Here is a 114401-nt window from a genome sequence, read left to right as displayed (position 1 = left end):
CGCCCGCGGCACCGATCCCAAGGGTCTGCTGAATCCGGGAAGGTGGCTGGAATGACAACGACCACAAGACGATTCGCCGATCTTACCACCGCCGAGGTGCCGCGGGCGCTGTCCCGCGACTCGGTGCTGGTGCTGCCCACCGGTGCGCTGGAACCGCACGGCCCGCATCTGCCGCTGCGCACCGATCTGCTGATCGCGGAACGCACCGCCGCCGCGGCGGTCGACCGGGCGGCCGCCGCCGGGCAGGACGTCTGGTTGCTGCCCGCCCTCGGCTACACGAAATCCGATGAGCACGCGCACTTTCCGGGTGCCCTGTGGCTGCGCGCCGACACCCTGATGCGCACGGTGGTCGACATCGGCCGCAGCATCGCCGCCACCCCGGCCCGGCGGCTGCTGTTCGTCAACTGCCACGGCGGCAACTCGGCCCTGCTGGAGGTCGCGCTGCGGGAACTGCGGCGCCGCTTCGACCTTCAGACCTTCCTGTACGGTGGCCCCGCCCGCCCCGGCCCCACCGAGGAGGGCTTCGGCATCCACGCGGGCTGGGCGGAGACCTCGGTGATGCTGCACCTGGCCCCGGAGCTGGTCGACATGGCCGAGGCGCGATCCGCGGTGCCGCACGCCATCGCGGGCCACAAACATGTCGGCTTCGGCAAATCGGTCCGATTCGGCTGGCTCGCGGACGATTTCGCCGAATCCGGCGTGATCGGCGACCCCACCGGCGCCACCGCCGAGATCGGCGCGGAACTGTTCGCGACGAACGTCGACACCCTGGTCGCGGCGCTGCCGGAGATCGCCGAATTCGATCCCGGCCGCGTCCACGAATGATCACGAGCAGCATGGCGTTCGGGCGGGACTGCGCCCCGGCGGAATTCACGACCATCGATCCGATCCGGCTGGCGGGACTGTGGATTCCGGAGCCCGGTTCGGCGCCGCCGCCGCTGATGGCGCTGGCCACCGTCGGCGCGGACGGATATCCCCGGGTGCGGCACGTCCTGCTCAGCGAATTCGCCGACGGCGCGGTGTATTTCCACACCGACGCCGATTCGGCGAAGGTCGGCGAACTGCGGGACCGCCCGTACGCGGCGGTGGCGGTGGCCTGGCCCGAGGTCGGCCGGCAACTGCTGGTGCGCGGCGCCGTCACCCGGGCCACCGCGGCCGAGGAGCGAGCGGTGTACGCCCGCCGCGGCCGTTATCTGCAACTGCTGGCCTGGCTGAACACCCCCGAACAGGCGACCCTGCCGGTCGAGGCCCGGCACGCCGCCTGGGCGGAATTCGACGCGGCGCACGCCGATCTCGAACCGCCGGGCACCTGGGCCGGATTCGCCGTCCGGCCCGAAGAATTCGTTTTCTGGCGCGGCGACCCCGACGGGCCGTCCCAGCGGACCCGCTACCGCCGCACCGGAACAGCTTGGAACGTGGAGGTTCTGCCCGGATGACTCTGATCGTGCACAATGCCGTCCTGCTACCGGTGGCGGGGGAGGAGCCGTGGCTGTACGGCTGGTTCACCGTCGGCGACGGCGGCCGGATCACCGCCCTCGGCGCGGGGGAGCCGCCCGCGCAGCCGGGGGAGCGTCTGGACGCCGAAGGTGCCTTCGTCGCACCGGGTTTCGTCTCCGCGCACAGCCACATCTTCACCGCGGGGATGCGGGGCGTGGCCCCGAACGACACGTTGTACCCGTGGGTGACCCGCAACACCGAGATGTTGCTGGCCGCGGGCGCCGAGGATCTCTACTGGCTGACCCTCGCCGGGGCGCTGGACTTCCTCGGCGCCGGGGTCACCTCCGCCTACAACTTCACCCAGAGCCGGGTGCTGGCGAAATTCGACTACGCCACCTCGAGTCTGAAGGCGGCGGCGGTCCGCCCGGTCGAATTCCTCACCCGGCAGATCGATGCCGCCGCCGACGCCGGACTGCGCTGCGTGAATGCCGTCCGGCTGGACGACGAGCAACTGCCCGAGTCGGAAGCGTTGCAGGCCTTCGGATTCGCGATGGAGCACGTCGCCGCGGCGGTCCCGCCGGAGCTGAATCTCGGCGGTTCGGTCTTCGGCAGCGTGCAGTGGTCGACCGCGCCGGTCACCGCCGAGCGCGAACGCGCGATGATGCGAGATCACCGGGTCACCAACCAGGCGCATTTCGTGGAGACCGCCGAGCAGATCGACATCCAGCGCGCCAAATTCGACTGGTACGACAAGGCCGGCGCGCTCGGCCCCGACTTCGCCTTCGGCCACTTCGTCCACCCCACCGACCACATGATCGACCGCGCCGCCGAAACCGGGTGCGCGATGGTGTGGCAGCCGATGTCCAACGGCCGCCTCGGCTCCGGAATCGCGGACGTGCCAAGGTTTCTCGGCGCCGGTATGCGCGTCGGCATCGGCCTGGACGACCAGTCCTGCACGGACGTCGCCGACCCCTTCGAGAACATGCGCACCGGCCTGTATCTGCAGCGCGCCAAGCATTCCGACGCCACGATCCTCACCCCCGCCGACATGCTGCGCCTGCACACCCTCGGCGGCGCCGCCGCCATCGGGGTGGCCGACCGCGTCGGATCCCTCGAGGTCGGCAAATACGCCGATTTCGTGATCGTCGACCCCCGCAGCCCCGACCTCGGCCCGATCTGGGATCCGGTCGCCACCTACGTGCTGGCCTGCTCGCTGCGCAACCTGCGCGGGGTGTACGTCGGCGGCCGCCGCGTCTGGGGCGACGGCGCCTCCACCCATCCGCTGGCCCCGGAAGCGTTCCGCCAGTTGCACGATCGGATGGTCCGGGTCGCGGGGGAGAACGGAATCCATTGCGCGATACCGCGTTCCGCGGCCTGATTCAACGGCGCACCGGCGCCCGCGCGGCCAGCCAGGCCGTGACATGATCCAGCACCGCCGGGTCGATGGTGGTGTCGATGCTCCCGTATTCGCTCACCGCCCCCGTCCCGGCGGGCTGCATCAGATGATTGAGCCCGTCGAAGACGCGGACCTCGGCATCCGGATCGGCGCCGAGATACCGCCGCATCGGCGGCTCGCTCTGCGCCGGCGGCACCTGCAGATCCTTGCTGCCGAAGAAGGCGAGCACCGGTATCCGCAACGCCGACAACGCCGGGCCCGGATCGTAATTCAGGAACGACCGGAAATTCGTGGAGGTGTAGTAGTCGAGCGCGTCGGCCGGCTGCTCCCGGCCCGGTGTCAGCGTGGCGGTGTGATCGCGGAACAGATCCCGGGCGGCATCCAGGTCTCCCGCCCGCACCAATGTGGTCAGCGTGCCGACGAATTCGAGCTGATGATGGATCGCCTCGCGCCCCATCCCCGCCGCCGCCGCGATCAGCTCGTTCTGCTCCAGCAGCACCTCCGCCCCGGCGACCGCCGGCCCCGCCATCAGAATCACGAACGCCACACCACTGTTCGCCCGCGCCGCGACCAGCGGCGCGAGATACCCGCCCTCGCTGTGCCCGAGCAACCCGATGTGCGCGGCGTCGATATCCGCCCGCCCGCGCAGATACCCGACCCCCGCCGCCGTGTCGTCGGCGAGATCCCGGTAATCGGCGTCGTTCAGCGCGCCGCCGGTGCCCCCGACTCCCCGTTTGTCCGTGCGCAATACGGCATATCCGGCCCGGGTGAGCGTATCCGCCAGCAGCAGAAAGGGTTTGTGCCCGAAGATCTGCTCGTCCCGATCGTTGGGCCCGCTGCCCGCGATCAACACCACCGCCGGATGCGGTCCCGGCGAATCCGGCACCGTGACGGTCCCCGCGACGGTGATGTCACCGCTGCGATAGGTGACATCCTCCGACCGGTACGGCCACGGCGCCCGCGGTTCCTGCGGCCGCGGCGGCACCGGAACCTTCCCGCGCCGCAACGCCAGCGGCAACTCCCGCCCGGCCTGCGTGATCGTGCCCGTGATCGTGTCACCGCCCCGGTCGTAGCGTCCCCGGAACGACACGTCACCGGGCAACCCCGGCGCCCGGAAGGCCACGCCGTCCGGATCCGCCCGCACCTGCTCCAGCGGCGTCGCGTACACCCCCTGGACCGGGATGTCGAGCGTGCCACTCCCGTCGGCGAACGAAACACCCACCGGCAGTGGCAGATTCGGCAGATCCAGGCTGCCGTTCCAGTCGCCGGTGAGTCCCGGATCCGGGGCCGGCACGGAGGACCCGTTGCCCTGATGGGCGCAAGCCCCCGTCAGCACGGCGACTAGCACAACCAGCGTCAGCGATCGCAGCGAGGCCATACGCCCCAGGGTAGTCAGCAGTGGTCCGGCGGCGGGCGGGAAACTCGCCGCGGCTCGACGTCAAGCGGTGGGCACGTGCCGGCTCGCGATCTGGAAGACGTTGCCGGACGGGTCGCGGACCATCGCCCGGCGGTCACCGTACGGCGTGTCCAGCGGTGCCTCCATCGGGTCGGCACCCGCGGCCAGCGCCCGCTGATACGTGGCGGCGACGTCGTCGACATAGACGTACAGGAAGGCCGGAAACCGTTCGCGTTCACCGGATTCCGATACCATGACCAACGAGTCGCCGATGCGCACTTCGGCCGGTCGATCCGGCTCGATGTCGCCGGTGGCCCCGAACACCGTTCGCAGGAACGCGACCGCGGCGCGCCCGTCGTCGACCACCATGCGTGGTGTCACCGAATGAAAACCTGGCGGAGGTGCAGCAGCCGCGACCATGTCGAGAGTGTCGCATGCGATCGGGCGACGCGGGCTGGGTCGGGGGATTACTTTTCGGTGGGACCGCACGTCGCCGGCCACCGGATCGGCCGGGTAACGAAGTGCCCCAGCAGATGCACCTCGATCTGTTCGTCCCCGATCTCGATGTCGCGGAGCGCGCGGCGATCTTTCGCGGCGCGGTCAAGGCCGCATTGCCGGCCCGCCCCCGACCGCCGGCGGGTACTGCTCGATCCCTCGGGCCATCCCTTCTGCCTCACCGTCCCGCCCGGCACCGATCGGTGATCTCCGCGGCGGCCGTCGAGTAAGCCCGCGCTCGCCGCGCAGCACGAGCGGCTCGGGTGGACAATGGGAAACACTGTTTCCCTCTGGAGGTGTCCGTGCGGTACGCGATCATCGGCTGCGGCAATGTCGGCATGGAACTGGCCCGGCGCTGGACGACCACGGGGCACAACGTGGTCGGGACGACCACCACGCCCGAACGGATCCCGGAACTGCGCGCGGTGTGCACGGAGGTGGTCGTCGCGCGGGGTTCGAACCGGGCGGCGGTGGCCCGCGCCGTCGACGGTGCCGACGCCGTGGTCCTGGCGGTGAGCCCGCGGCTGACCCGCGCCTTCGACGCGGCGTCCCGGGTCGCGGAATACGCCGACACGCTGGTGGCGAGTGCCCGCGTGGCAGCGGAACTGCACGAGCGGGTGGTCTTCGTCGGCTCCGGATCGGTGTACGGCGCGGCGTCCGGCGCCGAGGTCGACGAGTCCACCCCGACGACCGACGACCCGGACGCGTCCCCCCGCAACTTCCTCGCCGCTGAACAGGTGGTGCTCGGCGCCCCACGCGGCGCGGTGCTGCGTATCCCGGATGTCTACGGCCATCCCCGTGACATGGACTACCCCACCCGGATCCGGTTCGCCCACGAAAGACTCGGCGGCAGCGTTCCTTTCGCGGCGAAGGCCCTGCTGTACCGGATCGACTATCGTGACGCCGCGGCGGCCCTGGACCATGTGGTCACCTGCGAACTGACCGGCATCTACAACGCCTACCCGGACACGGTCGTCCCACCGACCAACGAGCAGGCGTTCGCCGAGATCTGCACCGCGGCAGGACTTCCCGCATTGACCTATCGCGGCGAGATCGGATCGCCCGAGGTGCCGGTCAGCTCGGCCCGGTTGCGGGCCACCGGGTTCCGGTTCGCCCACGGGTGAGCGGGCGCTGGGTACCGAGCTGTATTCGCTCGGACTCTGCTCGCTTCGGATCGGTGCTGGTCATGGGAGGTCGGCACCCGACGCCGGCGGAGTCGGTGCGCAGCAGAACGATTGCGAGGATCATCGACCGAATCCCTGCCGGCCGATCCGGGATTTCGCGCCGAATCCCATGGGGCGCAGGTGATCAGGCGGCGCGCAGCCAGGTGTCGAGCGCCGCGAAATCGCCGTCGCCGAGTCCGCGGTGGGACTCGACCCGGTGCAGGAACGCGCGATCGGGATGATGGGAGCCGACCCAGTCCCGGTCGGCATCGGTGATCTCGTCGTCGATCCACGCGAACGGGCGGCCGGCCGCCTGGTGCACCAATGTCCTTGTCTTCCAGCACAACCCGAACCAACGGTCCTCGTGTTCGTGTTCGGCGGAGGGGACGGGCCAGCGCACGACCGGTAGCGGTGAAAGCCCGATCCGCGGCGCGATCTCGATGTTGGCCTCGTCCTCCCAGGTGGTGGCCCACACCAGCTCACCGGGCAGCGCTGCCAGCCGTCGCCCCAGCTCGGGGGTCAGCCGCGACAGCCGGGAGTCCGCGACGACCTCCCGCGATCGACCCTGGGGGTCGGTCCCGAAGGGAAGAAGCGGGCCGTCGACGTCGAGGAAGATCAACGGGCGTCGGGTTCGGCCGGTCATGTCGCGATCGTCGGCGATCACGGGATCACGCTGCCGGTTTCGACGCCGTCGGGCAGCACATCACCCGGTTCGGGGTGACCCGGCCGCTCGGATCCGTACTCACGGCTGCGACGCTAACAGGGCATACCGTTGTGCGGGAATCGGTATCGCCACCGGGACCGGAGCGGTTCCCGCGGGGCAGCCCGGCGCGGGGCAGGCGGCCACCTTTCGCTACTACCCGATGAACTTCCACGGCTCCCGGTGACGCGCGACCGGCTCGTCAGCGGTACGGGTCGGTGATTTCGCGGAGTCGCGCCATGATGTCGTGCAATTGGCGCATCCGCGGGCGGCCCAGATGGGCGGCCCACTCCTGTTCGACGGCGGTCGAGGCGTTGTTGGCGAAGGTCGCCATCGCCAGGCCGCGTTCGGTGAGCCGCACCAGGCGGGCTCGCGCGTCGGCCGGGTCCGGTACCCGCTCGACGTAATTCGCGCGTTCGAGCTGGTCGACGAGGAATCCGGCGGTCTGCTTGGTGATCTGTGCCTGCTCGGCGAGTTCGGTGAGCCGGGTACCTTCCGGGCCGATCCGGGCGGCGACCCGGCCCTGGGCGACGGTGATGTCGCCGTAGCCGGCCTCGGCGAGGGCGGCGAAGGTGCGCTGCTCCATCGACCGGTAGGCGATGAACATCGACAGTCCCACGTTCATCTCGTCGTCGGCCATCCGGTTCCCTTCCCGCTCTTGACAGTGGTCAGGATAGCTGACCAAAATTAGTCAGAGACACTGACCAATATGACAGGGGGTTCGGATGGATCGGGAAAGCAGTTGGGCGGCGATCGAGCGGCAGCGGCTCGCGATCGCCGGTCTGCTCACGGAGCTGACACCGGAGGAATGGGCGGCGCCGTCACTGTGCGCGGGCTGGCGGGTCCGGGATGTCGCCGCGCACATCGCGCTCACGCCGCAGCCGATGCCGCTGCGCACCCTGTTGGCGGCCGGTCTGCGCGCTCGGGGTGATTACAACCGGATGATCGATCGGCTCACGGTCGCGCACGCGAAACATCCTGTCGCCGAGCTGGTTTCCCAGATTCGTGATCAGGCCGCGTCGCGCCGGTTGCCGGGTCCGACCAACTATCGCAACATCCTGTTCGACATCATCGTGCACGGCCAGGACATCGCGATTCCGTTGGGGCGCACACTCACCACCGAACCGGCCGCGGTGGCGGCCGCCGCGACGACGGCCGCCGGCATCGGCCGGCCCATCTGGGACGCTCACCGCCTCGACGGCCTACGCCTGCGCGCCACCGACATCGACTGGGAATTCGGCGCGGGCCGGGAGATCCGCGGACCCGTCCTGGCGCTGCTGTTGCTCGTCACCGGCCGGACGGCGCTGCGGCACGAACTCACCGGCGACGGAACCGATTTCGCGATCGACCGGCTCACCCGCTCCCGGCGTGCGCCCGCACCGCACGAAAGGGCGGCGAACTCGTGACCAATCCCGGATGGCAGAACCAGCAGAACGCCAACCGTCAGGCCATGGACGCACTGCACCGGGCCCGCCGAACGGCGGACGACTCGGCGCGGCTCGCGCGTGGCGGCTCGCCCGGAGGGTGCGCGATCACCCTCATCGCACTCGTCATCGTCATCGTGATCGCCGTGATCGCGGCGCCGATCGCACTCGACATCATCCGGCACACCGGACATTGACCACCAGGAGAATTCGATGAAACTCGTTGTCGTCGCCGCAGCAGCCGCGGCATTGCTCGTATCCGGTTGCGGGGCAGATGTTTCCGGCCCAGGGCTACCCGCCCCGGTACCCCCGGCCGCCGCCACCGGATCCGCGGTGCGCCCGGTCGGTGTCTCGCTCGACGGAGCCACCGGCCGCCTCGTCCGACAGAACGCGAAGACCTACCTTGTGACCATCGACGTGCACGGCAGCGGCGACGTGGTGAACATGACCTGGAAGATCGCCTCGGAGAATCACCTCGGAGGCGCGAAGGTGAATCCGAAAACCCCGTTCCACGTCGCTCGGCCGGTGACCGCCGACTCGCCGTTCGAAGTGAGCGTTTTCGGTTACACCGACCCCGGCGCCGACCTGCACTGCACGGTGCGGGTCGACGGCAGGGTCGTGCTCGACCAGGCGAGCACCGTACGGGGCCTGTACTGCGACACTTTCGTCCAGGTGGAGTGAATCCGGCACTCCGGCAGCCGTTTTCGCTGCGTGCGCGGGTGCCGGTCCGGGCCGTGTCCGAGCACCCGGGCCGCCGGGGAACGCGTGCTCGCGGTATCGGACCTGTCGGGCGGGCTTCGGCTACTGTCCTCGGATGTCGTCGATCCGTCCTGTGCCCCGCCGGTGGTTCTGGTCCCACGATATCCAGCCGCACCAGATCGCGGGGCTCACCATGTCCGGCATGCGGCTGGAGCGGCTGGCGAACTATCGGCGCGGGACGAGCGATGCGCGCCGGTTCGCCGCGCTCTACCACGACGACGGCGGCGAGGACGTGCCACCGCGTACCTGGCTCGTCGACGCCGATGCGGACGGTGCGGGGGAACACGCCGCCCGGGCCGCGACGGTGAGCGTCGACGTCGCTCCGGACAGCGGCACGGTCGGCTTCACGCTCGTCCTCGACGCCGAGCCGCATCCCGGGCGGACCCTGCACACCGATCTCGACGCCGCCGCCTTGACCGCACTGGTCGGCGACGGCGCCGCCGTGGTGGATCTCGCGACCTATCGGCGCGACGGAAACCGTTGCTTCGCAGCGATCGTCGAGCCGCGCCCGGAGCGCGGCACCATCGTCTTCCCCGCGCTGGGCCGTGACGAGATTCGCCCGGCGATGAAGGCGCGCAAGGCCTTCCCGATCCGGGTGCGGGCCTACCATTCCCCTGCGGGCTGGCAGTCGGCGATCGTCGCCGAACCCGCCGACGGCACCTCCTGGTGGATCCGGGTCGATGTGGACGCCGACGATGTCTCCCACGAATTCGAACGGCACCGGGCATATCCGCTGGATCTCGACGCCGCCGGACACGGTCTCGGAGTGCGCTTCGCCGTCGTGGCGGCACGCTGACCTCCCGGCGCGGCCGGTGAGCGCTCGTGGCGGCGGGCCACAAGGACGTTCGGCGTTTCCGTTCGAGGAGAGCAGCGGATCCGTTCGGCCGCGGAATCTTTCGGCACGGACGATCCGGGCGGTCCGCCGGGGCGCAACGGCGCTGTCCGGCAACAACTCCGGGTGAACCATTCGGGGGTGCCGACCCGTTACACTCGCGCGGTGGTATCGGCTCGGATCGTGCCACGAGTTGGGAGTGAAGCAATGGCAGGAGAATCGGCGCCCGAGCGCGGGCTCGAGTTCGCCGATTCCGGTGCGCGGTCCGCCCCGTGGGGGACAGCGCCATCGGGAGGTCCCGTTCTGGCCGACCGTTATCGGCTCGACGCCCTACTGGGCAGCGGCGGGATGGGGGACGTGTGGCGCGCCACCGATCTGCTGCTGCACCAGACCGTCGCGGTGAAACAGGTGCGTATCCCGCCCGAGGCGGACGCCGAGACGGCCCGGACGATGTGCGAGCGGACCCTGCGCGAGGCGCGCGCCGCGGCCCGGCTGCGGGCCCATCCGTCGATCGTCACCGTCCACGATGTCGTCGTCGAGGACGGACGGCCGTGGATCATCATGGAATTCGTGGACGGCCGGTCGCTGGATCGGATCGTCGCCGAGCAGGGGCCGCTGCCGGTGCGGGCGGTCGCGAACATCGGCCTCGCGCTGCTCGACGGACTCGGCGCGGCGCATGCCGGCGCGGTGCTGCATCGCGACGTCAAACCGGCGAACGTGATGGTGTGCCGGGACGGTCGCGTCGTGCTCACCGATTTCGGAATCGCCACTGTCGCAGGCGATGTCGCACTGACCCGTACCGACATGATCAACGGTTCGCCGGGCTGGGTGGCGCCGGAGCGGCTCGACGGTGAGAAGGGTCAGGCCGCCTCCGATCTGTGGTCGCTGGGCGCGACCCTGTACTACGCCGTCGAGGGACATCCGCCGTACCAGCGCGAGGAACTGCTGGCCGTGCTCGTCGCGACCATCAGCGCGGATCCGGATCCGATGCGGCTGGCCGGACCGCTCACCCCGATCCTGACCGGTCTGCTGCACCGCGATCCGCGGCAGCGGATGACCGATGTCCAGGCGCGGGGGATGCTGCGGTCGCTCACCACCGGCGAGTCCGTGCCGCCGGTCCGGCCGAATCCGCCGCCGGAGCCCGCAGGCACTCGCGGCCGCTGGGGTGTGGCGGTGGCCGTTGTCGCTGCCGTGGCGCTGGTCGTCGGCGGTGTCGTCGCGTTCGTCTACTCGCGACACGACACCGGTACCACCGCCGCGCCGCGGCCGACGGGAGCGACGGGAGCGTCGGGGGCGAGCCCGGCGCCGATCCGGAGTTCCGCCGCCGCCGGCGGTTCGGGCGCGCTGATCATGGCCGACCCCGAGGCATGCTCGCTGTTCACCGACGAGGCGGCCGGCGCGATCCTCGGCACCGCGGTGACCAGTCAGTTCCAGACGCACAGCGCGTGTTCGTGGTCCACCCCCAACAGCGGGACCTTCGCCTCGGTGACGCTGATCCGGCTGACCAGCATCACGCAGGCGCAGGACACGTTCGCGATGGAGAAGCAGGACATGCGCGACGAGCCACGCCGGTCGCCGGGTACCACCGTCCGCGCCGACACCACCGCCGGAGACGAGTCCTTCGCGTACAGCAAGCCGGACTCCGGTAATCCGGTGCATCCCGCGATGGTGCTGTTCCGGCTGCGGAACATGCTGGTGACCGTCTACGTCAGCGCTTCCGCACCCGAATATGCCCTCGCGGACCGATTCGCGGCGGCGGTCGCGGGCACGCTCGGCAAGTTGAGCTGAACGGATCGGCCCGGCCCGGCCCGGCCACGTGACCGTCGACGGCACGGAGCCACGTCGGCACGGTGCGCGGAATCAACGCCTCGGGTGTCGGTGTTGCTTCGTAGAGTGAGCACACCGAACCACCCGGCACCGACAGATGGGGTCTCATGACCGACCGACCGACGATCATGGCCGTACACGCCCATCCCGACGACGAGGTCATCGGCACCGGCGGGATTTTCGCCCGGTACGCCGCGGAGGGTATCCGCACGGTGCTGGTGACCTGCACCAACGGCGAGCAGGGTGATGCGCCCGGCGGGATCAAACCCGGGGAGCCGGGGCACGACGAGAGCGCGGTACGGGCGTTACGGCTCGGTGAGTTGCGGGAGTCCGCGGCGATCCTGGGCATCGAACACGTCGAGTTGCTCGGTTATCGCGATTCCGGAATGGACGGGTGGGACGCCAACCAGGACCCGGGCGCCTTCCGCAACGTTCCGGTCGAACAGGCGGCCGCGCGGCTCGCGGACCTGATGCGGCACTACCGTCCTCAGGTGGTCGTCACCTACGACGAGAACGGCAACTACGGCCATCCCGACCACATCCAGGCGAATCGCATCGCGCTCGCGGCGGCCGCGGCGACGGACATCCCGGACAAGCTCTACTACACCGCGATCCCTCGCGAGAGCTCCCGCGAGATGTTCGAGGGGCTCAAGGCTCGCGGCCTCGTCGACTTCGAACCGCCCGAGGATTTCGGGACGCCGATGGACCGGATCACCACGTTCGTCGACGTCGCCGCGCATGTGCAGCGAAAGGTCAAGGCGCTGGAGGCGCACGGCAGCCAGAGCGACAGCGTGCCGTTCCTGCGCATGCCCTTCGAATTCCAGCAGATGATCTTCGCGACCGAGAGCTTCGTCCGCCACTTCAACCGCGTGGACGCGGCCCCCGCTCAGGAGACCGATCTGTTCGCCGGGTTGCGCTGAAGGTCCCGATCCGTGCTGCTGCTCGTGCCCGCCGATGTGCTGCGCCCGCGTCGTGCGGATGATCATTTCGCCGCCGAGGCGGAGGCGGCGCGTGCCCTCGGAATGGACGTCGCACTGATCGATCACAATGCGTCGACGGGCTCCGGCGGCGCCGAGGAGGCGGTCCGCGCGGTGAGAACCGGCGGTGCTGCGTGGTATCGCGGGTGGATGCTGCGCAGCGCGGAATACGCGGCCCTCGCCGCTGCGCTGCGCCGGCGCGATGTCACCCTGCGGACGACTCCCGAGCAGTACCGGCGGGCGCACGAGCTACCCGGTTGGTACGCGGCGCTCACCGACCTGACACCGCGGACCGTGTGGACCGTGGGCGACGATCGCGCGGACTTCGATTGCGCGCGTGGCGAACTCGGTTCCGGACCGGCGGTGCTGCGCGACTACACCAAGTCGATGAAACACTACTGGGCGGAGGCGGCCTTCATTCCGGAGTCGGACGACGCGGACTCCGCTTGGCATGTGGCACAACGGTTTCGGGAACTGCGCGGCGAGGACATGGCCGGCGGTTTCGTGCTGCGGCGCTTCGAGCATTTCGTCTCGGCCGAGGTACGCACCTGGTGGGTGGACGGCGAGTGCGTGGCGATCGGCCCGCACCCGGATACCCCGCAGGATCCACCCCCGGCCGATGTCGATTTCGCGACCCTCGGGCGGCCGATCGCGGGCCTCGGGTTCCCTTTCGTGACAGTCGATTTCGCGCTGCGGGCGGACGGCATGTGGCGCGTGATCGAACTCGGCGACGGGCAGGTCAGCGACCGGCCGCGAACGATGCCACCCGAAACACTGATCGCCGCGCTCGGGGCCGGTTCGTCCGGCTGATCGCTCTCGTGTAGCTCGTGTACCCGAATCGGCAACCGGCCTCTCCGTCGCACCCCTTCGGGACTGCATCCCGACCGCACGGAGGTCGGCGGTTGCCCGGATTTCGCCGTGCGGGGCGTGGAGGTCCCGGGAGGCGGCCGGGGCGGTGGTGGCACAGTGGACCTGCGGTGGACCCGAGCGAAGAGGAACAGAGCATGAGTGGACGGATCCCGAGCCGGTGGGAGGAGCGCGTCGCCGCCGACCCCGCGCATTCGACCTGGTACGTCGAGCGGTTCCGGGCGTTGACGGCGCAGGGGACCGACATCGTCGGGGAGGCGCGGCTGGTGGACGCGATGCTCGAGCGTGGTTCCCGCGTGCTGGACGCGGGGTGCGGGCCGGGGCGTATCGGTGGGTATCTGCATCGGGCCGGGCATGTCGTGGTCGGTGTCGATGTCGATCCGGTGCTGATCGAGGCGGCGGAGCAGGACCATCCGGGGCCGACCTGGCTGGTCGGTGATCTCGCCGAGCTGGACCTGCCGGGCCGGGGGATCGCCGCCGGGTTCGATGCGATCGTGTGCGCGGGCAACGTGATGACCTTTCTGGCGCCGTCCACGCGGGGGGCCGTCCTGGCCGGATTCGCTCGCCATCTCGCCCCGGACGGGCGGGCGGTGGTGGGGTTCGGGGCCGACCGGGGTTACGAATTCCCGCAGTTCTTCGCGGACGCCGAGAAGGCCGGACTTTCCGTGGACGTGCGGCTGTCCACGTGGGATCTGCGGCCGTTCACGGACGGGTCGGAATTTCTGGTGGCGGTGTTCTCGCGCGCGGCGTGAGGTGCGCGGTTCCTCGCGATCGGACCGGCCGGTCTCGCGGTGTGACGGTGGTGACCGGTTTCCGGGACGCCTCGTTGTAGAGTTCAGCCCGACGTGATGCCGTCCCGGGTGTTCCCGCCCGCGGCGGCTCGAGGCGGCAGTGAGGAGTTCGCCATGTCCTACGCAGTGGACTTCGCGACGGTGTCGACCGTCGGGCTGGAATCGTCGCCGGTGGCCCCGGCGCTGGCAGGTCTGCGGGCCAACGAGGCCCGGTACTTCAAGAACAAGTACGACCATGTCTTCACCGTGGAGCCCGCGGCCGACGCCGCGTCGACCGTCGAGTGGGTGAGCCGGATCCTGAAGGACGAGCGTGGCATCGTCATCGCCTCCCCTCCGCTCGAGGCGACCGCTTTCGAGGTGGACGGGATCCGCATGGCGTACGTCTTCTACGAGAGTGGCCTGTCGATCAACGTGATGTACTCGGTCGACGACTCCGGGAAGCGGGCCGTCGGCTTCAAGCTCTCCGACGGGATGGACATCCCGGACGAACTGTCCGCGTTCAAGTTCGCGCGGCAGAAGTCGAAGCTCGCTGGAACCATTCGCGGCTCGTACTTCGTCATCAAGAACAAGTACTGAAGCCCGGCCGTCGTCCCCCTGCTCGGAGGCATGCGCCCGGCAGGTGCGGTAGCGGAAAACGGGTGCGGGCGAGCGCATGTCGGGGCGGGCGGCTAGGGTGCGGGGTGCGTTTTCCGGCAACGGCGCCGGAAAGCGTCTCCCCTCATCGATCAAGGAGTGAATTCTGCTCGTGCGTTACCCGATTCGCGCCCTCGCCCTCATCGCCGGTCCGATCGCCGCCGCGTTGCTGACCGCCGGCACCGCCGCGGCCGAGCCCGCGCCGCAGCCCCGGAACGACATCTTCAGCCAGTTGCACGGCATTACCGCAGGTTTCGTGGACTTCGATCCGGCCTGCGCCTTCGGCTCCGTCTCCGGTTCCGCCTGCGGCCAGTACGACTAGCTCGGGCTCGCCGTCCGGGGCCGATGCGCCCCGGACGGCCTCGCGAAAAGGCCCAGAAGGTCCGGTCCGGCGATGAACTGAATTTCGAATATTCGGCCGGGGATTCAACTAATTGATTTCCGTTCTGGTCTTTTGTCGGCGGCGTGATATGTGCGTATTGTCTGCCGCATGCCGTCGAACAAACACGAGGTGCCCTTGGAGCTGTTTCGCGACAGAGCCGAATTGGGTCCCAAGATCGCACGCGAGTTGGGCGTGCCGGTCCCCGAAGGACTGTGCTGGCGATTGGGCCCGGAGACCGTGACGATGCTGAATCCGGCCGAGCTGCACCTGGACGTATCGCTGATCGGTAGTGACAGCGATCGTCCGGTATTCGCGATAATCAACGAAGTACAGGAACTGGAGCGGATGATGACGATTTCACTCGGCGATTACCCATGGAAAAGCGAATTCGCTCTCCAGCACCAGGCGCTCGGGCGCGCCGAAGGGGAGGCATTGGGCCTTGCCAAAGGTGAGGCACGCGGGTTTGCCAAAGGTGAGGCGAAAGCAATTCTCGATGTGCTGTCTGCTCGCGGGATCTCTGTTGACCCCGATTCCCGCCGCCGCATCCGCGAATGCACGGATCTCGATCAGTTGACGCACTGGGTGAAGCGCGCCATCGAAGTATCGTCGGCTGCCGAACTTTTCGATGTTGTGGTGTCGTCCGCTCATGAACTGTTCGATTGATATTCGTGGACAACGGGATTCGGCTGAAATGCCGTGATGGGTTGGTCCGGGCCGGGCGCCGCAGGACCTGCGGCGCCCGACCGGGGATTCAGGTGAGGTAGCGGTAGGCGGGGGAGCCCGGTTCCAGGCGCTCGCACTGGATGGGGGAGTCGTGGAGGCGCTTCAGTAGCGACTCCAGGCCGTCCGGTGCGCCGAGTTCGATACCCACCAGCGCCGCGCCCGTTTCCCGGTTGTTGCGCTTGACGTATTCGAACAGGGTGATGTCGTCGTCGGGGCCGAGCACCTCGTCCAGGAAGCGCCGCAGTGCGCCCGGCTCCTGGGGGAAATCCACCAGAAAGTAGTGCTTGAGGCCCTGATGGACCAGGGAACGTTCGATGATCTCGCCGTAGCGGGACACATCGTTGTTGCCGCCGGAGACCAGGCAGACCACCGTCGAACCCGGATCCACCATGAGTTCGGCCAGCGCCGTGACCGCGAGCGCGCCCGCCGGTTCGGCGATGATGCCCTCGCTCTGGTACATCTCCAGCATGGTGGTGCAGATCGCGCCCTCGTCCACCTGCATCATCCGGAAAGAACCTGCGCCGGAATCGGATTCGGTGGAGGTGAGCAGCGGCAGCGAGGCGTGCGAGACGACCCGGCCACCGAATCCCGCCACCGTGCGGTACGGGAGGTCGCCGACCCGGCGGACCGCCGCGCCGTCGACGAACGGGTCGATCTGGGGCAGCGTCACCGGGCCGCCGGCGACCAGCGCCGCGGTCATCGAGGAGGCTCCCGACGGTTCCACCCCCACGATCGCCGTGCGGGGGGAGCGTTCGCGCAGATAGGTGCCGATGCCGGACAGGCAGCCGCCGCCCCCGACCGGGACGATCACCAGATCCGGCGCCTCGGGCAACTGGTCCAGGATCTCGACCGCGACCGTGCCCTGACCGGCCGCGGTGCGGGGGTCGTCGAAGGGGTGGACCGCGGTGGCACCGGTGCGCGCGACATCGGCCGCGGCGGCCGCGGCGGCGGCGTCGTAGGTGTCGCCGATGGCGATCAGTTCCACGAATCGGCCGCCGTGCGCACGGATGCGGTCGCGCTTCTGCTTCGGGGTGGTGGTCGGTACGTAGATGCGGCCCTGGATACCCATGGCCCGGCAGGCGAAGGCGACGCCCTGGGCGTGGTTGCCCGCGCTGGCGGTCACCACACCGGCCGAGCGCTCGTTGTCGGTCAGTTGCACGATCAGGTTGTAGGCGCCGCGCAGCTTGTAGGACCGCACGGGAGTGAGGTCCTCGCGCTTGACGAAGACGTTCGCGCCCGATCGTGCCGACAGCCGCTCCACTCGTTGTAGCGGCGTCGGCTCGATAATGTCGGAGATTCGCTTCGCGGTCGCATCGATCTCGTCCGCCGTCAATTCGGGCAGCGGACCGGATACTTTCTCTGCGAGCTCGAGCGATTTCGACATCCCGTCATGCTAACGGCAGGCGAACTCGGGCCGGCGGCCGACCACGGTATCGGCGCCGGTCGTACCCATTGCCCGGATCCGCACACCGGGCGTGCGCCGGCGGTGTGCGGAGTCCTCGGACGCGTCAGCGGGGGGTGAGGACGAACAGCGGAATCTGCCGGTCGGTCTTCTTCTGGTACTCCGCGTAGTCGGGCCACGCCTCGACCGCGCGTTCCCACCACAGCGCCTTCTCCTCGCCGGAGACCTCGTGCGCCGTGTAGTCCTTGCGGACGGCGCCGTCCTGCAGCTCCACGTGCGGATCGGCCTTGATGTTGTGGTACCAGACCGGGTGCTTCGGCGCGCCGCCGAGCGAGGCGACCACCGCGTACTCGCCGTCGTGCTCGACCCGCATCAACGGGGTCTTGCGCAGCTTGCCGGACTTGGCGCCCACCGTGGTCAGCACGATGATCGGCTTACCCTTCATGGTGTTGCCCTCGGCGCCGGCGGAGGCCTCGAACTTCTCCACCTGTTCACGTGACCAATCGGTCGGGCTCGGTTCGTACTCTCCTTCGAGTGGCATGGCCTAGAGGATACCGACCGGCCTCGTCGCGATTCCTGGTGGCAGGGACCGCGCGCGATGTCTCAACGGGTCCGGGAACCGCTCAGCAACCGCTGCAACAGGATGAAGACCAGCAGCAGCGCGCCGATCACGATCCGCGTCCACCACGAGCTCAGCGTGCCCTGGAAGCTGATGATGGTCTGGATCACGCCCAGCGTCAGCACGCCGAGCACGGTGCCCAGCACGAAGCCGGATCCGCCGGTCAGCAGCGTGCCGCCGATCACCACCGACGCGATCGCGTCCAGTTCCATGCCCACCGCGTGCAGGCTCCAGCCCGATAGCGTGTAGAGGGTGAACAGGATGCCGCCCAGCGCCGAGCAGAATCCGCTGATCGCGTACACGGTCACCTTGGTGCGGGCCACCGGCAGGCCCATCATCAGCGCCGACTGCTCGTTGCCGCCGAGCGCGTAGACCGTGCGGCCCAGCCGGGTGTAGTGCAGCACCACGAACGCCACGGCCACCACCGCCAGTGCGACGAGCATCCCGATCGACAGGAACACCTCTGAGCCGAGGTGAATGCGCTGCTGCGCCAAGCGGGTATACGTACCGTCGGTGATGGTGGTCGAATCGGTGCTGATCACGTATGCCAGGCCGCGGGCGAGGAACATGCCCGCCAGCGTCACGATGAACGGCTGGATCTCGAAATACTGGATCACCGCGCCCATTCCGGCGCCGAACAGCGTGCCGCCGGCCAGCATCGAGGGCATCACCACCGCCGCGGGCCAGCCGTGCTGGGTGACCAGCCACGCCGACACCACCGTGGTGAGCGCGAGCACCGCTCCCACCGACAGATCGATGCCGCCGGTGAGGATCACGAAGGTCATGCCGACGGCGAGTACCAGCAGAAAAGCGTTGTCGATGAACAGGTTCACGAACACCTGCGGGTAGCCGAAGGCGGGGTAGCGGGCCACACCGACCGCGTACATGATCGCGAACAGCACGGCGGTGGCGAGGACCGGAACGTACCGGTTGCCGCGTACCGCGCGGGCCCAGCGCCAAGCGGCACCGGTCTTCGACTGTCGTGCAACGACTCCGGTCTCCGGTGGCGCCATCGAGTGCAGGGTGATGTCTGTCGGCCGAGGGAGTTCCTCGATCGCGGTGTCCGCCTGTACCGGTTGCGGGACAATGCTGTTCGAGTCGCCATGCGGGACAGGGTGATCGGGCTCCGGTCCCGGTTGCGGGGGAGCGCTGCCCGAGTAGGCGCGGGCTGGGGTGTGGCCGGCGTCCGGTCCCGGTGCGGCGTCGCCTGATTCGGCGGGGGTCGCGTGGTCCGATTCCGGTTGTGGGGCAACGTTGTACGTCTCGGTCGCGTCCGGATTCGGTGGTGCTGCGGCGTTCTCCGTGGACGCGGAAGCGGTGCGGGGTGAGGGGGTGCTCGCGGCGTTCATGCCGGAACCTCCGCGGGGGTCGGGGCGCGACGGCGCCGGGGCGGCCGGATGCGGGCGCGGAAGGCGGGGGACTGGATCAGGCAGACGGCGATCACCACGACCGCCTTCCACAGCAGGCTGGTCTGCGGGGGGACGCCGATGGTGTAGATGGTGGTGGTCAGGGTCTGGATCACCAGGGCGCCGAGAATGGTGCCGCCGAGGTGGAATCGGCCGCCGGTGAGCGAGGTGCCGCCGAGGACGACGGCGAGGATGGCGTCCAGTTCGATCCACAGGCCGGCGTTGTTGCTGTCGGCCGCGGTGACGTTGGAGCTGGTCATCAGGCCCGCGACGGCCGCGCAGCAGGCGCACACCACGTAGACGGCCACGATCAGGCCGGTGGCTCGCACACCGACCAGGCGGGACGCCTCGGCGTTACCGCCCACCGACTCCAGCAGCATGCCGAGGGCCGTGCGGCGCAACAGGATCGCCAGCAGCACCAGCACGCCGGCGGTGATCAGGACCGGCACCGGGATCGTCGCGAGGTAGCCGCCGCCGATCACCTTGTACGGCGGGCTGTGCACGGTCACGATCTGGCCCTGCGTGACCAGCTGTGCGATGCCGCGGCCGGCCACCATCAAAATGAGGGTGGCGATGATCGGCTGAACACCGAAGCGGGCCACCAGCATTCCGTTCCACAGGCCGAGCCCCACGGCGACCGCGAGCACCAGCACGACGGCCACCAGGACCGCGCCGACCGAGGACTGGTCGGCGCCGTGCGCGATGTGCACACAGGCCAGCGCGCCCGCGATCGCCACCACCGCGCCCACCGACAGATCGATGCCTCGGGTCGCGATCACCAGGGTCATGCCCAGCGAGATCAGCACCAGTGGTGCGCCGTAGCGCAGGATGTCGATCGGGCTGCCGTACAGGTGGCCGTCCTGGATGCGCACCGACAGGAATCCGGGAGTGCGGGCGGCGTCGATCGCCAGCAGCGCCACCAGGGCGGCGGCCGGCCAGAGCAGCCGGTGCCGCAGGATGTTCGTCAGGATCTTCATGAGACCGTCCCGCTCGCAATGGTTTCCATCAGCCGGTCCAGGGTGAGGGTGGCGTCGTTGGGCAGCTCGGCGACCAGGCGGCGGTCACGCAGCACCTCGACCTTGTGCGAAAGTCGCAGCACCTCTTCCAGTTCCGCGGAGATGAACAGCACCGCCATCCCGTCCGCGGACAGCGACATGACCAGGCGCTGGATCTCGGCCTTGGCGCCGATATCGATGCCGCGGGTGGGCTCGTCCAGGATCAGCAGCCGCGGCCTGGTCACCAGCCAGCGGGCGAGCAGCACCTTCTGCTGATTGCCGCCGGACAGGAACTTCACCGCGATGTCCGGATCCGGCGGTGTGATCCGTAGCGCCGCAATGTATTCCAGGACCAGTTCGGTGCGCTGCCGGGCCGGGATCGGCCGGGACCAGCCGCGGGCGGCCTGCGCGGCGAGCAGGATGTTCTCCCGCACCGACAGATCCAGCACCAGGCCCTGGGTCTTGCGGTCCTCCGGGCAGAACGCGATGCGCTGCGCGATGGCCGCGCGCGGCGACCGCAGCGGCATCGGCGTGCCCGCCATGGTGATGCTGCCGGAGGCCGGCCGGTCGGCGCCGAACAACAGCCGCGCCACCTCGGTACGGCCGGAGCCGAGCAGTCCGGCCAGCCCGACCACCTCACCCTCGTGCACGGTGAGATCGAAGGGAGCGACGGAATTGCCGCGGCCGCCGAGGTTCTCGGCCCGCAGCAGCGGGGTGTCGCGGGTTTCGGCGGCCGGTTCGGGATGTTCGCGCTCGATCTCGTCGAGGGCGCGCAGCGCGGTGCCGAGCATCGCGGCGACCAGATCCTTGTGGGTCAGCTCCGCGACCGGATACTCGCCGACGCGAGTTCCGTTGCGCAGCACCGTGGCCCGGTCGCAGATCGCGAAGATCTGGTCGAGGAAGTGGGTGACGAACAGGATCGCCACCCCGTCCGCGGCCAGCCGCCGCATCAGCGTGAACAGCTGCGCCACCTCGCCGGAATCCAGTGAGGAGGTGGGCTCGTCGAGCACCAGCACCCGGGCGTCGAGGTCGACGGCGCGGACGATGGCGATGAGTTGCTGGATCGCCGGCGAATACGAGCCGAGCGGGGCGGTCACGTCGATGTCGAGGTGTAGCCGGGCCACGAGTCCGGCCGCCGCCCGGCGCATCGCGCGGAACCGGATGAGCCGGCCCCGGCGCGGTTCGCGGCCGATGTAGATGTTCTCCGCCACCGAGAGATTGGGGCAGAGGTTCACCTCCTGGTAGACGGTGCTCACCCCGGCCCGCTGCGCCTGCTGCGGGCCGGAGAACCGCACCGGCGCACCGTCGAGCACGATGGCGCCGGTGTCGGCGGTGTGGAGGCCGGTGAGCACCTTGATCAGCGTCGACTTGCCGGCGCCGTTCTCCCCGACGAGGGCGTGTATCTCGCCGGGGAACAGGCGCAGATCGACGCCGGACAACGCGGCCACGCCCGCGAAACGCTTGCCGATGCCGGTCATTCGCACCAGGGGGGCCGGATCGGCCGCCGATGTGGTCGCGTCGTCCATGCGGGATCAGTACTTCCGGTCGGGGAGGGCGGCCTTCGCCTGCTCCGGGGTGAAAGTGGTCTCCTCGGTGACGATCCGCTTCTCGATCGGCTGACCCGCCTTCACCTTCCCGACCAGATCCATCAGTTGCGGTCCGAGCAGCGGATTGCACTCGACGACGTAGTTCTCCTTGCCGTCGACCTCGGCCTGCAGCGCGTCGTGCACACCGTCGATGGACAGGATCTTGATGTCCTTGCCCGGCTTCAGACCGGCCTCCTCGATGGCCTGGATGGCGCCGAGCGCCATGTCGTCGTTGTGCGCGAACAGCACGTCGATCCTCTGCTTCGAGGCGAGGTAGGCCTGCATGACCTCCTTGCCCTTGGCGCGGGTGAAATCACCGTCCTGCGAGGCGACGATCTTGAACTTGGGGTCGGTGCCGATGATGTCGGCGAAGCCCTTCTTGCGATCGATGGCCGGCGCGGAACCGGTGGTGCCCTCCAGGACCGCGATGTTAACGGTCTCATTCGAGCCCTTGTACTGATCGGCAACCCACTGCCCGGCCTTGTGGCCCTCGGTGACGAAGTCGGATCCGAGGAAGGTCTCGTACAGCGAGGTGTCCTTCGAGTCGACCGCGCGATCGGTCAGCAGCACCGGGATCTTGGCGTCCTTGGCCTCCTTCAGCACGGTGTCCCAACCCGATTCGACGACCGGCGAGAACGCGATCACGTCCACGTGCTGCTGGATGAACGTGCGGATCGCCTTGATCTGGTTCTCCTGCTTCTGTTGTGCGTCAGCGAATTTCAGGTTGATACCGGCGGTCTTGGCGGACTCCTGGATGGACCGGGTGTTCGCGGTGCGCCAGCCGCTCTCGGCGCCGACCTGGGAGAAGCCCAGGGTCGGCCGGTCGTTGCCGCTCCCGGACGAGCCGCACCCGGCGAGGGCGGCGGTGGCGAGGGTGAGGACACTGGCTGCGGTGACAAGCCTCTTCATCACGGTGGGTTCCCTTGCAGTGAATCGGGATGGGAGTTTTGTCTGATAGTGTTAGCGCTCACATTCTTCTCGTCAAGGGTATGAGAGAAACCGGCCACCGTCGGTAATATGCGGGCATCGGTTGACGCTCATGGCAATTCGCCGCGACCGGGCGCGCCGTGGCGCCCGGCGAAGTGAGCGCTAACCTGAATCGTCGGGATCGGGGTCGGGACAACGGAACTCCACGACTCGTGGAAAGGCGGAGTTGTGAGAGACAGGGACAGGCATGCCCCGGTGAAAGTGGCGAAGGTGGCGGGGGTGCGGCCCGCGGTGATGACCGATGTGGCCAAGCTGGCCGGGGTGTCGCATCAGACGGTGTCGCGGGTGCTCAACGGGAGCCCGCAGGTGCGGCAGGAGACCCGCGACCGGGTGCTGCGCGCGGTGGAGGAGCTCGGCTACCGGCCGAACGCGATGGCGCGGGGGCTGGTCAGCCGCCGCTCGAAGGTGCTGGGTGTGGTCACCTTCGACACCATCCTGTACGGGCCGGCGTCGATGATGCTCGGCATCGAGCGGGCGGCGCGGGCGGCGGGGCACGGGGTCAGCATCGTCACGCTGGAACGGGTCGACCGGCACGGGGTGCTGGACGCGGTGAACACGCTCGCCGACCAGGGCGTCGACGGGGTGATCATCCTGGCGCCGCAACTGGCGGCGGCGGCCGCGCTGCACAATCTGCCCGCGCGGCTGGTGGCGGTCGCGGTGCAGGCCGGGCACGACGCGGGCCTGCCCGCGGCCTCGATGGATCAGCACGAGGGCAGCCGGCTGGCCGTGGAGCATCTGCTCGCCCTCGGGCACGAGACGGTGTGGCACGTGTCGGGTCCCAACGGGTGGCTGGAGGCGCGGGATCGCGTCGACGGGTATCGGCGCACGCTGGAGGCCGCCGGGGCCAGGATTCCGCCGATGATCAGCGGGGACTGGAGTGCGCGGTCCGGGTACGAGGCGGGGCTCGTGCTGGCCGGGCAACCGGGGGTGACGGCGGTGTTCGCGGGCAACGACCAGATGGCGCTGGGGCTGCTGCGGGCCTTCACCGAGCGCGGCATCCGGGTGCCGGACGACGTGTCGGTGGTCGGCTTCGACGACATCCCCGAGGCGGCCTATCTGTCGCCGCCGCTGACCACGGTGCGGCAGGATTTCGACGAGGTCGGCCGCCGCAGCATGCAACTGCTGCTGCAACTGCTGGAGTACGACGGGGAGATCCCGGACCCGCCCGCGGTGCTGCCGACGCTGGTGGTGCGGGACAGCTCGGGTGCGCCGAAATAGGTTGTGGCGCAGCGCATATGTCCGGCGCACGGTGCCGTCGAACGCCGCGCGGCGCACAGGCTTCGGCGACCAGGTGTCGTCCCGCCGGGTGCGACGCTCGGCGGTCGTGACGGCCTGCGTGCGAAACAGGTTGTGCTGAGCCGGGCCCGGCACGGGCCGCCCCACCGCGGCGCGGCGGCGGGAGCGGGACCGGCGGGCGGGCACCAGGAGTGCTACGGCCGCGAGCGCGGGGCGGCCGTAGCGCTCAGGATGCCGCGCGCTTCTTGTTGTAGACGTCGAAGGCGACCGCCGCCAGCAGAACCAGGCCCTTGATCACCTGTTGCCAGTCGCTGCCGACGCCGAGCATGGACATGCCGTTGTTCATCACGCCCATCACCAGGGCGCCGACGATCGCGCCGACCACCGTGCCGATGCCGCCGCCGGCGGACGCGCCGCCGACGAAAGCCGCTGCGATGGCGTCCAATTCGAAGTTCTGCCCGGCCTTCGGGGTGGCGTCGCCGAGCCGGGCGGCGAAGATGATGCCCGCCAGCGCCGCGAGCACGCCCATGTTCACGAACACCCAGAAGGTGTTGCCACGGGTGTTGACGCCGGACAGTTGCGCGGCCTTCTCGTTGCCGCCCACCGCGTAGATGCGGCGGCCGATCACCGTGCGGTTCATCACGAACGAGTACGCCAGGATCAGCACCACCAGGATCAGGCCGATGATCGGAATTCCGTTGTAGGAGGCCAGAACATAGGCGAACGCGCCGATCACCACGCCGAGCGCGACCATCTTCGCGACGAACAGCGAACGCGGCCCGGCGGGCAGGCCGTAGGAGCGCCGCCGGCCGCGCACGCGCACCTGCTGCCACACCAGGGCCGCGATCGACGCGATACCCAGCAGGACGGTGATGCCGTGCAGATCGCCGACCACCAGGTGCACCACGACGCCGTGCCGGAAGCCGTCGAAGACCACCGCGTGGATCGGCAGCCAGTTCGGCACGTAGCCCGCCGCGATGTTGACGAAGCCCTGCGGGAACGGGCCGATCGACTGGCCCTGCAACACCAGCTGCGCCAGCCCGCGGAACAGCAGCATGCCGCCGAGGGTCACGATGAAGGCCGGGATCTTCACGTAGGCGATCCAATACCCCTGCCACACACCGATCACCGCGCCGAGCAGCAGCCCGGCGACCACCACCACCGGCCACGGCCAGTGCCAGTGCACGATCGCGATGCCGGTGAGCGCGCCGACCAGCGCGCACACCGAGCCCACCGAAAGGTCGATGTGCCCGTTGATGATCACCAGCATCATCCCGACGGCCAGCACCAGGATGTAGCCGTTCTGCAGGATGACGTTGGTGACGTTCAGCGGGGTCAGCAGGCTGACGCCGTCGGAGAGCCGCACCGTGGTGAGGATCTGGAACAGCACCACGATCGCGATCAGCGCCACCGTCATGCCGTACTGGCGGACGTTGCCGCGCAACGTATTCCGCAGCGCCGCCAGTGCGCCGGTCTGCTTCCCGGCGGTGGCCGCGACGATCTCGTCGGCGTTCTCGCCCTCGGTGATCAGATCCTGCAGGGTCACGACGGCACCGCCTCGGTCGTACCGGTTCCGGTCATCAGTCTCATCACTGCCTCCTGGGTCGCTTCGGCTCGCGGCAGCTCACCGGTGATGCGGCCGGCGCTCATCGCGTAGATGCGGTCGCACAGGCCCAGCAGTTCCGGGAGTTCCGACGAAATGACCAGCACGCCTTTGCCTTCCGCGGCCAGCTGCGCGATGATCAGGTAGATCTCGTATTTGGCGCCGACGTCGATGCCGCGGGTGGGCTCGTCGAGGATCAGCAGTTCCGGTTCGGTGAATATCCACTTGCCCAGCACCACCTTCTGCTGATTGCCGCCGGAGAGGTTGCCGACCTTCTGGAACACCGTGGGGGTCTTCACCGTCAGCCGGGTACGCAACTTCTCGGCCGCGGCCACCTCGCGGTGGGCGTCGATCACCGAATGCGTCGACACCGCCGCGAGATTCGCGAGCGTCATGTTGCGGCGGATGTCCTCCTCCAGGATCAGCCCGTACTGCTTGCGATCCTCGGAGACGTAGGCGATCCCGGCCGCGATCGCGTCGCGCACCGTCGAGAGTTTCAGCGGCACACCGTCCTTGCGGACCGTGCCGCGGATGTTGCGGCCGTAGGAGCGACCGAACACGCTCATCGCCAGTTCGGTGCGGCCGGCGCCCATCAGCCCGGCGATGCCGACGATCTCGCCGCGCCGCACCCGCAGCGCCGCGTCGCGGACCACCTGCCGGTCGGCGATCGTCGGGTGGTCCACCGTCCAGTGCTCGAGTTCGAACAGCACCTCGCCGATGTCCGGTTCCGGCCGGGGCGGGAAGCGGTGGTCGAGGTCGCGGCCGACCATGCCGTTGATGATCCGGTCCTCGGTCACCTCGGTGGCGGCCAGCGTCTCGATGGTGCGGCCGTCGCGCAGGATGGTGACGGTATCGGCCACCGCCAGTACCTCGTTCAGCTTGTGCGAGATGAGGATCGAGGTGATCCCCTGCGCACGAAGCTCTTTCAGCAGCGCTAGCAGCGCCGCGCTGTCGGTCTCGTTGAGAGCCGCGGTGGGCTCGTCGAGGATCAGCAGGCGCACCTGTTTGGCCAGCGCCTTGGCGATCTCGACCAGTTGCTGTTTGCCGACACCCAGGGTGGAGACGAGGGTTTCGGGATCCTCGATCAGCCCGACCCGGGCCATCAGCAGCATCGCCTGCCGGTTGGTCTCCTGCCAGTCCACCGTGCCGGCGCGGCCGCGCTCGTTGCCCAGGAAGATGTTCTCCGCGATGGACAGCTGCGGGACCAGCGCCAGTTCCTGATGGATGATCACGATGCCGGCGGCCTCGCTGTGCCGGATGTCGCGGAACGCCATCTCGGCGCCGTCCATCAGGATCGCGCCGGAGTAGGCGCCGTGCGGGTACACCCCGGACAGCACCTTCATCAAAGTCGACTTCCCGGCGCCGTTCTCGCCGACGAGCGCGTGGATCTCGCCGCGAGCGACCTCGAAATCGACCTCGTCCAGGGCCTTGACCCCCGGGAATTCCATGGTGATCGAGCGCATTTCGAGAATGTGCTGCGTCACGGTCGCCTGCCTCTCTGCGGACCCCGGGAGCCGCCCCTCATCACGGCCGGCTCCCGGTCACCTGAACGTCTCCCGCGGCAACGGGATTCGGGTTCAGGCGAAGTCCTTCTCGCTGTAGTAGCCGCTGTCGATCAGGACCTGCTTGTAGTTCGCCTTGTCCACCGCCACCGGCTGCAGCAGATAGGACGGCACCTTCTTCTTGCCGTTGTCGTAGGAGTTGGTGTCGTTGATCTCGGGGGTGCCGCCGGTGAGGATGGCGCCGGTCATCTGCACCGCGGACTTGGCCAGCTGCCGGGTGTCCTTGAACACCGTCATGGTCTGCTCGCCCGCGATGATCGACTTCACCGACGCCTTCTCCGCGTCCTGGCCGGTGACGATCGGAAGCTTCTTGTCGCCCTTGCCGTATCCCACGGCCTTGAGCGCGGAGAGGATGCCGATGGACAGGCCGTCGTAGGGCGACAGCACCGCGTCGACGGTGGCGTTGGAGTAGTTGGCCGACAGCAGGTTCTCCATCCGGGCCTGCGCGGTGGCGCCGTCCCAGCGCAGCGTGGTCACCTGGGCCACGTTGGTCTGGCCGGAGCGCACCACCAGCTTGCCCGAGTCGATGAGCGGCTTCAGCACCGACATCGCGCCGTCGAAGAAGAAGTAGGAGTTGTTGTCGTCCGGCGAGCCCGCGAACAGCTCGATGTTGAACGGGCCCTTGCCCGGTGCCGCGCCGAGGTGGTCGACGATGTAATTCGCTTGCAGCACACCGACCTTGAAGTTGTCGAAGGTGGCGTAGTAGTCCACGTTCGCGGTGTCGCGGATCAGCCGGTCGTAGGCGACGACGGCGATCTTGGCGTCCTTGGCCTTCTGCAGCACGCCGGTCAGCGACTTGTTGTCGATGGCCGCGATCACCAGGGCCCGCACGCCCCGGGTGATCATGTTCTCCAGCTGCGACACCTGGGTCTCGATGACGTCCTCGGCGTACTGCAGGTCGGTGTCGTAGCCGGCCGCCTTGAACTGGGCGACCATGTTGTTGCCGTCGGCGACCCAGCGTTCGGACGATTTGGTGGGCATCGCGATGCCGACCTTGCCGCCCGCCTGTTTCGTTGTGCCGGAACCGGAATCGACGGAGCACGCCGCCGCGGCGAGCAGCGCCGCCGCGCTGCCCGTGACGGCGAAGAATCGGCGGCGATCGAGTTGAACCATCGGTGACTCCCTTGTCTGTCTATACCTGGACGAATTCGATTCCGGACGACCGGCAGAACACCCGCCAGTCCTCGGCGTGCCGGCCCACGTTGAGCACCTGGTGGTGCGGGCCGCCCGCGGCGAGCCAGCCGTCCATGCAGGCGCGCACGCCGCTGTCGGGCCGGAACTGGCCGTAGGGCATCTCCAGTTGCGGCAGCGGGGCGGCGTCGAGTACCTCGCCCTCGGCCACCACCAGCCGGAACCGCTCCCCGCCCAGCGACACCAGACAGGCCAGGGTGGCGGGGCCGGGCCGATACCGGAACAGGAACGTCGGCGGCGCCTCCAGCCGGCCGATGCCCAGTTCGCGGTGGATCAGCCGCACCGGCTCGTCGTCGCGGGCGACGCGCCAGTTCCCCTCTCCCATATGGCTCATCAGGATCGAATCGGACGGGAAGTCCATGGCGTACATCTCGGTGAAGTGGCCCTCACCGATCAGCTGATGCCCGGCGTACACCATCGCCGCCGCCAGCGCGTCGCCCTCGGCGCCGTAGCCGTAGCCCTTGGCCATCAGGCTGGACGCCGCAGCCAGCGGCAGGCGCCGGAACCGGCCGTCCTCGCCGATGGCGTCGAAATGCGTGGAGTAGGCCCGATATCCGCGCTCGACGAGGATCTTCTCGATCGCCAGCTGCATCCGGGCGTGGTCCTCGCGTTCGGCGGCGGTGAGATCCGGGTCCACCTCGAATCGCGCGTTCTCCCAAGCGATCAGCGCGTCCACCTCGGCGCCGGGGACCTCCAGCGAACCGCGGTACAGATCGCCGGGCGCGACGAAGGAGATCTCCGGGCCGAGCGCGCGCAGCAGTGCGTTCTCGTCGACCCGGATGTCACCCATGTCGTTCATCGCGTAGCCGAAGATGCCGACCTTCAACGACTTCCACGCGGTGATCGCCCGCGCGGACCGGGCCCAGCGGTCCACCCGCTCGGCGAACTCCGGCGCTCGCCAGTCATCGGTGATCACCTCGAACGACCGGTCCGCGCGCACCATCGCGTTGGCGGTGTCCTGGGCGCCGTGGATGCCCTGGTTGTAGGTCATGTCGGCCATGTCCCAGGCCGCGGTCACCTGCGGTTCGGGCTGAATGTTGGCCAGCAGCACCGGAAGCCGATTCTCGTTGAACAGCCGCGCGACCCGCATCGCCGGGCCGTAGGTGAGCAGCACGACCATCACGCCGTCGAGGTCGGCGTTGACGAATTCGCGCATCACCTCCTCGGCATCGGTGCGATCCTTCACCGGGCGGCCGACGGTCCAGTCGGCGACATCGGCGAGCCGGTCCGCGATCTCCCGCGCGTAGCCGGACTGGCGCTCGGTGATACCGGGAATCATGTGGTCGTACAGCGCCTGCATGATGCCGAGCAGGCCGATGCGCGGTTTGCGCAGGGGCACACCGGATTCGGTGGCCACGGGGGCAGCGGATGTCATCGATCGACTCCTTCGGCGGCCGCGCTCAGCGCTGGCCGTAGACGTTCTGGTAACGGTCGTAGAGGCGGTCCACATCGGCCTGCGGCAACGGCGCCGGCTCGCCCAGCTGCCGGGCGATGTGCACCGTGCGCGCGACGTCCTCGCACATGACGGCCGCCTTGACCGCCGCGCGGGCGCTGCCGCCGAGCGCGAACACGCCGTGGCTGCGCAGCAGGATCGCCGGGGAGCGATGTCCCGCAAGGGTTTCCACCACCACCCGGCCGATGTCGTCGTTGCCGATGAGGGCGAACGGGCCGACCGGGATCTCCCCGCCGAACTCGTCGGCCATCGCGGTGAGGGCGCAGGGGATCGGCTCGCCGCGCGCCGCCCAGGCGCTGGCGTAGGTGGAATGGGTGTGCACGACGCCGCCCACGTGCGGCATCGCCCGATAGATGTAGGCGTGCGCGGCGGTGTCGCTGGACGGGGACAGGTCGCCCTCGACCGGATTCCCGTGCAGGTCGCACACCACCATCGACTCGGGGGTCAGGTCGTCGTAGGACAGGCCGCTGGGCTTGATGACCAGCAGATCCGCCCCGGGTACCCGGGCCGAGACGTTGCCGGCGGTCCACACCACCAGACCCCAGCGGATCAACTCCCGGTGCAGGCCCACCAGTTGGGCCCGCAGCGTGGCGATCGAGTCGGCGACACTCATGCTGTGTTCATCGGGCACGAGTGGAGGGCCTTCGTGGTGATGCTGCGCTGCCGCCTCCGGCCCCGGTCCACTCATGCTGTGTTGATGGGGCATGTGTGGAGGGCCTTCGTGGTGATGCTCCGCTGCCGTCTCCGGCCCCGGTCCACTCATGCTGTGCCCTCCTTGCGGGCCTCGTTGCGGATGCGGCGCAGGCGGTGCAGCACGTCGTTGCCGCCGCGGCCGAAATGGTCGTGCAGGAGCCGATATTCGGCGTAGAGCGCGTCGTAGGCGGCGGCCCGGTCGGGATCGGGCAGATAGGCGGCGCGCCGCACCCGGCCCATCGCCTCCGACGCGGTCCGCACGTCGGGATATGCCCCGGCGGCGACCGCGGCGTGGATCGCCGAGCCCAGGGCCGGGCCCTGTTCGGAGTCCAGCACCGACAGCGGCAGCCGGGTGACGTCGGCGTAGATCTGCATCAGCAACGCGTTCTTCAGCAGGCCGCCCGCGACGATCAGCTCCCGCACCGGCACACCCGCCGACTCGAACGCGTCGATGATGACGCGGGTGCCGAACGCCGTGGCCTCCAGCAGCGCTCGATACACGTCCTCGGGGGCGGTGGCCAGGGTCAGGCCGGCGATCAGGCCCGACAGGTCGTGGTCGACCAGCACCGAGCGGTTGCCGCTGTGCCAGTCCAGTGCGATCAGCCCGTGCTCGCCGACCCGCTGCCGGGCGGCCAGTTCGGTCAGGTATTCGTGCGGATCCAGGCCCAGCGCCGCGGCCCGCTCCGTGTACGAGGCGGGCAGCGAGGAGTCCACGAACCACGCGAAGATGTCGCCGACCCCGCTCTGTCCCGCCTCGTAACCCCAACTGCCCGAGACGATTCCGCCGTCGACCACGCCGCACATGCCCGGCACCTCGGCCAGCCGGTCGCCGTTCATGACGTGGCAGGTGGAAGTGCCCATCACCGCGAGCATCCGGCCGTCGGCCACGGCCTGCGCGGCGGGCGCGGTGACGTGCGCGTCGACGTTGCCGACGGCGACCGCGATCCCGGGCCGCAGACCGGTCCAGCGCGCCGCCTCCGCGGTCAGGCCGCCGGCGCGGGCGCCCAGCGGCGACAGCGGATGGTCCAGTTTGGCGACGAAGTCCGCGAATCCGGGATTCAGCGCGGCCAGGTACTCCCGATCGGGCCGGACGCCGTCCTGATGAATGCCCTTGTAGCCGGCGGTGCACACGTTGCGGGACTCCGCCCCGGTCAGCCGCCAGACAATCCAATCCGCAGCCTCGATGAAACGTGCTGTAGCGGAATAGATCTCGGGATCCTCCTCGAGCAGTTGCAGCCCCTTGGCGAACTCCCACTCGGCGGACACGCGGCCGCCGTACCGGCCGATCCACGGCTCGTCCCGCTCGTGCGCCAGCGCGTTGATCCGGTCCGCCTGGGCCTGGGCCGCGTGGTGTTTCCACAACTTCGGGTAGGCGTGCGGCCGGTCGGCGTACTCCGGCTCGCGGCACAGCGGCGTCCCGTCGGCGAGCGCGGGCAGTACCGTGCAGGCGGTGAAATCGGTGGCGATGCCGACGACGTCACCCGGATCGACGCCCGCGTCCGCGACCGCCGCCGGCACCGCCGCGCGCAGCACGTCGAGGTAGTCCTCGGGATCCTGTAAGGCCCAGTCCGGCGGCAGCGCGGCCCCGGAGGCCGGCAGGGTGCGGTCGATGACGCCGTGGCGATACGCGGTGACGGCGGTGCCCAGTTCCGCGCCGTCCCGCACGCGGACCACGAGCGCACGGCCGGACAACGTGCCGAAGTCGACACCGACCACGTACTTGTCGGTCATGTATGGCTCCCTGCTATGTTAACGCGCACATTGTTACCTGGGACACTGGTCGAGTGTCAAGGTATGCCCGGATTTCCCGCCGTCGATCTGCGGTTTCGGCTGCGGCGCAGCCGAATCGAGACGTAAAATGGACAGTGGCCGACTGTGTCCCGAAATGGGCCGTGACCGGGCATTGTGAGCGTTCACAACCGTGAATCTTCGGTGACGCGCCCGCGTGTCCGCGGATCCGTGACAGCCATCTGCTATTAGAGTCCAGCGTATGAGGTTCGGGGCGAGACGGATGTCGATGATGGCGCTGACTGCTGCCGCCGTCGCCGTCGGCGTAGGTTCCGCACCACCGGCCACCGCGGAGATCGTGCCGATGGCCCCGCACGAGAGGTCCTTCGAATCACCGTTCGGCGGCTTCACCGTCGGCACCCGGGACGAGACGATCAACCGGCTCCCGCCGATGAACATGGTCGGCACCACCCGCGAGGCGCTGGTCAGCCTCGTCTCCTACGCCAGCATCGAGGGCCCCGCCGGCGGCGTGCTGCGCACCGGCTACCACGTCGGCTGCGCGGTGGCCGTCACCCTCGCCACCCTCGGCAGCCAGTCCGAGGAACTGGGCGGTTTCTCCTACACCCCGGGCGCCACCAACCCCTACAACTTCAACGGGTACATCGCCCCCGAACCGCTGGCGACGGTCAACATCGCGCCCGGTGAGGTGAAGGAGGTCCAGCTGGCGGAGAAGGAACTGATCCCCGGCAAGACCGTCTCCACGATCATCCGCGACTTCCACATCATCGTGAACGCCTGCGAGGGCCCGGTCACCATCCGCCAATACGCCTACGTCTACGCCAAATCCGCGGAGGTCGACGACAGCGGCGCCATCTTCGGCGACCCGGCCTGGCTGTAGGCCGCCGGCCGCACGCGCTGCCGGGGATAGTAGGGGGTGTGCGCGAGCCCTGGCGCCGGGCAGAATGCCTATGGTGAGCGGTGAACGCCGGCCCCGTCCCCGGTTCGCCTCCGCCCGAACGGATGAGGACGCACATGGCCGACACCTTCGCGGTCGACCCGGCGGAACTCGCCGCGCAGGCTCCCATCTATCGCGGTGCCGGGGCGGAGCTGTCGGCGGCGCTGTCCCGGCTCTCGTCGGTGCTCGCCACCGAGGGGCGGTGCTGGGGTTCCGATGATCCCGGCCGGCAGTTCGCCCGAACCTACGAGCCGGACGTGGACGCGACGATCCGGAATGTCGAGAACCTCGCCCTGATCCTGCGGCAGACCGGCAACGATCTCGCCGGCGCCGCCGACTCGTTCGACCGGCACGACGACATCGGTGGCCGGTTGGTGTCGAACCGGGGTGGTCACCTCGCCGGGACCACCACGCCGAGTGGCACCGCGCCGGTTTTCCCCGCCGCGCCGATTTTCCCTGCCGCGCAGAGTTCTCCCACCGCGTCCGGCCCGGCCGCCGCGCGGGTGACCGCAACGCCGGACGCGTCGTCCCAGGCCGCACCGCCGGGTTATCCCGGTGCGGCGCAACCAGCACGGCCGGGGGTGAACGGCGGTCCGCGGGGCGCGCAGTACCCGGCGACCGGGATCACGGCACCGCAACCCGGTGGCGCCGGATTCCGCGCACCCGCCGGACCGCCGCTCGGGGCGTCCACGACCGGATCACCGGAACCGGTTGAGCCGTATGCCGACTCGGCACTCGCGCGCGACGTACCAGCGAATTCGATTGGCCAGGAACAAAATTCGTCAAGCGTCGACGCCGTTTCAGCCGGAACCGTTCCGGGCGTGGGTAATTCACCGACCACGGGAACATCGGCGGACGGTGGCCTCGATCCGGCGGTCGCGGCGGCGATCGGTGCGGCGGCGGCCGCGGGCTCGCCCGTTCCCGGTGCGCCGGATCCGGAGCACGGCCCGATGCCGCGTAGCCCCTGGACGCGACCCCGTCCCGGCCGCCGCAAGGACAAGGACGAGCAACGTACGAAGCAGCCGAAACCGGGCGCACCCGAGAAGCCCGCGGAGGCGGTGGATCCGGACCCGGCCACCGAGCCCGTCGTGCGGGTGGTGGCCGCCCGGCCGGACGGCCGGCGCGGGGGCGGCACCCCGTGGTCCAGCCCGAAACGAACCGGCCCCGATCCCGCAGAACGCACCACCGGTGAAGGATGACGATGCCCGCGTTCGATCTACCGGATCCGGCCGAACTACCCGCCGCCACCGCGGAGATGAAGCGACTCGTCGGTACCCTGCTCGACGGTCTCGACCAGCAGCGCGCGGACCTGCCCGGCGTCGTGGAACGGTTGTCCCGCGCCCGCTCGTCGGCGTGGTCGTCCGACCGGCTCGCCGAGGTGGTGGTGGACGCGTACGGAATCGTGGTCGAGGTCAGGCTGGCATCGAACGCGTACCAGGTCGCCACACCGGCACGCCTCGCGGGTTCCATCACCGAGGCGGCCCGGTCCGCGGCGGCCGAGGCGCAGCATCGGCGTGCCGAGATCACCGCGCCGATCACCGGCACCGCCGAATCCCTGCCGGACCTTCCGGACCTGTTCCCCGGTGCGCCGAGCCTGCGGGAGATCCGGGACATCGTCACCGCGGCCGCCGATCCCGTCGCGCCACCGCCGCGCGATGATATCGACGACGAATAAGTGCGCAATGCAGGCGGATGTCGCGCGGCGCCGGGCCGAATTCATGTGCCCGGTCTGCAGTAAAGTTGTGCCGACATACACGTGACCAGGGTCGGGAAATCATGGACTTGGAGCAGTATCTGAACGAGCCGGTCACACTGTTCGGGGTCGCGGACAATGTCGACGCGGGGGCCGTATTATGGTGCGGGCCCAGAGATCTCGTCTATATCGCCGGCCTGTCCGAATGGCCCACGGGCGATGTGAACAGTGGGTTCGAGGTTTCGGGTGTTCTGATCGCCGAGGGCGACGATGCCGATCTGCGCAATGAAAGTGGTGAGGCGATGCACGGAGTGGGTCGCCGCTACCTCGTTCGAGACGCTACATGGGAGCGTATCGATGACTGACGAGTGACGGTCAGCGCGGCCGGAACGAGGTGCGGGTGCGGTACTTTCGATGACGCTCACGATTCCGCCCGAAATCCCGTCCTGGGTGGTCACTGCGGTGGCCGGCCCGTGGCCGGAGGGCGACGAGGACGCCATGCGGCGGGTGGGTCACGCCTGGAACGAGCTCGGGGACGTCATCGACCGGGTGGACGAATTGACCGGGGCCGCACGGGAAAAGGCGCTCGCCGCCGTTTCGGGCGAAACCGGCGCGGCGCTGGCGGCGCACGGGATCGACCTGTCCGGCAATCTGGGGAAGGCCGCGCACGACTGCCGTAGTCTCGGCGAACAATTACTGAACAATGCGCTGCTCACCGAGTATACGAAGTACGTCATCATCGGATCGCTGGTGGCCCTGGTGGCGCAGTTGGCTGTCGATGCGTTCGCGCCCGGTATCGGTGAGGTGGAAGGCGCCACGCAGACCGCCGCCACGCGGATCACCATCCGCGCCGCGGTACGGGATCTGATCGAGAAACTCGGTACCGACGGAGCTCGCGCCGCCGCGGCCCGGCTCGGGAAACAGATCCTCTTCCGGGGTGTCACCCTCGGCGCGATTCAGGGCGGGTTGATCCCGCTCGGGGCCGATACCGCGCAGATGATCCAGGGCCACCGCCGCTGGGGTGATTTCGATTGGCGGGAAATCGGATTGGGTGTGCTCGCCGGCGGTGCGGCCGGGCTGGCGGGTGATCTCGTCGGTGGCCGGGCGATATCGGGAATGGAGCGGCTGCTCTCGCGGCGGAACGTGGGCTCGCCGTTTCTCGGTCGCGCGGTCGTCCGCTTCGCCGGCGCGGGCGCCGGCGGTGGCGCGGGCGCGATGGCCGGAATACTGGCCGTCGTGCCGTTCACCGGCTCGCCGGATTTCAGTTGGAAGCATGTGCTGCCCGGAATCGTCGGAGGCGTGATCGGCACGATGCCGCACGCCATGCGCGTCCACGGTCCGGGTAATCCACCTCCGCCGCCGGGTGGCGAGACAGTGACCGGTTCGCGGCGATCTCCCGATGGGGATTCGGCCCGGAGCGAACCCGGCGGCCCGGACGATCCGCCACCGCACTCCGGTCCTCCGCCGGGTGAGCAGTCGGGTGGACCGGTGGATACGCCTGTCGTGCGGGATGGCCGGCCGGTCGGTCCGGAACGTGCGCCGGGGGACCGGGATGTCGAAACCGCTGTGCGAGAAGATGTTCCGGATCCGGGTCAGAACCGGACTCCGGTGGTCGGTGGAGAAGCTGTTGTGCACGAGGGCGGCCCCGTTGTGCGGGAGGGCAGTCCTGTTGTGCGGGAGACAAGTCCGATGGCGGGGGACAGTCGTTCCGCTGTGCCCGATGGGCGGCCGGCCGCACGGGACGGACAGCCCAGCGTGCGGCCACGCGAGCCTCATGCGCGGGACGCCGAGCCCGTAGCTCGGGAGAGCACGCCGGTGATCCGAGGAGGTGAGCCGGTTGTGCGGGAGGGTGAGCCGGTTGTGCGGGAGGGTGAGCCGGTTGTGCGGGAGGGTGAGCCGGTTGTGCGGGAGGGTGAGCCGGTTGTGCGGGAGGGTGAGCCGGTTGTGCGGGAGGACGAGCCGGTTACGCGGGAGGACGAGCCGGTTACGCGGGAGGACGAGCCGGTTACGCGGGAGAGCGAACCCGTTGTGCGGGAGAGCGAACCCGTTGTGCGAGAAGGTGAACCGGTGGTTCGTGAGCCCGAACCTGTTGTGCGGGAGAGCGAGCCGCTGGTACGTGAGGCCGAACCGATTGTGCGGGAGGATGCGCCGGTTCTTCGAGAAGGTGGGGAGATTCCCGTCGTCGATGTGGACCGGGCACCGGTGGTCGACGGGCCTCCGGGTCGCACTGGTGAGGTGACGCCACGGGGCAGGGCGGCCGAGGACGGGGTTTTCGTCGGGCGGACCGGTGCCGGGGACATACCGGAGCATCTGGCCGGCACGGTCCGGCCGTCGGCCGAGCACCCCGGCGAGGTCCCCCCGCGGGTCGATCGAGCCGACGGCGAGGAGGCGCCGGCGGACCGACTCCCGGAGCAGGAGACGGAGGCCGAGCAGACCCGGGACCTGGGGGAACTGCGCGGTGTTCGGGAGGGCGAATTGCAGGTCGAGGGCGATTGGCGCGGGCGCGAGATGATGCCGCCGCTCGAGGAAACCCGAGCCGTCTATCTCAAGGACGATTTCATCGCGTTGTGGGAGAACAAGGTCGGCCGGCAGTTGAACGGCGTCGAACTGAATACGCTCGAACGCGGATGCGTCGGCGTGACCATGCTGAACCTGGGCCGGGATCGCGGCAGTCCGCCGATGAATCTGGCATTCAGCGATCCGGCCACCCACTTCGAAATCTACAAATCGGAGAAGGTCCTCGCGCCACTGGAGCAGGCGAACTCGGCGTTCAACAGCTACAAGCGATGGCTCGACGAGGCGCGAACCGAACTGGAGAACGCCCGGAAAGTGCCCGGGCGGGATTGGGATTCACCGGAGGTTCGGCAGGCGCGGGACAAGGTGGACTACTACGAGAAGGAGGTTGCGAAATACCGCAAGGAGGCGCGGAGTCTGGCCCGGAAATTGTCGGAGGACGACCAGCAGACCTGGGCCGGTGAGCGGGAACAGGCGAAACTGGAGCACGGTACGAGAACCAAGGATCTGGTGCTGGATTACAAACAGAGATTCGAGGAGATCCTGGCCCGGCGGCCCGCGGACACCGCAGAGTTCCTCGCCATGGTCGGCGCGGACCCGGTACTCGGCCGTTTGTCGGGAGTCGATCAGTTCCTGCCCGGCGGTAGTCCGTCGGAATGGGATGTGGTCATGTACAGCAAACATTTCTATTCCGGACAGGATTACGTCCGGGGCCCGAACGGAGAGTTCTACCGGAATCCCGACGGTACCTGGCGAACCGTGCACACCGACCCGAATCCGGCTGCGTTCGCACCGAATCCGGACACTGGGCAGGTCGATATGTCGCGGGATCTCTTCACCCCCAAGGGCTGGGGTATCTGCAACTTCGACTACGGGTGGTACCTACCGGAGAGCGACAGCTGGCTCAGCGGCAACCATAGGGAATACGAGGATCCGGCGAAGCGGGAGTCCGACCCGATGCGGGTGTATCACCAGGTGGACAGCCGCTTTCACAGCTACGGCAAGAGCTACGACAGCGCGGTGATCGCGCTGGCCTTCCGGCGGGCCATGTGATCCGCCCTCACCCCCGTCAGGACTGTCCAGCTTCGTCCAGCTTCGTCGACAACGGGTGGTGGCGGGGAGATGTAATACTGGCGTTCGACCAGCGAGAATCGAATCGCGTCGGCCCGCGCCGCCGATCAATCTGCCGCTACCACGCCGTCGAGGATGGGTGATGGAATACGACCGACCGGACACCGGCGAACTCCGGGCGGCCACCGCGGACGCCGCGGAGCAGCCCGTCGATGATCCCGACGACGAGCGCTGAGGTCGGACGGCGAGCGGAAGCGGCAGGTGTTCGTGATCCGCTCACTCGGGGACGCTGTGAATGTGATGAGGGAACGTCTCGCCACGGTCATCGTCAGAACCGGCGAACACCGCGGTGGACTCCAGCCGGTCACCAGCGAACTCAGGGTCCGGGTGCGTGCCACGGAATTGGCCGACATATTCGGACGTTCCGCCGAATTCGAGGCCGCATGGCCCGTCGGCGAGGCGGAGACGATCCGGTCGGCGTCGGATTCGACCTATATCCGGGGCCGCGAACTCGACGGCGCCATGGATGTCACCCGTATTCGCGAATTGATCGACACTTCGGACGGCACCAGCGATCCGGGCCTGGGCGAGATCTGCCGTCTGCAGGGCTACGATCGCCTGCCCGTGCGAACCGACGCCCAGGGCGTGGATTCGGTGGTCGCGGCCGGGGGCCGCGAGTTCTTCCGTGGCGTGACCGACCCGCGTTTCGCCGATGAATTCAAGACCGGCTCCTATTTCCCTGGGCGCGCGTCCGTCAATGCCACCGGCAACGGGACATATGTGACCACCGTGCGCGAGGTCGCGCAGAACTACGCCGACGGCAATCCCGCCGGCGTCATCCGGATGGCTTTGCGGCCCGATGCGCGAATCACTCATTTACGCACTCTGGACGACGAACACCATGACTGGATAGTGCGGATGAACGGCGAGCGCGATCGACTCGATGCGATGGAGCAGACTCCCGAGGTCACCGCTCGCCTGCGGGAGTTGGAGGATGCGTGGTGGGTCAATAGTGACTTGGGCCGCTTCGCGGCTTCGCGCGGCTACGACGCCTATGAAACTCTCGGCGGCTACGCGCGTTACGACGACCGGTACTGGGTGGTGCTGAACCGTAGCGCTCTGATTGTCGAGCGGTGAGCGCAGCCGGCAGGAGGCGCTGATCCGAGGTCCGGCCACGCCGTCCGGGTTTGTCCAGGTTTGTCCAGACTCGGCGGCGCCGTGGGGCGAGTCCGGATCTAATTTTGGTATTCGACCAGCGCTGGCCGGTGCCGGCGAATGCCCGGCGTCGCGACGAACGGTGATCACGAGTCTGGAGACGACCGAAATGCGTTGGGGAACCATAGGTAGCATCGCCGGAACCTTGATCGGCGGCGCGGTGGGCGGGATGATCGACCCGTTCGGTGGCGAGGTGGCCGGCGCGATGATGGGTCAGGTGTTGTTCAGCGGCGGCGGTGCCGCCGTGGGGCAGATGATCGGTGGAATGATCGGCGATCACGAGGATGCCGGCACCGCAATTGCGCACTCGATGATCAGTTTCGCCTCGGCGGGTGTGCCCGCCGGGGGAACCGGAGCGCTGGCCGCGAAGCTCGGCGCTGATGGTCTGTTCAACGGTCTGTTGTCGGGCGCCGCCGGCTCCCTGTCGGTCCCGTTCATCAACCACGGGCTCGACGAGTGGCGATCGCTGATGGACCGTACGATCGCGGACCGGAACGCGGGAGTGTGGATCGGCGGTTCGGTCGATGATCTGAACGAGAAGATCGCCGGCGCCACCGCACAGGGCTTCCTGTTCCAGCCGAATCTGATGCCCGCGAACATGCGCACCTGGTACGCGAGTCTGGCCGACCTGCTGGCCGCGCACTGGCGCAACCTCGGCCATCCGGACTCGAGCGGCCGGCCGCCGCAGACGGTGGTGCCCTCGTCGGTGTCGACGCCGCCGCCGCTCACCGGCAGCGCCGCGAAACAGTACGACATCACCGCCGATGATCTGCGCACCAACATCCAGACCTTCATGAAGCTGGACAATGCACTGGTGGGCCAGGTCGACACCACGAAGGCCAACATCACGACGGCCAGGAAAAATCTCGTCACCCTGACCGACAACATCAATGATTCGATTCGAAGCGGGGACGGCAACGCCGCCGGTTACGAATCCATGATCAACTTCGCCCTGAACCGGATCGTGTCGACCATGAACGACGCCATCTACGCGCAGTCGCTGACGGCGGGCACCATCACCAAGCTCGCTCCGACTCCGAGGTAACGCCGCCTCACCCCGTCAGGCAGCCCGGCCCCAGCAGCGCCTTCAGATCGCCCATCAGCGCGGAGCTGGGGGAGACGCGGAGGCTGTCGGAGACCTTCAGCAGGGTGGTTCGCTCGCGGGAGCCGACGTGGCGGATGTGGACGTCGGCGGTGCCGGGGTGGCTGGAGAGGACGCGTTTGAGGGCGCCGAGTTTGTCGGGGGTGCACAAGCGGGTGGGGATGGTGACCGAGAGGGGTTTCTCCACGCCGATGGCCGACAGGTCGGGGACCACCAGGTCGTTGGCGATCAACGAGATCCGGTCGTCGCGGGCGGAGACGCGGGCCTTCACCAGGACGACCGCGTCCTCGGTGACGTCCATACCGAAAGCCGAATAGGACTGGGGGAAGAACAGGACCTCGATACCACCTGAGAGATCCTCCAATTGGGCCGAGGCCCAAGGCATTCCGTTCTTGTTGATGCGCCGGGTGACCGAGGCGAAGATGCCGCCGACGGTGACCTGGGTGCCGTCCTTGATGTCGCCGCCGAGGATGGCCGGGATCTGGGTGTCGGACTGCGCGCTGAGGACGTGCGCGACGCCGTCGAGCGGATGCCCGGAGACGTAGAGGCCCAGCATCTCTCGCTCCAGGGCGAGTTTGTGCTTGGTCTCCCATTCCTCGTCGGGGACCTTCACATTGAAGACACTGGAGACCGAGTCGTCACCGTCGTCCAGGCCGCCGAACAGGTCGAACTGGCCGATCGCCTCGGCCTTCTTGGTGGCCATCACGGCGTCGATGGCGTCGGAGTGCACCAGCAGCAGGCCCTTGCGCGGATGCCCCAGCGAGTCGAAAGCGCCTGCCTTGATGAGGGATTCGGCGACCTTCTTGGTGCAGGCCACGGCGTCGATCTTGTTGAGGTAGTCGGAGAAGTCGGTGAACTTCGACTTCTCCTTGCGGGCGGAGATGATCGAGGCCACCACGTTGGCGCCGACGTTGCGGACCGCGCCCATGCCGAACCGGATGTCGTTGCCGACGGAGGCGAAGTTGTGCTCGGACTCGTTGACGTCCGGCGGCAGCACCTGGATGCCCAGGTGGCGGCAGTCGGCCAGATAGACCGCCGCCTTGTCCTTGTCGTCGCCGACCGACGTCAGCAGGCCCGCCATGTACTCGGCCGGATAGTTGGCCTTCAGGTACGCCGTCCAGAACGACACCAGGCCGTAGCCGGCCGCGTGCGACTTGTTGAACGCGTAACCGGCGAACGGGAGGATGGTGTCCCACAACGCCTTGATGGCGGGCTTGCTGAAACCGTTCTCCAGCATGCCCTTCTCGAAGCCCTCGAATTCGGCCTCGAGCACCTCGGCCTTCTTCTTGCCCATCGCGCGGCGCAGGATGTCGGCTCGGCCGAGCGAATAACCGGCGACCTTCTGCGCGATCTGCATGATCTGCTCCTGATACACGATCAGGCCGTAGGTGTCGCGCAGGATCTCCTTCAGCGGCTCTTCGAGCTCGGGGTGGATCGGCTTGACCTCTTGCCGGCCGTTCTTGCGGTCGGCGTAGTCGTTGTGGGCGTTCATGCCCATCGGGCCCGGACGGTACAGCGCGAGCACCGCGACGATGTCCTCGAAGCCGGTGGGCTGCATGCGGCGCAGCAGATCTCGCATCGCGCCGCCGTCGAGCTGGAACACGCCCAGGGTGTCGCCGCGGGCCAGCAGTTCGTAGGTGGGCGGATCCTCCAGCGGCAGCGTGTCCAGGTCCAGGTCGACGCCGCGGTTGGCCTTGATGTTCTCCAGGGCGTCACCGATGACGGTGAGGTTGCGCAGGCCCAGGAAGTCCATCTTCAGCAGGCCGATGGCCTCGCAGGAGGGGTAGTCCCAGCCGGTGATGATCGCGCCGTCCTGCGGGCGTTTCCAGACCGGGATCGCGTCCATCAGCGGTTCGGAGGACATGATGACCGCGCAGGCGTGCACGCCGGCGTTGCGGATCAGGCCCTCGAGGCCGCGGGCGGTCTCGTAGATCTTGGCGACGTCCGGGTTGGTGTTGATGAGCTCCCGGACCTCGGCGGCCTCCTTGTACCGCTCGTGCTCGGGATCCATGATGCCGGACAGCGGGATGTCCTTGGCCATGATCGGCGGCGGCAGCGCCTTCGAGATCTGGTCGGCGATCGCGAAACCCGGCTGACCGAACTGCACACGGGCCGAATCCTTCAGCGCCGCTTTGGTTTTAATCGTACCGAAGGTGATCACCTGGGCGACCCGGTCGCTGCCCCACTTCTCGGTGGCGTAGCGGACCATCTCACCACGGCGGCGATCGTCGAAGTCGATATCGATATCGGGCATCGACACGCGTTCGGGGTTGAGGAACCGCTCGAACAGCAGGCCGTGCGGGATCGGGTCGATGTTGGTGATGCCCATCGAATAGGCGACCAGTGAACCGGCCGCCGAACCGCGGCCCGGGCCGACACTGATGCCGACCTCGCGGGCGTGGCTGATCAGGTCGCCGACGACGAGGAAGTAGGCCGGGAAGCCCATCTCGATGATGACGCTGAGCTCGTAGTCGGCGCGGTCCAGGTACTCCTGCGGCGGGCCGCCGGGGAAGCGGCGGTCGAGCCCGCGCAGCACCTCGCGGCGCAGCCAGGAGGCCTGTGTCTCGCCCTCGGGCACCGGGAAGATCGGCATCCGGTCGCGGTGGGTCCAGACGTCGTCGTAGGGCTGGACCCGCTCGCCGATGCGGACGGTGTTGTCGCAGGCGCCGGGGACCTCGTCGTCCCAGATCGCGCGCATCTCCGCGGCGGACTTCAGGAAGTAGCCGGAACCGTCGAACTTGAACCGGGCCGGGTCCGAGAGCGTCTTGCCGGTCTGCACGCACAGCAGCGCTTCGTGGTTGGCCGAATCCGACTCGAACACGTAGTGGCAGTCGTTGGTGGCCAGGGGCGGGATGTCGAGCTTGCGGCCGACCTCGATGAGGCCCTCCCGGACCCGACGCTCGATGGACAGGCCGTGGTCCATGATCTCGAGGAAGAAGTTCTCCTTGCCGAAGATCTCCTGCCACTTGGCCGCCGCCTCCAGCGCCTCGCGCTCGTGACCGAGCCGCAGCCGGGTCTGCACCTCGCCGGAGGGGCAACCGGTGGTGGCGATGATGCCCTCGGCGTGCGCGGCAATGATGTCCGCGTCCATCCGGGCCCACTTGCCCAGCTGGCCTTCGATGGAGGCCAGCGACGACAGCTTGAACAGGTTGCGCAGACCGGTCGCGTTCTCGGCGACCATCGTCATGTGGGTGTAGGCACCGGAACCGGAGACGTCGTCGCTCTTCTGGCCCGGGTCGCCCCACAGCACGCGCTTGGTGTCGAACCGGGACGCGGGCGCGATGTAGGCCTCGATGCCCACGATCGGCTTGACGCCGTACTTCTTGGCGGTGTTGTAGAACTCCGAAGCGCCGTACATGTTTCCGTGGTCGGACATGCCGACCGCGGTCATCTCCAGCCGCTGCGCCTCCTTGAACAGGGGCGTGATCTTCGCCGCGCCGTCGAGCATCGAGTACTCGGTGTGGTTGTGCAGGTGAACGAAAGATTTCGGCGAGGCTGACACGACAGGAGAGTATGCCTCACCCCCGACAGGTTTCGTCGGCGCCGGGCGATCGTCGCAGGAATCCGGCGCGTCGCGTGGCGAAGGTCACGGCGCGCGGCAGTGTAGTTTGCCTGTGAATCGCTGCGCGGGTCGCGGACATCGGCGCCGGGCGGGCCGGACAGCGCCGCGCGGCCGGGGACGGAAGGAGGCCGGTGGGGTGACGGTCGTGGGCCGGGGCGCACCGGGGCGGCGGCGGTGAGCGCGTGGCGGATGGCCTCCGCGGTCGATGTGGTGCAGCAGATCGGTGACACCGCAGGGGTTTTCGCGTTCGCGGTCTCGGGCGCGCTGCTGGCGGTGCGCAAGGATTTCGACGTGTTCGGCATCGCGGTGCTGGCCGCGGCCACCGCGCTCGGTGGCGGGATCGTGCGCGATCTGATCATCGGCCGGATCCCGCCCGACGCGTTCACCGACCTCGACTACCTGTACGTCTCGCTACTGGCGGCGGCGCTGGTGGCGCTGTGGCGGCCGCCGCGCGAGACCGGGCGATGGTATCGGCGCACCCGCCGGTTGCGGCTGACCCGGTGGCTCGACATCGCCGACGCGATCGGCCTCGGCCTGTTCTGCGTATTCGGTACCCGGACCGCGTACGAGCACGGGCTCGGCGCGCCCTCGGCGGCGCTGCTGGGCCTGGTCACCGCGGTCGGTGGCGGCGTGATCCGTGATCTGCTGGCGCAGCGCACCCCGATGATCCTGCGCCACGACACCGACCTGTACGCGCTGCCCGCGCTGTTCGGTTCGGTGGTGACGGCGATCCTGTTGCACGAGAACTGGTATCGCGGCTGGACGGCGTTGCCGGCCGCGGCCGTCGCCATCGTTTTCCGGTTGCTGGCACTGCGCTACCACTGGCGGGCGCCTCGCGCCCGGGGTTCGCTGCCGCGCTGATCGTTTCGGATGCGGGCCGTTCGCCGACGGATCGATACGGGCACTGCGATCATTCGAGTAGTTCGCTACGCAGGATTCGATCGGCCCGCGGCGAGAGGATCGGGGCATGAAACGTTTGGTGGTGTGTTGTGACGGAACCTGGGGAACCGAGAGCAACCCCACGGTGTCCAATATCGTGAAGATCGCCGAGGCGGTGCGTCTGGGCACCTCGCTCGACACCGGGGAACACGTGGGACAACGGGTCTTCTACACCGACGGTCCCGGTTCCCGCGGCTATCGGCTCGACAAATGGCTCGGCGGCGCATTCGGTCTGGGGCTGGATGCCGCGCTGGCGACGATGTATTGGCAGGTCGCCCTCAATTATGAGCAGGGCGACGAGATCTTCATCTTCGGGTTCAGCCGCGGGGCGTTCACCGCGCGCAGCCTGGCGGGGATGATCAATCGGCTCGGCCTGCTGTCCACCGACGCGATGATCGAACAGGCGTATCCGGAAGCGCTGACCATCTACCGGGAGCGCAAAGCGCATCCGGACGACCCGGATCCGCCGGAGTGGGCCGCCTTCCGGGAGAAGTACTGCGCGCATCCGGTGCCGATCAAATTCCTCGGGGTTTTCGACACCGTGGGTGCGATGGGGGTGCCGGGAATCACCTCGCGCCGGTACCGATTCCACGATCTGCGGCTGTCGCCCATCGTGCACTGCGCGCGGCAGGCCCTGGCCATCGATGAGCGCCGGCGGGTGTACGAGCCGTGCCTGTGGGAGATCACCGACGAGGACGGGGTGCGGCGGCAGCGCCACGATCGGGTGAAACAGGTGTGGTTCACCGGTTCGCACGGCGACATCGGTGGCGGCAACCGCGATTGCCGGCTGTCGGATACCGCGCTGCGCTGGATGATTCGCGAGGCGCGGGTGCAGGGTCTGGAATTCGATCCCGACCGCCTCGCCCGGCTGTGCGGCCCGGTGAGCGCGGATCCGGCGGCCGGGTCCGGGGCGGCGTCCGGCGGTGGAGGGGACCGCACGGAAGCCGCACCGGGCCCGCCGTTGCCGAACCGGACGCTCACCGTCGGCTACCGGATCCTGAACGCGCTGGGCTGGCTGGTGAATTCGGGCAATCCGCGGTTCTACGCCGACATGTGGCGGCGGCTGGACGCGACCGGGGACCGGAAGATCTACCTGTCCTCCAGTGTCACGGTCTCGCCGGACTACGACCCGCCGAATGTGCGCCGATGGGAACAGGACTCGCAGACGCCACGCCCCGTCGAGCCGGTGCCGGGCCCGGAGGAGTTCTGCGGGCCCGTGCCGGATCCTCCCGGCCTGCCGGCCCCGTCGCGCGCCTGAGTTGTCCGTTCTGCGTGGTCGGCCTGCCGATTGCCGTGCGGCTCAGCGGTTCCGGCCCGGCCGGCCGGCGGGCGGATCGGGTCCGGCTCAGCGGACCAGCAGGGCGACCGGCAGCCGGGCGAACAGTTTCTCCAAGCGGGCCGCGCTCTGGAACGTGTGGCCGGTGAGCCGGTCGGTCCAGGTGGCGCCGTTGGGCAGGTCCATGGTCGTGTCGCCCCAGCCGGTGTCGGCCAGGCCGACGCTGTGCCGGGTGGCGGCGATGATCACCTGCGGCGGGTCGCCGACGGGCCCGCGGCCGTAGGCGATCAGGTGCGAGGCGTTGTCGCCACGGGCGAACATCGGTGTGTACCCGCCGCCCACGAAGCAGTCCGGGCGTTCGCGGCGCAACCACAGCGCGTACGCCACGATCCACATCTTCGCCGACCCGGACGCGTCCACTTCCGGTGTGCCGGTGAGTGATTGGAGCATCGCCAGGCGCTGCCCGAAGTCCACCGGACGGCGGTTGTCAGGATCGACGAGCGAGTCCTCCCACAGCTCGGTGCCCTGGTACACGTCGGGGATGCCGGGCCCGCACAGTTGCAGCAGCTTCTGGCTCAGGCCGTCCGACCAGGCGAACGGGGCCAATTGCAGGACCAGCGTGCCGAGTTCGGCGCCGACCGGTCCGTCGATCACCGTGTCGATCCAGCGGTGCAGGGCCGACTCGAATTCCGGATCCGGCTCCTCCCAGGAGGATCGAGTCCCCGCCTCGCGAACCGCCTTCTCCGCGAACCGGTGCAGTCGTTCGCGCAGCCCGGGTACGTCCGCGGCCGCGCGACCGTCGGCCGGCCAGACCCCGAACATGTTCTGCAACAGGAACAGTGCGCTCGCCGGATCCGGCGGTGGGCACCGCTCGAGCCAGCCCTCGACCTCCTGCGCCCAGATCTCGGCCACCTGCGACAGCACCCCGATGCGGGCGCGGACGTCCTCGCCGCGTTTGGTGTCGTGGGTGGACAGGGCCGTCATGGTGGCCGGCCAGCGTTGCGCCCGTGCGGCATTGGCGAGGTGGTAGTCCAGCAGCGAACGGCCGAACCGTTCCGGGTTGCCGCCGATCTCCTGCAACGACACCAGCCGGGCGGCCTGGTAGAACATGGTGTCCTCCACGGCCTTCGCCGCGACCGCGCCGCACACCTGGTGGAATCGCCGGGCCGCCTCGCCGCCGGCGGCCAGCGCCGTCACCAGGATCGACAGCGGCACGGTGAGTTCGCTGTTGCGCTTGGCCACCTCGGCGACCACCGCGCCGATCATCCCGGCCAGCGGGGTGTAGTCGGTGCGCGCCACCGGGATGAACGACAGCACCTCGATGGTGGCGTTGGTCAACGCCAGATCGCTGATCGGGGCGGTGTCGGACTGGGCACCGTCGCGCTTGACCGCCGCCACCAGCCGCCGCACCTCGGGTATCAGCAGCTTCTCGGCGACCGCGCGTTTGATCCGATGTTCGGTGTCGCAGAACCAGTCCCGGTCGCTGCCGTGCCCGAGGAACAGCTTGGACAGGTCGGTCAGCGGCGCCTCGCCGGCCGGGTCCAGCATGACGCCGCCGAGTTCGTCGAGGGCGTCGTAACCGGTGGTGCCGTCGATGGGCAGGGTGGCGTCCAGCGGTTCCCGGTTGGACAGCGCCTTCTCCACCAGCAGCAGCCGGTGCGGGCCGATCAGCCGGCGCAGCCGGGTGAGATATTCGGCGGGACCGGACAATCCGTCCGGATGGTCCACCCGCACGCCGTCGACCAGGTCGTGTTCGCACCAGGCGGCCAGTTCGCGATGGGTGATGTCGAAGACCGCCGGATCCTCCTGCCGCAGCGCGGCCAGGCCCGACACCGCGAAGTACCGCCGGTATGTGCACACCCCGGCCTTCCAGCTGACCAGGCGGTAGTGCTGCCGGTCGTGGATGCGCAGCGCGTTCTCACCGTCGGTGCCGGGCGTGATCGGGAAACGCAGATCGTGCAGGGCCAGCATCGGTTCCGTCCCGCTGCGGTCCACGGTCAGGGCGGCCGGATCGTTGTCGTTCTGCAGCACCGGCAGCGCCAGCCGGCCGCCGGCGCCGTTGCCGGCGCTCCAGTCGATGTCGAAGAAGTGCGCGAAGGCGGACTGTTTGCCGTTGCGCAGCACATCCCACCACCATGGGTTGTGCCGGGCGTCGCCGACGCCGACGTGGTTGGGCACCAGATCGACGATCAGGCCCATGCCGCGGCTGCGCACCTCGTCCGAGAGCGCCTTCAGGCCGGGTGGGCCGCCGAGCGCGGCCGACACCGTGGTGGGATCGGTGACGTCGTAGCCGTGCGTGGAGCCCGGCATCGCCGTCATGATCGGCGACAGGTACAGGTGCGAGACACCCAGTTGCTGCAGGTATTCCGCGACCGAACGGGCATCGGCCAGCGTCAGCGCGTCCGGCCGCAACTGCAGCCGGTAGGTGCTGCGGACGGTGGTCCGGCGCGGCGGCGCGGCGGGGCGTGGGGCGATGTCCTGTCGGGTCGGCGTATCTGTCATCTCGGTGTCGATCATGCGGTACGGCGGAGAACGAGCAGGCAGCGAGCGGGCACCTCGACCGTGACCGCGGCCGCGTAGTCCGCCGGGGCGTGCCCGGTGGCGGCCGAACAGTCCAGTGCGACCGACCATTGCAGGCCGAACGCGGTCCCGGGCAGGGTGAAGCCCATGGGCTCGTCATGGGCATTGAAGCACAACAGGAACGAGTCGTCGCCGACGTGTTCCCCGCGTGGCCCCGGTTCGGCGATCGCGTCGCCGTTGAGGAATACCGCCAGGGAGCGGCCGAAACCGGAATCCCAGTCGGCGTCGGTCATCTCCGTGCCGGCCGGCGTCAGCCAGGCGATGTCGCCGGGCTGCCGGTGCCCGGCGGCGGGACGGCCGTCGAAGAACCGGCGGCGGCGGAAGACCGGATGTTCGGCGCGCAGCGCGAGCGCCGCGCTGGTGAACTCGACCAGATCCGAATTCTTCTGCGCCAGTGTCCAGTCCATCCAGGACAGTGGGGAGTCCTGGCAGTAGGTGTTGTTGTTGCCGTGCTGGGTGCGGCCCATCTCGTCGCCGTGCAGCAGCATCGGGGTGCCCTGTGACAGTGCCAGCGTCGCGATCATGTTGCGGCTCTGCCGGTCTCGCAGCGCCAGCACCGCCGGATCGTCGGTGGGGCCCTCCACGCCGCAGTTCCAGGACCGGTTATGGCTCTCACCGTCCCGGTTGTCCTCGCCGTTGTCCTCGTTGTGTTTCTCGTTGTAGGACACCAGGTCCCGCAGCGTGAAGCCGTCGTGCGCGGTGACGAAGTTGATGCTGGCCCAGGGGCGGCGGCCGGTCGCCTCGTAGAGATCCGAGGAGCCGGTGAGGCGATAGGCGAACTCGCCCAGGGTGGCCGGTTCGCCGCGCCAGTAGTCGCGCACTGTGTCGCGGTACTTGCCGTTCCACTCCGTCCACAGCACCGGGAAGTTGCCGACCTGATAGCCGCCCTCGCCCACGTCCCAGGGCTCGGCGATGAGCTTCACCTGGCTCACCACCGGATCCTGCTGGACCAGGTCGAAGAAGGCGGAAAGCCGGTCCACGTCGTGCAATTCGCGGGCCAGGGTCGAGGCCAGATCGAAACGGAAACCGTCGACGTGCATCTGGGTGATCCAGTACCGCAGCGAGTCCATGATCAGCTGCAGGGTGTGCGGGTGCCGGACGTTGAGACTGTTGCCCGTGCCGGTGTAGTCGACGTATCGGGCCGGATCCGCTTCCGCCAGACGGTAGTACGCGGCGTTGTCGATGCCGCGCAGCGACAGCGTCGGGCCGCCGTCGCCGCCCTCACCGGTGTGGTTGTAGACGACGTCGAGGATCACCTCGATACCCGCGGCGTGCAGCGCGCGGACCATCGCCTTGAATTCGGTGACCGCGGCGCCCGCGCGCTGGTCGGCGGCGTACTCGTGGTGCGGGGCAAGGTATCCGACGCTGTTGTAACCCCAGTACTGCCGCAGGCCCTGATCCACCAGCATCCGGTCGTGCACGAAGGTGTGCACCGGCATCAGCTCGATCGCGGTGACGCCCAGCGACTTCAGATGATCGACGATCGCCGGATGGGCGATACCGGCGTAGGTGCCGCGCAGTTCCGGGGGCACCGCCGGATGGGTCATCGTCATGCCCTTCACGTGGGCCTCGTAGATGACCGTCTCGGGGTAGGGATGTTTCGGCGGGTGGTCGTGGCCCCAGTCGAAGAACGGGTTGATCACCACGCCGGTCATGGTGTGCGCCAGCGAATCCTCGCCGTGGGTGTAGAGCGCGGAGTGGTTGTCGATGCGGCCGGTGAACGCCTTGCCGTACGGGTCGAGCAGGAGTTTGGCCGGGTCGCACCGTAATCCGTGATCCGGATCGTACGGCCCGTACACCCGGAATCCGTAGCGCTGGCCGGGGGCGATGGTGGGCACGTAGGCGTGCCACACGTAGCCGTCCACCTCGTCGAGGGATATCCGGGATTCGGCGCCGAGGGGGTCGATCAGGCACAGCTCCACCCGCTCGGCCACTTCGGAGAACACCGAGAAGTTGGTGCCGGCTCCGTCGTAGGTCGCGCCCAGCGGGTAGGCGGCGCCGGGCCATACGCCCAGCGGCGTCACGGCACCGGGGGGTTCGGGCAGGACCATACTTCGACCCTAACCGCCCGCCCGGGGACCGCGAGACGGGTGGGGCGGGAGTGCGGGTGATCGCCGGATTCGCCGTATCACCGGTACCGGAGCGAAATCGCAGGTCGTGGCTGTTTCGGTGCGGAAACGCGACATCGATCACAACGCTACCGAGCGGTTACCGGCCGGAAATTCGCCCGCTCGAGCTCGAGCCGCCAGGTCTGCCCCACCAGATCCTTGCCGAAACTGTGGTGCGGTTCCGAGTCGGTCAATTCGAACCCGGCGCGCTGATAGATGCGGCGTGCGGCGCCGAGCACGTCGTTGGTCCAGAGCACGACCTCGCGGTAGCCGGTGTCGGCGGCGAACCGCAGGCAGGCGTCGACCAGCGCCGAGCCGACGCCGAGGCCGCGCGCCGACGGCTCGACCAGCAGCAGCCGCAGCCGGGCGGTGGTGTCGTTCTCGCGCACGCAGTAGACCGCGCCCACCGGCGCGCCGTCGTATTCGGCGATCCAGGCGCGCTCGTGGCGCGGATCGCGGGTGGCCAGGTATTCGGCGACGATCCGGGCGACGAGGGTCTCGTAGCTGTCGTCCCAGCCGTATTCGGCGGCGTACAGGGCGGCGTTGCGCGCGATCACCCAGCCGTGGTCGCCGGGGCGCGGTGCCCGCAGGATCGGTTCGGCGCCGCCGCGGCGGTCGAGGATGGATTCGATGGTCCGCATGGCCTCGACCAGGCGGGCCCGGTCGGCGGGGGAGTGGCCGGCCAGCAGCGTGGCCACGTCGTGGCTGGAGCGTTCGTTGAGGTCGGCGAAGGCGGCCGCGCCGGCCTCGGTGAGCCGGACCGCCTGGCGGCGGCCGTCGCGTTCGGAACGCTGCCGGGCGACCAGGCCCAGATCCTCGAAGCGGGCCAGGATGCGGCTCAGGTAGCCGGGATCCAGGCCGAGGTCGTGACGCAGGGTTGTCACCTCGCTGAGGGGCGTGGTGGCGCGCACAGTCGCGGATTCGGTGCGGTCGGTGGTCGTGACCTTCCTGCGGCTCGTGGTCGCGGGTCCGGGGCGATCTGTGGTCGTGGTGTCGGCGGTGCCGGTGGTCGAGTCGCCGGTATCGGTGGTCGAGTCGCCGGGAAGGCCGGTAGCTGCGGCCCCGCCGGCGCTCGTGGCCCCGGTGACGGTGTCGGCATTCGCGGGCGCCGCGTTCGCCAATTCGAACAGGACCCGGGCCTCGGTGAGCGAGTAGTCGGTCTCGACCAGATGTTCGTGCAGCACGCCGATGAGCCGGGTGTAGCGGCGGTTGAACTCGCGGACGGTCGCGACGTCGTCGGCGGCGATATCGGCGCCGGCGTGGTCGATGCTCACGGTGCTCATGCGGGACCCCGGATGCTCGTGTGCGGCGCGCGATGGCGACGCGGTGGTGGAAATTCTTTGACTCCGTCAAAGATTAGCAGTCGTGGCACGGCCGCGCGGCGTCTGTGGCGCGGTCGGGTGGCGGCTCGCCCATCCTCCTGGCGTGCTCGGTCGCCTGGTAACTTGAACGCCGTTCAAGCCGCCCGCGCGAAGGACTGCCCGTGCCTCTGACCTCCGACGACATCACCGCCCTCGACGCCGCCCACGTCTGGCATCCCTACGGCGGATTCCCCGCGAGCACCGAACCGCTGATCGTGACGTCCGCGTCCGGCACCCGGCTCACCCTCGCCGACGGCCGCGAACTCGTCGACGGAATGAGTTCGTGGTGGGCCGCCGTGCACGGCTACCGGCATCCGGTGCTGGACGCGGCGCTGGTGGCCCAGTCGCAGCGGATGAGTCACGTCATGTTCGGCGGCCTCACCCATGAGCCCGCGGTGCGGCTGTCGCAACTGCTGGTGGAACTGACTCCCGACGGGCTGGACAAGGTCTTCCTCTGCGACTCCGGATCGGTGTCGGTGGAGGTGGCCGTCAAGATGTGCCTCCAGTACTGGCGGGCGCGGGGCCTGCCCGAGAAACGGCGGCTGCTCACCTGGCGCGGCGGCTACCACGGCGACACCTTCACCCCGATGAGCGTCTGCGATCCCGAGGGTGGCATGCACGCGCTGTGGACCGACGTGCTCGCCGACCAGATTTTCGCCCCTGTCCCACCCGCCGACTACCTGCCCGGTTACGTCGAGGAGTTGGATCGGCTGCTCGCCGCGCACGCCGGTGAGACCGCGGCGGTGATCGTCGAACCGGTGGTCCAGGGGGCCGGGGGGATGCGCTTCCACCACCCGCGCTACCTCGCCGATCTGCGCCGGCTGTGCGACGAGCACGGTGTGCTGCTGATCTTCGACGAGATAGCGACCGGATTCGGCCGCACGGGAACCTTTTTCGCCGCCGAACAGGGCAGGGTGCGACCGGATGTGATGTGTGTCGGGAAGGCGCTCACCGGCGGGTATCTCACGCTGGCCGCCGCGCTGTGCACCACGGAGATCGCGGAGGTGATCAGCGCCGCGCACGGCGGGCTGATGCACGGGCCGACGTTCATGGGCAACCCGCTGGCCTGCGCGGTCGCCGTCGCCTCCGTCGAACTGCTGCTGAGCCGCGACTGGGCCGCCGAGGTGGCGGGTATCGAGGCCGGGCTGCGCGCGGGACTTGCTGCGGCACAAGATGTTCCGGGTGTAGTTGACGTGCGGGTACGTGGCGCGATCGGCGTGGTCGAACTCGATCACCCCGTGGACATGCGCAAGGCCACTTACGCCGCGGTCGACGCCGGCGTCTGGCTGCGCCCCTTCCGCAACCTCGTCTACACAATGCCCCCGTTCATCTCCGGTGCCGAGGACGTGGCGCGAATCGCGGCCGGCGTGATCGCGGCGGCCTCAGCTTGAAAGCTCAGCTTGAAAGCTCGGTCCGCCGCCGACCATGGCGGCTGGGCCGCTACCGGTCCGGGAATTCGGGAAGCATGAGTTCCACCAGCTTCCACACGCTCGTCGACGGATTCGTGCGATGCTCAGTGCCCTCGTCCACGCTCCGGGACTTCGCGCGCCGCACCGCGTCCGCCACCCTGCCGATGTAGTCCGAGTAACGAAGTGTCGACTTGTCGTACGCTGGAAGGTGCTTTTTCAGCCGCCGCTCGGCGTCCCTGAAATCTACGAGGGTGGCATCGCAATTCTCGAAGTGGAGCAGCAGCCAGTATTCGAAACACGGATTCGACACCGCCAGGTCGACTTCCGACATGCGTGCCATCCGGATCGCTTCGGAGTAGTCGAACTGGTCGACGTCGAGAACACACCAGATCCGGTCGTAGTCGCCACGCTGTCTGCCGGCGAACGCGACGACGCGCTTGGGATCCTCGGCCCGTACCGTCACCGTGGACTTGATTGCCGGATTGCGCAACTCTCTGCGGAGACCGTGGAAGTACGCAGGCTCGGTGACCTCACCACCGCAAACGACCAGAATCAAAGTCGCCGGTTCGCGGAACGGCGCCCGCCGCCGCCGTGTGTTCTCACGCCGGGTCGGCATGCCGCAAAGCCTCTGCGAGTCGGAGAAAGTCGACGTGTGGGATTGCGCCGAAACTACCGCCGAGATAGCGGCGTTCGAGGTTGTGCTCGTTGCGCGGCTTGTAATCGGTCAGTGGATACAGCGAACTCGCCCCATTCGCGTCCTTCTCGACGAACCACACCTGATCACGGCGAAGCAATCCATCCGGCCGGACGACCGTACCGAGGAGAGAGGAGTCATGTGTGGTCAGAATCAGTTGCGCGCCGTGGGAATTGGTCTCCGTCGATTGGAACAGTTCGATCAGCGACGCGGTGAGCAGCGGATGCAGGCTGGTGTCGATCTCATCGATGACCAGAACCTTCCCGCGATCGAGCGCGTCCAGCACTCCGGGCAACATGTCGAGCCACGCGACCGTGCCCGCCGATTCCTGCTCGAGTGGCAACGCGAACCCTTCGCTTCCATAGTGTACGAATACCAGGGGAGGTAGTGCCCGGGCGGTGTCCCCGTACGGGTCGCGCGTAAGCGGAACTGCCGTTGTCGTCGAATCATCGACTCGCGCATGCATTTCCGGGTTCGGTGGTGCCGATGTCTTCGGCCGGGTTGCGCCGGGTCGTGGTGGACGTAGGGTGGAAACGAGCAGTTCGTCGGGAGCGACAGGCGCCTCGATGGCGGCGATTCCGAAATCGGCTTGTCGAGCCAATTCGATGAGACGAGCTCGCTCGGCCGCCGAACCGTTGAGAAGCACTCCGCGCAGGCGCCGGGCAATTGCAGCGCTCGACGCACCTCGCCCATCGGGCCAGATCAATGTTTCGCGGAACCACTGGTGGACCGGCCGGAAAATATCCGGCCTGGCCTGGGCGACGGCACTCAAGAACAGCGCATTCGGTCGGGTGAGTTCCTGCATGACCTTGAGCTGGGCCCGATGCTCGGCCATGGCCGAACCGGAACTGTAGTGGTCATCGGACCGCTGGAACAGCACCCTCTTACGTTTCTCTGGATAGCTGAAAAGCCATTCTTCGAGCACGCGCTCGTTGTCGACCGTGAATCCGTACGTCCACGGAATCCCGTCGGCCACGAACTCGACGACATAGGTCGACTCGACGGTGAGTAGGTGGCTGGTCCGGAAGCTGTACGGATCGCGGGGGACGCCCGAGAAGGGTTCCCACTGCGAGAACGACTGAGTGACCGCGCGCTGCATGAATCGCAGCCCGCCCAGCAGGTTGGACTTCCCCGACGCGTTGGCTCCGTACACCGCGACAACCGGAACAGCAGGCCGATCGTCGGCGGCGGGTATCAACAACAGCTCGTTCTCGTCCGCGAACGAGCGGTGGTTGCCGACCCTGAAGCTACGAAGCATCTGCCACCTCCTGATATCGAGCCACAGTGTATTTTCAACAGCATACCTGCAGAATCAGCCGTCAAATGCAGCAAATGTAGCGCCCGAAGCGTGTCTGATCGATGTAACGGGCGCGGTGGGCGGTGTCGCCACGGTGGTGTCCATCGGCAAGTATGGATTCGGATCGGGACAGTTTCGTGGAAGTTGTTGTGGCGCAGGTGGTTCAGTGGTATGCGCGTTCGACGGCTTTGCTGGGGAAGTAGCCGATCGCGAGGCTCGCGAGTGCGCCGATCACGAAGACGAACAGTGCTGCATTGCGGATCTCCTTCATGACGCCGGCGTTGACGGTGTGGGCGGCGAGGGTGCGCGTCACTCATGAGCGGAATCCGGCCGGGGATGGGTGCGGGTTGCTCCTGAACGGTGTTCAAGTATGCTCGCTACCTGTGACTGATCCGTTGAACTGGCTGGACGAGCGCGCCGAGGAGCGGGTGCGGGCCGGGTTGCGCCGGGAGTTGCGGGCGCGGGCTCCGCAGACCGGGCTGATCGACCTCGCCTCCAACGACTACCTCGGACTGTCGAAGCATCCGGATGTGATCGCCGGGGCGATCGAGGCCGTGCGGACCTGGGGGACCGGGTCGACCGGTTCGCGGTTGGTGACCGGCACCACGACCGCGCACGAGCAGTTCGAGGCCGAGTTGGCGGAATTCGTCGGCGCGGAGGCCGGGTTGGTGTTCGCGTCCGGGTACGCGGCCAACCTCGGGGCGGTGACGGCGCTGGCCGGGCGGGGCACGCTGGTTGTCTCGGATGCGGCGAGCCATGCTTCGCTGGTGGACGCGTGCCGGTTGTCGCGGGCCCGTGTGGAGATCGTGCCGCATCGGGATGTGGCGGCGGTGGAGCGGCTGCTCGGCGCGCGCACCGAGCAGCGCGCGCTGGTGCTCACCGATTCGGTGTTCAGCGCCGACGGGGATCTGGCGCCGCTGGCCGAACTGCATCGGGTGACCCGCGCGCACGGGGCCGTGCTGCTCGTCGACGAGGCGCACGGGCTCGGCGTGCGCGGGGACAGCGGCCGCGGTCTCGTCCACGAGGCGGGACTGGCCGGCGAGCCGGATATCGTGGTCACCGCGACCTTGTCGAAAGCCCTTGCCGCTCAAGGCGGTGCGGTGCTGGCGACCGGGCGGGTGCGGGCGCATCTGATCGACACCGCTCGTACCTTCATCTTCGACACCGGGCTGGCGCCGGCGGCGGTCGGGGCCGCCGGGGCGGCGTTGCGGCTGCTGCGCGAGGATCCGGCGCTGGGCGGCCGGGTGCTCGCCCGCGCCACCGAGATCGCGCGCATCGCCGGTGTGCCGCAACCGGATTCGGCGGTAGTGTCGGTGGTGCTCGGTGAGCCGCAGGTCGCCTACGAGGCCGCCGTGGCGTGCCGGGAGCGCGGACTGAGCGTCGGCTGCTTCCGGCCCCCGACGGTTCCGGAAGGCACCTCGCGGCTGCGCATCACCGCCCGCGCCGACCTCACCGACGCCGAGATGGACGTCATCGCAACGGTTCTCACCGATGTGCTCGCCGACGCCCGCCAGGAGGTGGCGGCATGAGCGGCCGGCAGCGGGCGGCGGCGCTGCGTCACGAGGTCCGCACGGGACGAGGAGTCGCGGCATGAGCACCTTGATCGTCACCGGTACCTCGACCGATGTCGGCAAGACCATCGTGACCGCCGCGCTGGCCGCGACGGCGCTGGCGGCCGGACGCACGGTCGCGGTGTGCAAACCCGCTCAAACCGGCGTCGCCCCCGGCGAACCCGGTGATCTGGCCGAGGTCCGGCGACTGTCCGGCGTGACCCGGACCGTCGAACCGGCCCGCTACCCGGATCCGCTCGCCCCCGACACCGCCGCGCGCCGCGCCGGGCAGCCGTTGCTGACCCTCGGGGAGACGGTGGCCGCGATCGACGGGCTCGCCGACGCCGACCTCACCCTCGTGGAGGGCGCGGGCGGCCTGCTGGTCCGGCTCGGCGAGTTCACCCTCCCCGATCTGGCCGCGAAACTCGACGCACCGGTCCTGGTCGTCGCCGCCGCCGGACTGGGCACCCTCAACCACAGTGAGCTCACCGTCCGCGCGCTCACCGCGGCGGGGCTGCGCTGCGCGGGCCTGGTGATCGGATCCTGGCCCGCCACACCGGATCTCGCCGCCGAGTGCAACCGCACCGACCTGCCCGCCGTCACCGGCGCCGATCTGGTCGGCGCGGTCCCGGAGGGCGCGGGCCGCTGGGACCCGGCCCGGTTCGCCGCCACCGCCCCGACCTGGTTCCGAACCAGCTGGGCTGCCGAGTATCTGGGCTGAGTTCACGGCCCGCTCGCGGAATTCGGCTCGCTGCACCGGATCTCGCCGCTGGTTGCAACCCGCACGGACCTGCTCGCCGTGACCGGCGTCGATCTGGTCGGTGCGGTCCCGGAGGGCGCGGGCCGCTGGGATCCGGTCCGGTTGGCCGCCACCGCCCCGACCTGGTTCCGAACCGGCGGTTGTCTGCCGGAGCACTCGGGCCGTTCCGGAATCCCCGCGCCGCCGTCCGGTGTCGGTGTCCGGGAACGCTTGCTGCGGTGCCCGCGCCTTCGTCCCGTGTGGCGGAGGGCGGCAACAGCATTCGCGTGGCGAATCTCTCATCGAGGGGGCGATCGGGTTGGCCGTGTGCGTTGTGCGGGGACCGGACCGCTCGTGATCGGGCGGCGGACCGGCGTGTGCGGGTTTTCGCCGGTGCCGGGCGGTAATGCCGTTCCGGGGTGGTGCGGCGGTTCGGTGTGGAGTGGCCGAGGTGTGGGGACCGGTTCGGTGCGGGAGCGCAGGGTACCGGAACAGGCCGTGGTGACCGGGCGGATCCTGGGGCGGGGTGGGGGGAGGTCCTACCCTGGATGGAGTGCTTTCCGACCAGTGGCCACCCACCAGCGTCGCGGATTACGACGATGCGCGGCGGCGGGCCCGGCTGGCCGAGACCCGGCTCGGGTACGGGTGGGTCCGGTGGGGGCGTACGCGCCGGGTGTTGCTGCGAGCGTTGCTGATACCGCTGCTGCTGGGATTCGTCTGTGCTCAGTACAGCGCCGGGGATGTGGCGCCGGAGCGGGCCAGGCTGGCCCGCACCGAGCCGGCGGTGCTGCCGGTGGCGCCGCCCGCGAATCCGCAGGTGCGCAATACCGCGGTGTTCGATCTCGTGGGGCTGGGGGCGCTCGAGTCCGGCGGGACCGCGCGGGCGCTGCCCACGCTGGCCCAGCTCGGGTCGGTGTGGTCGGTGCGGTACGACAACACCGGTATCGACACCAAGGTGATCGGGGATCTGATCGTGAAGGTCACCGATGCGGCGCACGTGGACAACGTGGTGCTGGTGGGGCACAGCATGGGCGGGGTGATCGCGCTGGAGATCGGGCGGCATCTGTACACCGGGAGTACGAAGCGGCTCAGCGCCGTCGTGCTGGACTGTACACCGGTGAACCTGAACGCCGTCCGGTCCGAGAGCCGTAGTCAGGGTGAGGAACTGCTGCGCTGGACCGGGTGGATCCCGGGGGCGCGGGAGAGCCGTACCCTGCGGTTGCTGGCCGAGATGTATTCGCGGCGGGACGATTACGTCGATACGACCACCCAGCCGCCCGGGATCCGGTCACCGCAGTTCGCGCGGACGCTGGCGGATGTGTTGTGGCAGAAGCTGTTCAACACCGATGTCGCCAGCAACGGACTCATCGAGTCGCAGTTCGAGGCGATCGTGGCCGGCGGCGCGGTGGGCGATCTCGGTGCGCTGTCCAAGCGGGTCGACGACAAGCCCAGGCCCGCGATCGTTTTCATCCGGCCGCACAATCCCGACCGCGATCCGATCGTGGACGACGAGTACACCCATCGGGTGCTCGTCGATACCGTCGGCGGGGTCGGCGGCACGCTGCTGGTGGTGCTCACCCGGAGTACGGGGCACGCCAACCCGATTCAGCAGCCGGGGGAGTACAACGCGGTGATCGAGCAGCAGATCGTGCCGTTCGTGCGGCTGGTGCAGAGCGAGGAACTCGCGCTGCCGCAGATCCGGTGACCGGCCCGTTCAGCGCACCCGGGCGCCGAGCAGATGGCGCACGCCGCCGAGGAACAGTTGCAGGCCGAAGTCGAAACGTTCGGTGGCGGTGGTGTTCTCGTACAGCGGCGAGGATTCCTCCGGCAGGGCGCCGGCGGAGTCCATCTGCATGCGGGACTGTTCGTCGACCACCTCGCCCAGCACGTAGTACAGCAGCGTGTAGGCGGCGAGGTCGGCCTCCTCGCGGGTCATGCCGGCGCGGATCAGGTTGCCCGCCATGCGTTCCCGGCCCTTGCTGGTGGTGAGGCGGGAGGCGTAGGTGGACGAGACCAGTTCGGCGCCGTCGCGGTAGGCGAGCAGGCATTCGCGCAGCCGATGCGCGAGCAGGCCCAGCTGCGTGGTCCAGTCGCCGGATTCCAGCGGCTGTTCCATCGGTTCCAGGATGCGGTCGGCGACCGCGCCGAGCAGGGCCTGCTTGTTCGCGAAATGCCAGTACAGCGCGCCGGGCTGGACGTTCAGCGAGGTCGCCAGCCGGCGCATGGTGAGGTCGGCCAGGCCGTACTGATCGAGGATGGCGACGGCCCCGTCGATCACGTCCGCGCGATGCAGTTGCACATTCGCCACTGCGACTCCTTGTCCCGGTTGACTCCACTTGCGTCCCTACCTTAACCTGAACGCCGTTCAACAATCCTGAACGCCGTTCAAGTTGCCGGCGCCCGGCCGGACGAAGGGATTCCCGCGCATGACCCACGCACCCGTCAGGACCGCCGTCGACATCCTCGCCACCGCCCGCGAGCAGGTGCTCGAGCAGGGCGCCGGGCTCACCCGCGAGCAGACCCTCGAGGTGCTGCGGCTCGGGGACGACCGGCTGGAGGAACTGCTCGCGCTCGCGCACGAGGTGCGGATGAAGTGGTGCGGTCCCGAGGTCGAGGTCGAGGGCATCATCTCGCTGAAGACCGGCGGCTGCCCCGAGGACTGCCACTTCTGCTCGCAGTCCGGCCTGTTCCAGTCGCCGGTGCGCGCCGCGTGGCTGGACATCCCGAGCCTGGTCGAGGCGGCGAAGCAGACCGCGAAGACCGGCGCCACCGAATTCTGCATCGTCGCGGCCGTGCGCGGGCCCGACGAGCGGCTGATGGCCCAGGTCGCCGCGGGCGTCGAGGCGATCCGCAACGAGGTCGACATCCAGGTCGCCTGCTCGCTGGGCATGCTGAACCAGGATCAGGTCGACCGGCTCGCCGCGATGGGCGTGCACCGCTACAACCACAACCTCGAGACCGCGAAGTCGCACTTCCCCAACGTGGTCACCACGCACACCTGGGAGGAGCGCTGGGACACCCTGCGCATGGTGCGCGACGCCGGGATGGAGGTGTGCTGCGGCGGCATCCTCGGCATGGGCGAGACGCTGGAGCAGCGGGCCGAATTCGCCACGCAGCTGGCCGAATTGGAGCCCGACGAGGTTCCGCTGAACTTCCTCAACCCCCGGCCGGGCACCCCGTTCGGCGACCTCGAGGTGCTGCCCGCGTCGGAGGCGCTGAAGGCGGTGGCCGCCTTCCGGCTGGCCCTGCCCCGCACCATCCTGCGCTTCGCCGGCGGCCGCGAGATCACCCTCGGCGACCTCGGCGCCGAGCAGGGCATCCTCGGCGGCATCAACGCCGTCATCGTCGGCAACTACCTGACGACGCTGGGCCGGCCCGCCGAATCCGACATCGATCTGCTGGCGAATCTGAAGATGCCGATCAAGGCGCTCAACGAAACCCTGTGACGCCGACGCTGCCCGGAGGCTCCCGGCCGCTCGGGTATTGTCGCAACCAGCCGGCACAGCTGCGCGAATCAGTGAGGTGGTCGTAGACATGGATGCGGATACGCTGCACGATGCCGACGTGCCGGCGACGCGCTACAACCCGTACACGGGTGCGCCGGTGACCCCCGGAGCGTCCGATCCGTTACCCGCCGCCGCGGCCCTCGGCCTGGAACCGCCGCGCTACTGCGTGCAGTGCGCGCGGCGCATGGTCGTCCAGGTGAGCCCGGACGGCTGGTGGGCGAGCTGTTCCCGGCACGGGCGGATCGATTCGAAGAGCTCGGAACGCTGATGACCGTCCGGAGCGCCGCCGCACGAGCGAGCGGGCGGGACGAGTTGCGCGTCGCCGTCCGGGTGGTCGTGGCCGTCCTGCTCGTGGGCGCCGTGGCCGGGGTCGCCTGGGGTCTGCTCGCGCCGCCGGAGAAGGTGCTGGTCGTCGACCCGAAGCACGGGATCCCGCTGACCGGCGAGAGCGCGCACCGCTTCGACGCCATGGCGATCTTCGTGTCCTTCGCGGCGGCCGCGGGACTGCTCTCCGCGGTCGGCGCGTGGCGGCTGGCCCGCCGCAGTCGCGGCCCACTGCTCGAGGCGGCCGTGCTGATCGGCTCGCTGGCCGGTACCGCGATCATGGTGTGGGCCGGTGAACACGTCGCGCGGCTGCTGCATCCGCGGCCCGCCGACCCCGCGCTGCGCAGCCTGGTCGACATGGCGCCCACCGTCGAGGGGGCCAGCGGGCAGCTGTTCGGCATGACCGTGCCGATCCTGCACGCCGGACCGGCGCTGGTGGTGCAGCCGCTGATCGCCTCCCTGGCCGTCCTGATCCTGGCCGCCCTCAGCACGTCGGAGGATCTGCACACCGGGCGCGGCGCGGCCGTGCCCGGCGAGCCGCCGTATCTCTCGGACATCAGCTACGGCCCGTACCGGACGGCGAGCACGCAGCCCGGCCGGCCGGTCGACAGCACCGACCCACGCCCGTAACGTCGACATCGGATCCTTCCGTGCCGGTCGGCGCCGGCTCACCCGTTCGTGGTCGAGGAGGAGGTGATCGACGTGGTCGACGATGTCGAGAAGCGATGGCACGACCCCGGCATGTTCCGCCGGGTGGTGACCTACGCGAGCACGGTGGTGGTGATCGCGGCGCTGGTGCTGATCGCCGTCCAGATCTGGGCCGGCCGGCGGGAGGCCTGCGCGAGCGCGGCGACCTACTGCGACACCGCTTCGCGCGCGGCGATTCTCGGTGGTCCGGGCCTGGTGCTGCTGATCGGCACGCTCGGGGCGTTCGTGACCACCTATCGGGTATGGCGGGAGCGCCGGACCTGGCCGATCTGGCAGGGGGCGGGCTGGTTCCTGCTCGTGCTGACCCTGGCGTATCTGGCGATCGGAAGCAGTGTCTTCGCGTCCTGACCGCGAAGTGTGTGATCGCGGCGAGCGGGTACGTCTCGCACTGTGGTACTGGGACTTTCGGGGGCGATCCGCGGCTGCCTGTTCGACATGGACGGTGTGCTGACCCGGACCGCCGATGTGCATACAGCGGCATGGCAACAGATGTTCGACGAATTCCTGCGGGACTGGTCGGCCCGGCACGACACGGACTTCCGCGCCTTCGATCCGGTGGCGGACTACAACGACTACGTGGACGGGAAACCGCGGCTCGACGGCGCCCGCGCCTTCCTCACCGCGCGCGGCATCGATCTGCCCGACGGGGACACGGACGATCCGCCGGGGACGTGGACCGTCCACGGCCTGAGCAATCGCAAGAACGACCTGGTCCTCGCGAAACTGGACAAGGACGGCGTGGCCGTCTACGACGGATCGGTGCGCTACCTGCGCGCGGTCCGCGACGCCGGACTGAAATGCGCGGTGGTCTCCTCCAGCGAGCACACCCGGCAGGTGCTCGACGCCGCCGGCATCACCGAACTGTTCGACGCCCGCGTCGACGGCACGACCGCCGCGCACGATCACCTGCCCGGTAAACCGGCGCCCGACATGTTCCTGGCCGGGGCCGCCGCGGTGCACCTCCCGGCCGCCGCCTGCGCGGTGTTCGAGGACGCCACCGCCGGCGTCGAGGCCGGGCACACGGGCGGATTCGGGCTGGTGGTCGGGGTCGACCGGGTCGGCCACGCCGATGCGCTGCGCGCGCACGGCGCCGACGTCGTGGTGTCCGATCTCGCCGAACTGCTGGACCGCCGATGATCACGCATCCGTCGTTCGATGTGCGCCCCTGGGCGGTGCACGAGAGCACGCTGAATCCGGACGCGCTGGCCCGCACCGAATCCCTGTTCGCGCTGTCCAACGGGCACATCGGGGTGCGCGGCAACCTGGACGAGGGTGAGCCGCACGGCATTCCGGGCACCTACCTGAATTCGGTGCACGAGTTGCGGCCGCTGCCGTACGCCGAGGCCGGCTACGGCTATCCCGAATCCGGCGAGACGATCGTCAACGTCACCAACGGCAAACTGATCCGCCTGCTCGTCGACGACGAACCGCTGGACATCCGGTACGGCGTCCTGCGCACCCACGAACGGACCCTCGACCTGCGGGCCGGCACGCTGACCCGGCAACTGGAATGGTGTTCGCCGGCCGGCAACGCGGTGCGGGTGCGCTCGCAGCGGCTCGTGTCGTTCACCCAGCGCGCGATCATGGCGATCCGCTACGAGGTGGAACCGCTGGACACGACGCTGCGGCTGGTCATCCAGTCGGAATTGGTCGCCAACGAGCCGCTGCCCGGTGGCGGTGGCGACCCGCGGACCGCCGCCGTCCTGGAATCGCCGCTGCTGCTCGAGGAGAACGCGAGCGCCCCCGACGGCGCGGTGCTGGTGCACGTCACCAAGGGCAGCCACCTTCGGGTGGGCGCGGGGATGCGGCACGAGGTGACCGGGCCCGGCGACGTGCATGTGGAGACCGACGGCGGCGGCGATGTCGCCCGCGTCACCGTGACCGCCCGGGTCGCGCCGGGCGAGCGCCTCACCCTGGTGAAATACGTCGGCTACGGCTGGTCGGCCCGGCGATCCCGGCCCGCGGTGCACGACCAGGTGGTCGGGGCGCTCAGCGCGGCCGCCACCACCGGCTGGGACGGGCTGCTGGCAGAACAGCGCGAATACCTGGACGAGTTCTGGTCGGGCGCCGACGTCGAGGTGGAGGGCGACGCCGAGGTACAGCAGGCGGTGCGGTTCGCGCTGTTCCACGTGCTGCAGGCCGGTGCGCGCGGCGAATGCCGGCCGATCCCGGCCAAGGGCCTGACCGGGCCCGGGTACGACGGGCACACCTTCTGGGACAGTGAGATGTTCGTGCTGCCGGTACTCACCTACACCTCCCCGGCCGCGGCCGCCGACGTGCTGCGCTGGCGGCACCGCACGCTGCCGCTCGCGCAGCGGCGCGCGGCCCAGCTCGGCCGCCAGGGCGCGGCGTTCCCGTGGCGCACCATCGCCGGCCGGGAATGCTCCGCGTACTGGCCCGCCGGCACCGCGGCCTTCCACATCAACGCCGACATCGCCCACGCGGTGGTGCGGTATCTGGAGGCCACCGGCGATCGAGAGTTCGAGCGGGAGACCGGATTTCCGCTGCTCGTCGCGACGGCGCGGCTGTGGCGCGATCTCGGCCACCACGACGTCCGGGGCCGGTTCCGCATCGACGGGGTGACCGGGCCGGACGAGTACAGCGCGGTGGCCGACAACAACGTGTACACGAATCTCCTTGCGCGACAGAACCTGAACGCGGCGGCGGAGCTGGCGGTGCGGCATCCGGACCGCGCCCGGGACCTGGACGTGAGCGTCGAGGAGGTGGCGCAGTGGCGGGATGCCGCCGCGGCCATGTACATCCCGTTCGACGAGCGGCTCGGGGTGCATCCGGCGAACGAGGGCTTCACCGACCACGCCGTGTGGGACTTCGCGGCCACCGGCGCCGAGGATTATCCACTGCTGCTGCACTATCCGTACTTCGAGCTGTATCGCAAACAGGTCGTCAAACAGGCCGACCTGGTCCTGGCGATGCACGCCTGCCCCGACGCGTTCACCCCCGAGCAGAAGGTCCGCAACTTCGCCTACTACGAGGCGCTGACCGTGCGTGATTCGTCGCTGTCGGCGTGCACCCAGGCGGTTCTCGCCGCCGAGGTGGGACAGCTGGAACTGGCCTACGACTATCTCGGCGAGGCCGCGCTGATGGACCTGAACGACCTCGAGCACAACACCCGGGACGGCGTGCACATCGCCTCGCTCGCCGGGACGTGGGTGGCGCTGGTCTCCGGGCTCGGCGGGATGCGGGTGCGGTCCGGGCAGCTGAGCTTCGCCCCCCGGCTGCCGTCGGACCTCACCCGGCTGTGCCTGCGGCTACGTTTCCTCGACCGCCGGCTCGAGGTGGACATCCGGGCGGAGGAGGCCACCTATCGGCTGCTCGACGGCGAGCCCCTGACCGTCGTCCACCACGGCACGACGCTACGGCTCGGCGCGGATCCGCTCACCCGGCCCATCCCGGCGATGAAGGCCGGGCCGCGACCGCAACAGCCACCCGGTCGCGCGCCCGCCCGTCGCGGGGCCGGCGACTGACGGCGGTGAGCGGGCCGCCCGCTCACTCGGTTTCGCGGGCGGCCTCGTACTCGGACTCGAAGGTTTTCTCGCGGCGGCTCTCCCGGATCCTCCACACGATCAGCGCCACGACCACGATGACCGCCACGCCGATGGCCAGATCCCGGCCGACGGTCTTCGCGACCGCCTGATAAGAGGCCCCGGCCACATATCCGAGCACCACGAACGCCGTGCCCCACACCACACCGCCGAAGGCGTTGAAGGACACGAATTTCCGATACGGCATCTTCGAGGCCCCGACCAGCGCCGGCATCACGGCCCGGAAGAACGCGGTGAAGCGTCCCAGGAACACCGCCCAGCCGCCGCGCCGGGCCAGGAAATCCTGCGCCTGGTCCAGCCGCCCGCGATGCCGATCGAGCATCGAGGAGTTGAGGATTCGCGATCCGAGATGTTTGCCCACCTCGTATCCGACGCTGTCGCCGACGATCGCCGCAACCACCACCAGCACGATCATGGCCCACAGTTCCACATGGCCCTGGCTCGCGGCGACGCCGCCCAGCACCGCCGCGGTCTCACCCGGGATCACGAACCCGACGAAGATCGCGTCCTCGGCGAACACCAGCAGGGTGACGACCAGGTAGACCCAGACCGGCGGAATATCGAGGATCCGATGCAGCAGCGACTCCATGCAGGTCACGGTACCCGGTTTCACGGCGGTCGCGCCGGGCCGAGCGGGTGCCGGGACCGTGGCCGCACCGGAAAATCGGTGGTCACCGGGCCCTCGCCGCCGCTACCGTGAAGCGGCAGCCACGATCACCGGAGGAGGAGGTGCGGCAATGATCGAGAGGCCCCGCCGGGACCAGCCCGGCGATGCCCAGCCCCCGGAGCGCGCCGATCTCGCGGCCTGGCGCCGCCGCCACGCCCTCCGCCGTTCCAGCGCCGCCCAGCCCGTCCCCAGCGGCCGCCGCTATCGCCGCATCACCAAACACCGTAAGCGCGAACAGGATTCGTAGCGAAGGTGGCTGTTACCGTTGCCGGGACGAGTATTCCGGGATCGCCGATGGTGTTCGCCCGGCCTCCGGCGCCCGGACACCTGTGACCGGGGGCATCAGGACAGTGCTGGAACTATTCTCGTTGAGCCGCTTGGGGATTCGGATGCCAAGGGCTCGCCGATCGTATGCCCGCTGGTGGCCCGCGCTGCTTGTCGGCCGCCTCCCCGTCATGCCCGTGGCCGGATCGTGCGGGGTGCCGAGAGTCGTTGCAGTCGATCGTCTTACGTGCGGGGGCGCAGCGCGGCGAATTCGTCGGTGACACGGAGTTCGGAGTCGGTGAAGCGGTAGAGCGCGGCGGGGCGGCCGCCGGCCTTGCCGGGGGGTGCGGTGGCGCCGGTGGGGGTGATCACCGTGCGGCGGCTCAGGACTCGTTGCAGATTGGTCGTGTCGACCTCGTAACCCAGTGCGGCGCAGTAGATCTCGCGGAGGGTGGACATCGTGAAGCGCGGCGGGGCCAGGGCGAAGGCGATGTTGGTGTAGGACAGCTTCGCGGCCAGGCGGGTGCGGGCGTATTCGACGACGGTGCCGTGATCGAAGGACATGTGCGGTAGCGCCGAGACCGGATGCCAGCGGGTGTCCGAGGGGAGCTGGGGGTCGGCGGTCAGGGGGATCAGGCCGAGGTACGTGGACGCGATGCGCCGGTCGCCGGGGACCCGGTGCGGATCGCTGAACAGCGACAGTTGCTCGAGGTGCATCAGCTGCTGGACGTCGACCTTCTCGGCCAGCTGGCGGCGTGCGGACGTGTCGAGATCCTCGTTGTCGCGCAAGCGGCCACCCGGAAGTGACCAGGTGCCGACCTGCGGGTCCATCGCGCGCTGCCACAGCAGAACGCCCAGTTCGGTGTGTTCGCTCCCGGGATGCCGCCGGGTTGCCGGGCCGGAGTTCGATATGTCCTCTTGACCTGCGGGAATGATGTCCGGGAAGCGACGAACCTGGAACACGGCGGTGAGCGATTCGTGAATGGTGCTACTATGGGACACGTTTTCGATTGTAAGTCGAAAACCGGCCGGAGGCGAATCGGCGAAGTTGCCGCTCCGGTCGCGCGCATAGGAGAGGGAGCCAGAGATGGCGACGATGACGCTTGCGGAGCACGTGGTGGACGGCCCCGGGGGGTACACGGGGATCGATGCGACCCCGGAATGGGCGCAGGAGGTCCGGCGACTGGCGGCCGCACGCAACGCGACAATTCTCGCGCACAACTACCAACTGCCCGAGATCCAGGACATCGCCGATCACGTCGGCGATTCGCTCGCGCTGTCCCGGATCGCGGCGGCGGCGCCGGAGCGCACGATCGTGTTCTGCGGTGTGCACTTCATGGCCGAGACGGCCAAGATCCTCAGCCCGGACAAGACCGTGCTGATCCCCGACCAGCGCGCGGGTTGCTCGCTGGCCGACTCGATCAGCGCCGACGAACTGCGCGACTGGAAGGCCGAGCACCCGGACGCGGTCGTGGTGTCCTACGTGAACACCACCGCCGCGGTGAAGGCGCTCACCGACATCTGCTGCACGTCCTCGAACGCCGTCGACGTGGTGGCCTCGATCGACCCCGATCGCGAGGTGCTGTTCCTGCCGGACCAGTTCCTCGGCGCGCACGTCAAGCGGGTCACCGGCCGGCAGAACATGCACATCTGGGCCGGGGAGTGCCATGTGCACGCCGGCATCAACGGCGACGAGCTGACCGCGCAGGCCCGCAGCCACCCGGACGCGGAACTGTTCGTGCATCCCGAATGTGGTTGCGCCACTTCGGCGTTGTACCTCGCGGGGGAGGGCGCCTTCCCGGCCGACCGGGTGCACATCCTGTCCACCGGCGGCATGGTCGACGCGGCGAAGGCGGCCACGTCGAACCAGGTGCTGGTCGCCACCGAGATCGGCATGCTGCATCAGCTGCGCCGCGCGGCACCCGGGATCGACTTCCAGCCGGTCAACGACCGCGCCTCCTGCCGGTACATGAAGATGATCACCCCGGCGGCGCTGCTGCGCTGCCTGGCCGACAATCGCGACGAGGTGCAGGTCGATCCGGACGTGGCCGCCGCGGGCCGGGCGTCGGTGCAGCGCATGATCGCCATCGGCAACTCCGGTGGCGGCGAATAGCACGGCAGTGCTGGATATTTCGGAGACTGTCGTGAAGTTCGAACGTTTCGGCGGTACAGGAGGTGGTCGGCCGTGACCACACCGGATGTTTCCTGGGAGGCCCGGGCGGACCTGGTCGTGGTCGGCGGCGGGGTCGCGGGTCTGACCGCGGCCCGCGCGGCGGCCCGGCGCGGACTGCGGGTGCTGGCCCTCAGCAAGGGTGGCCCCACCGACACCGCCACCCAGTACGCGCAGGGCGGCATCGCCGTCGTCGCGCCACAGGGTGATTCGGTGGAATCCCATGTGCAGGACACGATCGCCGCGGGCGCCGGTCTGTGCGACGCGGACGCGGTGCGTTCCATCGTCGCGGGCGGTCAGGAGGCGGTCGCGGCGCTGACCGATCTCGGGGCGGTCTTCGACCGGGCCCGCGACGGGCAGATCTCGCGGACCCGGGAGGGCGGCCACAGCACCCGGCGGATCATCCACGCCGGCGGCGACGCCACCGGCGCGGAGGTGCAGCGGGTGCTCAACGCGGCCGGGCTGCCGGTGCTGTTCGGCACCGCCGTCGCCGAGATCGTCACCGGCCCGGACGGTGTGCAGGGCGTGGTCGCGGTGTCCGACAGCGGTTTCGGGGTCGTGCACGCGCCCGCCGTGCTGCTGGCCACCGGCGGTCTGGGCCAGCTCTACGCGTGCAGCACGAATCCGCCGGGCGCCACCGCGGACGGGATCGCGCTCGCGCTGCGCGCCGGGGCGGCGGTCGCCGACCTGGAATTCCTGCAGTTCCATCCGACGGTGCTGTTCACACCCGGCGGGCTGGGCCGGCGGCCACTGATCAGCGAGGCGGTGCGCGGCGAGGGCGCGGTGCTGGTCGATCCGGAGGGCCGGTCCGTCACCGCGGGCGTGCACCCCCGGGGCGATCTGGCGCCGCGGGACGTGGTGTCGAAGGCCATCGCCGCGCGTATGCAGGCGCTTCGTGTTGATCACGTGTACCTCGACGCGCGTTCGATTTCCGGTTTCGCGCAACGGTTCCCGACCATCACCGCCAGTTGCCGGGCCGCCGGGATCGATCCGGTCACCGATCCGATCCCGGTCGCGCCCGCCGCGCACTACCAGTGCGGCGGCGTCGTCACCGACACCGCCGGTCGCACCGCGGTGCCGGGTCTGTACGCGGTCGGCGAGGTCGCGCGGACCGGCCTGCACGGCGGCAACCGCCTGGCCTCCAACAGCCTGCTCGAGGGTCTGGTGGTCGGCGCCCGCGCCGGCATCATGGCCACCGAGCGGCGCGGGGTTCCGGCCCGGGTGACCAGCGTCGGGCAGCTGGACTTTCCGGCCGCCGACCGGAAACTGTTGCAGGAGTTGATGTCCGACAACGCGGGCGTCGTGCGCACCGGCGACGGCCTGCGCGCGGCGATCCTGCGGCTGCTGCAACTGCAATCCGCACCGGCCCCGGAAGACGCGGCCCTGCAACCGGTCTCGGCCCTGGAGACGGCGGCGCTGACCCTCACCGCCCGCGCGCTGCTGGTGGCCGCCACCGCCCGCACCGAGAGCCGCGGTTGCCACACCCGCGCCGATCAACCCGAGTCGCGGCCCGACCTGGCCCGCAGTCTCCCGATCCGCCTCGGCCCCGACGGCCGGCCCCAGCTGATCGGGGACAACCCGGCCCGCACCGGGCCCGTCCCGATCGTCCCCCAAGCGTCGTGAACATCGCGATGACCGGTCGGCGCGCGGCCGAGGTCGGCGATAGTGCCGGTAAGACCGGACCTGTACGGCCAGCCATGCGGATGCCTTCGACGGGTGGGGTTCGCGGAGTTGCGGATGCGCGTGTCCGTGCCCACGGGACCGAGTGCTCGGTGCTACCCGGGCAGGCCGGGTGACCTGCGCCGCAGTCGCCACCGCGCCGGTCGTCGTGAAGGTCGCGGTGCTCGGGCGACCCGAGGCGCGGCCGGCGAATATGCCAATGAAGCCGCCGGGCCCCCGTCCGGGCGCCGGTGCGGGACGGCAGGCGATCCGGTGTACGGGGCCGACCCGACCGAGGACCTCTCGGCCTGTCGGGGGCGGACGCGTGCTGCGACCGTGCGGGAACGTGCGCGGCGGTCGGCGTACCCTCCTGGCCGGATGCCGGATGCCGGATGCCGGATGCCGGATGCCGGATGCCGGATGCCGGATGCCGGATGCCGGATGCCGGATGCCGGATGCCGGATGCCGGAACATGCAAGTAGCCGGTGCCGGAGTGCGCGAGTGACTTTGTGGCGCAGCAGGTTCCGGTCGGAGACCGGCGCGACAGCTGTCGCCGGGCGCGGATGACGCGCTCGGCTCGAGATCGACGACAGGAGTGGAGCGATGGCTCTGGACGAAGGATTGGATCAGGACGAGGTGCTGGCGCTGATCCGCACCGCGCTCGACGAGGATCTGCGCTACGGGCCCGATATCACCACGGCGGCAACGGTTCCCGCCGAGGCGACGGTGAAGGCAGCGGTGGTGTCGCGGCAGCCGGGCACGGTGGCGGGCCTGGATGTGGGGCTGCTGGTGCTGGACGAGGTGCTCGGGGCGGACGGATACCAGGTGCTGGACCGGGTGCCAGACGGCACCCGGGTACGACCCGGTGACGCCGTGCTGACCCTGTCGGCGTCCACGCGTGGGCTGCTGACCGCGGAGCGCACCATGCTGAATCTGGTGTGTCACCTGTCCGGTATCGCCACCGCGACCTCCGCCTGGGTGGACGCGGTGGCCGGTACCGAGTGCCGGGTCCGCGACAGCCGCAAGACGCTGCCGGGGCTGCGCGCGTTGCAGAAGTACGCGGTGCGGATCGGTGGCGGCGTCAATCACCGGATGGGACTCGGTGACGCCGCGCTGATCAAGGACAATCACGTCGCTGCGGCCGGTTCGGTGGTGGCGGCGTTGCGCGCGGTCCGCGCGGCGGCCCCCGGCGTGCCGTGCGAAATCGAGGTGGACAGCCTCGAACAGCTCGATGAAGTACTCGGTGAGGACGTGGAACTCGTTCTGCTGGACAACTTTCCGCTGTGGGCCACCCAGGCGGCGGTGCAGCGGCGCAACACTCGCGCGCCGGGCACGAAACTGGAGTCCTCCGGCGGCCTGACGCTCGACGTGGCGGGAGATTACGCCCGCACCGGGGTCGACTATCTCGCCGTGGGCGCGCTCACCCATTCGGTGCGGGTACTGGATCTGGGCCTGGACATCTAGTCCGGTCCGGGGCTTCGTGGACGGCCCAGAACTTCGAGAACGGCCGCGACTTCGGGGGCGGCCCGGGACATCGGGAACGGCCCGGGACTTTGGGTGACGGTCCGGATCTTTGGGTAACGGCCTGGGACTTCAGGGACGGCGCGGGACATCGGGAACGGCCCGGGACTTTGGGTGACGGTCCGGAACTTTGGGGACGGTCCGGAACTTTGGGGACGGTCTGCGACTTCGGGGACGGCCCGGGACTTCGGGAACGGCCCGGGAACGGTCCGGGACTTCGGGAACGGTCTGCGACTTCGGGAACGGCTCGAGACATCGGGGACGACCCAGGACGGGTCGGCCTCGACGGCCGATTTCGCGCGGGCCGGTGGGCCGACTTCGCTACCGGCCCAACGGCTCTCGGCCGGTGCCCGGCGAACCGCCGAGCCGGCCCCACCGGCAGACCCGCGCCGGTCTACAGCCCGAATTCGGCCGGGGTGAGGCGCAGGACGCGGCAGCACTCCCGCAGGGCCGCGACCCCGCGGACCCCGACGTCTCCGCCCGGCGCGGCGATCTCGCGGCCGACCCGGACGGCGGCGCGGGCGGCCACCGGCTGCGCGGAGGCCTTCGCGACCTCCTGGTAGACGTACGCGCGGCCGAAGGCCGGATCGAGGACCAGGCGATGCCAGTTGTCCTCGAACAGGTTTCGCAGCTCACGTGGTGGAAAGTGGTGCAGCACAGGGGCGGTGCCGAGGCGGTCGGCGACGCGGCTGCGCTGGTCCGGATCGCCGACGCCGTCGGCGCTGCTCACGAGTGCGCACACGCCCAGGACCGCATCGCGAAACGAGTTGTCCTGCATCAGGTTCGAGGCCTGAGCGGGTGATATGTCCGGATCTGTCCCGGCGTCCTCTGTCGGCATCACATGCCCCCAAACGGCTTGTCGATGGGTTGTGTACCCCGCACGAACCCGACCGAAACGATCAATAGCGTGACGCTAACAGACCGATGTCATTCCCGCGCGGTGAGTTTCCGCTCCAGCGGGGTCCGGAATCGGGGGATCGCACGCACCGATCCGAACCATTCGGCAACCCGATCCGCCTCCGCCGAGATCGCCGCGCGAGCGTCGGCGCCGACGTCCTCCAGGAGCTGCCAGGCGATCTCGCCGTCGGCGCGCTGCGCCCAGCCGCCGACCACCCGGCCGTCCCACCAGACCGTCGGGCCGGCATTACCGTTGGTGTCGAACAGTTCTCGTTCGTGCGGCCCCAGGAACCAGCCGCGGGCCTGCCAGCCCATGACGGTCGGATCCAGCGCCGGCAGCAGCGCCGCCCACGGCTCGGGCGCCGGGGTGGGATCGAGATCGTCGGCCAGCGCCACACCGGTCACGCCGTCCAGGTCGACCTCGGCGATATCCAGGCGCGCCAACGCCTTCCGCGTCTCGCCGAGGCTCCAGCCGGACCACCACTTCAGATCCGCGACCGGGGCCGGGCCGAAGGCGCGCAGCCACTGCCGGGCCAGTTCCGCGCGGGCCTGCCCGACCGGCGGTGGCGACATGCCTTCGGGCAGCCAGGATTCGACCGGCGCCCAGGTGTATCGGCTGGATGTCCAGCCGCCGCTCGGCCGGCCCCGCACGATGCGGCCCTCGACCCCGAGGATGAGCAGCACCCACGTGGTGATGTTGGTGGGCTTCGAGTAACTCTTGCCCGGCGCGGTGTCCACCTGCAGGCGCAGCCGCGGCAGGGCGGCGCCCAACTCGGCGCCGGTGGCCGCGCCGCGGCGCAGCAACTCCGCGTGCGTCTCCTCGGCCACCTCGTGCAGCCAGGCGTCCACATCACCCTCGATCGCCTGCGCGATGTACCGGCCGTAGGTGCGGCGCTGTTTGAGCGCGAGTTCGTCGGCCACCGCCGCCTGCAGCATCGGCACCGACTCGACCGGTGCGACGAACATCGTGCGGCGCATCGCCAGCAGGCGCAGCAGTGCGCGGTCCTCGTAGAGAACGCGTTCCACGTCGGCCGGGGTGAGGCCGCGGCTGCGCGCGCTCACCGACAGATACACCGTCGCCGGATCGGTGGCGTGCAACGCCACCATCGAACGGGTGATGTCCGCCGCATCGTCGACCCGCGCCGCGGCCGCCAGGCGATGCCGCACCCCGAGCCGGGCCCGGCGTTCCGCCACATTCATCGAACGCATGAGCGAACCCTACCGTTATGCCCGGCACGGCGGCGCATCGGATCGGTGACCCGGGTCACGTCCGGGTATCGCGGTGATCTCGTCCGCATTGCACGTCCGTCCCGAATATTTCCCATAGATCTCGCTCCGGCGTCGGACACGGCCGCCCGGCCCGCTACACTCGTCCCGAAGCGTGGGCGACCGCGCACAGTAAGTCACGAATCACGGAGAAATTCGGAGTAGTGCCATCGAAACCGGTCAAGTGATCGCAGGGCATTACCGCCTGGTCGAGCGGATTGGTAGCGGCGGCACAGGCGTGGTCTGGCGTGCCGTCGACGAGCGTCTCGAGCGATCGGTGGCGATCAAGCAGATCCTCACCCAGCCGAGCCTGCCGCCGGGGGAGAAGGACATCGTGCGGCAGCGGGCCTCGCGCGAGGCCCGCAACGCGGCGCGGTTCCAGCACCCGAACGCCATCGTCGTGTTCGACATCACCGACCATGAGGGCGACCCCTGCCTGATCATGGAGTACCTGCCGTCGCAGAGCCTCGCGGTGGTGCTGTCCGCGCAGGGCACGCTGCCGCTGCCGCAGGTCGCGCGGATCGGTGAGCAGGTCGCCTCGGCGCTGGTCGCCGCGCATCGGGCGAGCATCGTGCACCGCGACATCAAGCCCGGCAACGTGCTGCTCGGCGACAACGGCACGGTGAAGATCACCGACTTCGGCATCTCCAAGGCCAAGGGCGATGTGACGCTCACCGCCACCGGGCTGATCTCCGGCACCGCCGCCTATCTGGCGCCGGAGGTCGCGCGCGGCGCCGACCCCACCCCCGCGGCGGACGTGTTCGCCCTCGGCGCAACGCTTTTCCACTCGCTGGAGGGGCAGCCGCCGTACGGCACCAACCCGAATCCGCTGGCGCTGCTGTACGCGGCGGCCAATGGTCAACTACAGCAGCCGCGCAACGCCGGGCCGCTCACCGATCTGCTGCTGTCGCTGTTGTCGTTCGAGCCGGAGGACCGGCCGAGCATGACCGATGTGCGCGACGAGCTCGCCGAATTCGCGGATTTCGCCACCGACGAGTCGAATCGGATGCTGGCGACGCATCGGCCCGCCGGGCGCCGTCCGGCCACCCACACCCTGGACCGCCGCGCGGCCCAGGCCGACATCTCCACCGCGGAGATGATGGCCACGGCCGCGACGATCTCCGAGCCGGAGATGATGCCGGTGCGGCCCGCCGCGGCGCACTATCCGACCCGATCCAATCCGGTGTCCGCGCCGATCGAGCTCGAGCCGAACCGCCGCAAGCCGCTGCTGTTCGCCGGCGGGTTCGCGGTCGGGCTGTTGATCGTGGCCGGTGTGCTGTTCGCGATGTTCAACAGCTCGGGCTCGAATTCGAATGCGGCGCAATCGCCTTCGGTGAGCGCCAGTACGTCGGCGAAGGCGGGGGCCGCGACCACGACTGCGGCGCCGGTGGGGCAGACCAAGAGCTCCGGCAGGCAGATCGACCAGAACGACGCGGTGAACGTGGTGGACCAGGGCTTCTTCGGCGCGATCCTCGACACCCGGTACTCCGACGCGTGGAGCGTGCTGACCCCGGCCGCGCAACAGGTCTACGGCAGCCAGTCGGCCTTCCAGCAGTACTGGGCCAAGAACACCATCCAGGGCTACAACACCATCGACGTGGCCAACACCAGCAGCACCGACGGTTCCGTCGACATCCGGGTGGCCAGCGTCACCTACGGCAGCCAGTCGAAGTCGATGACGTTCCACGTCATCGACTCGGGCGGCCACCTGCTCATCGACAGCGACACCAAGTAGCCCCGAAGCGGCGGACCGGGGTCCGCCGCCTCGCCGGCTTAGTCGCGCGGGCGCAGGTTGCCCGAGATCCCGGTCGGCCGGACGGCGATGGCCACCCGCTGCTCGGCGTCCGGCGGGACAACGGGTCCGCCGCCGTAGCGCTCCGACAGCTTGCTGTACAGCGCCGCCGTCGGATCCGGATCGATGTGGTCGATCGTGCCGCGCAGTTCGAGGTAGCGGTACGGATTGTCCGGATCGAAGATCGAGATGGACACCCGCGGTTCCCGGGCGAGGTTGCGGAACTTCTGCCGAGCGTTGGTGTGCGTGAACCAGACGAACTCGCCGTCCCAGACGAACCACATGGGGTTCACCTGGGGTGAGCCGTCGGGCCGGGTCGTGCCCAGGCTCGCGTAGATCGGCCGTTCCAGCAGATCGCGCACTTGCTCAGGAATTTCGGTCACGGGTGCCTCCACGAGGGGTAGTCGTTGCTTGCCGCGAGGATCAACAGCCGCGGGCCGCGGTTCATGCCCGGGTCGGGCGGCGAAAATTGGCTGGCGCGCACCCGATAGTCTGGTATCGGTCCGAGGCCTCCGGCCTTCCGTGTGATGACCAGCACAGACAAGGATTCCGCACCGTTATGACATCCCGCATCGAGCTCGCCCGCGTCGATCTGCGCGGTCGCACTCCCACCACCGCCGAGCTGCGTACCGCGCTGCCGCGTGGGGGAGTCGACGTCGACTCGGTGCTGCATCATGTGCGGCCGGTCGTGGAGGCGATCCGCGACCGGGGCGTCGAGGCGGCGCAGGAGTTCAGCGTGACATTCGACGGCGTGGCCCCGGCCGCGATCCGGGTGCCGGCCGCCGAGCTGGAGCGCGCGCTGGCCGAGCTGGATCCGGCGGTGCGCGCGGCCCTGGAGGTCGCCATCGCCCGCACCCGGGTCGTGCACGCCGACCAGCGGCGCGTCGACACCACCACCGAGGTGGTGCCCGGCGGCACGGTCACCGAGCGCTGGGTGCCGGTGGAGCGGGTGGGCCTGTACGTGCCCGGCGGCAACGCCGTCTACCCGTCCTCGGTCGTGATGAACGTGGTGCCCGCGCAGGCCGCCGGGGTCGAATCGCTGGTGGTGGCCTCGCCGCCGCAGGCGCAGTTCGGCGGGCTGCCGCATCCGACCATCCTGGCCGCCGCGCATCTGCTCGGCGTCGAGGAGGTGTGGGCCGTCGGCGGCGCGCAGGCCGTGGCGCTGCTGTCCTACGGCGGCACCGACACCACCGGCGCGGCGCTGCTGCCGGTCGACATGATCACCGGTCCGGGCAATATCTACGTCACCGCCGCCAAGCGGCTGTGCCGGGGGCTGGTCGGTATCGACGCCGAGGCCGGGCCCACCGAGATCGCGATCCTCGCCGACGGCGGCGCCGATCCGATCCATGTGGCCGCCGATCTGATCAGCCAGGCCGAGCACGACGTGCTGGCGGCCAGTGTGCTGGTCACCGACAGCGTGGCGCTCGCCGACGCCGTCGACGCGGCGCTCACCGCGCAGCTCGCGGTGGTGAAACACCGGGAGCGCGTCACCTCCGCGCTGACCGGCGCGCAGTCCGGCGTCGTCCTCGTCGACGACATCGACCAGGGGCTGCGGGTGGTCAACGCCTACGCCGCCGAGCATCTGGAGATCCAGACCGCCGACGCGGCGGCGGTGGCGGGCCGGGTGCGCAGCGCGGGCGCGGTGTTCGTCGGCGCCTGGTCGCCGGTCAGCCTCGGCGACTACTGCGCCGGCTCCAACCATGTCCTGCCCACCGCCGGCTGCGCCCGGCACTCCTCGGGCCTGAGCGTGCAGACCTTCCTGCGCGGCATCCACGTCGTCGAGTACAGCGAGGCGGCGTTGAAGGACGTCGCGGGCCATGTGGTCGCGCTGGCGAACGCCGAGGATCTGCCCGCGCACGGACAGGCCGTCCGGGCGCGCTTCGAGGCACTGCGATGACGCCGCAACCCGGCGCGAGACGAGGAACGACGAGACGATGACGAAGACCGTGAACGTGCCCGGCGGCGCGATCTCGCTGGACGATCTGCCGCTGCGGGACAATCTGCGCGGCAAGAGTCCGTACGGCGCACCGCAATTGACGGTGCCGGTGCAGCTGAACACCAACGAGAACCCGCATCCGCCCACCCGGGGCCTGATCGACGATGTGGCCGAGGCGATCCGGGCCGCCGCCACCGATCTGCACCGGTACCCCGATCGCGACGCGGTCGCGCTGCGCACCGATCTGGCCGAGTACCTGACCCGGCAGACCGGGGTCGCCCTCGACGTGTCGAATGTGTGGGCCGCCAACGGATCCAACGAGATTCTCCAGCAACTGCTGCAGGCCTTCGGCGGATCGGGCCGCAGCGCCATGGGTTTCGTGCCCTCGTACTCGATGCACCCGATCATCTCCGAGAGCGTCGACACCGAATGGGTGGAGGCCAAGCGCCACGGCGACTTCTCGCTGGACATCGAACACGCGCTGGCCTGCATCGGCGAACGCCGGCCCGACGTGGTGTTCGTGACCAGCCCGAACAACCCCACGGGACACAGCATTCCGCAGGCCGAGCTGGTCCGGATCCTGGACGCGGCGCCGGGCATCGTGGTGGTCGACGAGGCGTACGCCGAATTCTCCTCGGCCCCCAGCGCGGTCGGGCTGATCGACCGGTATCCCACGAAACTCGTGGTGTCCCGGACCATGTCGAAGGCGTTCGCCTTTGCCGGCGGGCGGCTCGGCTATCTGGCCGCGGCCCCGGCGGTGATCGACGCGATGCTGCTGGTGCGACTGCCCTATCACCTGTCGGTGGTCACGCAGGCCGCCGCGCGCGCCGCGCTGCGGCACGCCGGCGAGACCCTGGCCAGTGTCGCGGAACTGGCGGCGGAACGGGAACGGGTGGCGGCGGCGTTGCGCGACAACGGTTTCGAGGTCGCACCGAGCGACGCCAACTTCCTGCTGTTCGGCCGGTTCGGCGATGCCGCGGCCGCCTGGCGGCACTATCTCGACGAGGGCGTGCTGATCCGCGACGTGGGCATCCCGGCGTATCTCCGGGTGACCATCGGCCTCGCCGCCGAGAACGACGAATTCCTGCGCGTCAGCGCGACATTGGCGGCCACCGAGCTGGTGGGCCGATGAGCGCGCCGCGCACCGCCCGGGTGGAGCGGACCACCAAGGAATCCACCATCGTCGTGGAGCTGAACCTCGACGGCTCCGGCCGCACCGAGATCAGTACGGGCGTACCGTTCTACGATCACATGCTCACCGCGCTGGGCGCGCACGCCGGATTCGACCTGACCGTGCGCGCCGAGGGCGATATCGAGATCGAGGCCCATCACACGGTCGAGGACACCGCGATCGTGTTCGGCCAGGCGCTGGGCACCGCGCTCGGCGACAAGAGGGGCATCCGCCGCTTCGGCGACGCCTACATCCCGATGGACGAGACGCTGGCCCACGCCGCGGTCGACGTCTCCGGGCGGCCCTACTGCGTGCACACCGGCGAGCCGGATCACTTGCTGCACACCGTGATTCCCGGTTCGCCGGTGGCGAGCCGATCCGGCGCCGCGGGCGCGCCGTATTCGACGGTGCTCAATCGGCACGTGTTCGAGTCGATCGCCCTCAACGCCCGCATCGCGCTGCACGTGCGGGTGCTGTACGGCCGCGACCAGCACCACATCACTGAGGCGGAGTTCAAGGCCGTCGCCCGGGCCCTGCGCGCCGCCGTCGAACTGGACCCGCGGGTGACCGGCGTACCGTCGACGAAGGGAACGTTGTGAGCAGCCCCCGAATCACGTTGCTGGACTACGGTTCCGGCAACCTGCACTCGGCCCACCGCGCGCTGGTCCGCGCGGGCGCCGACGTCACCGTCACCGCCGATCCGGAGACGGCGCTCGAGGCCGACGGCCTGGTGGTGCCCGGCGTCGGCGCGTACGCGGCCTGCATGTCGGGCCTGCTGTCGGTGCGCGGCGAGCGGATCATCGGCAAGCGTCTCGCCGGCGGCCGGCCGGTGCTGGGCATCTGCGTCGGCATGCAGATCCTGTTCGATCGCGGCGTCGAATTCGGCGTCGAGACCGAGGGCTGCGCGGAATGGCCGGGCGTGGTGGAACGGCTGCACGCCCCGGTGCTGCCGCACATGGGCTGGAACACGATCGAGGCTCCCGCGGACAGCGTGCTGTTCGCGGGCATGGATCCCGATACCCGGTTCTACTTCGTGCATTCCTATGCCGCGCAGAGCTGGGAGTGGGAGGACAACGGCACGCTCGCGCCGGCGAAACTCACCTGGTGCGACTACGGCGGCCGCTTCCTCGCCGCCGTCGAGAACGGCCCGCTGTCGGCCACCCAGTTCCACCCCGAGAAATCCGGTGACGCGGGGGCGCGACTGCTGCGCAACTGGGTGGGCTCGCTGTAGACCCGGTCGGCGCGGTGCCGCCGTGCGCTGACCACAGCCGGGTACGGCGCGATACCGCAGGGGCGTCACGCGGTGCCATCGGGATGGCAGGCGCTATGGCCGGGATGTCACGCCGGGTGTCGCCGGGGTGGCACGCGGCGCGGGATGCCACGCGCTGTCGGCCGCGGGGTGCCGCCGGACCGGTTCACTCGGAGTTCTGGAGATCACTGACGAGCCAGTCGTCGCCCACTCGGTTCAGGGTGAGGGCGAAAGCCCAGACGCCGCTGCGTGGTTCGCGGCCGGTCTCGTCGGTGATCACGGTCTGGTTCACCACGAGCCGGGCGGACTGCCGGTCGCCGTCCGGGGCGGCGGGGGCGCACTCCACCACGGTGCCGTCCGAATGCGCGTGCAGGCCCACGAGTTTCGTGCGCAGCGTCGGCAGGGCGTCGCGGAAGTTGTCGTGGAATCCGCCCGTGGTCCGGTCCAGCACCCGCTGGAAGTACGACTCGATGCCGGTGTAGTCGTAGTTGGTGACCTCGCGGCCGAAGTCGCAGGCGGCGGTCCGGGCCGCGTCGGGATCCGCCACCGCGGTGGCGGGCGCGACGAGACCGGCGGCCGCCGCCATCAGTAGCGCGGCCGGAAGCATGGCTCGATGCACGATGCCCTCGATTGTCGTTGGCTGCGAACCAGGTTCGGATCGCTGCGCCGACCTTACCGGGGGCGGGCCGCGAGCCGCCTCCCCCTACCCGGGGTCGACCCGGCCTGCTACACGGGGTCGACCCGACCGGCGAGCCAGCGGCCGTCGACGTTGTCGAACGTCACCCGCATGACCGTGCGGCTGGGCCGCGGCAGGCCGAAACTGGCATCGCTGCGGGTGGTCTGATCGACCGAGACCACGGCGTCGGCGTGCGCCGGATCGGCGGTGTCGGTTCGGCATTCGACCACCACCGCCTCGGCGCGGCTGTGCGCGGACAGCGCCTGCTCGCGGCGGCCGGCGGCGGAATTCTGGAAGTCGTCGTGGAACGCGCCGGTGGACCGGGCCAGCACCCGCTGGTCGTAGTCGTCGTAGGCGGCGTAGTCGTAGGTGGACAGCTGCCGGCCGAAATCGCAGGCGGCCTGCTGAACCGGGTCGGCGGGCACGGCGGCGGTCGCGGGGACGAGGACGAACAGCCCGGCCGATACCGGCACCAGCGCGTACGCCGACCGTCGGAGCAGCCTGAAACCACAGCGCTGCAAGGCAATTCGAGACACAACTCACCCCTTGCTCGTTCGGCGGATATCGGCCGTACGGTTCCGGCGCACAGCTGCGGGCGGGGCGAACCACCGCGCTGGGGTTCGTCCCGTACTCCGGGTTCCCCAGCGGGCGTTCCGCAAACCCCGTCGGCCGGGCCCACGGACGGCGGCACACCGGTAACCAATAAGATGCTTGCGTGAGTCTAGTGCTGCTACCCGCCGTCGATGTCGCCAATGGTGAGGCCGTGCGCCTCGTGCAGGGAGAGGCCGGCAGTGAGACCAGTTACGGTTCGCCCCGCGACGCCGCGCTGGCCTGGCAGAACGACGGCGCCGAATGGGTGCATCTGGTCGATCTGGACGCCGCCTTCGGCAAGGGCTCGAACCGGGAACTGCTGGCCCGGGTGGTCGGTGAGCTGGACGTGAAGGTCGAGTTGTCCGGCGGCATCCGCGACGACGACTCCCTGAAGGCCGCGCTCGCCACCGGGTGCGCCCGGGTCAACCTCGGCACCGCCGCGCTGGAGGATCCGGTGTGGTGCGCCCGCGCGCTCGGCGAATACGGCGATCGGATCGCGGTCGGCCTGGACGTGAAGCTGATCGACGGCGAGTACCGGCTGCGCGGTCGTGGCTGGGTCAGCGACGGCGGCGACCTGTGGGAGGTGCTGGAGCGGCTGGAACGCGACGGCTGCGGTCGCTATGTGGTCACCGACGTCACCAAGGACGGCACCCTCACCGGCCCCAACCTGGTCCTGCTGCGCGAGGTCGCCAACGCGACCGAGAGCCCGGTGATCGCCTCCGGCGGCGTGTCCACGCTGGACGATCTGCGGGCCATCGCGGGTCTGGTCGACGAGGGCGTGGAGGGCGCGATCGTCGGTAAGGCGCTGTACGCCGGGCGGTTCACGCTGCCCGAGGCGCTGGCCGCGGTGCGCTGACCACGATGACCACCGTCGCTGCGACCGCCGATCTCACCGGGCTGCTGGCCACGGCGAGCGCGGCGCTGGATTCGGTCGCGCCGCGCTTCGTCGCCGGCGTCGGCGCCCCGAGCGCGGTGGTGAAGGGCCAGGGCGACTTCGCCACCGAATTCGACCTGGAACTGGAACGCACGCTGTCGGCCCTGCTGACCGAGCGCACCGGGATCCCGGTGCACGGTGAGGAGTTCGGCGGCCCCGAGCTGACCACCGGCACCGCGTGGGTGCTCGATCCGATCGACGGCACCTTCAACTACTCGGCCGGGCATCCGCTGTCCGGCATGCTGCTGGCCCTGGTCCGCGAGGGTGAGCCGGTTCTCGGGCTGACCTGGCTGCCGCTGCTCGGCCGCACCTACGCGGCGGCCGTCGGCGGCCCGCTGCTGGTCGACGGGCGGCCGGTGCCGCCGCTGGCCCGGGCGCGGCTGTCGGACGCGATGATCGGATTCGGCGCCTTCAACATCGACTCGCGCGGCCGGATCCCCGGGTCGTTCCGGTTCGACGTGCTGGGTGCGCTGAGCCGGCTGTCCGGACGGGTGCGGATGCACGGGTCCACGGGTATCGATCTGGCGTTCACCGCGTCCGGGGTGCTCGGCGGCGCGGTCGTGTTCGGCCACCACCCCTGGGACAACGCCGCCGGGGTCGCGCTCGTGCGCGCGGCCGGGGGAGTGGTCACCGATCTCGCCGGCGCGCCCTGGACGATCGAATCCGGCTCGGTGCTCGCCGCCGCGCCCGGCGTGCACGAGGAACTGCTGGAGCTGATCAACTCCGCGGCGGACCGGGCCCGGCACGACGGGCAGGCGGAGCGGTGACCGGCCGCCGGTACCGTGAAACGACGACAACGATGGGGCTGATCCGATGAGTCTGGCCGTCCGGGTGATCCCGTGCCTCGACGTGGACGCGGGCCGCGTCGTGAAGGGCGTGAACTTCGAGAACCTGCGCGACGCGGGCGATCCGGTGGAGCTGGCCGCCGCCTACGACGCGCAGGGCGCCGACGAACTGACCTTCCTCGACGTCACCGCCTCCTCCGGCGACCGCGCCACCATGATCGACGTGGTCACCCGCACCGCCGAGCAGATCTTCATCCCGCTCACGGTCGGCGGCGGCGTCCGCACGGTCGGCGACGTGGACCGGCTACTGCGCGCGGGCGCCGACAAGGTCTCGGTGAACACCGCCGCCATCGCCGATCCGGAGATCCTGCGCGCGATGTCGGAGCGGTTCGGCTCGCAGTGCATCGTGCTGTCGGTGGACGCCCGGCTGGTCCCGGACGGTAATCCGCCCACGCCGTCCGGTTGGGAGGTCACCACCCACGGCGGTAAGCGCAGCACCGGTATCGACGCGGTCGAATGGGCCGTGCGCGGCGCCGAACTCGGTGTCGGCGAGATCCTGCTCAACTCGATGGACGCGGATGGGACCAAGGGCGGTTTCGACCTGCCGATGATCGAATCGGTGCGGCAGGCGGTCTCGGTGCCGATCATCGCCAGCGGCGGCGCCGGCCGGGTAGAGCACTTTCCCCCGGCGGTGCAGACCGGGGCCGACGCGGTGCTGGCCGCGAGCGTGTTCCACTTCGGCGATCTGACGATCCCGCAGGTGAAGGACGCCATGCGGGCCGAGGGTATCGTCGTTCGCTGAGTCCTCCGGGCAATTTTCGATCTCGACGAAACGGTGCACATGAGTCTCGATCCGGCCATCGCCGCCCGCCTCAAGCGCAACGAGGCGGGGCTGGTCGCCGCCATCGCGCAGGAGCGCGGCAGCGGTGACGTGCTGATGATGGCGTGGATGGACGACGAGGCGCTGGCCCGCACCCTGTCGACCCGCAAGGCGACCTATTACTCCCGCTCCCGGCAGGCGTACTGGGTCAAGGGGGAGACCTCCGGCCACACCCAGTACGTGCACGAGGTGCGGCTGGACTGCGACGGCGACGCGGTGCTGCTGATCGTCGACCAGACCGGCGGCGCCTGCCACACCGGCGACCACACCTGCTGGGACGGGGACGTGCTGCTCACGAGCGGTGGGGTCGCGCGGTAGACGCGGCTCAGCGTCGTCGCGGCGCCCGGGTGGGCCGTCCCTTGTCGTCGTCGGGCCGTCCGCCCGCGCGGCCGATGCCGCGGGCCAGTCCGGAATCGATCTGCGCGATCAGCGCCTCACCGAGTTCGACCAGCTGTTCGGTCTGCTGAGGATCCAGGCCGTCGAAGACGAGACCGCGCACGGCCTCCTGATAGCCGGGAGTAGCCTGCTGTACCCGCTCGAGGCCGAGGTTGGTCAGGACGGCCTGCGCGCCGCGGCGGCCGGTCTGCGCGTCGCGCACCACCCACCCGAGGCGCTCCAGCTTGGTGATCACATGCGACAGCCTGGATAGCGATGCATTTGCCTTCTGCGCGAGATCACTCAGCTGCAGTCGATGTCCGGGCTGCTCGGCGAGTACCGCCATCACGAGGTACTCGAAGTGCGTGACCCCGGACTCGTTCTGCATCTGGGTATCCATCGCGGCCGGAAGTTTGGTCGTCAGCGCGACGAGCATCTGCCAAGCTCGCTGTTCGATGGTGTTCAGCCACGTCGTCACTCTGTGCCCTCTCTTGCAGCCAAGTGACGTGCTCTCGTTGACCGAGCTGGTGATAATTGAAACTTCAATTCACAGTCACCCGCGAACACTTAGTTTGCCACGATTTCGCTCGAGGGTCACCAGTGTTGTTTATGACGTGACATCTATCACGGCTCATCAGGACTGTGGGTGACCATCGTCGGCGTGTCGGGCGATCGATTCTCGTGTCGTGTCATGCACATCCTGCTGCGTGCCGACGGATTGCGCGCGCTGTTCCGTGGGGCGCCTGCCCGGGTGGCGGGTGCGGAACCGGCCGCGCAACACGGCGAAGACGACGAGTGCGAACACCACCGCGGCCACGATCGCGGCGGTCAGCGTGGCGCCGCGGAATCCGGGCGCGTCGACGTCGAGCACCCGTTCGCCGGCGTGTGCGGCGTTGGTGGTGCCGAGCACGATGCTCAGCGTCATCAGATTGGGCAGCGCGGTGACGATCGCGACCACCGCCGCGGCCCCGGCGAGGAACCGGCCGGCGCGTTTACCCCAGATCGTGACGGCGAACAGCAGGATCAGCAGCGGTGCCAGCGTGCACACGAAGCCCAGCGCCAGGCCGGACCAGATGCCCCGGCTGAAGCTGCCGTGGCCGGACATACTCGCGACCCGCTGCGCCCACCAGCGCGGGATGAACGCTGTCAGGAGGAAGTACACCAGCACCAGCGCGAGCACGAGGCCCAGCGCGCCCAGGATCCGGCGCCGCAGGGCCGGGCTGATGCCGACGGGTTGCTCCACGCTGTGTGAAGTCATACCGACAGCGTAGGCACCCGCACCGGAGGTGTGAACCACTCGGACCACAGCGTGTCCGATCGGCGTCCGATCAGCTGTTGCGCTGTTTCAGGAAGGCCAGGGCCTGATCGGCGTGGACGTTTGCCTTGAGTTCGCCGGTGATCACGTCGAGCACCGTGCGATCGGTGCCGATCACGAACGTGTGCCGCTTGACCGGCATCAGCGCGCCCAGCAGTCCGCGCTTGACGCCGAACTTCTCGGCCACCACCCCGCCGACGTCCGACAGCACCGGGTAGCCCAGGCGCTGGGCCTCGGCGAACCCGGCCTGGGTCGCGACCGCGTCGGTGCTGATCCCGGCGCAGCTCGCGCCGATCGCGGCGAAATCGGCGGACAGATCCCGGAAATGACAGGCCTCGGCCGTGCAGACCGGCGTATTCGCCTTCGGGTAGAAGAACAGCACCAGCGGCCCCTCGGCCAGCAGCGCGTCCAGCGACCGGACCGTGCCGGACTGATCGGGGAGTTCGAAAGCGGGCGCCTGCTCACCTGTCCTCATGAACCAGACAGTACCGGGCGCACCGGGCGCCCGGTACCCGGAAGAAACCGTCAGATGCCCACCAGCGCCGCGATTTCCGGGTTCTTGATGGTCATCACGTCGAGGATGCCGTGTGCCTTCAGGAACGGCTTCAGCTCCTTGATCCGGTCCGCGTGCCGGGCGAACTCGTCGGGAAAGGCGCGCCGATCGATGTCCTCCAGGGCCTTCACGTAGGTGACGAAGGAGGCGACGGCATTGTGCGGGCCCGGTCCCTGCCCGCCGGGGGTGGTGTTGCGGTTCTGCCCGCCGGAGGTGGTGTTGCGGTTCTGCCCGGTGGAGGTGGCGGTGCGGTTCTGGCTGCCAGGGGTGGTGTTGCGGTTCTGCCCGCCGGTGGCGGCGGTGCGATTCTGCCCGCCGGCGGTCGCGCGGCCGGCCACGTTCGGCGGGGTGGTGTCCGCGGGCCGGGCCGGGGTGGGCAACGAGCGGGTGGTGGCCGGTCGGCGATCCTCCGGTGTCACCGGTTGCGAGGGGTACATCGGTGTTGAACTCCTCTCGTGTCGACCGATTCCGCGCGGGCGCGGGACCAGAATTCGGGCATTCGAGCGAATGATCGGACGCTCGTTATTCGCCGCCGCTGGGTTCCCGGCTGGTTCGGGGCGCGGGAAACCCGGTTGCCCGACCCTGGAATGATGGGTGGATGCCAGGCGCGCCGACCCCCACCACGACCACCCGGGATCAGTTCCGCACCCTCGCGGCCGAGCACCGGGTGGTGCCCGTGACCCGAAAAGTGCTGGCGGACTCCGAAACTCCGCTCTCGGCCTATCGTAAGCTGGCCGCCGACCGGGCGGGCACCTTCCTGCTCGAGTCGGCGGAGAACGGCCGGTCCTGGTCGCGATGGTCGTTCATCGGCGCGGGCAGCCCGTCCGCGCTGACGGTGATCGACGGCAAGGCGGCCTGGCTGGGCACCACGCCGGCCGGCGCGCCGACCGGCGGTGAACCGCTGGCCGCGCTGCGCGAGAGCCTGGAACTGCTGCGTACCGAACGCCTGCCCGGTCTGCCGCCGCTGACCGGCGGCCTGGTCGGCTATCTCGGCTACGACATCGTGCGCCGGCTGGAACGGCTGCCGGAACTCGCCGCCGACGATCTGCACGTGCCGGAGATGGTGCTGCTGCTGGCCACCGACCTGGCCGCCTTCGACCACCACGAGGGCGCCATCACCCTGATCGCCAACGCCGTCAACTGGAACGGCACGGACGAACGCGTCGACGAGGCGTACGACGACGCCGTCGCCCGCCTGGACCGGATGACCGCCGCGCTGGCCGCGCCGGCCGAGTCCACGGTCTCGGTGTTCGAGCGTCCCGAGCCGGAGTACCGGCGGCAGCGCACCACCGAGGAGTTCGGCGCGGGGGTGCGCCGGCTGGTCAAGGAGATCGAGGCCGGTGAGGCCTTCCAGGTGGTGCTGTCGCAGCGGTTCGAGATGGACTACGCGGGCAGCCCGCTGGATCTGTACCGGATGCTGCGGGCCTCCAACCCGAGCCCGTACATGTATCTGCTGCACGTCCCGGACGCGGCGGGCGAGACGGCGTTCTCCATCGTCGGATCCAGTCCGGAGTCGCTGGTGACGGTGAAGGACGGGGTGGCGACCACGCACCCGATCGCCGGTACCCGGTGGCGCGGCGCCACCGAGGAGGACGATCTGCTGCTGGAGAAGGGCCTGATCGCCGACGAGAAGGAGAACGCCGAGCACCTGATGCTCGTCGACCTCGGCCGCAACGACCTGGGCCGGGTGTGCCTGCCGGGTACCGTGCGGGTCACCGAGTACCGGCACGTCGAGCGGTACAGCCACGTGATGCATCTGGTGTCGACGGTCTCCGGGCGGCTGGCCCCCGGGCGGATCGCCCTGGACGCGGTGCAGGCGTGTTTCCCGGCCGGCACCCTCTCCGGCGCGCCGAAGGTGCGTGCGATGGAGTTGATCGAGGAACTCGAGCCGACCCGCCGCGGCATCTACGGCGGCATCATCGGCTATCTCGACTTCGCCGGCGACGCCGACACCGCGATCGCGATCCGCACCGCGCTGTTGCAGGACGGCACGGCGTACGTGCAGGCCGGCGCGGGGGTGGTCGCCGATTCCGACCCCGAGTACGAGGACGTCGAATCCCGCAACAAGGCGATGGCGGTGCTCAAGGCGGTCGCCGCCGCGCAGACCGTGCGGGCCGCCGATCAGGAGACCACCCGGTGAGTGCTCCCGGCGCGGACGCCCCCGGCCCGGGCGACCTATCCGGTAGCGCGGAGTCGGGGGCCGGGGCGCCGGACGGCTCGATGCGTGCCGCCGGGAGCCGCCCCGGGGATGCCGGCGCCGCGAATTCCGGCAGCGGCACACAGGGATACGCCGGGAACGATTCCGGGGAGTCGGCGGCCGGTCCGGGCCCGCGGCGATATCCCGTCGGCCCGGCGGTGCTGCTGACGGTGGCGGCGGTGCTGCTGTGGGCCTCGTCGCGGCTGACCTGGGTCACGATGGTGTCCTCGGACGGGCTGACCGAGCCGCGTACCCACACACTCGACGGTGGTACCTGGTTCGGGGCGCTGACGCCGCTGGCGCTGGTGCTGCTGGCCGCGATCGCGGCCATGTTCGCCACCCGGGGCTGGTTGCGCCGGATGGTCGGCGCGGTGGTGGCGCTGCTGGCGGCGGTGTCGGCGGTGCCGTGGTTCGCGTTGGTGAGCGGGCACAGCCGTACCGCCGAGCGCGCGGCCCGGCTCGCCGATCTGCCGGCGCGGGCCCGGGTCGACCACGTCACGACCTCGTGGCTGCCGGTGTGGCTGTCGCTGGCCGGTGCGCTCGCGGCCTTCGTGGCCGGAGTGCTGCTCGCGCGGATGCCCGAGACCACCGCGCGGTTGTCGGGCAAATACGAGAACCCGGTGTTCCGGCGCGCCGCGGCCGCCGAGCAGGTGTCCGGGCAACACAATCGAGGCGAGAAAGAATCCGTACGGACCGAAGCGGCCGATCCGGATCAGTCGTTGTCCGAACGGGTGTTGTGGGACGCGCTGGACGCCGGAGCCGATCCCACCGAGGACGATCCCGGCGGGCGGCGGTGACCGGGGCAGGCGCTGGTCCACTGCACAACACCCCGCCGTCGGCGCCGTGAACACGACCATTACTCTTTATCAAGCATCGGTGAGACAGCGCCTGAGATTCTCAGGAAGCAAGTCCGTCTCCCCAGAAAGGATTCGAGCCAGATGACAGTCCTCGACTCGATTCTCGACGGGGTCCGCGCGGATGTGGCCGCTCGGGAAGCCCTCCTGGATTTCCAGGCAGTCAAGAAGGCGGCCGCGGCGGCCCCCTCCCCCCGCAACGCCCGGGCCGCGCTGTTCGCGGACGGCATCGCGGTCATCGCCGAGGTCAAGCGGGCCAGCCCCTCCAAGGGCGCGCTGGCCGACATCCCGGACCCGGCCAGCCTGGCGAAGGCGTATGAGGACGGTGGCGCGCGCATCATCAGCGTGCTCACCGAGCAGCGCCGGTTCCAGGGTTCGCTGGACGATCTGGACGTGGTCCGCGCGACCGTCGACGTGCCGATCCTGCGTAAGGACTTCGTCGTCGGCCCCTATCAGATCCACGAGGCCCGCGCGCACGGCGCGGACGTGATCCTGCTGATCGTGGCCGCCCTCGAACAGGACACGCTGTCCTCGCTGATCGACCGCACCGAATCGCTGGGCATGACGGCCCTCGTCGAGGTGCACACCGAGGAGGAGGCCGACCGCGCCCTTGAGGCCGGCGCCTCCGTCATCGGGGTCAACGCGCGCAACCTCAAGACCCTCGAGGTGGATCGCGACGTGTTCGCGCGGATCGCCCCCGGTCTGCCCACCGAGGTCATCCGGGTCGCCGAGTCCGGTATCAGCGGCACCGCCGATCTGCTGGCGTACGCCGGCGCCGGCGCCGACGCGGTCCTGGTCGGCGAGAGCCTGGTGACCAGCGGTGATCCCCGTGCGGCGGTGTCCGAACTGGTCACCGCCGGTACCCATCCGTCCTGCCCGCGCCCGTTGCGCCGGGGCGTCGCCCGGTGACCGGAACCACCGAGAACGCCGCGCTGCCCCAGGCCAGCGAGGGGGTCACCCAGCGCAGTCACGAGCCCGATCAGGGCGGGCATTTCGGCGTGTACGGCGGCCGGCACGTGCCGGAGGCGCTGATGGCGGTGATCGAGGAGGTCACCGCCGAATACGACAAGTGCCGCGTCGACCCCGGATTCCTGACCGAACTGGACCGGTTGCAGCGCGACTACGCGGGCCGTCCGTCGCCGGTGTTCGAGTGCACCCGGTTGTCCGAGCACGCCGGTGGCGCGCGGATCTTCCTCAAGCGCGAGGATCTGAACCACACCGGCTCGCACAAGATCAACAATGTGCTCGGTCAGGTGCTGCTGGCGAAGCGGATGGGCAAGACCCGGGTCATCGCCGAGACCGGCGCGGGCCAGCACGGCGTGGCCACCGCGACCGCGTGCGCGCTGTTCGGCATCGATTGCGTGATCTACATGGGCGCGGTCGACACCGCCCGGCAGGCGCTGAACGTGGCGCGGATGCGGCTGCTCGGCGCCGAGGTGATCTCGGTGACCACCGGCTCGCAGACGCTCAAGGACGCCATCAACGAGGCCCTGCGCGACTGGGTGACCAACGCCGACGACACCTACTACTGCTTCGGCACCGCCGCGGGACCGCATCCGTTCCCGCTGCTGGTGCGGGATTTCCAGCGGGTGATCGGGCTGGAGGCGCGCGTGCAGGTGCGCGAGCGCACCGGGCGGCTGCCCGACGCGGTCACCGCCTGCGTCGGCGGCGGCTCCAACGCGATCGGCATCTTCCACGCCTTCATCGACGATCCGGCGGTCCGGCTGGTCGGCTTCGAGGCGGCGGGCGACGGGGTCGAGACCGGCCGCCACGCCGCCACCTTCACCGGCGGCACACCGGGCGCGTTCCAGGGCGCGTACTCGTACCTGTTGCAGGACGAGGACGGGCAGACCATCGAATCGCATTCCATCTCCGCCGGTCTGGACTATCCGGGCGTCGGGCCGGAGCACGCCTATCTCAAGGACATCGGCCGCGCCGAGTACCGCCCGGTCACCGACACCGAGGCGATGGACGCACTGCTGCTGCTGTCCCGCACCGAGGGCATCATCCCGGCGATCGAATCCGCGCACGCGGTGGCCGGCGCGCTGCAGCTGGGCCGCGAATTGGGCGAGGGCGCAATCGTTCTGGTGAACCTGTCCGGTCGTGGCGACAAGGACATGGACACCGCCGCCCGCTGGTTCGGGCTGTTCGACGGGCCGCAGGAGGAGCAGCAGTGAGCCGTCTGGAGAGCGCCTTCGCCGCGACTCGCGCCGAGGGCCGCGCCGCCCTGATCGGTTATCTGCCCGCCGGGTACCCGGACCTCGCCGGATCCATCGCCGCGTGCACCGCGATGGTCGAATCCGGTTGCGACATCATCGAAGTCGGCATCGCCTACTCCGATCCGGTGATGGACGGCCCGACCATCCAGGCCGCCTCCGAGCAGGCGCTGCGCGGCGGCGTCCGGGTGCGCGACGTGTTCTCCGTGGTGCAGGCGATCGCCGACGCCGGTGGCCGGGCGGTCGTGATGACCTACTGGAATCCGGTGCTGCGGTACGGCGTCGACCGATTCGCCCGCGATCTCGCGGCGGCCGGTGGCCTCGGCCTGATCACCCCCAATCTGATCCCGGAGGAGGCGGCCGACTGGTTCGCCGCCGCCGAGGCCCACGATCTGGATCGGATCTTCCTGGTCGCGCCCTCGTCGACCGAGGAGCGGCTGGTAATGACCATCGAGGCCAGTAGCGGTTTCGTCTACGCCGCCTCCACGATGGGTGTGACCGGGGCCCGTGACGCGGTCTCCTCGATGGCGCCCGAGCTGTGCGCCCGGATCCGGGTCCACTCCGATATCCCGATCGGCGTCGGGCTCGGTGTGCGCAGCGGCGCTCAGGCGGCCGAGATCGCGGCCTACGCCGACGGCGTCATCGTCGGCTCGGCGCTGGTCGCGGCCGCGGGCGAGGGCCTGGACCGGGTGCGCGCCCTCACCACCGAACTCGCCGAGGGCGTCCGCTCCGCTCCCGTCGCGTCGTAACCGGGCGGCCGGGCACCGGCCGGGTCCCTTCGGCTACGGTGGGGCGCGTGACCATTCCAGTCCTGGCAGACAGTGTTGCTGCGCGCGGTGCGGTGTTGGCCTACATTCCCAGTCCGCCGCGCGGCGTGTGGCATCTAGGCCCGTTCCCGCTGCGGGCCTACGCGGTGTGCATCATCGTCGGCATCATCGTCGCGATCTGGTGGGGCGAGCGGCGCTGGCGGGAGCGTGGCGGGCAGCCGGGCGCGGTCCTCGACGTCGCGATGTTCGCGGTGCCGTTCGGACTGGTCGGCGGGCGGCTGTACCACGTGGCCACCGACTGGGAGAAGTATTTCGGGGCCGGCGGGCATCCGATGAACGCGTTCCGGGTGTGGGAGGGCGGCCTCGGCATCTGGGGTGCGGTGTTCCTCGGCGGCGTCGGCGCCTGGATCGGCTGCCGTTCGTATCGAATCCCGTTGCCCGCCTTGGGCGATGCGATCGCGCCGGCGATCCTGCTGGCCCAGGCGATCGGGCGGCTGGGCAACTGGTTCAACCAGGAGTTGTACGGCCGTACCACCGAGGTGCCGTGGGGGCTGAAGATCTTCCTGCGGTTCGACCCGGTGACCGGGCAGCCGGACATGATGAACGGCGTCTCCAACGGTCAAGTGGAGAAGATCGTCCAGCCCACTTTCCTGTACGAACTGGTGTGGAACGTGCTGGGCGTACTGCTGCTGGTCTGGGCCGACAAGCGGTTCCGGATCGGCCACGGCCGGTTGTTCGCGCTGTACGTGATGATCTACACCTTCGGCCGGTTCTGGGTGGAGTTGCTGCGCGACGACGACGCCACGCATGTCTTCGGCATCCGGATCAACTCGTACACCTCGGTGATCGTGTTCCTCTGCGCCTTCGCGTATTTCCTGTTCGCGACCCGCGGGCGGGAGACCGCGGCGCAACTGGCGCCCGGTGGTCGCCGTCCGTGGCCGTGGCAGTTCGGCGCGCTGCGCCGGAACGCGGCCGCCGCCGAGGCCGCGGAGGTGGCGGAATCGGCTGTTGCCGCAGGGGATTCGATCGCGGCGGCCACGGCCGCGGCGGAGGATTCGGCCGCCGCCGGTTCGAGCGCGACTGGTGCGGGCGGGATTGGTTCGGCCGCCGCCGGTTCGAGCGCCACCGGTGCGAGTGGGGCCGGTCTGGCTGCCGCAGCCGGTTCCGGCGACGACGCCGAATCGGTCTCCGGTTCCGGTACGGATTCGGGTTCCGCCGCAGGCGGTTCCGCCGCCGCGTCGACCGCCGAATCCGGGTCGGGCGGGGCGGCGTCCGATTCCACCGTGGCGGCGTCCGATCGGACTGCCGCCGAAGCGGTTTCCGGCGAGGATGCCGGGGGCGGCAACGAAATCGGAACCGTCCGCGATAAACCGGCCGACCCGGTGGACGACGAGGACACCGGACCGGCACCGGCGACTGCGGCGAATACGGCCGAGTCGCGCAAGAATTGACGTGCGGGTCGCTCTGACCCGCACGGTACGGGCGGCCCGCGGGCAGCCCGGACGAGCGAGGAGGACGCGCGTGACCGAGCCCAACCAGCCCCAGCCCGGATGGGGCGGGCCGCAATACGGCGCGCCGGGCACCGGCCCGGGGCAGCCGCAGGATTTCGGCGGGCAGGCCTACAGCGGCGGTTACGACCAGTCGGGTAGCGGCTACGGACAGCAACCGCAGTACGGCGCACCCGGCTACGGGCAGCCGGGGAGCGGCCAGCCGGTCGGCGGGCAGCCCGGCTACGGCCAGCCGGCCGGCGGGCAGCCCGGCTACGTCCAGCCGTATTCGGTTCCGGTCGTCGGTGGCGGCTATCCACCGGACCAGGACGCGCCCTACGGCCGCAACATGTACGGCGAGCCCTACTCGGACAAGTCGAAATTGGTTGCGGGCCTGCTGGAGATCTTCCTCGGCAGCTTCGGGGTCGGCCGGTTCTATCTGGGCTATCCGGGCATGGCGATCGCCCAGATCGCCGTCACCTGGCTGACCTGCGGTATCGGCCACATCTGGCCGCTGATCGACGGCATCATGATCCTCACCGGCAAGGTGCGCGATCCGTACGGCCGTCCGCTCCAGGAGAACTGACGCCGGTGTTGCCGCCCTCCGCGGCGGCCGCCGGGTCGTGACGCAGATCATGTTCAGTGCAATTGATAGCGATGGGTATGCCGAATCGGCATACCTCCCTCGGCAGACTAGGGTTGACTCGTGATGCGACGGACAAAGATTGTGTGCACCCTCGGTCCGGCTACCGCCGCCGAGGACCGGATCCGCGAACTTGTCGAAAGCGGCATGGACGTGGCCCGGTTGAATTTCAGTCACGGCGAACACGCCGACCACGCTGAGAACTATCAGAAGGTACGGCGCGCGGCCGACCAACTCGGCCGCGCCGTGGGCATTCTCGCGGATCTACAGGGCCCCAAGATCAGGCTCGGCCGTTTCACCGACGGCAAGACCTTCTGGGCCACCGGGGAGGAGGTGCGGATCACCGTCGAGGACATCGACGGCAGCCACGACCGCGTCTCCACCACCTACAAACAATTGGCCGCCGACGCCAAGGCCGGTGACCGGCTGCTGGTCGACGACGGCAAGGTCGGCCTGGTCGTGCTCCGGGTCGAGGGCAACGACGTGGTCTGCCGGGTCACCGAGGGCGGCCCGGTCTCGAACAACAAGGGCGTGTCGCTGCCCGGCATGGACGTGTCGGTTCCGGCCCTGTCGGAGAAGGACATCGAGGATCTGGAGTTCGCGCTCGGGCTCGGCGTCGACTTCATCGCGTTGTCGTTCGTCCGCTCGCCCGCCGATGTCGAGCTCGTGCACGACATCATGGACCGGGTCGGCCGCCGGGTGCCGGTGATCGGCAAGCTGGAGAAGCCGGAGGCCATCGACAATCTCGAGGCCATCGTGCTCGCCTTCGACGCGGTCATGGTCGCGCGCGGCGACCTGGGGGTCGAGTTGCCGCTGGAGCAGGTGCCGCTGGTGCAGAAGCGGGCCATCCAGATGGCGCGGGAAAATGCCAAGCCGGTGATCGTCGCGACCCAGATGCTGGAGTCGATGATCACCAACTCCCGGCCCACCCGGGCCGAGGCGTCCGACGTCGCCAACGCCGTGCTCGACGGCGCGGACGCGGTGATGCTCTCCGGCGAGACCTCGGTCGGCGACTATCCGATCGAGACGGTCCGCACCATGGCCCGGATCGTGCACGCGGTGGAGGCCGAATCCTCCACCCGGGTCCCCCCGCTGACCCACGTGCCGCGCACCAAGCGCGGTGTCATCTCCTACGCGGCCCGCGACATCGGCGAGCGGCTCAACGCCAAGGCGCTGGTCGCGTTCACCCAGTCCGGCGACACCGTGCGCAGGCTGGCCCGGCTGCACACCCCGCTGCCGCTGCTGGCCTTCACCCCGCTGCCGGAGATCCGCAGCCAGCTCGCGCTGACCTGGGGCGTCGAGACGTTCATCGTGCCGTCGGTGGCGACCACCGACGAGATGATCGGTCAGGTCGACAAGGAGCTGCTGTCGATGAATCGGTACCGTAAGGGTGATCTCGTGGTGATCGTGGCCGGCTCCCCGCCGGGCACCGTCGGTTCCACCAACCTCATCCACGTGCACCGCATCGGCGAGGAGGACCACTGATTTGAGCGCGACGCTGGGCGGGTCACGGGAGTCCGCGCACCCGTCGGGCGGCGCGCCGGCCGGTGCAGGCGACCTCGGTGAGCTGCTCGGCCTGCTCGATCTGGAGCAGGCCGGCGAGGATGTGTTCCTCGGGCACCATCCGCGGAAGGTGTGGAGCCGCACCTTCGGCGGGCAGCTGGTGGCGCAGGCGATCGTGGCCGCCGGCCGGACGGTGACGACCCCGGGCTCGGCCCAGCGGTCGCGGCCGCTGCACGCGATCAACGCGCACTTCATTCGTGGCGGAGATCCGAAGCAGCCCATCGAGTTCCGGGTGCAGCGCATCCGGGACGCGCGCAACCTCGCCAACCGGATGGTGATCGCCAGCCAGGACGGCGAGGAACTGTTCATGATGCTGGCGGCGTTCCAGGACTGGGTGCCCGGTCTGGAACACGCCACCGCGCCGCCGGATGTGCCCGGCCCGGAGGGGCTGGTGCGGGTGGAGGAGTCCTTCGCCGGCTTCGAGGACAAGCTGGAGATGTTCGTGAAGGCCCCGCGCCCGATCGAGATGCGCTTCGCCAACGAGCCGGCCTGGATCCTGAAGGGCACCGGCGGCACCCTGGAGCACAACCGGGTGTGGATGCGCGCCGACGGCCCGATGCCCGACGATCCGCTGATTCATGTTGCGGCACTGGGGTATTCGTCCGACACCACGGTGCTGGATTCGATCATCACCACGCACGGGCTGGCCTGGGGCCTGGATCGGCTGCTGGCGATCACGGTGAACCACTCGATCTGGTTCCATCGCCCGTTCCGGTTCGACGAGTGGGCGTTGTACGCGACACAGTCACCGGTGGCGGCGGGCTCGCGTGGCCTCGCCACCGGGCACTACTACTCGCAGTCCGGTGAGCTGCTGGCGACCGTCGTGCAGGAGGGGTGCATCCGGCACTGGCCGGCGCGCAAGGGATAGCGGCGCCCGGAAGTCCTTGTGGCACTCAGAAACTGGTGAGGTGTTCCAGCTCCGCGTGCTCCTCCAGGTCGAAGCTGTCGCGGCTGCTGGCGTGCAGGACGTACGGCACGGCGGTCGCACCGCAGCCGTGACCCTTCGAAATACCTTGCACCAGTTGGCGTTCCAGCGAGCTCAGATCGGCCTCGGTGAGCAGGTCCGGCGGGCCGACGAGGCTGAGGGCGATCTCGTAGGTGCCGTGGGCGACGGGCTCGGTTCCCGGATTGTCCAGGCGCCAACGGGTTTCGAGCATCATGTGCGCGTGGTGGTCGGTGTCGACCGGGAGGGTGAAACGCCACGCGAAGACATCACGGTCGGCGACATGATCATCGACCACGCGCCGCACGGTCGCCACGACGCGCTCGAGGGTTTCCGGTGTCACATAAACATGGAGCGAAACATCCGAAATGCGTTTCGGCATGTCGTTCAGTCCTGTTCTTGTGTCGAACCGTCGGCTGCGGAAGTGTTCGCCGGAAGTGTAGACCCGAATACTCGAATTAGCGAGAATCAGGCGTGTCACCGGCCCCCGGGCGTGCGCGGATGCGCCGAATACCGCCGCCGCACTAGGCGTGGCGGCCGATTCCGAGATGCCGTTCGAACGGTTGCGGCTCGGCCCGCCCGCCGGGCAGGACCACCAGCCGCGGCCGTCCGCGCTCGTCGGTGCCGCGTCCCTGATGGATCTCCAGGGCCAGCAGCAGTGGCACCAGCGCACTCGCGATGCGGTCGCCGATCTCGCAGTACTTCTCCGGTGACAGGCCGACCGGATCGGCGATGTTCTCCCGCCCGACCAGGGCGAGATCGTTTCGGGCCCGGTCGATCTCGGCGACCGTGCGGGCGCCGCTGACCCGTGCGATCCGGAAGGCCTCGAGCAGCGTGAACGTGCGGGACGTCGCCGATGCCACGAGTTTGCTTATATCGTCCCGGATATGGTCGGTCATCGTGAGGATCAGATCCGCGCGCTCCACCATGGCCGGCTGCAACCGGCGGGCCTTGAATCCGCTCGCATCGCCGCCCAGTCCGCTGATCGCCTGCGCGGCAAGCGGTTCCACACCGAATCCGACCAGTGCGCGGGTACCCGCGCTCTCGGCCGTCAGCTCGGTCAGCCCGTGTTCGGCTGCCAGCGCCGTGGTGAGCCGTTCGGCGATCACCGACCGGCACACATTGCTATTGCAGACGAACAGGACGTGCATGGTAGTACGGTAGGGCGCGGGATACGAAATCAGAAGCCGATCACGGGCGGATCACAGTCCGGCGGGCGAGTGTTCATCCGGTGGTACCAATCCGTCGCCGGTCGTTAGCCAGCGGGTCGCTCGAGCGGGTATTCCATTCGGTTGACCAACTATTCGTCGTGGCGTGCCGGGTCGGCCGGATCGTCGGCGTAGTAGGTCTGCTCGGCCACCACGGGCGCGGCGGCGCGGTCCTGGCTCCGGCCACCCGCGGCGGTGTCGCGGATCCGGCCGCGGGTGGAGAACAGTCGTCCGCGTGACGGGACGGTCGGCGCGAACCGGGCCAGTCCGGTCGGTGTGGACATGTCGTCGTACATGGCGTCGATCCCGCCCTGCGCGAAATAGGCCTCGTGCCAGAACCCGGTGCCGCCGGAGTCGCGCAGGAACCGCTCCCACCACTGCCGGTGCGGATCGCCGCGCGTCCATCGCTCCAGGCTGTCCAGATCGCGCCAGTACTGCCGCGCACCCCAGTGCGGCGGGAACAGCGACCAGATGATGTCGTCGTGCCACAGCAGGCCGTCGGGCCGATCATGGTGCGACCGATACAGTTTCGGCCCGACGCCGAGCAGCCGGGCCATGCCGCGCAGGGTGCGCACCCGCATGCCGAGATATACGACGACCAGATCCGGGTATCCGGACAGGTCCGCTGTCAAGCGCTGTACTCGCACTGTCCACGCCCTCCGTGCCTCGTCTCTGTGAGAACAACGGGGCCGGGACGGGTTCGGTTCGATGACGGCGAATGCCGGTGCGTCGTGCGGGTTCCCGCGAGTCCCGTCCGGCGCGACCAGGGCGCGGCCGCTCCGTCGCACTTGTCCGATATGTCGGAATCGCGAAAAGGTAGCCAGCAAATCGACCGGGTGGTATTGAATTAATTTCCCGGAAGCGGTTGCTTGAAATCCGCAACGCTGACAGGATGCTTGTCGTACGGCAATCACGGAGGTTGTGATCACCCGCCGTATTCTCACCGACTCTTCCCTCAGGACACTCTCTTGAATAACGTGCGCAGGCTGTGGCGGCCACCGAGGCTCCCGGCATTTTTCCGAGGTCCGCCGAACTGATCCACCGGCTGCGCGAACGTGCAATTTCGGGCGCACGTGCAGCCGATGCCGAGCGGACCGAATAGTCATCCTTCCCCGGAGTTCGAACCGTGACATCCGGTTTCGGAACCGGCTCGACCCGGGATCCGGCCCACGGCCGGAAAGCATCACAACGTGTGGTGGTCGAATTGTTCTACGCTCCCGCCGAACGGTATACCGGCAATTTTCGTGTCGATGGCGAGCCGGGCGGCGAATTTTCTCTTGTGCGCGGCACGGTGGCGGCCGTCGATTCTCCCGGTGTGCCGGGAATACCGGAGCGGGCGGGCCGGTGCCGACCCGCCGTCGCCGGCATGGCGGAATTACGCGCGATGCGCCCGGCGGTCACCGACGGCTCCACATTCGCTGTCGCGTCCGGCCGGCTCGATATCCGGTGCGGGGCGGTCGCGGACGGCGAACCGGTGGTCGTCATCGCCGGCCGGGTCGCGGTGCTCGAGCCGGGCGCACCTGTCGCGGGGACCGTTCGCCGGTCGCGGGCCGGGTGTGGCGACCGATCGGTCCGGATCACCCGGCCCGCTCGGATCACCCGGGACGCACCGGGTTCGGTGACGCGATGCCGTGACACGGCGACGGCACGGGACCGCGGCGCGGCGGTGGCGAGCTGCCGCGACGCGACCGAGCTGTACTGGCACGGTGTGGCCGGGCTGCACGGCGACGGTGTGGTGGGGCTGTCCTGCTGTGGTGTGGCCGAGCCGCACGGCCATGGCGCTGTCGGGCTGCACTGCCGTGGTTCGGCGCAGCTGTACGGCCATGGCGTCGCCCGGCTGCACTGCCACGGTGCGGCGCAGCAGTACGGCCACGGCGTTACCGAGCTGTACTGCCCGGCTGGGCGAAGACGCACTGCCGCGAGGCAGCGAATACGTGCTGTCGCAGCGTGGTCGATACACCCTGTCGCGGCGCGGCGGACCGGGCTCACGGCGGAAAGCGCTGCGGCTGGTGGACGAAGGCATCGACGAACCGTATCCGGCTCCTCGCACCGGACCCCACAGAAAGGCGCTGATGAATTCCCCGACGACGAACAGCGATCCGGCCGGGCAGGTCGGCTCGCTGGTCACGAGCCCGAGAACGGAGGTGCCGGAATGTATCGCGGCGAGCGTCCCCGGCAGGTCGACCGGCGTGCTGCCGGCCCTGCGGACCGTCGGCGACCGTCCGGCGGTGGCGCCGGATCCGGCGCTACCGGCCAGGGATCGCGACGGTGCCGGTGCGAGGGCTCCGGTGGCGCCGGATTTGCCGGCCGCTGCTTCGAAACTGTTCTGGGGCCGCGATATGGCGACGATCGAGGATATTCGGAAGCGGCAGAGGGGAATTCGCGCCGACCGCGTGGTGGTGTGCCGCGGCACGGTGAACGTGGGAATGCTCCCCATGCGGACCCGGCGGGTCGCCCGGGAGGCCGGCCGGTTGTGATGGGTCGGAGTGCTCGGTGATGGGGATCGACAGCTGTCTGGACGAGATCATGGCGATACCCGGCGCGCGCAGTGTGACATTGGTGGACGGGGCCAGCGGCCTGGCGGTCGCGGCGGCCGGCTCGCACGACCCGCTGGACGAGCACGAGGACGCCGCCGGTACCACCGATGTGGTCCGCGCGGTGCTGGGCTGCCCGGCGCTGGCGGTGGGCGACGGCGGCGCCGAGTTGATCGTCAGCGGCGCAACGCGATTCCACCTGCTGAATCTGGTGGACGGGGACTACGCCGGGCGGTTGTTCGTGCATTCGGTGTTCGATGCCGAGGGCGGCAGCAATCTCGCGTTCGCGCGATTCCGGGTGCGAGGGATCCTCGCCGAGCTGACCGGGGGCGGCAATGGGTGACGCGCTCACCGCGGAACTGCGGCGACTGGCCGACGAGCGATCCACCGGCACGCTGACCGTCGGAGACGGCGTGCTGCACTTCGCCGAGGGCCGGATCAGCGGCGCGGCCTGTCCGCGCACCCCCGGCCTCGAGCAACTGGTGATCACGACCGGCCTGGCCACCGCCGACGACTGGCAGCGCGCGCAGGCGGGCGATCCGGGTCCGATCCTGCGCCGGCCGCGGATGCAGATGCTGGCCATGCTCTCGGTGTTCGACGCCGCCTATTTCCTGCTCGCCGAACCCGGGACCCCCGCGTTCCGCCCGGCGCCCGCGCAGTGGCTGGCCGCCGTCTGCCGGATCCCGCTCGAGGTGCTGGTGCACGAATGCGACCGACGCCACGCCGCCGAACCCGGACCGTGGCCGCTGGAACTGGTCGACCGCGCACCGGTGGTGCCCGCGCGCCGCGCCCGCCGCAAGCGGGTGCCGCTCACCGGCGGCGAGGCCGAGATCCTCGCGGCCGCCGACGCGCGGCGCAGCATCGCCGGGATCGCCGGTGATCTCGGCCGCACCAGCTACGGCTGTCTGGTGGCCGTGCGGCGGCTCACCAGGGTAGGACTGCTCGAGGCGCCGATTCCGGTCCGCCCGGCGCCCCCGCCCCCACCGCGCGCGGTACCGACCACAACACCGCCCCCGACCGGCCTCGCACCCTTGCCGCGCCGCCGCCGGATCACGGTGATCCCCCCGGAAGCCCCCGCGCCCACCCCGCGTATGCCGGGTGATCCGAACCCCCCTGCGGGACCGCGCGATTCGTCCACGGCGGGACCGCGCCATGCGGCCGGACCGCGTGATGCGGCGGGAGCAGGGCCCGGCGGCGCGCCTGCGGTCGGACCATATGACGGCGCTGCGGCTGGATCGCACGGCACGACCGGGGCGGCTCGCGGCGGCACACCTTTGGCCGGACCCCGCCAGGCGGCTGCACCCGGGCCGAGCGGTGCAGCTGCCGCGCGGCCGCGTCACGCCGCAGCCGCGGGACCTGGCGAAGCCGCGAGCGGCCCAGCTCCCGTCCCCGCCCTGGCCCGGTCCGAGGCCGCCGCGGTGCCGGAGATCTGGAAACCGGTGGATCGCGAGTTGCTGGTCCGGCTCAGGACGGCGTTGGAGGAGTTCGTGTGACCTTGCGACTGCGAAGGAACACGCGCAGCACCGTGCTCGGCGAATTCATAGGGAGGTTTACGAAGGTGGCGATGCCCGGATCCGAACCGAATCCGAAGGTGCTGGCCGAACTGCGGGCGCTACGGGAGCGGTTGCCCAAGCTGACCGGCGCGCTGGTGGCGTCCAATGACGGCCTGCTCGTCGCGCACGATCTGCCGTCGCACATCGAACCCAACGGCATCGCGGCGCTGGCGGCCTCGCAACTGGCGGTGTCGCACCGGCTGGTCACCACCGCGCACGGCGGCGGCTTCCACGAGGTGGTGGTCAACGGCACCGACGGTTACGCGGTGATCTACGCCGCCGGCTGGACCTCGCTGACCGTGCTCGCCGGCCCCGACGTGAACGTGGGCCGGCTGCACCTGGAATCCCGGCCGGCGGCCCGAGCGATCGCCGACCACCTCAAGCCTGCCGTGGACGAGCCCGGCACGGACCGGATCACCGATACCGGATGAATCATCAACCCCCGCAACGCAGAACCCCGAGAACAAGAACAAAAGGAAAAGGAATCGGCATGAGCAATATGGATCTGGCTCTCAAGGACATGATGACCATCGATGGCGCGATCGGGGCCGCGGTCGTCGATTACGGCAGCGGTATGGCACTGGGCATGCTCGGCAGCTCGAAATCGCTGGACCTGCAGGTCGCGGCGGCAGGCAACACCGAGGTCGTGCGCTCCAAGATGCGCACGATCGATCAGCTCGGCCTGAAGGAGGAGATCGAGGACATCCTGATCACCCTCTCCGCGCAATACCACATCATCCGGCCGATGACCGGCCGTAAATCCAAGGGCCTGTTCCTCTATCTGGCGCTGGATCGCGGCCGGGCGAATCTCGCCCTGGCCCGCCACCGCCTGAAGACCATCGAAGAGGAACTCGAGGTGTAACACGACTCAGCGACCGGGTCGCACGGAACACCCCCGGAGAAACCGGGATGAATCACACGGCGGCGGTGCTGGGAATTCACCGCCGGCACCGCCGGAAATTCTGTGCCGAGTGTGGGACTCGAACCCACACGTCCGTGAGGACAACGGTTTTTGAGACCGTCGCGTCTGCCTGTTCCGCCAACTCGGCGCACTGGTCGCACATCATAGCCCGAGCCGCGCCGGGAAACCGAATCGGTGTGATGCCGATCGGTCCGTGCAGGGTAGATGGGTTGGCAGCCGGAGTTCACCGGTACGCTTTAGCTACTCGGGTGTGCCGGTGCGGTGGTAGGGGTGGCGTCGTTGCCGGTACTGCGTCGAGTATCGGCATCGGAGACATGAGGGGTCTATCTATGGGAACGACAGCAGGGGGCGCCAACAAGGACGCCCCCGGGGCCGCCGCCGCGAAGCGGGTGGTGGTGGCCGAGGACGAGGCGCTGATCCGGATGGACCTGGTGGAAATGCTCTCCGAGGAGGGCTATCAGGTGGTGGGTGAGGCCGGCGACGGCCAGCAGGCGGTGGATCTGGCCGAGGAACTGCGGCCGGATCTGGTGATCATGGACGTGAAGATGCCGCGCCGGGACGGGATCGACGCGGCTGCCGAGATCGCGTCGAAACGCGTTGCGCCCGTGGTGATCCTGACCGCCTTCAGCCAGCGCGACCTGGTCGAGCGGGCTCGCGACGCGGGTGCGATGGCCTATCTGGTGAAGCCCTTCACGAAATCGGATCTGGTGCCCGCCATCGAACTGGCGGCCAGCCGTTACCACGAAATCTCCGCGCTGGAGAGCGAGGTGGCGAATCTCTCGGAACGCCTGGAGACCCGGAAACTGGTCGAGCGCGCCAAGGGTGTGCTGATGCAGACGCAGGGCCTGTCCGAACCGCAGGCGTTCAAGTGGATTCAGCGCACCGCCATGGACCGCCGCACGACCATGAAGGCCGTAGCCGAAGTGGTGCTGGAGAATTTGGCGCCGAAGTCGTAGCGGGCCGTCGGCGCTATTCGCGCGCAGTGGAATAGCCATGTGTTTACACGGCGGCAACACGGTGCCGTGTTTATCGTGTGCGAACGCCATACCGATGACTCGAATGTGATGCAGAGCTAACGCGGCGACGCTATGTTCTGAGCCTGGGCCGACATGATCGGCCCCCTCTCGGCCAGCCGGGGGGTTGCGCAGAACGTAGAGGTGAAACGTGCTCAGCTCGACACGGCGCGGTCGTACCACGCGAGGTTTGTTGGTTCTCGGTGCGGCTGCCGCCCTGGTGCTCACGGGGTGTAGTTCGAAGACGACGACGAGTGGTGGCGGCTCGGAGACCTCCGGGTCCAGCAGTGCCGGCGCCCTCTCCATCCAGCCGGTCACGCAGGTCGACCCGGACGGCAAGTCCGTCCCGGCCACCGACACCGCGAAGGCCGCCGATCCGGCAGGCGACGGCAAGGCCACCTGCCCGGCCGGCACCACCATCGCCTTCGCCGGCGCCCTGACCGGTTCGAACGCGGCGCTCGGTATCAACATCGCCGACGGTGCGAAGCTGGCCCTGGACCAGCACAACAAGGCCAACCCCGGGTGCAAGATCGAGCTCAAGACCTGGGACACCGAGGGCGATCCGCAGAAGGCCACCGGCGTGATCCCGCAGATCGTCGCCGACAAGTCGGTGATCGGCCTGGTGGGCCCGGCCTTCTCGGGTGAGACCAAGGCGACCGGCAAGATCCTCAGCGACGGCGGCCTGGTGTCGGTGACCGCGTCGGCGACCAACGCGACGCTCACCCAGAACGGCTGGACCACCTTCTTCCGCGGCCTGGCCAACGACGACGTGCAGGGCCCCTCGGTGGCCAAGTACCTGGTGGGCACCGCCGGCTACAAGAAGGTCTGCGTCGTCCAGGACAACAGTGACTACGGCACCGGCCTGGCCAAGAGCATCAACGAGGGTCTCGGCGCCGCTGCCGATCCCAGCTGCGCGGCCAGCGTCAAGGCCGGCGACAAGGACTTCTCCGCGACTGTGACCAAGATCGCGGCCGCGAACGCGGACGCGGTCTTCTACTCCGGCTACTACGCCGAGGGCGCGCCCCTGGCGGCGCAGCTGAAGTCCGGCGGCGTGAAGGCCGTCTTCGTCGGCCCCGACGGCGTCAACGATCCGCAGTTCGTGAAGCAGGCCGGTAGCGCCGCCAAGGGCGCGGCCCTCACCTGCCCGTGTGGCCCGGCCCCCGACAAGTTCGCCAAGGACTACACCGCGTTCAACAACCAGGCGCCGGGTGTGTACTCGGTCGAGGCATACGACATCGCGACGATCTTCGCCAAGGGCATCGACGCCGGGAAGCTGACCCGGGCCGACCTGCTCGACTACGTGCGCAACTATGAAGGCGACGGTCTGGGCCGTCATTACAAGTGGAATCCCAACGGCGAGTTGTCCAGCGCGCTGATCTGGATCTACACGGTCAAGTAACCGGTCACGCCGGCGCAGCACGTGCGGGACGGACCGCTCGTCCGTCCCGCACGTGCTGTTGTCGTGGCCGCACCACTGATGAGGGCGAAACACGTATGACGACAACAACTTGGGCCGACTCGGTACACCTGGTCGGTGCCTCGATCGGCTTCAATTACCAGGCCGTGTTCGACAACTTCTGGCGACTGACCGTCGACGGGGTGACCTACGGCGCGATCTACGCACTGGTCGCGGTGGGCTACACCCTGGTCTACGGCGTGCTGCGGCTGATCAACTTCGCGCATTCCGAGGTGTTCATGCTCGGCATGTTCGGCCAGTTGGTCGGGTTGATGCTGTTCGGTTTCGCCGCGGCGCCGGATGCCTACTCCGAGGGCGTGGTGCTGACCTGCGTCTACCTGGTGCTGGCGATGGTCGTCGGCATGCTGGTGTCCGGCGGGGTGGCCGTCGGGCTGGAACGGGTCGCGTACCGGCCGTTGCGCAAGCGCGGCGCCCGGCCGCTGAGCTTCCTCATCACCGCGATCGGCATGTCCTTCGTGCTGCAGGAGTTCGTGCACTTCGTGCTGCCGAAACTCGTTCCGTCCCTGGGCGGTCCGAACGCGCAGCAGCCGATCATCCTGGTGCAGTCGACCAAGCAGTTCGGCTTCCTCGGCGCCGACATCACCAACATCACCATCCTGATCGTGCTGGCCGCGGTGGCGCTGGCGCTGAGCACGGAGGTGGTGATCAACCGCACCCGGTTCGGCCGGGCCATCCGCGCGGTCGCGCAGGATCCCGACACCGCGACCCTGATGGGCGTGTCCCGGGAGCGCGTGATCGTCATGACCTTCTTCATCGGTGGCGTGCTCGCCGGCGCCGCCGCGCTGCTGTACACGGTGAAGATCCCGAACGGCATCATCTACTCCGGCGGATTCATCCTGGGGATCAAGGCGTTCAGCGCCGCGGTGCTCGGCGGCATCGGCAATCTGCGCGGCGCGCTGCTCGGCGGTCTGCTGCTCGGTGTGGTCGAGCAGTACGGGCAGATCCTGTTCGGCACCCAGTGGCGGGACGTGGTCGCCTTCCTGGTGCTGGTCCTGGTCCTGATGGTGCGGCCCACCGGCATTCTCGGCGAGAGCCTGGGGAGGGCGCGCGCATGACCGAGCAAGGTCCCGAAGCGGGGTACAACCCCGACAAGCCCAAGCCCGTGCCCAAACGACGCGATCCGAACGAGGCGTCCCGGCCCGTGCCCAAGCGCCGCGATCCGGAGGACGGGACCCGGGCCGCGCCGAAACGACGCGCCTCCGACGACACCGCGGTCCTGCCGGTCCACTCGGAGAAGCAGCCGGGGGCCGGTCTCGGCGACTCGCTGCGCACCTGGTGGGGCGGGCTGACCCGGCCCGCGCAGTGGGGTGTCGGCGTGCCGGTGCTGATCCTGCTGGCGCTGCTGCCGCTGTACCCGCCGCCGGGCATGGACACCCCGGCCTACAACTTCGGCCTGGTGATGGCCCAGGTCGCGATGTACTGCCTGGTCGCGATCGGATTGAACGTGGTCGTCGGGCAGGCGGGCCTGCTCGACCTCGGCTACGTCGGCTTCTACGCCGTCGGCGCGTACACGGTCTCCCTGCTGACCAGCAAGAACAGCCCCTGGAACCAGACCCACGGCGGCTGGCTGGACCCGAAGTGGGCCTGGCTGGCCTGCCTGCCGCTGGCGGCGGTGGTCACCGCGCTGTCCGGGCTGATCCTCGGCTCGCCGACGCTGCGGCTGCGCGGCGACTACCTGGCGATCGTGACCCTCGGCTTCGGTGAGATCGTCCGCCTGCTCGCGGACAACCTCGACGACATCACCAACGGCAGCCTGGGCCTGTCCGAGGTCGCCTTTCCGCACGTCGACGAGTCGGCGCAGAAGCCGGACGGCGTGTTCTCGGCCGGCAACGTGGGCGATCCGTCCACCCTGAACCCGCTGGACCGCGCCGGTTACGGCACCTACTGGTACTGGCTGGGCATGGTGCTGATCGTGATCATGCTGCTGGTGGTCGGCAATCTGGAGCGCAGCCGGGTCGGCCGCGCCTGGGTGGCCATTCGCGAGGACGAGGACGCCGCCGAGATCATGGGCGTGCCCACGTTCAAGTACAAGCTGTGGGCCTTCACCATCGGCGCCGCGGTCGGCGGTATGTCCGGCGCGATGTACGCCGGTCAGGTGCAGTTCGTGAATCCGACCCAGTTCAACGTGGTCAACTCCATGCTGTTCCTGTGCGCGGTGGTCATCGGCGGCCAGGGCAACAAGCTCGGCGTGCTGGTCGGCGCGTTCATCATCGCGTATCTGCCGGCCCGGCTCACCTCGGTGCATCTGGTGTCCGACGAGACCACCGGCTACGTGCTGCTGGTGGTCGACGTTGTGGCGTTCGTCGCGCTGATCCTGGTGTTGCGCAACCTCGGTGACCGATTGCCGCCGTGGCCGCGCCGCGCGGTGATCACGCTGACCATCTTCACCGGGATCATGGCGGCCCTGCTGCTGGGCAGCGTGTTGTTGTTCCGCCCCGGCGGGGCGCAGAATCTCGGTGACCTCAAATATCTGTATTTCGGTGTCGCGCTGGTGGTCATGATGATCCTGCGGCCGCAGGGCCTGTTCCCGGTGCGGCAGAAGCTGCTCACCTACGGCAGGCAGGTGTATCAGGCGGTCCGGCAACCGGCCGATCGGGAACTGGCAGGAGCGGGGCAATGACGGGTCCGGGCGGCGCGCTGTTCGACAACGAGGACATGGCCGCCGGCTACGTCGCCGTACCGGAGGTCGAGAGCGCCGGCGAGGTCGACGTGACGGCCGTGCTGCCGGTGCTCGGTGACGCCGCGGCGGTCGCGGATGTGGTTGCGCCACACCGCGATATCGAGACGGCCGTGGGTGAGCCGCTGCTGCGCACCGACGGTCTCACCGTCCGGTTCGGCGGCCTGACCGCGCTGGACGCGGTGAGTTTCGAGATCCGCCGCGGCGAGATCCTGGGCCTGATCGGGCCCAACGGCGCCGGCAAGACCACCTGCTTCAACGCGATCACCGGCGTGTACCGGCCGGCCGCGGGCACGGTGTATTTCGACGGCAAACCGCTGACGAAGTCCAAGCGCAACGAGATCACCCGGCTCGGCATCGCCCGCACCTTCCAGAACATCCGGTTGTTCGGCGAGATGACGGCGCTGGAGAACGTGGTGGTGGGAACCGATGCGCGGCACCGTACTTCGGTGCCGGGCGCGATCCTGCGCACCCCGCGGCACCGCCGCGAGGAGCGCGACGCCATCGAACGCGGCATGGCGCTGCTGGAGTTCGTCGGCATCGCGCCGCGCGCGGTGGAGAAGGCGCGCAACCTCTCCTACGGCGATCAGCGGCGGCTGGAGATCGCCCGCGCGCTGGCCACCGAGCCGAAGCTGTTGTGCCTGGACGAGCCCGCGGCGGGTTTCAATCCGGCCGAGAAGGCCGCGCTGATGGAGCTGATCCACAAGATCCGCGACGACGGCTTCACCGTGCTGCTCATCGAGCACGACATGCGGCTGGTGATGGGCGTGACCGACCGGATCGTGGTGCTGGAGTTCGGCCGCAAGATCGCCGACGGGCTGCCGGCGGCCATCCGCGAGGATCCGGCCGTGGTCGCGGCCTACCTCGGTGTGCCCGACGACGAGGCCGCCGCGGCCGAGTCCGGGGAGGCCGCGCAGGCCGCGGCCTCGCTGTTCGTCAACGAGGGCACCGAGACCGCCGTACTGCCGGTGGTGGCCGACCCGGCGGCCCCGCCCCCGGTGCCGGCCAACCGATCCGCGGAACCGCTGCTGCGGGTCGAGGACATGGTGGTCAACTACGGCAGAATCCAAGCGCTGCACGGTATCTCGCTGAACGTGGCGCAGGGCGAACTGGTCACCCTGCTCGGCGCGAACGGCGCCGGCAAGACCACCACCATGCGGGCGCTGTCCGGTCTGCTGCCGTTGGCCCGCGGCCGGATCGTGTTCGAGGGCAACGACATCACCCGGATGCGGGCCCACGAGCGGGTGGTCTCCGGGCTCATCCAGGCGCCGGAGGGCCGCGGCGTGTTCCCCGGCATGACCGTGCAGGAGAACCTCGACATGGGTTGTCACGCACGGCCTTTCGACAAGAAGGCGGAATACGACAGCACCCTGGAATGGGTGTTCGGACTGTTCCCCCGGCTGGCCGAGCGGCGCAAGCAGGTCGGCGGCACCCTCTCCGGCGGTGAGCAGCAGATGCTGGCCATCGGCCGGGCGCTGATGGCCCGGCCGAAACTGCTGCTGCTGGACGAGCCGTCGATGGGGCTGGCGCCGATGGTGATCCAGCAGATCTTCCGGATCATCGGCGAGATCAACGCGCAGGGCACCACGGTGCTGCTCGTCGAGCAGAACGCGCAGCAGGCCCTGACCCGCAGTGATCGTGCCTACATCCTGGAGACCGGCGAGGTCACCAAGACGGGGGCGGGGCACGCGCTGCTCACCGATTCGGCGGTGAAGTCTGCCTACCTGGGGGTGGGGTAGTCCGACGGTGTCGGTGGGTGTCCCTAGACTCTTCCGGGTGACCCCCACCACCACCGATCAGCGCCGGAGCCCGTCCGCCGCCACCTCGCAGCCGGCCGGTGAACGGCCCACGCTGTTGCTGCTGGACGGGCATTCGCTGGCCTACCGCGCGTTCTTCGCGCTGCCCGCCGAGAACTTCAAGACCGTCACCGGGCAGACGACGAACGCGGTGTACGGGTTCACCGCGATGCTGATCAACCTGCTGCGCGACGAGAAGCCCACCCACGTCGCGGCCGCGTTCGACGTCAGCCGCAAGACCTTCCGCACCGAGGCGTATCCGGAGTACAAGGCCAACCGCGCTCAGACGCCGGACGAGTTCCGCGGCCAGGTGGATATCACCAAGGAGGTGCTCGCGGCCCTCGGTATCCCGACGCTCGCGATCGAGGGCTACGAGGCCGACGATGTGATCGCCACCATCACCGAACAGGCTGTGCCGCAAGGGTTCCGGGTGCTCATAGTCACCGGCGACCGGGATTCCCTGCAATTGGTCAACGACGATGTCACCGTGCTGTACCCGCGCAAGGGCGTCTCCGATCTCACCCGATTCACCCCCGCGGCGGTCGAGGAGAAGTACGGCCTCACCCCGGCGCAGTATCCGGATTTCGCGGCGCTGCGCGGCGACCCGAGTGACAACCTGCCCGGCATCCCGGGTGTGGGGGAGAAGACCGCCGCGAAGTGGATCCGCGAGTACGGCGATCTGAACGCTCTCGTCGACCGGGTCGACACGGTGAAGGGCAAGGTCGGCGACGCACTGCGGGCCAATCTGTCCAGCGTCGTGCTCAATCGGCAGCTCACCGAGATGGTCAAGGACGTCCAGCTGCCCTACACCCCGGACCAGCTCGGGCAGCAGCCGTGGGACCGCGACAAGATCCACCGGCTGTTCGACGATCTGGAGTTCCGGGTCCTGCGCGACCGGCTGTTCGAGACGCTGGCGCCGCCGGAGCCGGAGGCGGAGTCGGGTTTCGAGATCTCCGGTGGCGCGATCGAGCCCGGCGCCGCCGCCGACTGGCTCGCCGACCACGCCGGAGCCGGTGTGCGCCACGGCCTTTCGGTCGTCGGCACCGGTACGCCCGGCCACGGCGATGTGACCGCGGTGGCGATCGCGGCCGCCGACGGCGAGGGCGGCTACTTCGACGTGGTCGCGCTCACCCCGGAGGACGAGAAGGCCCTCGGCGCCTGGCTCGCCGATTCGAAGACTCCTAAGGCGGTGCACGAGGCCAAATCCGCGATGCACGCGCTGAGCGGCCGCGGCTGGACGCTCGGCGGGCTGTCCAGCGATACCGCGCTGGCCGCCTACCTGGTCCGGCCCGGCCAGCGCACCTTCAACCTCGACGATCTGTCGCTGCGCTACCTGTCGCGCGAGTTGCGGGTGGAGGACGGCGACGACACCCAGCTGTCCCTGCTCGACGATGCCGAACAGGTCGACGCCGAGATCGCGAAGGCGGAGCTGTTGCGTGCCCGCGCGGTCACCGACCTGGCCGACGCCTTCGACGCGGAGTTGCGTGGCATCGAGTCCACCGGCCTGCTCACCGATATGGAGTTGCCGCTGCTCGGCGTGCTGGCCGAGCTGGAGGCGGCGGGTATCGCCGTCGACGTGGCGAAACTCGAGGATCTGCAGCAGGAGTTCGCCGACCGGGTGACGGCCGCGGCCGACGCCGCGTACCAGGTCATCGGCAAGCAGATCAACCTCGGCTCGCCGAAGCAGCTGCAGGTCGTGCTGTTCGACGAACTCGACATGCCGAAGACCAAGCGCACGAAGACCGGTTACACCACCGACGCCGACGCGCTGGAGTCCCTGTTCGAGAAGACCCAGCACCCGTTCCTGGAACATCTGCTGGCGCATCGCGACGCCACCCGGCTCAAGGTGACCGTCGACGGTCTGCTGAAGTCGGTCGCCGACGACGGCCGCATCCACACCACCTTCAACCAGACCGTCGCCGCCACCGGCCGGCTGTCGTCCACCGAGCCGAATCTGCAGAACATTCCGATCCGCACCGACACCGGCCGCCGCATCCGCGACACCTTCGTCGTCGGCCCCGGCTTCGAATCGCTGATGACGGCCGACTACAGCCAGATCGAGATGCGCATCATGGCCCATCTGTCCAAGGACGCGGGCCTGATCGAGGCGTTCAACTCCGGCGAGGATCTGCACACCTTCGTCGCCTCCAAGGCGTTCGACATCCCGATCGGCGAGGTCACCCCGGAGTTGCGCCGCCGGATCAAGGCCATGTCGTACGGCCTGGCCTACGGCCTGTCCGCCTACGGCCTGTCGCAGCAGCTGAAGATCAGCGCCGAGGAGGCCAAGGCGCAGATGGAGGTGTACTTCACCCGCTTCGGCGCGATCCGCGATTACCTCAACGACGCGGTCGACCAGGCCCGCAAGGTCGGCTACACCGAGACCCTGTTCGGCCGCCGCCGCTACCTGCCCGATCTGGACTCCAGCAACCGGCAGCGCCGCGAGGCCGCCGAGCGCATGGCTCTCAACGCACCCATCCAGGGCACGGCCGCCGACATCATCAAGGTCGCGATGATCAACGTGCAGACGGCCGTGAAGGCGGCCGGCTTGCGCTCGCGGATGCTGCTGCAGATCCACGACGAACTGCTCTTCGAGGTCGCCGCCGGCGAACGCGAGGCGCTGGAAGCCCTTGCGCGCGACCACATGTCGAGCGCGATCGAGCTGTCGGTACCGCTCGAGGTCTCCGTCGGCGTGGGCCGCAGCTGGGACTCGGCCGCCCACTGAGGAGGCGCTGCGGCGACCTGCGTGGGCCCGACCGCCGCGGCCGCTCGGGCTGCCGGGCGGGTGGCTGACTGCTCGGGCTGCCGGGCGGGTGGCCGATCGCCGTGGCTGTTCAAGCTGCCGGGTCGAGGTGGTTCACCGCCGCGGCTGCTCGGTTGCCCGGGCGCGGCGGCCAATCGCCTCGGTGCGCTCGGGCTATCGTAGGCGGCCTGTCGGGTGAGGCTGCTCGGGCTGTCGGGCGTTGGCGTCTCCCGATGCGGCTGACCCCCGCAGCCGGGCCGCGGCTGAAAGCTGTTGCGGCGCTGCGTCAGACGGCCGCGGCGGAGACGAAGGCGTGGCAGGCCTCGGCGGCGGCCCGGCAGACCGAGGCGCAGGCGGTCTCACCGAGACGGTCGCAGCGTTCGGCGGTGTCCGTGCAGACCCGGGCGGTCAGTTCGCAGACGCGGCTGTCCCACTCCGAATTGCGGTCCAGCATGTCGCCGGCGACGCGGCACAGCTCGGAACAGTCGCGCAGGGTCTGGACGTGCCGGGCGGTGGCGTGCTCGCCGCCGCGGCCCAGCGATTCGGTGATCTGGTGCTCGCACCGGCGGTGACAACCGAGCAGGTGATTGATCGCGTTCTGGATTGTCAGGTCGGTCATCACAATCTCCTCGGCACGGGCATCGCGGCGGCGTCGCCGGCGGGGTCGGAAGGCCCGGAATC

General features: G+C 69.4%; 107 protein-coding genes, 1 tRNA gene and 2 pseudogenes (1 of these 110 only partly in view). 70 read left to right on the top strand and 40 right to left on the bottom strand.

Annotated features, from left to right (window positions below; all coding sequences use genetic code 11):
* The 4 genes in view from NRB56_RS05255 to NRB56_RS05240 are tightly spaced (each overlapping or abutting the next) and all read left to right on the top strand, a layout consistent with a single transcriptional unit that may run on beyond the window.
* Positions 1 to 55, top strand: the 3' portion of a protein-coding gene (locus NRB56_RS05255) for an FAD-binding oxidoreductase (RefSeq protein WP_319942579.1). Its footprint begins 1265 nt before the window's first position; the window shows 55 of its 1320 coding nt (coding positions 1266–1320); the start codon falls outside the window, past its left edge; its stop codon occupies positions 53 to 55.
* On the top strand, positions 52 to 825 hold the full coding sequence (locus tag NRB56_RS05250) for a creatininase family protein (protein ID WP_153339331.1): 774 nt from the start codon (positions 52 to 54) through the stop codon (positions 823 to 825). The genes NRB56_RS05255 and NRB56_RS05250 overlap by 4 nt, the downstream gene beginning before the upstream one ends.
* Entirely contained in the window at positions 822 to 1436 is a 615-nt protein-coding gene (locus tag NRB56_RS05245; RefSeq protein WP_153339330.1) for a pyridoxine/pyridoxamine 5'-phosphate oxidase, read from the top strand. The genes NRB56_RS05250 and NRB56_RS05245 overlap by 4 nt, the downstream gene beginning before the upstream one ends.
* A complete protein-coding gene (locus tag NRB56_RS05240) occupies positions 1433 to 2815 on the top strand; it encodes an amidohydrolase family protein (RefSeq protein ID WP_153339329.1) in 1383 nt (460 codons plus the stop codon). The genes NRB56_RS05245 and NRB56_RS05240 overlap by 4 nt, the downstream gene beginning before the upstream one ends.
* A 1-nt stretch (position 2816) precedes the next feature.
* On the opposite strand, the gene NRB56_RS05235 is transcribed toward NRB56_RS05240, so the two are convergent.
* Both NRB56_RS05235 and NRB56_RS05230 read right to left on the bottom strand, forming a co-directional pair.
* Positions 2817 to 4211 (bottom strand): alpha/beta hydrolase family protein, encoded by a 1395-nt coding sequence (locus tag NRB56_RS05235; protein ID WP_153339328.1) that lies wholly within the window; start codon positions 4209 to 4211, stop codon positions 2817 to 2819.
* Between the two features lie 60 nt (positions 4212 to 4271).
* On the bottom strand, positions 4272 to 4610 hold the full coding sequence (locus tag NRB56_RS05230) for a VOC family protein (protein WP_319942578.1): 339 nt from the start codon (positions 4608 to 4610) through the stop codon (positions 4272 to 4274).
* 410 nt (positions 4611 to 5020) lie between these two features.
* Here NRB56_RS05230 and NRB56_RS05225 point away from each other — a divergent pair, with 410 nt between their 5' ends.
* Positions 5021 to 5848, top strand: coding sequence for an NAD(P)-binding domain-containing protein (locus NRB56_RS05225; RefSeq protein WP_153339327.1), 828 nt, complete (start codon positions 5021 to 5023; stop codon positions 5846 to 5848).
* A 184-nt stretch (positions 5849 to 6032) separates the two neighbouring features.
* Here the strand turns inward: NRB56_RS05225 and NRB56_RS05220 are convergent, their stop codons facing one another.
* On the bottom strand, positions 6033 to 6530 hold the full coding sequence (locus tag NRB56_RS05220) for an HAD domain-containing protein (protein ID WP_153339326.1): 498 nt from the start codon (positions 6528 to 6530) through the stop codon (positions 6033 to 6035).
* 259 nt (positions 6531 to 6789) lie between these two features.
* Complete coding sequence (locus NRB56_RS05215) at positions 6790 to 7227, bottom strand: MarR family winged helix-turn-helix transcriptional regulator (protein ID WP_153339325.1); 438 nt, start codon at positions 7225 to 7227, stop codon at positions 6790 to 6792.
* A gap of 85 nt (positions 7228 to 7312) precedes the next feature.
* On the opposite strand from NRB56_RS05215, the gene NRB56_RS05210 reads away from it, so the two are divergent.
* The 11 genes from NRB56_RS05210 to NRB56_RS05160 all read left to right on the top strand — a co-directional run bounded on the left by NRB56_RS05210 (position 7313) and on the right by NRB56_RS05160 (position 15742).
* The gene (locus NRB56_RS05210; protein WP_153339324.1) at positions 7313 to 7993 is read left to right on the top strand and encodes a maleylpyruvate isomerase family mycothiol-dependent enzyme; all 681 of its coding nucleotides are present in this window, start codon (positions 7313 to 7315) and stop codon (positions 7991 to 7993) included.
* Positions 7990 to 8208, top strand: a complete 219-nt coding sequence (locus tag NRB56_RS05205) for a hypothetical protein (RefSeq protein WP_153339323.1) — start codon at positions 7990 to 7992, stop codon at positions 8206 to 8208. Before NRB56_RS05210 ends, NRB56_RS05205 begins: the two co-directional genes overlap by 4 nt.
* A 16-nt stretch (positions 8209 to 8224) precedes the next feature.
* On the top strand, positions 8225 to 8692 hold the full coding sequence (locus NRB56_RS05200) for a hypothetical protein (RefSeq protein WP_153339322.1): 468 nt from the start codon (positions 8225 to 8227) through the stop codon (positions 8690 to 8692).
* 133 nt (positions 8693 to 8825) lie between these two features.
* Positions 8826 to 9566: a hypothetical protein gene (locus tag NRB56_RS05195; protein WP_153339321.1), complete on the top strand. Its 741-nt coding sequence runs from the start codon at positions 8826 to 8828 to the stop codon at positions 9564 to 9566.
* 243 nt (positions 9567 to 9809) lie between these two features.
* Positions 9810 to 11390, top strand: coding sequence for a serine/threonine-protein kinase (locus NRB56_RS05190; protein ID WP_153339320.1), 1581 nt, complete (start codon positions 9810 to 9812; stop codon positions 11388 to 11390).
* 146 nt (positions 11391 to 11536) lie between these two features.
* Positions 11537 to 12349 (top strand): PIG-L family deacetylase, encoded by an 813-nt coding sequence (locus NRB56_RS05185; protein WP_153339319.1) that lies wholly within the window; start codon positions 11537 to 11539, stop codon positions 12347 to 12349.
* Positions 12350 to 12361: 12 nt separating this feature from the next.
* Positions 12362 to 13216, top strand: a complete 855-nt coding sequence (locus NRB56_RS05180) for an ATP-grasp domain-containing protein (RefSeq protein WP_319942577.1) — start codon at positions 12362 to 12364, stop codon at positions 13214 to 13216.
* A 194-nt stretch (positions 13217 to 13410) separates the two neighbouring features.
* Entirely contained in the window at positions 13411 to 14025 is a 615-nt protein-coding gene (locus NRB56_RS05175; RefSeq protein WP_153339318.1) for a class I SAM-dependent methyltransferase, read from the top strand.
* Between the two features lie 153 nt (positions 14026 to 14178).
* A complete protein-coding gene (locus NRB56_RS05170; protein ID WP_153339317.1) occupies positions 14179 to 14640 on the top strand; it encodes a phage tail protein in 462 nt (153 codons plus the stop codon).
* A 169-nt stretch (positions 14641 to 14809) separates the two neighbouring features.
* A complete protein-coding gene (locus NRB56_RS05165) occupies positions 14810 to 15019 on the top strand; it encodes a hypothetical protein (RefSeq protein ID WP_153339316.1) in 210 nt (69 codons plus the stop codon).
* A gap of 168 nt (positions 15020 to 15187) precedes the next feature.
* Positions 15188 to 15742 carry a hypothetical protein gene (locus NRB56_RS05160; protein ID WP_153339315.1) on the top strand — a complete coding sequence of 185 codons (555 nt, stop codon included), beginning with the start codon at positions 15188 to 15190 and terminating at the stop codon, positions 15740 to 15742.
* Between the two features lie 88 nt (positions 15743 to 15830).
* On the opposite strand, the gene ilvA is transcribed toward NRB56_RS05160, so the two are convergent.
* The 6 genes from ilvA to NRB56_RS05130 form a co-directional block, all read right to left on the bottom strand.
* Positions 15831 to 17186, bottom strand: coding sequence for a threonine ammonia-lyase IlvA (gene ilvA / locus NRB56_RS05155; protein WP_153339314.1), 1356 nt, complete (start codon positions 17184 to 17186; stop codon positions 15831 to 15833).
* A 124-nt stretch (positions 17187 to 17310) separates the two neighbouring features.
* Positions 17311 to 17745 (bottom strand): nitroreductase family deazaflavin-dependent oxidoreductase, encoded by a 435-nt coding sequence (locus NRB56_RS05150; RefSeq protein ID WP_153339313.1) that lies wholly within the window; start codon positions 17743 to 17745, stop codon positions 17311 to 17313.
* A 62-nt stretch (positions 17746 to 17807) separates the two neighbouring features.
* On the bottom strand, positions 17808 to 19172 hold the full coding sequence (gene yjfF, locus NRB56_RS05145; protein WP_227837186.1) for a galactofuranose ABC transporter, permease protein YjfF: 1365 nt from the start codon (positions 19170 to 19172) through the stop codon (positions 17808 to 17810).
* A complete protein-coding gene (locus tag NRB56_RS05140) occupies positions 19169 to 20206 on the bottom strand; it encodes an ABC transporter permease (protein WP_153339312.1) in 1038 nt (345 codons plus the stop codon). The genes yjfF and NRB56_RS05140 overlap by 4 nt, the downstream gene beginning before the upstream one ends.
* Positions 20203 to 21750 (bottom strand): sugar ABC transporter ATP-binding protein, encoded by a 1548-nt coding sequence (locus tag NRB56_RS05135; RefSeq protein WP_153339311.1) that lies wholly within the window; start codon positions 21748 to 21750, stop codon positions 20203 to 20205. Before NRB56_RS05135 ends, NRB56_RS05140 begins: the two co-directional genes overlap by 4 nt.
* Before the next feature lie 6 nt (positions 21751 to 21756).
* Positions 21757 to 22719 (bottom strand): ABC transporter substrate-binding protein, encoded by a 963-nt coding sequence (locus tag NRB56_RS05130; RefSeq protein ID WP_153339587.1) that lies wholly within the window; start codon positions 22717 to 22719, stop codon positions 21757 to 21759.
* Between the two features lie 273 nt (positions 22720 to 22992).
* On the opposite strand from NRB56_RS05130, the gene NRB56_RS05125 reads away from it, so the two are divergent.
* On the top strand, positions 22993 to 24015 hold the full coding sequence (locus NRB56_RS05125; protein WP_319942576.1) for a LacI family DNA-binding transcriptional regulator: 1023 nt from the start codon (positions 22993 to 22995) through the stop codon (positions 24013 to 24015).
* Positions 24016 to 24259: 244 nt separating this feature from the next.
* Here the strand turns inward: NRB56_RS05125 and mmsB are convergent, their stop codons facing one another.
* The 6 genes from mmsB to araB all read right to left on the bottom strand — a co-directional run bounded on the left by mmsB (position 24260) and on the right by araB (position 32266).
* Positions 24260 to 25579 carry a multiple monosaccharide ABC transporter permease gene (gene mmsB / locus NRB56_RS05120; protein WP_319942575.1) on the bottom strand — a complete coding sequence of 440 codons (1320 nt, stop codon included), beginning with the start codon at positions 25577 to 25579 and terminating at the stop codon, positions 24260 to 24262.
* Positions 25576 to 27120 (bottom strand): multiple monosaccharide ABC transporter ATP-binding protein, encoded by a 1545-nt coding sequence (gene mmsA / locus NRB56_RS05115; protein ID WP_456320173.1) that lies wholly within the window; start codon positions 27118 to 27120, stop codon positions 25576 to 25578. The genes mmsB and mmsA overlap by 4 nt, the downstream gene beginning before the upstream one ends.
* A 93-nt stretch (positions 27121 to 27213) precedes the next feature.
* The gene (gene chvE / locus NRB56_RS05110) at positions 27214 to 28311 is read right to left on the bottom strand and encodes a multiple monosaccharide ABC transporter substrate-binding protein (RefSeq protein ID WP_153339309.1); all 1098 of its coding nucleotides are present in this window, start codon (positions 28309 to 28311) and stop codon (positions 27214 to 27216) included.
* A gap of 19 nt (positions 28312 to 28330) precedes the next feature.
* Positions 28331 to 29764, bottom strand: a complete 1434-nt coding sequence (locus NRB56_RS05105) for an L-fucose/L-arabinose isomerase family protein (RefSeq protein WP_153339308.1) — start codon at positions 29762 to 29764, stop codon at positions 28331 to 28333.
* A gap of 25 nt (positions 29765 to 29789) precedes the next feature.
* Positions 29790 to 30455: an L-ribulose-5-phosphate 4-epimerase gene (locus NRB56_RS05100; RefSeq protein ID WP_153339307.1), complete on the bottom strand. Its 666-nt coding sequence runs from the start codon at positions 30453 to 30455 to the stop codon at positions 29790 to 29792.
* Between the two features lie 146 nt (positions 30456 to 30601).
* Positions 30602 to 32266 carry a ribulokinase gene (gene araB, locus NRB56_RS05095; protein ID WP_153339306.1) on the bottom strand — a complete coding sequence of 555 codons (1665 nt, stop codon included), beginning with the start codon at positions 32264 to 32266 and terminating at the stop codon, positions 30602 to 30604.
* A gap of 259 nt (positions 32267 to 32525) precedes the next feature.
* On the opposite strand from araB, the pseudogene NRB56_RS05090 reads away from it, so the two are divergent.
* The 7 genes and pseudogenes from NRB56_RS05090 to NRB56_RS05060 all read left to right on the top strand — a co-directional run.
* Positions 32526 to 33089 (top strand): annotated as a pseudogene (locus tag NRB56_RS05090) (MspA family porin); the annotation flags it as partial.
* A 206-nt stretch (positions 33090 to 33295) separates the two neighbouring features.
* Complete coding sequence (locus tag NRB56_RS05085; RefSeq protein ID WP_153339305.1) at positions 33296 to 34417, top strand: WXG100 family type VII secretion target; 1122 nt, start codon at positions 33296 to 33298, stop codon at positions 34415 to 34417.
* A 2-nt stretch (positions 34418 to 34419) separates the two neighbouring features.
* Complete coding sequence (locus tag NRB56_RS05080) at positions 34420 to 34893, top strand: YbaB/EbfC family nucleoid-associated protein (RefSeq protein WP_153339304.1); 474 nt, start codon at positions 34420 to 34422, stop codon at positions 34891 to 34893.
* Positions 34894 to 34994: 101 nt separating this feature from the next.
* The gene (locus NRB56_RS05075; RefSeq protein ID WP_153339303.1) at positions 34995 to 35276 is read left to right on the top strand and encodes a hypothetical protein; all 282 of its coding nucleotides are present in this window, start codon (positions 34995 to 34997) and stop codon (positions 35274 to 35276) included.
* A 49-nt stretch (positions 35277 to 35325) separates the two neighbouring features.
* Positions 35326 to 38478, top strand: a complete 3153-nt coding sequence (locus NRB56_RS39605; protein ID WP_153339302.1) for a WXG100-like domain-containing protein — start codon at positions 35326 to 35328, stop codon at positions 38476 to 38478.
* Between the two features lie 315 nt (positions 38479 to 38793).
* The gene (locus tag NRB56_RS05065; protein WP_194290728.1) at positions 38794 to 39633 is read left to right on the top strand and encodes a hypothetical protein; all 840 of its coding nucleotides are present in this window, start codon (positions 38794 to 38796) and stop codon (positions 39631 to 39633) included.
* A complete protein-coding gene (locus NRB56_RS05060) occupies positions 39620 to 40756 on the top strand; it encodes a hypothetical protein (RefSeq protein WP_153339300.1) in 1137 nt (378 codons plus the stop codon). The genes NRB56_RS05065 and NRB56_RS05060 overlap by 14 nt, the downstream gene beginning before the upstream one ends.
* Positions 40757 to 40763: 7 nt before the next feature.
* Here the strand turns inward: NRB56_RS05060 and dnaE are convergent, their stop codons facing one another.
* Positions 40764 to 44315, bottom strand: coding sequence for a DNA polymerase III subunit alpha (gene dnaE, locus NRB56_RS05055; protein ID WP_319942574.1), 3552 nt, complete (start codon positions 44313 to 44315; stop codon positions 40764 to 40766).
* A gap of 249 nt (positions 44316 to 44564) precedes the next feature.
* Here dnaE and NRB56_RS05050 point away from each other — a divergent pair, with 249 nt between their 5' ends.
* Positions 44565 to 45236: a trimeric intracellular cation channel family protein gene (locus NRB56_RS05050; RefSeq protein ID WP_153339582.1), complete on the top strand. Its 672-nt coding sequence runs from the start codon at positions 44565 to 44567 to the stop codon at positions 45234 to 45236.
* A 106-nt stretch (positions 45237 to 45342) separates the two neighbouring features.
* The gene (locus NRB56_RS05045) at positions 45343 to 46572 is read left to right on the top strand and encodes a DUF2235 domain-containing protein (RefSeq protein WP_153339299.1); all 1230 of its coding nucleotides are present in this window, start codon (positions 45343 to 45345) and stop codon (positions 46570 to 46572) included.
* Positions 46573 to 46659: 87 nt separating this feature from the next.
* On the opposite strand, the gene treY is transcribed toward NRB56_RS05045, so the two are convergent.
* The 3 genes from treY to NRB56_RS05030 all read right to left on the bottom strand — a co-directional run bounded on the left by treY (position 46660) and on the right by NRB56_RS05030 (position 52561).
* On the bottom strand, positions 46660 to 49092 hold the full coding sequence (gene treY, locus NRB56_RS05040; RefSeq protein WP_227837182.1) for a malto-oligosyltrehalose synthase: 2433 nt from the start codon (positions 49090 to 49092) through the stop codon (positions 46660 to 46662).
* Between the two features lie 11 nt (positions 49093 to 49103).
* Positions 49104 to 51221, bottom strand: a complete 2118-nt coding sequence (gene glgX, locus NRB56_RS05035; RefSeq protein ID WP_153339298.1) for a glycogen debranching protein GlgX — start codon at positions 51219 to 51221, stop codon at positions 49104 to 49106.
* Between the two features lie 146 nt (positions 51222 to 51367).
* Positions 51368 to 52561 (bottom strand): bifunctional helix-turn-helix transcriptional regulator/GNAT family N-acetyltransferase, encoded by a 1194-nt coding sequence (locus NRB56_RS05030; RefSeq protein WP_227837180.1) that lies wholly within the window; start codon positions 52559 to 52561, stop codon positions 51368 to 51370.
* Between the two features lie 200 nt (positions 52562 to 52761).
* On the opposite strand from NRB56_RS05030, the gene NRB56_RS05020 reads away from it, so the two are divergent.
* The gene (locus NRB56_RS05020; protein WP_406603434.1) at positions 52762 to 54030 is read left to right on the top strand and encodes an adenosylmethionine--8-amino-7-oxononanoate transaminase; all 1269 of its coding nucleotides are present in this window, start codon (positions 52762 to 52764) and stop codon (positions 54028 to 54030) included.
* 49 nt (positions 54031 to 54079) lie between these two features.
* Here the strand turns inward: NRB56_RS05020 and NRB56_RS05015 are convergent, their stop codons facing one another.
* From NRB56_RS05015 to NRB56_RS05005, 3 genes are all read right to left on the bottom strand, one after another.
* On the bottom strand, positions 54080 to 54664 hold the full coding sequence (locus NRB56_RS05015; protein WP_153339296.1) for an RloB family protein: 585 nt from the start codon (positions 54662 to 54664) through the stop codon (positions 54080 to 54082).
* Positions 54648 to 56000: an AAA family ATPase gene (locus NRB56_RS05010; protein WP_153339295.1), complete on the bottom strand. Its 1353-nt coding sequence runs from the start codon at positions 55998 to 56000 to the stop codon at positions 54648 to 54650. The genes NRB56_RS05015 and NRB56_RS05010 overlap by 17 nt, the downstream gene beginning before the upstream one ends.
* A gap of 202 nt (positions 56001 to 56202) precedes the next feature.
* Complete coding sequence (locus tag NRB56_RS05005; protein WP_153339294.1) at positions 56203 to 56352, bottom strand: hypothetical protein; 150 nt, start codon at positions 56350 to 56352, stop codon at positions 56203 to 56205.
* 70 nt (positions 56353 to 56422) lie between these two features.
* Here NRB56_RS05005 and NRB56_RS05000 point away from each other — a divergent pair, with 70 nt between their 5' ends.
* The 3 genes from NRB56_RS05000 to NRB56_RS04990 all read left to right on the top strand — a co-directional run bounded on the left by NRB56_RS05000 (position 56423) and on the right by NRB56_RS04990 (position 60033).
* Positions 56423 to 57568, top strand: coding sequence for an 8-amino-7-oxononanoate synthase (locus NRB56_RS05000; protein WP_319942572.1), 1146 nt, complete (start codon positions 56423 to 56425; stop codon positions 57566 to 57568).
* Between the two features lie 61 nt (positions 57569 to 57629).
* Positions 57630 to 58310 (top strand): dethiobiotin synthase, encoded by a 681-nt coding sequence (gene bioD / locus NRB56_RS04995; protein WP_153339293.1) that lies wholly within the window; start codon positions 57630 to 57632, stop codon positions 58308 to 58310.
* Between the two features lie 571 nt (positions 58311 to 58881).
* Positions 58882 to 60033, top strand: a complete 1152-nt coding sequence (locus NRB56_RS04990) for an alpha/beta hydrolase (RefSeq protein ID WP_319942571.1) — start codon at positions 58882 to 58884, stop codon at positions 60031 to 60033.
* 9 nt (positions 60034 to 60042) lie between these two features.
* Here NRB56_RS04990 and NRB56_RS04985 read toward each other — a convergent pair whose 3' ends face one another.
* Positions 60043 to 60627 (bottom strand): TetR/AcrR family transcriptional regulator C-terminal domain-containing protein, encoded by a 585-nt coding sequence (locus tag NRB56_RS04985; protein WP_319942646.1) that lies wholly within the window; start codon positions 60625 to 60627, stop codon positions 60043 to 60045.
* A 127-nt stretch (positions 60628 to 60754) separates the two neighbouring features.
* Here NRB56_RS04985 and bioB point away from each other — a divergent pair, with 127 nt between their 5' ends.
* The 6 genes from bioB (at position 60755) to NRB56_RS04955 (ending at position 66351) form a co-directional block, all read left to right on the top strand.
* Positions 60755 to 61774 carry a biotin synthase BioB gene (bioB, locus tag NRB56_RS04980; RefSeq protein ID WP_153339292.1) on the top strand — a complete coding sequence of 340 codons (1020 nt, stop codon included), beginning with the start codon at positions 60755 to 60757 and terminating at the stop codon, positions 61772 to 61774.
* 88 nt (positions 61775 to 61862) lie between these two features.
* Positions 61863 to 62102, top strand: a complete 240-nt coding sequence (gene bsaP / locus NRB56_RS04975) for a biotin synthase auxiliary protein BsaP (protein WP_153339291.1) — start codon at positions 61863 to 61865, stop codon at positions 62100 to 62102.
* Entirely contained in the window at positions 62102 to 62788 is a 687-nt protein-coding gene (locus tag NRB56_RS04970; protein WP_153339290.1) for a DUF2567 domain-containing protein, read from the top strand. Before bsaP ends, NRB56_RS04970 begins: the two co-directional genes overlap by 1 nt.
* A 63-nt stretch (positions 62789 to 62851) precedes the next feature.
* The gene (locus NRB56_RS04965) at positions 62852 to 63214 is read left to right on the top strand and encodes a hypothetical protein (protein ID WP_319942570.1); all 363 of its coding nucleotides are present in this window, start codon (positions 62852 to 62854) and stop codon (positions 63212 to 63214) included.
* A 42-nt stretch (positions 63215 to 63256) separates the two neighbouring features.
* Positions 63257 to 64003, top strand: coding sequence for an HAD family hydrolase (locus NRB56_RS04960; RefSeq protein ID WP_319942569.1), 747 nt, complete (start codon positions 63257 to 63259; stop codon positions 64001 to 64003).
* A complete protein-coding gene (locus tag NRB56_RS04955) occupies positions 64000 to 66351 on the top strand; it encodes a glycoside hydrolase family 65 protein (protein WP_153339289.1) in 2352 nt (783 codons plus the stop codon). Before NRB56_RS04960 ends, NRB56_RS04955 begins: the two co-directional genes overlap by 4 nt.
* A gap of 22 nt (positions 66352 to 66373) precedes the next feature.
* Here the strand turns inward: NRB56_RS04955 and NRB56_RS04950 are convergent, their stop codons facing one another.
* The gene (locus NRB56_RS04950; protein WP_153339288.1) at positions 66374 to 67018 is read right to left on the bottom strand and encodes a DedA family protein; all 645 of its coding nucleotides are present in this window, start codon (positions 67016 to 67018) and stop codon (positions 66374 to 66376) included.
* A 148-nt stretch (positions 67019 to 67166) separates the two neighbouring features.
* Here NRB56_RS04950 and NRB56_RS38220 point away from each other — a divergent pair, with 148 nt between their 5' ends.
* Positions 67167 to 67343: a hypothetical protein gene (locus NRB56_RS38220; protein ID WP_194290727.1), complete on the top strand. Its 177-nt coding sequence runs from the start codon at positions 67167 to 67169 to the stop codon at positions 67341 to 67343.
* A 260-nt stretch (positions 67344 to 67603) separates the two neighbouring features.
* Here the strand turns inward: NRB56_RS38220 and NRB56_RS04945 are convergent, their stop codons facing one another.
* Entirely contained in the window at positions 67604 to 68362 is a 759-nt protein-coding gene (locus NRB56_RS04945) for an NUDIX hydrolase (protein ID WP_319942568.1), read from the bottom strand.
* 85 nt (positions 68363 to 68447) lie between these two features.
* On the opposite strand from NRB56_RS04945, the gene nadA reads away from it, so the two are divergent.
* The 3 genes from nadA (at position 68448) to nadC (ending at position 72653) form a co-directional block, all read left to right on the top strand.
* A complete protein-coding gene (gene nadA, locus NRB56_RS04940) occupies positions 68448 to 69473 on the top strand; it encodes a quinolinate synthase NadA (RefSeq protein WP_194290726.1) in 1026 nt (341 codons plus the stop codon).
* A gap of 72 nt (positions 69474 to 69545) precedes the next feature.
* Positions 69546 to 71153, top strand: a complete 1608-nt coding sequence (locus tag NRB56_RS04935) for an L-aspartate oxidase (protein ID WP_319942567.1) — start codon at positions 69546 to 69548, stop codon at positions 71151 to 71153.
* Positions 71154 to 71792: 639 nt separating this feature from the next.
* Positions 71793 to 72653 (top strand): carboxylating nicotinate-nucleotide diphosphorylase, encoded by an 861-nt coding sequence (nadC, locus tag NRB56_RS04930; protein ID WP_153339287.1) that lies wholly within the window; start codon positions 71793 to 71795, stop codon positions 72651 to 72653.
* A gap of 451 nt (positions 72654 to 73104) precedes the next feature.
* On the opposite strand, the gene NRB56_RS04925 is transcribed toward nadC, so the two are convergent.
* A complete protein-coding gene (locus NRB56_RS04925) occupies positions 73105 to 73548 on the bottom strand; it encodes a tellurite resistance TerB family protein (RefSeq protein WP_153339286.1) in 444 nt (147 codons plus the stop codon).
* Positions 73549 to 73637: 89 nt separating this feature from the next.
* Positions 73638 to 74816: a winged helix DNA-binding domain-containing protein gene (locus NRB56_RS04920; protein WP_153339285.1), complete on the bottom strand. Its 1179-nt coding sequence runs from the start codon at positions 74814 to 74816 to the stop codon at positions 73638 to 73640.
* Positions 74817 to 75057: 241 nt separating this feature from the next.
* Here NRB56_RS04920 and NRB56_RS04915 point away from each other — a divergent pair, with 241 nt between their 5' ends.
* Positions 75058 to 76608: a serine/threonine-protein kinase gene (locus NRB56_RS04915; RefSeq protein WP_319942566.1), complete on the top strand. Its 1551-nt coding sequence runs from the start codon at positions 75058 to 75060 to the stop codon at positions 76606 to 76608.
* Between the two features lie 38 nt (positions 76609 to 76646).
* Here the strand turns inward: NRB56_RS04915 and NRB56_RS04910 are convergent, their stop codons facing one another.
* On the bottom strand, positions 76647 to 77048 hold the full coding sequence (locus tag NRB56_RS04910; RefSeq protein WP_319942565.1) for a PPOX class F420-dependent oxidoreductase: 402 nt from the start codon (positions 77046 to 77048) through the stop codon (positions 76647 to 76649).
* A gap of 176 nt (positions 77049 to 77224) precedes the next feature.
* Here NRB56_RS04910 and hisD point away from each other — a divergent pair, with 176 nt between their 5' ends.
* Genes hisD through hisH form a run of 4 tightly spaced genes read left to right on the top strand, consistent with a single transcriptional unit; the run spans position 77225 to position 81003 of the window.
* On the top strand, positions 77225 to 78562 hold the full coding sequence (hisD, locus tag NRB56_RS04905; RefSeq protein WP_153339284.1) for a histidinol dehydrogenase: 1338 nt from the start codon (positions 77225 to 77227) through the stop codon (positions 78560 to 78562).
* A gap of 37 nt (positions 78563 to 78599) precedes the next feature.
* Positions 78600 to 79733, top strand: a complete 1134-nt coding sequence (locus tag NRB56_RS04900; protein WP_153339283.1) for a histidinol-phosphate transaminase — start codon at positions 78600 to 78602, stop codon at positions 79731 to 79733.
* Positions 79730 to 80371 carry an imidazoleglycerol-phosphate dehydratase HisB gene (gene hisB, locus NRB56_RS04895; RefSeq protein ID WP_153339282.1) on the top strand — a complete coding sequence of 214 codons (642 nt, stop codon included), beginning with the start codon at positions 79730 to 79732 and terminating at the stop codon, positions 80369 to 80371. The genes NRB56_RS04900 and hisB overlap by 4 nt, the downstream gene beginning before the upstream one ends.
* On the top strand, positions 80368 to 81003 hold the full coding sequence (gene hisH / locus NRB56_RS04890; protein WP_319942564.1) for an imidazole glycerol phosphate synthase subunit HisH: 636 nt from the start codon (positions 80368 to 80370) through the stop codon (positions 81001 to 81003). Before hisB ends, hisH begins: the two co-directional genes overlap by 4 nt.
* A 184-nt stretch (positions 81004 to 81187) precedes the next feature.
* Here the strand turns inward: hisH and NRB56_RS04885 are convergent, their stop codons facing one another.
* Both NRB56_RS04885 and NRB56_RS04880 read right to left on the bottom strand, forming a co-directional pair.
* Positions 81188 to 81640 (bottom strand): hypothetical protein, encoded by a 453-nt coding sequence (locus NRB56_RS04885; RefSeq protein ID WP_153339281.1) that lies wholly within the window; start codon positions 81638 to 81640, stop codon positions 81188 to 81190.
* A 107-nt stretch (positions 81641 to 81747) separates the two neighbouring features.
* A complete protein-coding gene (locus NRB56_RS04880) occupies positions 81748 to 82233 on the bottom strand; it encodes a hypothetical protein (protein ID WP_153339280.1) in 486 nt (161 codons plus the stop codon).
* 179 nt (positions 82234 to 82412) lie between these two features.
* On the opposite strand from NRB56_RS04880, the gene priA reads away from it, so the two are divergent.
* From priA to hisI, 4 genes are read left to right on the top strand one after another with little or no spacing between them, the layout of a single operon-like run.
* A complete protein-coding gene (priA, locus tag NRB56_RS04875) occupies positions 82413 to 83144 on the top strand; it encodes a bifunctional 1-(5-phosphoribosyl)-5-((5-phosphoribosylamino)methylideneamino)imidazole-4-carboxamide isomerase/phosphoribosylanthranilate isomerase PriA (protein ID WP_319942563.1) in 732 nt (243 codons plus the stop codon).
* A 5-nt stretch (positions 83145 to 83149) separates the two neighbouring features.
* Entirely contained in the window at positions 83150 to 83989 is an 840-nt protein-coding gene (locus NRB56_RS04870) for an inositol monophosphatase family protein (protein ID WP_153339279.1), read from the top strand.
* Between the two features lie 46 nt (positions 83990 to 84035).
* Complete coding sequence (gene hisF, locus NRB56_RS04865) at positions 84036 to 84809, top strand: imidazole glycerol phosphate synthase subunit HisF (protein ID WP_153339278.1); 774 nt, start codon at positions 84036 to 84038, stop codon at positions 84807 to 84809.
* A 39-nt stretch (positions 84810 to 84848) separates the two neighbouring features.
* Positions 84849 to 85205: a phosphoribosyl-AMP cyclohydrolase gene (gene hisI, locus NRB56_RS04860; protein WP_153339277.1), complete on the top strand. Its 357-nt coding sequence runs from the start codon at positions 84849 to 84851 to the stop codon at positions 85203 to 85205.
* Positions 85206 to 85212: 7 nt separating this feature from the next.
* On the opposite strand, the gene NRB56_RS04855 is transcribed toward hisI, so the two are convergent.
* The 4 genes from NRB56_RS04855 to NRB56_RS04840 form a co-directional block, all read right to left on the bottom strand.
* A complete protein-coding gene (locus NRB56_RS04855) occupies positions 85213 to 85698 on the bottom strand; it encodes a MarR family winged helix-turn-helix transcriptional regulator (protein ID WP_227837271.1) in 486 nt (161 codons plus the stop codon).
* Between the two features lie 198 nt (positions 85699 to 85896).
* Positions 85897 to 86520 carry a permease gene (locus NRB56_RS04850; protein ID WP_153339276.1) on the bottom strand — a complete coding sequence of 208 codons (624 nt, stop codon included), beginning with the start codon at positions 86518 to 86520 and terminating at the stop codon, positions 85897 to 85899.
* Between the two features lie 70 nt (positions 86521 to 86590).
* A complete protein-coding gene (locus tag NRB56_RS04845) occupies positions 86591 to 87052 on the bottom strand; it encodes a peroxiredoxin (protein WP_153339275.1) in 462 nt (153 codons plus the stop codon).
* Positions 87053 to 87102: 50 nt separating this feature from the next.
* A complete protein-coding gene (locus tag NRB56_RS04840; RefSeq protein ID WP_153339274.1) occupies positions 87103 to 87567 on the bottom strand; it encodes a hypothetical protein in 465 nt (154 codons plus the stop codon).
* Between the two features lie 161 nt (positions 87568 to 87728).
* Here NRB56_RS04840 and NRB56_RS04835 point away from each other — a divergent pair, with 161 nt between their 5' ends.
* The 9 genes from NRB56_RS04835 to NRB56_RS04795 all read left to right on the top strand — a co-directional run bounded on the left by NRB56_RS04835 (position 87729) and on the right by NRB56_RS04795 (position 97725).
* Positions 87729 to 89270, top strand: a complete 1542-nt coding sequence (locus tag NRB56_RS04835; protein ID WP_153339273.1) for an anthranilate synthase component I — start codon at positions 87729 to 87731, stop codon at positions 89268 to 89270.
* Positions 89267 to 90124, top strand: coding sequence for a TIGR02234 family membrane protein (locus tag NRB56_RS04830; RefSeq protein WP_319942562.1), 858 nt, complete (start codon positions 89267 to 89269; stop codon positions 90122 to 90124). Before NRB56_RS04835 ends, NRB56_RS04830 begins: the two co-directional genes overlap by 4 nt.
* A 141-nt stretch (positions 90125 to 90265) precedes the next feature.
* Positions 90266 to 91090 (top strand): indole-3-glycerol phosphate synthase TrpC, encoded by an 825-nt coding sequence (gene trpC, locus NRB56_RS04825; protein ID WP_153339272.1) that lies wholly within the window; start codon positions 90266 to 90268, stop codon positions 91088 to 91090.
* The gene (gene trpB, locus NRB56_RS04820) at positions 91087 to 92358 is read left to right on the top strand and encodes a tryptophan synthase subunit beta (protein ID WP_319942561.1); all 1272 of its coding nucleotides are present in this window, start codon (positions 91087 to 91089) and stop codon (positions 92356 to 92358) included. Before trpC ends, trpB begins: the two co-directional genes overlap by 4 nt.
* Positions 92355 to 93146, top strand: coding sequence for a tryptophan synthase subunit alpha (gene trpA, locus NRB56_RS04815; protein ID WP_319942560.1), 792 nt, complete (start codon positions 92355 to 92357; stop codon positions 93144 to 93146). The genes trpB and trpA overlap by 4 nt, the downstream gene beginning before the upstream one ends.
* Before the next feature lie 47 nt (positions 93147 to 93193).
* On the top strand, positions 93194 to 94615 hold the full coding sequence (gene lgt, locus NRB56_RS04810; protein ID WP_319942559.1) for a prolipoprotein diacylglyceryl transferase: 1422 nt from the start codon (positions 93194 to 93196) through the stop codon (positions 94613 to 94615).
* A 70-nt stretch (positions 94616 to 94685) separates the two neighbouring features.
* On the top strand, positions 94686 to 95237 hold the full coding sequence (locus NRB56_RS40415) for an NINE protein (protein WP_406603433.1): 552 nt from the start codon (positions 94686 to 94688) through the stop codon (positions 95235 to 95237).
* A 120-nt stretch (positions 95238 to 95357) separates the two neighbouring features.
* Entirely contained in the window at positions 95358 to 96779 is a 1422-nt protein-coding gene (pyk, locus tag NRB56_RS04800; RefSeq protein ID WP_319942558.1) for a pyruvate kinase, read from the top strand.
* Between the two features lies 1 nt (position 96780).
* Complete coding sequence (locus tag NRB56_RS04795) at positions 96781 to 97725, top strand: acyl-CoA thioesterase (protein ID WP_406603432.1); 945 nt, start codon at positions 96781 to 96783, stop codon at positions 97723 to 97725.
* Between the two features lie 25 nt (positions 97726 to 97750).
* Here the strand turns inward: NRB56_RS04795 and NRB56_RS04790 are convergent, their stop codons facing one another.
* The 3 genes from NRB56_RS04790 to NRB56_RS04780 form a co-directional block, all read right to left on the bottom strand.
* Positions 97751 to 98182: a hypothetical protein gene (locus tag NRB56_RS04790; protein ID WP_153339271.1), complete on the bottom strand. Its 432-nt coding sequence runs from the start codon at positions 98180 to 98182 to the stop codon at positions 97751 to 97753.
* 142 nt (positions 98183 to 98324) lie between these two features.
* Complete coding sequence (locus tag NRB56_RS04785) at positions 98325 to 98951, bottom strand: arsenate reductase/protein-tyrosine-phosphatase family protein (RefSeq protein ID WP_153339270.1); 627 nt, start codon at positions 98949 to 98951, stop codon at positions 98325 to 98327.
* Between the two features lie 149 nt (positions 98952 to 99100).
* A complete protein-coding gene (locus tag NRB56_RS04780; RefSeq protein WP_319942557.1) occupies positions 99101 to 99655 on the bottom strand; it encodes a monooxygenase family protein in 555 nt (184 codons plus the stop codon).
* 1425 nt (positions 99656 to 101080) lie between these two features.
* On the opposite strand from NRB56_RS04780, the gene NRB56_RS04775 reads away from it, so the two are divergent.
* The 5 genes from NRB56_RS04775 to NRB56_RS04755 all read left to right on the top strand — a co-directional run bounded on the left by NRB56_RS04775 (position 101081) and on the right by NRB56_RS04755 (position 103957).
* A complete protein-coding gene (locus tag NRB56_RS04775; protein ID WP_153339269.1) occupies positions 101081 to 101485 on the top strand; it encodes a hypothetical protein in 405 nt (134 codons plus the stop codon).
* Positions 101486 to 101504: 19 nt separating this feature from the next.
* On the top strand, positions 101505 to 101885 hold the full coding sequence (locus tag NRB56_RS04770; protein ID WP_227837265.1) for a hypothetical protein: 381 nt from the start codon (positions 101505 to 101507) through the stop codon (positions 101883 to 101885).
* Complete coding sequence (locus NRB56_RS04765; protein ID WP_153339268.1) at positions 101878 to 103035, top strand: hypothetical protein; 1158 nt, start codon at positions 101878 to 101880, stop codon at positions 103033 to 103035. The genes NRB56_RS04770 and NRB56_RS04765 overlap by 8 nt, the downstream gene beginning before the upstream one ends.
* Positions 103036 to 103106: 71 nt before the next feature.
* Entirely contained in the window at positions 103107 to 103526 is a 420-nt protein-coding gene (locus NRB56_RS04760; RefSeq protein WP_153339267.1) for a roadblock/LC7 domain-containing protein, read from the top strand.
* 59 nt (positions 103527 to 103585) lie between these two features.
* Entirely contained in the window at positions 103586 to 103957 is a 372-nt protein-coding gene (locus tag NRB56_RS04755) for a hypothetical protein (protein ID WP_153339266.1), read from the top strand.
* Between the two features lie 103 nt (positions 103958 to 104060).
* On the opposite strand, the gene NRB56_RS04750 is transcribed toward NRB56_RS04755, so the two are convergent.
* Positions 104061 to 104144 (bottom strand) — tRNA-Leu (locus NRB56_RS04750).
* Between the two features lie 202 nt (positions 104145 to 104346).
* Here NRB56_RS04750 and NRB56_RS04745 point away from each other — a divergent pair.
* The 7 genes and pseudogenes from NRB56_RS04745 to polA all read left to right on the top strand — a co-directional run bounded on the left by NRB56_RS04745 (position 104347) and on the right by polA (position 113702).
* Entirely contained in the window at positions 104347 to 104973 is a 627-nt protein-coding gene (locus tag NRB56_RS04745) for an ANTAR domain-containing response regulator (RefSeq protein ID WP_153339265.1), read from the top strand.
* Between the two features lie 247 nt (positions 104974 to 105220).
* Positions 105221 to 106429: a branched-chain amino acid ABC transporter substrate-binding protein gene (locus tag NRB56_RS04740; protein WP_153339264.1), complete on the top strand. Its 1209-nt coding sequence runs from the start codon at positions 105221 to 105223 to the stop codon at positions 106427 to 106429.
* A gap of 95 nt (positions 106430 to 106524) precedes the next feature.
* A complete protein-coding gene (locus tag NRB56_RS04735; protein ID WP_153339263.1) occupies positions 106525 to 107562 on the top strand; it encodes a branched-chain amino acid ABC transporter permease in 1038 nt (345 codons plus the stop codon).
* Positions 107559 to 109127, top strand: coding sequence for a branched-chain amino acid ABC transporter permease (locus NRB56_RS04730; protein WP_227837178.1), 1569 nt, complete (start codon positions 107559 to 107561; stop codon positions 109125 to 109127). The genes NRB56_RS04735 and NRB56_RS04730 overlap by 4 nt, the downstream gene beginning before the upstream one ends.
* Positions 109124 to 110068: pseudogene (locus NRB56_RS38725) on the top strand (ABC transporter ATP-binding protein); the annotation flags it as partial. The gene NRB56_RS04730 and the pseudogene NRB56_RS38725, both read left to right, overlap by 4 nt.
* A gap of 159 nt (positions 110069 to 110227) precedes the next feature.
* Positions 110228 to 110923, top strand: coding sequence for an ABC transporter ATP-binding protein (locus NRB56_RS38720; RefSeq protein WP_227837264.1), 696 nt, complete (start codon positions 110228 to 110230; stop codon positions 110921 to 110923).
* Between the two features lie 37 nt (positions 110924 to 110960).
* Positions 110961 to 113702 (top strand): DNA polymerase I, encoded by a 2742-nt coding sequence (gene polA / locus NRB56_RS04720; protein WP_319942556.1) that lies wholly within the window; start codon positions 110961 to 110963, stop codon positions 113700 to 113702.
* Between the two features lie 304 nt (positions 113703 to 114006).
* Here the strand turns inward: polA and NRB56_RS04715 are convergent, their stop codons facing one another.
* A complete protein-coding gene (locus tag NRB56_RS04715) occupies positions 114007 to 114339 on the bottom strand; it encodes a four-helix bundle copper-binding protein (RefSeq protein WP_153339260.1) in 333 nt (110 codons plus the stop codon).
* Positions 114340 to 114401 lie beyond the last annotated feature (62 nt).

This window comes from Nocardia aurantia, from assembly GCF_009604425.1.
In the GTDB taxonomy this organism is placed as follows: domain Bacteria; phylum Actinomycetota; class Actinomycetes; order Mycobacteriales; family Mycobacteriaceae; genus Nocardia; species Nocardia aurantia.
This window is presented reverse-complemented; position numbering and strand designations above follow the sequence as displayed.

What these genes read in the sequence shown, in the direction of transcription:
- NRB56_RS05250 (WP_153339331.1), top strand. Translation starts at nt 52, where the DNA reads ATGACAACGACCACAAGACGATTCGCCGATCTTACCACCGCCGAGGTG.
- NRB56_RS05245 (WP_153339330.1), top strand. Translation starts at nt 822, where the DNA reads ATGATCACGAGCAGCATGGCGTTCGGGCGGGACTGCGCCCCGGCGGAA.
- NRB56_RS05240 (WP_153339329.1), top strand. Translation starts at nt 1,433, where the DNA reads ATGACTCTGATCGTGCACAATGCCGTCCTGCTACCGGTGGCGGGGGAG.
- NRB56_RS05235 (WP_153339328.1), bottom strand. Translation starts at nt 4,211, where the DNA reads ATGGCCTCGCTGCGATCGCTGACGCTGGTTGTGCTAGTCGCCGTGCTG.
- NRB56_RS05220 (WP_153339326.1), bottom strand. Translation starts at nt 6,530, where the DNA reads ATGACCGGCCGAACCCGACGCCCGTTGATCTTCCTCGACGTCGACGGC.
- NRB56_RS05215 (WP_153339325.1), bottom strand. Translation starts at nt 7,227, where the DNA reads ATGGCCGACGACGAGATGAACGTGGGACTGTCGATGTTCATCGCCTAC.
- NRB56_RS05210 (WP_153339324.1), top strand. Translation starts at nt 7,313, where the DNA reads ATGGATCGGGAAAGCAGTTGGGCGGCGATCGAGCGGCAGCGGCTCGCG.
- NRB56_RS05200 (WP_153339322.1), top strand. Translation starts at nt 8,225, where the DNA reads ATGAAACTCGTTGTCGTCGCCGCAGCAGCCGCGGCATTGCTCGTATCC.
- NRB56_RS05195 (WP_153339321.1), top strand. Translation starts at nt 8,826, where the DNA reads ATGTCGTCGATCCGTCCTGTGCCCCGCCGGTGGTTCTGGTCCCACGAT.
- NRB56_RS05190 (WP_153339320.1), top strand. Translation starts at nt 9,810, where the DNA reads ATGGCAGGAGAATCGGCGCCCGAGCGCGGGCTCGAGTTCGCCGATTCC.
- NRB56_RS05185 (WP_153339319.1), top strand. Translation starts at nt 11,537, where the DNA reads ATGACCGACCGACCGACGATCATGGCCGTACACGCCCATCCCGACGAC.
- NRB56_RS05175 (WP_153339318.1), top strand. Translation starts at nt 13,411, where the DNA reads ATGAGTGGACGGATCCCGAGCCGGTGGGAGGAGCGCGTCGCCGCCGAC.
- NRB56_RS05170 (WP_153339317.1), top strand. Translation starts at nt 14,179, where the DNA reads ATGTCCTACGCAGTGGACTTCGCGACGGTGTCGACCGTCGGGCTGGAA.
- NRB56_RS05160 (WP_153339315.1), top strand. Translation starts at nt 15,188, where the DNA reads ATGCCGTCGAACAAACACGAGGTGCCCTTGGAGCTGTTTCGCGACAGA.
- ilvA (WP_153339314.1), bottom strand. Translation starts at nt 17,186, where the DNA reads ATGTCGAAATCGCTCGAGCTCGCAGAGAAAGTATCCGGTCCGCTGCCC.
- NRB56_RS05150 (WP_153339313.1), bottom strand. Translation starts at nt 17,745, where the DNA reads ATGCCACTCGAAGGAGAGTACGAACCGAGCCCGACCGATTGGTCACGT.
- yjfF (WP_227837186.1), bottom strand. Translation starts at nt 19,172, where the DNA reads ATGAACGCCGCGAGCACCCCCTCACCCCGCACCGCTTCCGCGTCCACG.
- NRB56_RS05140 (WP_153339312.1), bottom strand. Translation starts at nt 20,206, where the DNA reads ATGAAGATCCTGACGAACATCCTGCGGCACCGGCTGCTCTGGCCGGCC.
- NRB56_RS05135 (WP_153339311.1), bottom strand. Translation starts at nt 21,750, where the DNA reads ATGGACGACGCGACCACATCGGCGGCCGATCCGGCCCCCCTGGTGCGA.
- NRB56_RS05130 (WP_153339587.1), bottom strand. Translation starts at nt 22,719, where the DNA reads ATGAAGAGGCTTGTCACCGCAGCCAGTGTCCTCACCCTCGCCACCGCC.
- chvE (WP_153339309.1), bottom strand. Translation starts at nt 28,311, where the DNA reads ATGGTTCAACTCGATCGCCGCCGATTCTTCGCCGTCACGGGCAGCGCG.
- NRB56_RS05105 (WP_153339308.1), bottom strand. Translation starts at nt 29,764, where the DNA reads ATGACATCCGCTGCCCCCGTGGCCACCGAATCCGGTGTGCCCCTGCGC.
- NRB56_RS05100 (WP_153339307.1), bottom strand. Translation starts at nt 30,455, where the DNA reads ATGAGTGTCGCCGACTCGATCGCCACGCTGCGGGCCCAACTGGTGGGC.
- araB (WP_153339306.1), bottom strand. Translation starts at nt 32,266, where the DNA reads ATGACCGACAAGTACGTGGTCGGTGTCGACTTCGGCACGTTGTCCGGC.
- NRB56_RS05085 (WP_153339305.1), top strand. Translation starts at nt 33,296, where the DNA reads ATGGCCGACACCTTCGCGGTCGACCCGGCGGAACTCGCCGCGCAGGCT.
- NRB56_RS05080 (WP_153339304.1), top strand. Translation starts at nt 34,420, where the DNA reads ATGCCCGCGTTCGATCTACCGGATCCGGCCGAACTACCCGCCGCCACC.
- NRB56_RS05075 (WP_153339303.1), top strand. Translation starts at nt 34,995, where the DNA reads ATGGACTTGGAGCAGTATCTGAACGAGCCGGTCACACTGTTCGGGGTC.
- NRB56_RS39605 (WP_153339302.1), top strand. Translation starts at nt 35,326, where the DNA reads ATGACGCTCACGATTCCGCCCGAAATCCCGTCCTGGGTGGTCACTGCG.
- NRB56_RS05050 (WP_153339582.1), top strand. Translation starts at nt 44,565, where the DNA reads ATGGCCTCCGCGGTCGATGTGGTGCAGCAGATCGGTGACACCGCAGGG.
- NRB56_RS05045 (WP_153339299.1), top strand. Translation starts at nt 45,343, where the DNA reads ATGAAACGTTTGGTGGTGTGTTGTGACGGAACCTGGGGAACCGAGAGC.
- treY (WP_227837182.1), bottom strand. Translation starts at nt 49,092, where the DNA reads ATGACAGATACGCCGACCCGACAGGACATCGCCCCACGCCCCGCCGCG.
- glgX (WP_153339298.1), bottom strand. Translation starts at nt 51,221, where the DNA reads ATGGTCCTGCCCGAACCCCCCGGTGCCGTGACGCCGCTGGGCGTATGG.
- NRB56_RS05030 (WP_227837180.1), bottom strand. Translation starts at nt 52,561, where the DNA reads ATGAGCACCGTGAGCATCGACCACGCCGGCGCCGATATCGCCGCCGAC.
- NRB56_RS05015 (WP_153339296.1), bottom strand. Translation starts at nt 54,664, where the DNA reads ATGCCGACCCGGCGTGAGAACACACGGCGGCGGCGGGCGCCGTTCCGC.
- NRB56_RS05010 (WP_153339295.1), bottom strand. Translation starts at nt 56,000, where the DNA reads ATGCTTCGTAGCTTCAGGGTCGGCAACCACCGCTCGTTCGCGGACGAG.
- bioD (WP_153339293.1), top strand. Translation starts at nt 57,630, where the DNA reads ATGAGCACCTTGATCGTCACCGGTACCTCGACCGATGTCGGCAAGACC.
- bioB (WP_153339292.1), top strand. Translation starts at nt 60,755, where the DNA reads ATGACCCACGCACCCGTCAGGACCGCCGTCGACATCCTCGCCACCGCC.
- bsaP (WP_153339291.1), top strand. Translation starts at nt 61,863, where the DNA reads ATGGATGCGGATACGCTGCACGATGCCGACGTGCCGGCGACGCGCTAC.
- NRB56_RS04970 (WP_153339290.1), top strand. Translation starts at nt 62,102, where the DNA reads ATGACCGTCCGGAGCGCCGCCGCACGAGCGAGCGGGCGGGACGAGTTG.
- NRB56_RS04955 (WP_153339289.1), top strand. Translation starts at nt 64,000, where the DNA reads ATGATCACGCATCCGTCGTTCGATGTGCGCCCCTGGGCGGTGCACGAG.
- NRB56_RS04950 (WP_153339288.1), bottom strand. Translation starts at nt 67,018, where the DNA reads ATGGAGTCGCTGCTGCATCGGATCCTCGATATTCCGCCGGTCTGGGTC.
- NRB56_RS38220 (WP_194290727.1), top strand. Translation starts at nt 67,167, where the DNA reads ATGATCGAGAGGCCCCGCCGGGACCAGCCCGGCGATGCCCAGCCCCCG.
- nadA (WP_194290726.1), top strand. Translation starts at nt 68,448, where the DNA reads ATGGCGACGATGACGCTTGCGGAGCACGTGGTGGACGGCCCCGGGGGG.
- nadC (WP_153339287.1), top strand. Translation starts at nt 71,793, where the DNA reads ATGGCTCTGGACGAAGGATTGGATCAGGACGAGGTGCTGGCGCTGATC.
- NRB56_RS04925 (WP_153339286.1), bottom strand. Translation starts at nt 73,548, where the DNA reads ATGCCGACAGAGGACGCCGGGACAGATCCGGACATATCACCCGCTCAG.
- NRB56_RS04920 (WP_153339285.1), bottom strand. Translation starts at nt 74,816, where the DNA reads ATGCGTTCGATGAATGTGGCGGAACGCCGGGCCCGGCTCGGGGTGCGG.
- hisD (WP_153339284.1), top strand. Translation starts at nt 77,225, where the DNA reads ATGACATCCCGCATCGAGCTCGCCCGCGTCGATCTGCGCGGTCGCACT.
- NRB56_RS04900 (WP_153339283.1), top strand. Translation starts at nt 78,600, where the DNA reads ATGACGAAGACCGTGAACGTGCCCGGCGGCGCGATCTCGCTGGACGAT.
- hisB (WP_153339282.1), top strand. Translation starts at nt 79,730, where the DNA reads ATGAGCGCGCCGCGCACCGCCCGGGTGGAGCGGACCACCAAGGAATCC.
- NRB56_RS04870 (WP_153339279.1), top strand. Translation starts at nt 83,150, where the DNA reads ATGACCACCGTCGCTGCGACCGCCGATCTCACCGGGCTGCTGGCCACG.
- hisF (WP_153339278.1), top strand. Translation starts at nt 84,036, where the DNA reads ATGAGTCTGGCCGTCCGGGTGATCCCGTGCCTCGACGTGGACGCGGGC.
- hisI (WP_153339277.1), top strand. Translation starts at nt 84,849, where the DNA reads ATGAGTCTCGATCCGGCCATCGCCGCCCGCCTCAAGCGCAACGAGGCG.
- NRB56_RS04855 (WP_227837271.1), bottom strand. Translation starts at nt 85,698, where the DNA reads ATGCTCGTCGCGCTGACGACCAAACTTCCGGCCGCGATGGATACCCAG.
- NRB56_RS04850 (WP_153339276.1), bottom strand. Translation starts at nt 86,520, where the DNA reads ATGACTTCACACAGCGTGGAGCAACCCGTCGGCATCAGCCCGGCCCTG.
- NRB56_RS04845 (WP_153339275.1), bottom strand. Translation starts at nt 87,052, where the DNA reads ATGAGGACAGGTGAGCAGGCGCCCGCTTTCGAACTCCCCGATCAGTCC.
- NRB56_RS04840 (WP_153339274.1), bottom strand. Translation starts at nt 87,567, where the DNA reads ATGTACCCCTCGCAACCGGTGACACCGGAGGATCGCCGACCGGCCACC.
- NRB56_RS04835 (WP_153339273.1), top strand. Translation starts at nt 87,729, where the DNA reads ATGCCAGGCGCGCCGACCCCCACCACGACCACCCGGGATCAGTTCCGC.
- trpC (WP_153339272.1), top strand. Translation starts at nt 90,266, where the DNA reads ATGACAGTCCTCGACTCGATTCTCGACGGGGTCCGCGCGGATGTGGCC.
- NRB56_RS04790 (WP_153339271.1), bottom strand. Translation starts at nt 98,182, where the DNA reads ATGCCGAAACGCATTTCGGATGTTTCGCTCCATGTTTATGTGACACCG.
- NRB56_RS04785 (WP_153339270.1), bottom strand. Translation starts at nt 98,951, where the DNA reads ATGCACGTCCTGTTCGTCTGCAATAGCAATGTGTGCCGGTCGGTGATC.
- NRB56_RS04775 (WP_153339269.1), top strand. Translation starts at nt 101,081, where the DNA reads ATGAATTCCCCGACGACGAACAGCGATCCGGCCGGGCAGGTCGGCTCG.
- NRB56_RS04770 (WP_227837265.1), top strand. Translation starts at nt 101,505, where the DNA reads ATGGGGATCGACAGCTGTCTGGACGAGATCATGGCGATACCCGGCGCG.
- NRB56_RS04765 (WP_153339268.1), top strand. Translation starts at nt 101,878, where the DNA reads ATGGGTGACGCGCTCACCGCGGAACTGCGGCGACTGGCCGACGAGCGA.
- NRB56_RS04760 (WP_153339267.1), top strand. Translation starts at nt 103,107, where the DNA reads ATGCCCGGATCCGAACCGAATCCGAAGGTGCTGGCCGAACTGCGGGCG.
- NRB56_RS04755 (WP_153339266.1), top strand. Translation starts at nt 103,586, where the DNA reads ATGAGCAATATGGATCTGGCTCTCAAGGACATGATGACCATCGATGGC.
- NRB56_RS04745 (WP_153339265.1), top strand. Translation starts at nt 104,347, where the DNA reads ATGGGAACGACAGCAGGGGGCGCCAACAAGGACGCCCCCGGGGCCGCC.
- NRB56_RS04735 (WP_153339263.1), top strand. Translation starts at nt 106,525, where the DNA reads ATGACGACAACAACTTGGGCCGACTCGGTACACCTGGTCGGTGCCTCG.
- NRB56_RS04730 (WP_227837178.1), top strand. Translation starts at nt 107,559, where the DNA reads ATGACCGAGCAAGGTCCCGAAGCGGGGTACAACCCCGACAAGCCCAAG.
- NRB56_RS38720 (WP_227837264.1), top strand. Translation starts at nt 110,228, where the DNA reads ATGGTGGTCAACTACGGCAGAATCCAAGCGCTGCACGGTATCTCGCTG.
- NRB56_RS04715 (WP_153339260.1), bottom strand. Translation starts at nt 114,339, where the DNA reads ATGACCGACCTGACAATCCAGAACGCGATCAATCACCTGCTCGGTTGT.